Below are 110,907 nucleotides of genomic sequence, written 5' to 3'. Positions count from 1 at the left end.
TGGGGCGAGCTGATTTGAATGGCTTCAGCGTCAAGTCAGATGACCTGCAATAGGCCATCCTGCGAAGTGACCAATGGCACGTCCGGGATCAAACGTCGCACAGGTTTTGCTACCGGCAATCTGGCGTTGACTATGAAACAGAGCGTTCCGGCAGAGCCTCCACGCATGATTTCAGTCAGAATGACCCGAGCTTTGGCTTATAGGTTTTAAGTGGCATTGCGACGACCTGACCAGAACTCTTTGGGGGCAAGAGTATGCAAACGCTCGTCTTGGGTTGAGTTGCAACAAAAAGTAAAGTGACACTATCAGCCTAGGATATTTTGAGGGGTTTTGGTTTTGCTCGCCCGCATTGCGTCTGGTCTTTTTTTGTCTGCTTTGGTCTATTGTTTCACCGCATTTGCAGCTTACGCTCACTCTGGTGATGGTTATGGCGGAGGCTTCGTTGCAGGCTTCACGCATCCTATACTTGGGTGGGATCACGTGGCGGCAATGGTCGCAGTTGGTCTGTGGGGCGCCTTTCTAGGCGCACCTGCAGTCTGGATTCTGCCTGTTGTGTTTCCGCTGGTAATGGCCTTTGGCGCGGTTGCTGGAATAGTGGGGATTCCCATTCCGGCTATCGAAACGGGTATCGCTCTTTCCGCTGTGGTGCTGGGAATAATGATCGTTTTTGCCGTGCAGCCACCAATTTGGGTTTGTGCTGTGATTGTCGGGTCTTTTGCGGTGTTCCACGGCTATGCGCATGGCACCGAACTTCCCGCAACCGTCAACGCTTTCGCCTATGCAGTTGGTTTCGTCGTTTCAACCGGTTTACTGCATCTTATCGGTATTTCGTTTGGAATACTTGTTCGGTGGCCTGCTGGCAGAATTGCCGTTCGCGGTGCCGGTGGATTGATTGCATTCGCAGGACTCGTGTTCCTGACCGGCGTTGCCTGAGTATGAAAAAGCCTAGGCCGCTAACATATCTTCCCTTGTTGGTGCTCGTTGCCAGTCCGGCATCAGCACATAGCCCCGTCCCCGGCATGGAAGGGTTCTACGTCGGGCTCCTCCATCCCTTTTCTACACCGCCGCAGGCACTTCTACTGCTTGGACTTGCATTGGTTGCTGGTGGGTTCGAAACTGCAAGGGTACAGTGGCTGCTTGGAAGCTTTCTGGTTGCCAGCCTTGGCGGCTTGATGCTTGCCTTTGGTTTTGAAGAACTCGACGCGACCATGTTCGCTTTGGCCTTTGTGGTGTGTTCGGTTGCAGCGCTTTTTCCTGGCAAACTGTTTCCGGTAGCCCTGGCATTGATCGGTGTCGGAGCCTTCTTGATAGGAGATGCATCCGTTCCAGACGAAGGCCCGCCTCAAGACAGGCTGTTCACAATGTCCGGCTCGATGGTCGGCGCGAATATGGGTATGTTATACCTTGTTGGAATTTTTCTTCTGATCAAAGAGCGTTTCACTCAGCCATGGGTAGGAATCGCTTTTCGCGTGGCGGCCGCATGGATTGGCGCTGTCTCGCTCCTGATGCTCGCACTTGGGCTTTCCGAAATTACCCGTTCGATATAACCGGCCACCAAGACCCGAATTTGTCATCCGCACGGACTGACGATTTACCACGTTTTGTTGCGTTGGAGGGGAACAGCACGAGAGATGCGATAAAGGTCAGGGTGCAGGGCGGGCTGGTGAATCGGGCCAAGGCGGCCGGCGAGGTCACGCAGCGACAGGATAAAACTCACAGTTAGGGCTCGCGGCCGTCCTCGGATGCAGTGCAGCATCTCGTGATACGATGCCTTGTCAACGCCGGGTTGTCGATGTGGGTGGGCATGCCGGATCCGAGGATCTGTCATGGATATACCAAACTTGCCTGCCATTCGCGCGCTGGCTATCGCCGAAGCTATCGAAATCTTAACGGCTGGACCGTCTTTGCGGGCAATCCCCTCCTGCCTTTGACCTGATCGGTTCTATGGTGCATCGCAACCCTTCAATCCAGCCATACGCTGCGCGCGTTCGATCCCCAATTCGTCAAAAGTCGAAGTTGAGCGACAAACTCGTCATTTGTTTTCAGAGACCAAATGCTCGTTGACACAGGATTGGTCAAAGGCTGATAGCAGCTCTAAGCCGAGACACTCTGTGATCCTCGCGAAAGCGGCTTTGCACCCATTGCCTTTCTTTCTTCATTTACAAATTAAAACATTCATTTTATTGATTGTATATGAATGGAAATACATTTTCTCGACGCGCTTTCTTGTTCAACGCCGCATGTTGCGCGGCGCTTGTAGCACAATCCAAAATCGTCCGGGCGGATTTACAGCTTGGTTCTTCGGCTCGGATTACGACCTTGTCAGACGGGTACCTGTCCTTACCACCGGATATGGTCTTCGGGTTAATGCCTCAGCAAGAACTCGACCAGCTTCTGAACCGCAATCAAGTAGACATGACCAAATACGAGCCTGAGTGCAACGTGGCGCTCTACCGCGACGATGAGAACACAGTGCTTTTCGATGTTGGAGCCGGACCAGATTTCATGCCCACATCCGGCAAGCTTTTGGAAACTCTTGAAACAATCGACCTGTCGCCCGAGGATGTCACCCACGTGGTTTTCACCCATGCGCACCCGGATCACATATGGGGTGTTTTGGATGATTTCGACGACCTGCTGTTCCCCAACGCAACGCATCACATCGGTCGCAAAGAATGGGACTATTGGTGGAACCCTTCAACCGTAGAGACGATCGGGGAAGATCGCGCCGCGTTCGCAGTGGGCGCAAAGCGGCGTATGGAAGCCATTGAGGATCAGGTCACGTTCTTTGACGATGGGCAAGAGGTTCTTCCTGGCATCGCCGCCCGGGCAAGTTTTGGACACACGCCCGGCCACATGGCCTTTGAAATTCGCAATGGCAGTGACTCTGTGATGATCGTCGGCGACGCGATCGGAAATCCGCACGTGGCTTTCGAACGCCCCGATTGGTACAGCGGCACGGATCAGGATCCGCAGGCTGCCGCAACCGTGCGGAGTTCGTTACTGGATCAGACGTCGCAGGATCAAATGAAAATCATTGGCTTCCACCTGCCAAATGGAGGAGTCGGCCGGGTCGAAAAAGCTGGCTCTGCATACAGATTCATTGGAGAGACGTAATGATGCGGTCGCTGACGATTGCCTTGGGCTTGGCTACACCAGTTTGGGCAAGTGAGGATATAGCAGACCAATACCCGCAAAGTGTGCTGTATTCCAAACCGGTTGAATACATTCCTGGCGTCTATTCCGCCATCGGCGCAACCGCTCCACCGACCTACGAAAACTCTGGTCACAACAACAACCTCAGCTTCATTGTAACCGGTGAAGGCGTGGTGGTGATAAACGGCGGCGCAGCATTTGTTTTGGCGCAAGCGCTTCACAAGGAAATTCAGGCGATCACAGATCAGCCGGTCAAGCTTGTCTTCAACGAGAATGGTCAGGGGCACGCAATGCTTGGCAACGCGTATTGGTCAGATCTCGGCATCCCAATCATCGCCCATTCGGATGCAGCTGCTGAATTCGAAGAGTACGGCCCCCAGATCTTGGAAGGGATGCAGCGATACAATCAAGACAAGGCAGAAGGAACCTTCTTGGCCGCCCCAACCGAGACATTCGACGATGAATACGTGGTTGAGATGGGCGACTTCCGGATTGAGGCAAAGTATCTCGGGCCGGCCCATAGTCCCGGCGATATCTCGATCTGGTTGCCAAACCAAAGCCTTGTGATCGCGGGTGACATGGCGTTTCACGAGCGTATGCTACCCATCTTTCAAGACACCTATACAGCGGATTGGCTTGAGACTTGGGACAACGAGTTTGAGGCTTTGAATGCCACATATGTCATCCCCGGACACGGTCATCCGACAAATATGGATCAGGTACGCCGCTATACACGCGACTACCTGATCTATCTGCGCGGCAAGATTCAGGATCATATGGATGCGGGCGGCGATCTGGCCGAGGCTTATTATGTGGATCAATCACCCTATGCCCATCTGGATACGTTTGAAGAACTGGCAACAAAAAATGCCGGGCGCGTCTTCGAACAAATGGAATTCGAGTAATTCAGGAGTGTTGAGGAACAGGTATTCGCATCAATAAGCTATGCGTCGTGATCGCCCCAACCCACATGAAGAAAACGGCAAGCCAAGCAGTCATCGACAAGGCGGACCCTCCGGAAAGCCCGGCCCCTACGGCGCAACCTCCTGCCAGCATCGCTCCGAATCCCATGAGAACAGCGCCAACCAGATAACGTTCCATCGGGGTATCCAGGCCAAACCGTTCGATCCTCCACTCTCTTGAAGCTATGGCTGACCCTGAGGCGCCAATTGCTACGCCTGGAACAAGGCCGATACCGAAGGACAGCACAACGTTTCGCTGGGTAACCAACGCCATCAGTGTATCCGTGGCCGGACCCGTAAACGTGATTGAAGACACAGGCACGACTTCAAAAGATGCTTGCGCGATGGCAAATGTGACCAACCAGCCAAGCGCTACTGCCACCCCAACCCCTGCGGCTGAGACGATCCTTGTAAGCGCAACCTTCCGACGGAACGCAAACGCAATGGCTGAGATCAGCCCTATTGCTGCAATGGCAGTATAAACCGCTGGCGAAAACCCAAGCATTTTTGAAAGATCGCGCGGTGCGCCACCCGAGACGGTCCAGATACCGGAAAGAAACTCACGGGCGGGACTAAGAACGCCAGTGTAGGCAGCCTGAGCCACCAAGGTCAAAACCAATCCAGTCACCAAGGCACGCAGATTGCCGCAGGACGCCAGCACCAAAAGCCGAGATGCACATCCACGCGCCAGCACCATGCCCACGCCGAACATCGCTCCACCAATTATTGCACCGCTTAGGCTGCCCGTTGACGCAATGGCGCGTGTCTCGGAAAGGTCTAGCCACCCAAACAAGACAAATGCCTGTACCAAGGTTAACGCTGCGGTGAAGGCGATCAGCCAAACCGCAAGGCGGGGGCCAAACTCGCCTTCGGCGACTTCGACAGCCGATGCACGCAAACAAAAGTGAGACTTCTGAGCCGTCACACCGAACAAGATACCGACAAGCACTCCGGCCAATGCCAAGGTGCCCGGGTCCCCCAACTGATCAATGAGCCTCTCCATGAACAGAAATTCTCACTTCGTAGCGTGCGCGTCCTTGTCTTCGGTCAAGTTGTCATTGTCATTGCGCGACCATTGGCCTGCGCGCCAATTGGCATTGCGTCCACAACTCACCCAAGGCTGCGACCAACCGGTCCACGTCCTCAGAAGAATGTACCGGAGACGGTGTAATCCTGAGACGTTCCGTTCCCTTGGGAACCGTCGGATAGTTTATGGGCTGGATGTAAATCCCATAGTCACGCATCAGAACATCCGAGATGAAGCGACACTTGACCGGGTCTCCAACCATGACCGGGATAATATGGCTTGGGTTTGGTGTATGGGGAATGCCCAGATCGTTCAACTTGTCCCGAACCTCGCGCACACGCTGCTGGTGTAAATGCCGCTCCGCATTACTCTGCTTGAGGTGCCGAACCGACGCCGCAGCACCAGCGGCCACGGCCGGAGGCAACGCAGTGGTAAAGATAAACCCACTGGCAAAGGACCGGACAAAATCGACAAGCTCTTTCGACGCCGCGATGTATCCACCAACTACGCCGAATGCTTTGCCTAATGTTCCCTCGATAACCGTCAGGCGGTCCATCAAACCTTCGCGTTCGGCGATGCCTCCACCGTGTGGACCGTAAAGCCCTACGGCGTGTACCTCATCCAGATAGGTCATCGCGCCATAACGATCTGCCAGATCACAGATCTCGGCAATGGGTGCGATGTCGCCATCCATGGAATAGACGCTTTCGAACGCAATGAGCTTAGGTGCATTGGCAGGCAGGTCAGCAAGGTGCCTTTCAAGGTCTGCCAAATCGTTGTGTTTCCAGATGCGCTTCTGGCACCGACTGTGGCGAATGCCCTCGATCATCGAGGCGTGGTTCAACTCGTCAGACAGAACCGTGATGCCCGGTATGCGGGACGCCAGAGTTCCCAGCGCGGCCCAGTTCGAAACATAACCGGACGTGAACAGCAGTGCCGCGTCCTTGCGGTGCAAGTCGGCAAGTTCCTGTTCCAGCAAAACATGCTCGTGGGTTGTTCCAGAAATATTCCGCGTTCCACCTGCCCCGGCACCACTGTTATCAATTGCCGTGTGCATGGCCTCAAGAACATCGGGGTGCTGGCCCATACCGAGATAGTCGTTCGAGCACCAGACAGTGACTTTCTCGGGACCGTTTTCCGCATAGCTCCGCGCAGTTGGGAACGCGCCGCGTTGTCGTTCGAGATCAGCAAAAATCCGGTAGTTTCCGTCTTCTTTCAACTGCTCCAACTGGTCGCGAAAATACTGTTGGTAGTTCATTTCAGTTCCCGACGGCCTCTTCTACGATCCCGGACAACAACGCTTGGACCTTTTGCATTGGCCCGTCAGGGTAGCTTCGGTATCCCACCATCACCCCACTTTCGTCTTCGGCCACAAAAATACCGTAGGGGCAGAAACCGATGTTCATCGGATCGGCCTCCATCACCTCGCGCGAGATTTTTGCCGAGCAGAAAATAAAGATGTCAGCGGCCGCGAATATCTGCTTGTCGCTGCCGACATCAGCGCCTGTTCGATTCAGCATTTCACCAACATGGCTCACATAATCGATGACAAGACCTTGCCCCACAATCGCGGACTCGACGGCGAACGTGGCATCATCGAAACTACCATCAAACGGGGTGGTGATGATCTCTTCCGCAAGTGCCTGACTTGCGAGAACAGCGGAAAACGCGGCCGCAGCGATAAAGTGTTTCATAGTTTTAGTCCTCCTCCTGAACCGCATTTTCTCAGATTGTTCATCAGGGTCTTTGACACCGGTCAAAGCTCCCGAATGCGTCAGCCGAACATGTCCGAGGTGATACCGGCGTACCAACCCACCGACTCTTCGTATGTTGCTTTTCTCAGGTCGGCATCTTCGCCGGTCTGGCTGATAAAGCCGTCAACTTTGGCGATCTTTTCAGGCGTCGCCTCGTAGGTTGCGCCAACCTTTACACCATCATCCGTGTCGATAAGCGACCAGCAGGTGTTCGAAAATTTGGCCGGGAACACTTTGGACCCGGTCAGCGCACCGCGAACGGCATTTGCGCAGACTTTCGCCTGACTGTTGGCCGAAAAACCGGATTTCGGCATGTCACCCTGCTGGCTTGCGTCGCCAAGAACATAGATGTCCGGATCAGCCTTCGAAGACATATCCGCAGCGTTCACAGGTGCCCAGTTGCCATCTGTAACCCCTGCCATTTCCGCAATGCGTCCGGCTTTCATCGCCGGGATCACGTTGCAGACATCGACCTTGGTCTCTTCACCATCGATGGTGACTGTCATTGCATCCGGATTCACTGATACAATGCCACCACCAAAGTCTTCTCCGATCCAGTCGACCATACCTTCGTAATGGTTTGCCCAGCCTTCCTGGAACAACGACATTTTCGAGAATTTCGGCTTTGGATCCGCCACGATGATCTTTGCTGTCGGGTTATTTTTCCTCAGGACATGCGCCACCATCGAAATCCGCTCATACGGTCCGGGCGGGCAACGGAAAGGGTTCGGCGGAGCGACCATCGCAAAGGTGCCACCTTCGGGCATCGCCATAATCTGCGCTTTGAGAAGTTCGGTCTGCGACCCCGCCTTGTACGCATGTGGCATCTTGTTCTGCGCTGAGACATCCCAACCTTCAACGGCACCGTCAACGAAATCGATACCCGGGCTTAGGATCAGCTTGTCATACGGAACCGACCCGCCACCGGCCAACGCCACGGTCTTTGCATCCCGATCCACCCCTGTGGCCCAATCATGCACCACGTTGATGCCGTAATTCGCAGCAAGCGTGCCATAGCTGTGGGCGATATCTGAAAGATCCTGAAACCCACCTAGGTAAAGATTTGAGAAGAAACAGGTGTAATAGGTCCGCGACGGCTCGATCAGCGTCACGTCGATCTCACCCTTGCTGTCCTTGGCAATGTACCGCGCGGCAGTCGCACCGCCCGCACCGCCGCCGACAACCACTACACGGGGCTTGCCTTGAGCCAGCACCATCGGAGCAGAAAGCCCTGCTGCCACCACCCCGGCGGCTCCAAGAAATACTCGTCTATTGAGTGTCATGGTGTTTCCTCCCATTCGGCACTGTCACTCTGGGTTATTGAAGTAGGCGGCCAATGCCGCGATCTCGTCATTGCTCAGCCGTCCGGCGATCATTTGCATGACCGGATGTGGCCGCTGCTTGTCTTTGTAAGCGTGCATGGCGACCACGAAGTCCTCGTCAGGCCAATACACGATTGAAGGGATTCCCTCATCGCCTCCTTCGATCTGGTGGCATGTTGTACATTCGCTGCTGAGATATGCGCCGTACTCAGGATCCCCCTGAATCGCCAGGATCGCGGGGTCGACCGAGTGATCTGTGCCCCTCGCCGTTGGATCCGCTTCGGGGATGTCCTGAGGATTGTCGGAAAATCCCCGCAAATAGGCGATCACATTAGCGCGGTCTTTCGGGTCTTTCAGGCCGCGAAAACTCATCCTCGTGCCTGAGGCAAATGCACGTGGGTTTTCGATGTAGGCGGACAATGTATCAGCGTGCCATTCCAGGCCCGAGTTTCCCGCACGCACAAGGCTCTTGGAATAGTTGAAACCATCTAGCCCCGCAGCCTTGCGCCCAAAGACACCGTTCAGATGCGGGCCGATCTTGTTCTCGGCCCCTTCACCGACCTGATGACAGCCTTTGCATTTGGCGAACACCACTTTTCCGGCTTCGGCATCGCCTAGGTCTTCGGTTGCATAGGTCGATGAGGCAGTAACAGCCACTGCCGCTGCGCATAAAACTATGTTCGACCATCGCATGATCAGTTTCCGAACGACCTAAGGTAGACGATCACCGCCTCAATATCGTCTGGTTTCTTAAGCCCCGCAAAAGACATGCGTGTGCCCTTCATATATTCCTTGGGTTTTGCCAGGAAGGCCGCCATTTCTTCGGCTGTCCAAACAAGACCTGCCTCGGCAGCGTCTTTCATGGCGTTCGAGTATTTGAACCCTTCGACGGACCCTGCATTCGCCCCGATAACTCCGTTCAATGTCGGCCCTGTGCTGTGCTTGGCACCTTCACCGACCTGGTGGCAGGCTTTGCACTTTTTAAAAACTTTCTCTCCTGCAGAAACCAGTTCTGCGGTTTCGTCAACTTCTGCGGCTTCCTGAACGGCTGGTGTTGCTGCGGCCTCTTCCTCCGGCTTTGGTGCTGCGGTTGGGATGAATGACGGTCCGTCCGCCGTAAAAACCGGCAGCTCATCCGGATTGGCGTCATTCATGACTGAGTTCGAACCACCCTCTGGCGGCGTCTCAACCAAAAAAACAGAGCGCATCGTGACGGTGGCCTCTGCCTTGCAGTTTTCCATGCAAGGTTCTTTGCGCCATTCGGTGTATTCGGTCTCGGGTCGAACATCGACGACAAAGCCGTCCATATTATACATTTCGAAATCTGCGAAATTTTCGTTGTTCAGTTCGAAATCATCATCCACCAGATCGTTGGAATAAAGGATGTAGGCGACAATTGCATAGGTCTCATCTGCGGTTAGCGTGCCCGCTTCACCAAACGGCATTGAACGCGAAATGTAGTCCCAAGCGGTCGACAAATGCGGCCAATAAGACCCAACGGTTTTAACAGGGTCTTCGTCGGCCAGCGTATCGAAACCACCAGCCAGAACAGGCCAGTTGTCGACACCCTCGGCAAATTCGCCGTGGCATGACGCGCAGCGGTCGGCAAAAACCTCTTCTCCGGTCCAGACGTCGCCGGACCCAGCCGGCAAGCCGCGCCCGTCAGGCAAGACATCCACGTCCCAGGCCGCGACCTCTTCCTCCAGTGCAGGCCGTCCAAGCCCATAAATGCCGTCGTGTCTGGGCGCGGGCGCGGTCAGATTCGCACCGCTTGCAACCCGTTCTGCCGCCGCCGCCTGAATCTCTTCGACTTTGAGCTCCAGCTCGGCTGCTCGGTTGGCTTCTGCTTGCGCATTTTCACGGGCTGCTGCTGCGTTTGCCTCAACCTGCTCAATCCGGGTTTCCAAGGTTTCTATCTGCGACTGGCCGTAGTTCCGGTTCGCGAAAGCCACCGCTGCCGCAAGCACGAACGCTGTACCGCCAAATACGGGCAGGAAAACATGACTAAGAGACTTCGACATTTTCAGCGATCCCTTCTGCGCTCACGTACCAAGTCTGGATACAGTTGTTGTGATAGACCGCGTTTTCACCGCGCTTTTCGCGCAACTGGTCTTTGGTGGGCTGCACATAGCCGGTCTCGTCAATCGCGCGAGCCTGCAAGAGCATTGGCGCCCCGTCCCAGGTCGTGTCGAGATAGAAACGCGTCAAAGCCTTGCTGTCGCCCTGCTTGCCAAGGCGCGCAGTCTCCCAGGTGATGCCACCGTCCTTGGACACATCGACCCGCGTAATTTGCCCGTGGCCTGACCAGGCAAGCCCGGAAATGACCAGCGGCCCCGGTCCGTGTTTGATCGGCATTTGCGGGCTGGGCGAGGTGATGACGGATTTTGCATCCATCACCCAAGTCCATTTCTGGGCTGTGCCGTCGGCGTAGACATCGGTGTACTTGGATGTTTCTTCGCGGCTTTCGACCGCCATATCGACAACCTCGATGCGGCGCAGCCACTTGACCCACATGTTGCCTTCCCAGCCCGGAACAACAAGGCGCACAGGGTATCCATGCTCCATCCGCAGTGCTTCACCATTTGCCTTGAAAGCCACCAACACGTCATCCAGCGCTTTTTCCATCGGGATGGAGCGGCCATTGGATGACGCATCTGCGCCCTCAACATAGACCCATTTGTCGAGTGAGATATCGGCCCCCGCTTCCTGCAACAGCGTCCGCAGCGGAACACCGGTGTATTCCATGTTGTGAATCATGCCATGGGTGAATTGGACACCGTTGAGTTGCGCACCAGCCCACTCCATACCGGTATTCGCCGCACATTCGCAGAAATACACATGGTTTTCGCGCGGGAACCGCTCGATATCGTCGTAAGTAAAGACAAGCGGACGATCGACCAGCCCGTTGATCATCAGGCGATAGTCTTCTTTGCGCAGCTCAATCGCGCCTGAGTGATGGCGCTCAAAAGCGCATCCTTGCGGAGTGATCGTACCATCAAGCGCGTGGATTGGCGTGAAGTTGATCGATGAAATCGGAGAGGCCGTCAGCCATTCCACATTGCGGCGAACGACATGGGATTCGAAGCTGATCGGCATGCCATATGGTGTCTCATCGACGCCGGCACCCGTGTAAGAAGCCCAATCCTGAAGCTCTGTTATCAAGGGGTCGGGCGTGTCCGCGGCAACTGCACCGGCGACTGACCCTGCCGCAACCGCGGCACTGCCTTTCAGGAAGGCCCGGCGGGACGGTTTGAACGCGTCATCCATATCTCTTAGGTCTCCATCTGTTTTTTAAGCGCCGACAACATCGACGCTGGTGTTCTCTTGCACCGTTACGGTGCCTAGACTGCGAATGTGGTTTTCGACGACATCCCAGATCGGCGGACCCTCGGTGCCTTCGTTGACGCTTGCCCAACCAGCAACGACGTAGGTTTTCGACGGGTCAATCGGCTCACCAGTTTTGAGCAGGGTCATTTCGCTGATCCGTTGCCCTTGCGGCTTGGTCACATCGATGCGGTAGCCAAGCCCACCGACGCGAACCATATCGCCGCCCTGCTGGTAGTAGGGATCAGGATTGAACAGGTTGTCACCCACATCCTCAAGGATCACATGGATGAATTCCCCCGTCATTTCCGTACGATACGCATTCGGATAAGACATTGAGGTCACGTTCCATATGTCCTCTCGCGTAATCTCCTGCCCCGGCAGGATTGACGGCCCCCAACGGACGCCGGGCGACATCGCGATATCCGCTTCACGCTCGCTGAGCAGCGCGTCGCAAATCAGGTCATCCCAGGTGCCATTGAAATTGCCACGGCGGTAGAGCAACGAGTCCGTTTTGCCGATCACCTCGCGCAGCGTGGTTTCATATGGAGCCCGCTGTTCGTCGATCAGGGCAGTGATCGCTGGATCGGGCGCAATGACGTCCGAAAAGATCGGGATCAGCTTGTGCTTCAGCCCCATCATCTGCCCATCCCGCACGTCCAGATCCACGCGGCTGACGAATTTGCCGTTCGAGCCAGACGCGATGATATGCGTCTTACCCACCAGAACCGGCTCGGGCAGCGCGTCATGGGTGTGGCCACTGAGTATCACGTCTATCCCCTGAACCCGGCCTGCCATCTTCTTGTCCACGTCAAAGCCGTTATGACTTAGGACGACAACGACATCCGCACCGGCATCGCGAACCTCGTCCACCATTGCCTGCATGTTTTCATCCCGGATACCGAATGAGTATTCGGGGAACATCCAGCCTGGGTTCGCGATGGGCATGTAGGGGAACGCCTGCCCTATCACGGCGACCTTGGCACCACCCCGGTCGAAGAACTTGTAGGGCTTGAACAGCTCGGCGGGCTCATCCCACTCGGCATCAAAGATGTTCTGGCCCAAAGCGGCAAAGGGCAGCCCTTCGACAATCTCGTTGACCCGGTCGCTGCCCAACGTGAATTCCCAATGGAATGTCATCGCATCAGGTTTCAGCGCATTCATGACGTTGACCATGTCCTGACCAGCCGTCTGATAGCAGGTGTAGGAGCCGTGCCAGGTGTCCCCGCCGTCCAGCAGCAAAGCGTCTGGGCGGTCCGCGCGGATGGCGTTGATCACGGTGGACACGCGGTCCAAGCCGCCGACCCGGCCATAGGTCTTCGCCAGCGCCGCGAAATCATTGTAGGTCAGCGCGTAGGCCGACGGGCTTCCATCTTCGATCCCATAAGCCTTGCGGAATGCGGCCCCTGTAACATGCGGCATCTGCCCCCGTGCATCGCCAATACCCAGATTTATCTCGGGTTCACGGAAGTAAATCGGTTTGAGTTGCGCGTGAATATCTGTGACATGGATCAGGCTGATATTGCCGAAGGTCTCGAACTCCAGCAGTTGATCCTGCGACAGGCTTTGCTGTGCAGCAAGTCTGGCCCAATTACCGAACCCAGACGCCCCGTACAGTGCCGAAGCGGCCATCGAAACCTGCAAGAAGTCACGTCGCGAAATCATCTATTGGCTTTCCTATTACTCATATAAATGTGTGAATGTTAAGTGCACAAAAAACCCGCGCCGGACATCGCCTACGCGGGTCATTCGTTATTGACGTACAGCTGGGGTTTCCACGGAAAGCCCATTACCACGCGAAGCCACATAGAGCTCCAAAGCACGGAACTCGTCTGATCCTTCCGCAAAAGTCTCTGCCCGCGTGTCGCGAATACAGCCGCGAAAACGATTGTGGCGCGAAATCAACTTGGCCTGTTTCAGGCGATAAGTCGGGAATCCATTGATCATACCTTGGCTTAGGTGATCAGCGCGGATCATATTGCCCCAGTTGTCTTCATGACAGTTGGCACAGCTCAGCTCCAGCTGACCGTAGCGGGTATAGTACATTTCCTTGCCCTGCTCCCAATATGGGGCGGCATCGCCATCAATGGCGACGTTCATTGGCATCCCGCGTGACTGCAGACCGATCAATGCGACCATACCCTGCATTTCTCCACCGGACCATTTCCAGGCATCAGCCTCCATTCGGTCCGTGCGGCACTTGTTGATCAGATCTTCCATTACCACCAGTTTGCCGCTTTCGGCATCGACCTTGGGCATGGATGCCTGCAATCCTTTGAAGCTTTCCACCCCATCGTGGCACGAAGCACAGCTTTCACCAGCGGCACCATCGACCGTCGCAAAGAGGTCGACAGCCTGATCGACGAAGATCATTGCTGGATTGTCAAAATCATCGATTTGCAGTGCTTGCGTTTCGTCAGTGCGGAAATGCCAACCTGAATAGATCGTGTCCAAATTCTCGAGATGCGCCGGAGCTTCAGTGACCGAGGTCATATCCAGCTCACCGTTGATCACAAGATTCTCTTCGTCCGGTCCGGCCATTACTGCAACTGGGAAAACCAGAATTGCCGTGATCGCCGTAAGTGCCTTGGTATTCATCGCATTCCTCCCTTGGTGGACCAGCGCAAGAATTCACAACCAGCGCTGATCTTCCTTAGTCGTCGAGCCGTCAGGCGATCTCGATCGTTTTCTTGTCGTCGTAGACAGAGCCGTCATCATCGTACCAGGTAAAGACGAACTCACCGGCTTCGGGTACGGTCGCTTCAAACTGGAAGTACGGATTGGTCGAAATCGCCGGTTCCATAGTCACGTCAATCACCATTTCGCCGTTAAACTCGCAGGTGAAACGGTTGATGATCGAACGCGGAATGACGTTGCCTTCTTTATCCTTGCGCTGGCCGCTTTCCATCTTATGGCTGATCAGTGTCTTGATCGTGATGGCTTCACCAGCAGCAGCTGTCTTTGGAACCTTGACGCGGGGTTTTACACCGGATGCCATTGGTCAATCTCCTGTTTTTCGGGGCGCTTGGCGATCAACCGCCGCAGCCGCCGATTGTTACTTTTACGGTCGCGGATGCCTTGGCAAAGCTGCCATCTGCCATCTTGGCCACGGCAATAACATCTTGCGTTCCGGCAAGACGGATGCGGGTTGAAGCGGCTTGCGCAGCGGCCAGCGGGCCGAAGTTGAACGTTGCAACGCCCGGTTCGGGGTTGCCCGCGGCCACGATAAGAATCGAAGCAGCACCCGGTGCGCTGACTTCGATCGGTACGGTGTTCCCGTTTTCAGCGATTTCCGGCGCCGTCAGTGTAACACCGCCGTCGGCCACATCTGCCCCGCCGGTAAATGCGGCGATCGCATCTTCAGCGGCTGCATTTGCGCGTAGCGGCATAATTGTCAGGAACGCGGCGCCCAGCCCAAGGGCCAGAGTCTCGCGGCGAGAGAGTTCCATATTCAATCTCCTTTAAATCCTCGTAAGTTCACACCGGAAGGCGTGACTACTCCTCTTTCAGGGTCGCAAGAAATGCGACCACGTCCTCGATTTCCTGTGCGGTCAGGATTGACGCCAAAGGCGCGCTCGGTGCTTTGCCGGTATAGGCGTCGCCCGGGCGGATATAGCCGTCATCCTTGTAGAACGCCGGCATCACCGTACCTTCGAACGTCATCTTTGCGTTCGCGATCAATCCGCGAAGCTCTGCTTCGGTCCAACGATCACCGGCCCCATCCAGCATTGGACCAACTTCGCCATGGAACGGAATGTCCGCCAAAGCCGTGATCGCGTGGCACGCCACGCAATTGCCTTTCGACTTGTCGCCAACGATGAGCGCACCATTTGCGGCATCACCGGCAACGCCGGTCAGAGAGACTTCGACAGCACCATATTCATCGTAGGTTACGTCTTTCGGGTCTGTATCTGCCGCAGATGCGGCAAAGCCTGTCATTGCGCAGACCAAAGTTAAGAGTCTCAGCTTCATGATCCCTCCCATTTGCTAACTCGCCGTTGGCGCCTTGCGACCCAAAGCCTTTGTGTACCGTAGTCGACGAGCACGGCTTATCGCAACATTAAATTCATTATAGTGAATTTTTTTATTTGTAATGACAGCATTCAATCGCTCGAAACATCGTTTCGCTCCTGAATGCGTCGAGCATGATAGCGCTGAAAATCTTCACCATTATCAAGCTCATATCTTTTCTCTTCGACCCAGGTGAAAAGGTCCAAGGTTGTTCCCTTGGAGAACGCGCCCGGCATTACAGCAACCGCAGCATCAATGGCTGTGGCAGCCTCGGGAACCTCTTGCGGTAGAAATACAAGCGTTGGGGTAAACAGAATCCCCCACTTGCGCATCAATGCTCTTTGCTCATCCTCTTGCCCGTCAAAGTCGGTGGCTGTCGTGCTGCCATGCAAATCCAATTGGACGACAAAGAAATTCTCTTCGATAAACGCCGCCAGGTCGGGCTGAGGGAACACCTCTTCATGCATCTTTTTGCAGTAGATACAGCCCTGTTGTTCGATGAACAAAACCAACCGCTTGTTTTCACTATTGGCCTCTTCAAGATCCTCGCGGAGGTCTTTGAACGTGTCACGCATCCAGGGCGTTTTATGCAATCCATCGTCACCCAGTTCAGCAGCAAAAACTGCCCCACCCATCAGGCATGCGATCAAAATTGACAAAGCTCGTTTCATATCTTCCTCCCAAATTACCCAATAGCTGCGAGCCACGGCATATGGTCGAGCATCCATTGTGCGATGTGATTGATGGAATTAGTGGCAATGAGAGTGCCGAAAACGACCAGCAAACCGCCCATTGCCTTTTCGATAAGTGGTAAGTGCCTTCTGAACCGTGCCATCCATCGCATGAAGGGGCGAACCAGAAAGGCCGCCAGAACAAAGGGGGCAGTCATTCCAACCCCATAGACGAATAAAAGCACCGCCCCGCGCCAGGCCGTCTCAGTCCCGGCGGCCGTGAACAGGATCGCGGCAAGCACTGGCCCGACGCAGGGTGTCCAGCCAAAAGCAAATGCCAATCCAAGAACATATGCCCCAATCAGGCTTACGTTTGATGTCTCGCCGACGTCTGCGCGAAACTGGCGATACAGGAACCCGATGCGAATAATCCCAAGGAAATGCAGGCCCATCGCAATGATGATGGCCGCTGCGATCCAACGCAGGATGTCGAAATACTCTCGTACCATCTGGCCAAATATCGAAGCGGTCGCTCCAAGTGCCATGAAGATCGTTATGATCCCTGCCGCAAATGTGATGGCCGAAAACGTAGCTCTGCGGCGAACGGTGCCGGAAATGGCGGAACCAGCAGAAATCTGATCAATCCCGACCCCCGCCAGATAACTGAGGTAGAAAGGTACAATTGGCAGGATGCAGGGTGACAGAAAAGATAACAGTCCTGCGACCAAAGCTCCTGCAAATGTAATGTCGAGCATGGTCAAACCTGTCTCGGTGCGTTATCATTCATACATTCAAAATAATAAAGATATTGCGTTGCGGTCAATCGGAGCTTGAGATGCGCCACTTATTTCTGCTCTTACTTGCAACTACGTTGCTTGTTTCTCCCGTGGCAGTACGGGCAGAAATGACGCTTCTGATGGCCGAAGAAGATGGGTGTATGTGGTGTGCCCGCTGGGATTCCGAAATCTCAGAGATCTACCCAAAATCACCCGAAGGAAATGCCGCTCCGTTGCAACGCGTTGATATCAACGCAGCCATGCCTGATGGGATCGCATTGGAACGGCCTCTCTACTACACACCGACCTTTGTTCTGCTGAACAATGGCCGAGAGGTCGGCCGGATCGAAGGATACCCCGGTGAGGACTTTTTCTGGGGGTTGCTGGGCGTTTTGCTACGTGACGCTGGGGTTCCAATTAAGGCCTCTGGATAAACTGCCGCAGACTACATAAACTGTTTTGAATACTTGAAGCTATGAAAGCGAGGCGATCTTGTTGGATAAATCTTCGAAACTGCCAGTTTTCTCAAAGGATACGTGCTCCGAAGACATGGACAGAATGATGGAGAATGCTCAGACGGCATCAAGTTTCCTCAAGGCAATCAGTCATGAGGGACGCCTGATGATTCTGTGTTATCTGTCTTCAGGGGAAAAATCTGTAACGCAGATGGAAGAAATGCTTTCGGCACGTCAGGCTGCCGTGTCTCAACAATTATCGCGCTTACGCTTTGAGGGCTTGGTGAAAACGCGACGCGAGGGGAAAGCGATCTACTACAGATTGGCTGATGATCGATCGACGCAAATACTAGAAGTCGTTTACGATCTTTTCTGTAGGGAAAAGTAGAAGCCGTTCAGAAAACCGCCAGCTTTGGGAGGAGACTGGCAATGTTCGAAGCATTGGGAGATGCAAACACAGTTGCTCTGATCGGTTTGATTGGTGGCATCGTATTGGGACTGGCCGCACGTGTCGGTCGCTTTTGCACATTGGGTGCAATCGAAGACTACCTTTACGCAGATGATGACCGGCGGCTGCGCATGTGGGCAATTGCGATCGGCGTTGCAATTGTCGGCAGCCACTTAGCTATGGCTTTCGGGTGGATGGACCCTGTTGGAACAAGGTATCTTGCACAGACCTGGAACCCACTTGGTTCGATCGTGGGTGGCCTCATGTTCGGTTACGGAATGGCGATCAGCGGAAACTGCGGCTATGGCGCGCTGGCAAGGCTTGGGGGCGGCGACCTCCGATCATTCGTCATCGTTTTGATCATGGGCCTTTCTGCTTACGTCGTAATGTCCGGACCCCTGGCATATCTGCGGGTTTGGGTCTTTCCTGTGGAAATGGATATCGATAACCCCCAGAGTATAAGCTTTCTTTCCGAACGGCTGACCTCTATTCCAGCTTGGCTCGTCGGCTCAGTTATCGGCGTTGTTTTGGTGATGTTCGCCTTGGCGAACCAGCGCTTCCGCCGCAGTCCGGAACAAGTGTTTTGGGGAGCTGTCGTTGGGCTGGCGATCGTCTCGGGTTGGCTAGGCACCAATTGGGTTGCAACACACGGCTTTGACGGCGAATCGGTGCAAACCCATACCTTTGCCGCTCCCTTGGGTGATACGATATTCTACCTGATGACAGCGTCCGGTAACACGTTGTCCTTTGCGGTTGGCTCAGTCTCAGGCGTTCTCATTGGCGCGTTTTTGGGATCCTGGTCCAAAGGCCATTTCCGATGGGAAGCATGCGAAGATCCACGTGAGCTCAAGCGGCAAATGCTGGGCGCGGCGATTATGGGTCCAGGAGCGATCATCGCGGTTGGTTGCAGCGTCGGACAAGGCATATCTGCCTTCTCACTTTTGACCTACAGCGCGCCTGTAACCTTCGCTGCGATATTTGTGGGTGCAGCCCTTGGATTGAGGCAACTCGTGTCTGGGCTATCTTTCATTACTGAGCGTTGAGTTCACTGTTCAAACCAGTCAGGATCGGGCTTCGCGCCGGCGCAGTACACGCGCTGCACAGAAGCTCAAGGAAACCTGGTTAGGTCGCTATGGTGCGATCGATACTGCCCTCATCATAGCTAATCAGAGTTTTTCCTTCTGACCTCATCCTTGATCACCCCGCAAAGGACACGCCAAAGCTTGCCCTACCGTTGCGTCAGCGCCTCCGGATTCTGTAACCGGAAATAACAGCCATGGCTTTAGGACGGACGAATCTTTGGGATGTAACGTCATTTTTTCGCCGATCCGCTGGCTTCTTTTCATCCGTAGCAAACGGAAGAAGCGATGAGGTGCACCGCAGCATAGAACCCCAGCCGGTTGCATCAGACGGCCTAGATTGCAAAACACGCTTCCTGCGCATCGCTGTTTTTTGCAAGTGGCTGCGCGAGTTTATGAGGTGCGCGAAGTGTTATGCGCGCACCTACACAGCTTTAAAAGTCCAAATTCTCAACGCTCAGCGCATTTTGCTGGATGAATTCCCGGCGGGGTTCGACCACATCGCCCATCAGCTTGGTGAACAGGTCATCCGCCTCGACCATGTCATTCACGCGCACTTGCAATAGAGTGCGCGCGTCCGGGTCGAGCGTGGTTTCCCAAAGCTGATCGGGATTCATCTCACCCAGCCCCTTGTAGCGTTGTAGTGACAGGCCCTTTTCGCCCTCTTCCAGAATGGCGCGTAGCAGATCCAGCGGACCGTGGATGACCTGAGACCGGTCGCGGCGCACCAATGTAGCGGGGGTATTGTAGACCTCTTGCAAGCTTTGCGTGAAGCTGCCGGTTTTGCGCGCCTCACCCGAGCGCAGCATCGGGCCGTCCAGCGTACGAACCTCTTCAACGCCGCGGAGGATACGCGCCAGTCGGATACCGTGATCCTGAGTGATACGCCCTTGCCAGCCGCGCTCATATTCCAGCGCAATCAGATCCAGACGGGCGGCAACCTTATCGGCCACGCCCTGCAGATCAGCATCCACCGCGCCCGGCACAAAGGCTCCGGCAACCGCAGCCTGTTCCAGAATGTGACGGGGGTAGTGGGTCGGGAACGCGTCCAGCACACGTTTCAGCTGGCGTGCTTCGTCGACCACGCGGGTCAGGTCCTGCCCGATGATCTCTTCGCCCGAGCCGAGTTTCAGAACAGCACCCTCGACCCCTTGATTGATCAAGTAATCATCCAGCGCCGCTTGATCTTTCAGGTAAACCTCTGATTTACCGCGCGAAACCTTGTAAAGCGGCGGCTGCGCAATATAGAGGTACCCGCCCTCGATCAGCTCCGGCATCTGCCGGTAGAAGAAGGTGAGCAACAGCGTCCGTATATGCGCGCCATCAACGTCGGCGTCGGTCATGATGACAATCTTGTGGTAGCGCAGCTTTTCGATGTTGAACTCATCGCGGCCGATGCCTGTGCCCAACGCCATCACCAGGTTGCCGATTTCCTGCGACGACAACATCCGGTCAAAGCGAGCGCGCTCGACATTCAGGATTTTCCCGCGCAGCGGCAAAACGGCCTGAGTCAGACGATCCCGCCCGGTCTGCGCCGAACCACCGGCCGAGTCCCCCTCGACCAGGAAAACTTCGGTCTTGGACGGATCTTTTTCAGAGCAATCTTTCAACTTACCCGCCAGATAGTTCACATCCATCGCTGTCTTGCGGCGGGTCAGTTCGCGGGCCTTTCGGGCGGCTTCACGCGCCAGCGCGGCCTCGATGATCTTGCCGACAATGACCTTGGCCTCGTTGGGGTTTTCTTCGAACCATTCGGCCAGTTTTTCGTTCATCAATCCTTCGACCGCAGGGCGGACTTCGGACGAAACCAGTTTGTCCTTCGTTTGCGACGAAAACTTTGGGTCGGGCACTTTGACCGACAACACACAGGTCAGACCTTCGCGTGCATCGTCACCGGTGAAGCTGACCTTTTCCTTTTTCGCGATCCCGCTGGACTGCGCGTAGTTGTTGATCGTCCGTGTCAGCGCGCCACGGAACCCAGCCACATGCGTACCACCGTCACGCTGCGGGATGTTGTTTGTGAAGGGCAGAACCGTCTCATGATAGCTGTCGTTCCACCACATGGCGATCTCAACCCCGATATCGTCCCGCTCACCCTGGATATAGATCGGCTCGGGCATTGCTGCGGTTTTGGATCGATCGAGATACTTCACGAACTCCTTAACGCCGCCCTCATAAAACAGCTCGGTCTCCAGCCGTTCCGCCGGGCGTTCGTCGATCAGGATAATGCGGACGCCTGAATTCAGAAAGGCCAGCTCGCGCAGGCGCTTTTCCAACGTCTCAAACGAATACTCAAGGTTCGAAAACGTGTTGGTCGAGGCCAAAAAGCGCACCTCGGTCCCGGTGCGGTCGCCGCATTCACCCACGACCTTCAGATGCTCTGCCGTTTCGCCACCTTCAAAACGCGCGACGTGTTCCTTGCCGTTGCGCCAGATGCGCAGCTCCAGCCAGTCGGACAGCGCGTTCACCACCGATACACCCACACCGTGCAGACCGCCCGATACCTTGTACGAGTTGCTGTCGAATTTACCGCCCGCGTGCAATTGGGTCATAATGACCTCGGCGGCCGAGACCCCTTCTTCGGGGTGAATATCAACTGGAATTCCGCGCCCGTTATCGCTGACCGAAACGCTGGAATCGGCATGAATTTTGACGGTCACATGGTCGGCGTGACCAGCCAGAGCCTCATCAATTCCGTTGTCGACGACCTCGTACACCATGTGGTGCAGGCCCGACCCGTCATCGGTATCGCCGATATACATACCGGGGCGCTTGCGGACCGCCTCTAAGCCTTTGAGAACTTTGATAGAATCTGCGCCGTATTCTTGTGGTGCCTGTGCGTCTTCGGACATGCCGTTAGTACCTATATTATTTTGGTAACTTATACGTTTTCTGGTGGGGATTGTCACGCGCTCCCCCAACATTTTGTGGTCTGGATTGGTGGCGCTTACGGATCATAGCCGGTCGAGGTCATCCGCAATATCAACGGCGATTTCTGACGCGTTTACATCATCGCGCTCGGCAGACAACCTCAGGCCCAGAAGGTCGGATTGATATCGGGCTGCAAGACGATCTGGGTCATGTTCCGGGCCGATTTCTCCGGCCGCTTGGGCGCTGCGAAACAGGTCCGCAAAACAAGACTTCATTTCGACCATGTGCGCGCGCGCCTGGTCTGCCAGATCGTGATTTCTGGCCTGTAACTCGGCATAGGTCTTGGACAGCATGCAGGCTTTGGTCGGCAGGCCTGACGCCTCAACCACCAAACGCGGCTGCGCTTTGAGCGCCCCCAACGGGCCAAGCTCCTGCGACAAGGCCCTTATGTTCGCAACCCCATCCTGCGCGTAGCGTTTCAAGGCCAACGCATAAAGCGCATCCTTCGATCCGAAGGCGGCATAAATGCTACCTGGATTCAGCTTCAGCTCACGCTCCAGGTCTTTCAACGATGTACCCGCCCAGCCATGACGCCAGAAAATGTCACGGGCTTTGGCGATCAGCGCGTCTCGGTCATAGGTCGGTTTGCGGGGCATCATCACTTACAATTTTTGAACGTTTGCTCAAATATATACTTGAGTGATCGCTCAAGAAACCCTATTTATGCGCCATACGCCAAAAAAAGGAGTTACGACATGGCCGATTTCCCCTCGCACGGCCTCGAAACCGCCCCGGAAGGGTCCAAACCTTTGCTGGAAAAATCCCAGGCTGCTTTTGGCCGTCTTCCCGGCCTGCACAAAGTGATGGCCGAAAGCCCCCAGCATCTGGAAGGCTACCAGGTGCTGCACCACCTGTTCCTGCAAACTGATTTCGACAACGATGAGAAAACCGTCGTCTGGCAGACGATCAACGTGGAGAACGAATGCCACTACTGCGTGCCCGCGCACACGGGCATCGCCAAAATGATGAAGATCTCGGACGACATCACCGAAGCGCTGCGCAACGAAACCCCGCTGCCGAACGCCAAGCTTGAGGCGCTGCGCACCTTCACCCTGCAAGTGATGGACTCCCGCGGCAGCCCGACCGAGGAGCAGTTGCAGGCGTTCTTTGACGCAGGTTATTCGCACCGCGCCGTTCTGGACGTGGTTCTGGGTCTGGCGCAAAAAACCATGTCAAACTATGTGAACCACATGGCAAAAACACCGGTTGACGAAGTCATGCGCGGCTTCTTGTGGGAACGTAAAGTCAACGAACCCGCCTAAGCGGTCACGACCGAGCCGTCTGTGCCTTCGGTCACAACCAGCGATTGGGCCCTGTCGCCCAATTCTGCAAACAGCTCAGGCCCGGTGCCCGTCATCCAGGCCTGAGCGCCCAGCGCGCAGATCTCATCATAAAGCGCCGCGCGCCGTGCTGCATCCAGATGGGCAGCGACTTCGTCCAACAAAACGATCGGGGGTGCCCCAACCATTCCGGCCAGCGCCCGCGCATTTGACAGGATCAGTGAAACAAGCAGCGCCTTTTGCTCTCCGGTCGAGCAATCCTTGGCGGGCACACCCTTAGCCGCAAACACCCCGTACAGGTCGGACCGATGTGGCCCGACCAGCGTGCGACCCGCTGCCAAATCGCGAAATCGGCTTTCGTTCAGCGCCTCGCGCAAATCCTCGGCGCTCTCTGGCATTGCACCTTCTGTCTGCACCAATTCCAGATCCGCCGAGGGGAATGCTGTTTCTGCCTGTTCCTGAGCCGTGCGCAGATGATCCAGCGCCGCCATACGGGCGGCGTGAATCCGGTGTCCTGTCTCGGCCATCTGGCCCTCCAGCGCCGCGTACCAATGGGCGTCGCGCACCTGCTCTTTCAGCAAACGGTTGCGTTCCCGCATGGCTTTTTCGTACGTCAAAGACGCCTCGGCATGCGCGGGATCAAAACTCAACGCCATGCGATCCAGAAACCGCCGCCGTCCTTCGGCCCCTTCGATCCACAGCCGATCCATTGAGGGGATAAGCCAGACGATTCGGGCCAGTTTCCCGAGATCGATCTGACTTGAAGTCTTGCCATCAATCCGAACCTGTCGGGCTGCTCCAACCTCGGACCAGGTTTCGACCTCGTAGCTCCGCCCTTGCACTTGCAGCAGCCCGGTTAGTTTCCACCCCAGCGCTTCGGGCCTGCGGGTCATCTCAGCCGCGCTTGCCCTCCGCATGCCGCGACCGGGTGAAAACAGCGACACCGCTTCAAGAATATTCGTCTTTCCGGCTCCGTTCGGCCCATGAATCGCCACGGGGCGTCCATCCAGAGACAATCGCGCCAACTTGTGCGACCGGAAATGCGAGACCGTAAGTTCGGTCAGGGCCAAAGTCATGACCCCTCCCCTTCGTTAAAGATCACCCCGGGGGATCGATCAGACGCGCATCGGCATGACAACGTAGACCGCGCTTTGATCATTGCCTTCGCGCATCAGTGTTGGATCGCCCGCCGAGTTGAACAGGAACACCGCGTTCTCACGGTCAACCTGCGAAGCGATTTCAAGCAGGTATTTCGCATTAAACCCGATTTCCAGCCGCTCATCACCATAAGCTACTGCCAGCTCTTCCTCGGCCGCGCCGCTGTCTGGGGCGTTGACCGACAACACCAGTTTATCTGCATCCAATTGCAGCTTTACGGCACGAGACCGCTCGGACGAAACGGTCGCGACGCGATCCACCGCTTGGGCGAATTCGGCGGCATCCACCTCTAACTGGCGGGTGTTCCCCTGTGGAATCACGCGGGTATAGTCCGGGAACGTACCGTCGATCACTTTCGAGGTCAGGGTAATATCGGGCGTCGCAAACCGTACCTTGGTTTCGCTGACCGAAACGGCGATATCCATTTCATCATCGTCCAACAGCTTGCGCATTTCACCCACTGTTTTGCGGGGCACGATCACACCGGGCATACCCGCCGCGCCATCGGGCAGATCCGCGTCAATGCGAGCAAGCCGGTGACCATCGGTGGCCACGCATCGCAGCACTTTACCACCATCCGACCCGTCAGCCACATGCATGTAAACGCCATTCAGATAATACCGGGTCTCTTCGGTCGAGATGGCAAATTTCGATTTGTCGAACAGCCGACGCAGCAAAGCTGCCGGTGCGGTAAAGTTTGACTGGTATTCCGAGGACGCCATCACCGGGAAATCTTCTTTCGGCAGCGTCGCCAGCGAGAAGTTTGATCGCCCCGCCTCAACCGTCAGACGCCCTGCGGCGCTGTCGGCTGTCAGGGTGACCAGCGCCCCATCGGGAAGTTTGCGCACAATTTCGTGCAGGGTTGTCGCGGCCACAGTTGTCGCACCGGCCTTTTCAACCTGCGCCGGGGCCTTGTCGACCACTTCGATATCCAAATCAGTGGCGCGGAACTGGACCTGGTCGCCTTCGGCTTCGATCAACACATTGGCAAGGATCGGAATGGTGTTGCGACGTTCCACAACGGATTGGGCCTGCGAAACGGCCTTGAGAAGGGTGCCGCGTTCGATGCTGATCTTCATACCCTCAATTCCTCTGACTTGCGTGCCGAAACAGGCGGGACTGGCACGTTAGCGGTTCCGCCCTGAGGCACAAGGATTTTTTACGGTTTTCTGGGTCGGAACATCCAAAGCGTCAAGAGGCGCGTTGCCCTGCGGGCACAGTTCCTTGGCAACCGTGGATAAAAGCGCACAAGAAAACACCCCGGGCACAAGGGTCCGGGGCGCTTCTCAAGCGGTTAGAAAAACCTCAGGCTTCCAGCGCGCGACGCAGCATTTCCACGTCTTCAGCGATCTGGCCATCGGTGACTTTCAGCTCTTCAATGCGTTTGACGCCGTGCATGACGGTTGTGTGATCGCGCCCGCCAAAGCGGCGACCAATCTCGGGCAGGGACCGGCTGGTCAACTGCTTGCACAAATACATCGCCACCTGTCGCGGGCGCGCATAAGACCGAAGGCGTTTCGGCCCGATAATATCGGACAGGCGGATGTTGTAGTAGTCCGACACTTTGCGCTGAATTTCTTCGACGGTGATCTTGCGCTCTGACGCGCGCAGCACATCCGCCAGACAATCCTGCGTCAACTCCATATCGATCTCGCGCCCCACCAGAGAGGCAAAAGCGAACAGCCGGGTCAGCGCGCCTTCCAGCACACGAACATTGGTCGAAATACGATGCGCAAGGAATTCCAACACACCATCGGCAATGGTCAGGTCGGGATAGGTGCTGCTGTATTGCTGCACCTTGTTTTGCAGAATGCCCAGACGCAGTTCGTAATCCGTAGGGTGAAGGTCAACGACAAGACCACATTGCAGGCGCGATTTTACACGCTCTTCCAGGTCCTTGATCTCACCCGGGGCGCGGTCGGCGGAAATGATGATCTGCTTGTTCTGATCCACCAACGCATTGAAGGTGTGAAAAAACTCTTCCTGGGTCGAATCCTTACCGGCGATGAATTGCACATCATCTACCATAAGCACGTCGACCGAACGGAACAGATGTTTGAAATCCATCATCCGACGTTCGCGCAGGGCCTGAACAAAACGGTACATGAACTGCTCTGCCGAAAGGTAGAGGACATTCAACTCTGGGCGTTTGTTCTTCAATTCCCACGCGATGGCGTGCATCAGGTGCGTTTTACCAAGACCGACACCGCCATAAAGAACCAATGGGTTAAATGTAACGGGGCCGCCTTCTGAAACACGGCGCGCGGCAGCATGAGCAAGTTCGTTGGGTTTGCCGACCACGAAACTATCAAAGGTAAAACGGGCGTCCAGCGGCGCAGCCTGAAGCGATTCCAACGCATCCTGCGCAGGCTCGGCCTGCTGCGACAGAGGTTGGCTCTGCGGCGTTTTCCGGACGTCAGCAGAGTCGCCCTCGTGTTCGTTGGACGGTCGCACCGGTGAGTTAGCCGCCACACGAAATGCGAGGCGCTGAACCGATTCCCCCGCAGTGTTCATTTCATACAGAATCAAGTCCGCGAAATTCTGACTGACGTAATTGCCCATAAAGTTCGTCGGAACCGAGAATGTCGCAACGCCATCCTGAAGCTCCTGAAATTCAAGAGGTTCGATCCAGGTGGTATAGTTGTTTTTTCCGATCGCCTTGAGCAGCTTGCTACGCAGTTGTCCCCATTTCTCTTGTGTCATTACGCGCCTCACGCATCCCATTCTTTATTGGCCTGTCGGCCTTATTTCTCAATCCCGGTTGCCCGGTTCTTTTGCTTTCACTCGCAAAAGGGGTAGCGTTCACCAAACCACATAGATTTGGCGGGCCTGTCCTTCATATTCAGCAAGGCCTGATACACAGACACCCAAAAAAACCGGGTCGCCCCCTGAACAGAGGTGCGCTTCGCAATCAATTTTGTCGACAGGGCTCAAGTCTTTGGAAATCCCAAGACCATTAGCAGATCGGCAAAACGATCTTCATCGTTTTCCGACAATTGTTTCACGACCATCCTGATGCCCGTCAGTATGATCAATGAAACAGCCTGTCCCCCCAAGCGAGTGAGTCGCTGTAACAGTGGTAACAACAGGTCGCGGTGTACGGCAACGAAACTCTGATATTGACTCGGATGTTTGGCCGAACGAATCTCTCGGCTTTATTAAGGCGCGACTTTCCGGCAACAGCAGCGAAAAGGCGCCACGTGAAGTGACGCCTTTAACAGGAGTATAGCCTTGTTTTGTTGACCCTAGGTCAACTCAACATATCAGCCGAGCGCTTTGACGCGGGCCGACAGGCGCGACATTTTCCGCGACGCAGTGTTCTTGTGGAAGACGCCCTTGGTGACGCCGCGCATCAGTTCGGGTTGCGCTGCGCGCAGGGCTGCGGTTGCGGCCTCTTTGTCGCCGGATGCGATCGCTTCTTCGACCTTGCGCAGGTAGGTGCGGATGCGCGACCGGCGCGCTTTGTTGATTGCAAAACGCTTCTCGTTCTGACGAGCGCGCTTTTTGGCCTGAGGTGAGTTTGCCATGTGTTTCTGACCTTCGTTCGGTACGGTTATCTAGGGTTGCGCGCCACGGAATATCCGCACCGGATCAGAATCACGAGTGTGAGTCGGGCCAAGCGGGCCGCACGCGCATGTATGCGGCGCTAATTATCCAAGTTTTCAGATTTTGCCAAGCCGATTCTTCATTCGCGCATAGCGACCAAAAATTGGCGGATCGGGCCCGCCTTTCTTAATTCGTTGCGCGTTTACTTGTCGCGGAACTGTGCCGCGCGTTTTTCTAGGAACGCGGCCATGCCTTCTTTCTGATCTTCCGTGGCGAACATCGAATGGAAGACACGGCGTTCAAACAGCAGACCTTCGCTTAGCGTCACTTCGTAGCTGCGGTTCACAGCCTCTTTCGCGGCCATTGTGCTTAGCTGTGATTTCTCCGCGATTTTCTGCGCGGCGCCGATAGCCTCTTCCATCAGCTTTTTTGCAGGAACAACACGGCTGACCAGTCCGGCGCGTTCGGCTTCTTCTGCATCCATGAAACGGCCTGTCAGGTTCATGTCCATCGATTTGGATTTGCCGACAAAGCGCGTCAGGCGTTGCGATCCGCCCAGCCCGGCGATAACGCCCAGATTGATCTCGGGCTGTCCGAACTTGGCCGTATCGGCCGCAATGATAAAGTCACACAGCATGGCCAGCTCACACCCGCCACCCAGGGCATACCCCGCCACGGCTGCAATAATCGGCTTTCGGATCGCTGACACACGGTCATTGGCGTCAGCAAACAAATTGATGTTGAAAACATCAACAAAGCTCATCTCGGACATCTCCTTGATGTCCGCACCGGCGGCAAATGCCTTTTCCGAGCCGGTAATTACGATGCAGCGCACCTTGTCGTTCTTGTCGGCATCTTCAAGCGCATCGCACAACTCAGCCAATAGCTGGGTGTTCAGCGCATTCAACGCGTCCGGACGGTTGAGCTTGATAAGGGCGACGTGGTCTTCGATTTCGACGATGATCGTCTCAAAAGCCATGAGATGTAAGCTTCCGGTTGTTCTGTTCAGATACAATTCCTTATCACGCGATTTCGCTGGATCAAGCTATCTTTGGCATTGCGCGCAATAGAAGGATGAGCGACCGGACTGGGTGATTCTTCTGATAACCGCACCGCAACCGTCGGTTCGGCACGGCTGGCCTTCGCGCCCGTAGACGTCAAAGCGGTGTTGAAAATATCCAAGCTCTCCATCAGCTTGACGGAAATCACGCAGGGATGAGCCCCCCGCCTCGATGGCGTCCTGCAAGACCTGACGGATGATCGGAACCAGCGATGCCACGCGGGCTGCAGAAATCTGACCAGCTTTGCGACGTGGCGACACACCGGCGCGATAAAGCGCCTCGCAAACGTAGATATTGCCTAATCCGGCAACGATTCCCTGATCCAGCAGCGCAGATTTGACCGGAGTGTTCTTTCCCTTGAACGACTCGATCAGGTGTTGTTCGTGAAAATCATTGCCCAAGGGTTCCGGCCCCAGAACTGACAGCAGCTTGTGTTCATCGGCGGTGACTGTCGGCAGTAGGTCCATCGCTCCGAACCTGCGCGGATCATTGAAGGTCACGCGGGCGCCATTGGCCATGTGAAACACGACGTGATCATGCTTTTGCGCCATCGGATGTTTCAAGGCAAACTGCCCAAGCGGGTCGCCCGATACCGTCATTCTTCCAGACATGCCCAGATGAATCAGCAAGGTTTCACCGCTGTTGAGATCCGCGAGAATGTACTTGGACCGCCGCCGCAAGCGGTCCACGCGCTGCCCGGTCAGCCGCTCGGCCATCCGGTCCGGGAAAGGCCAGCGCAGGTCGGGGCGATTCACATCCGCGCGTTCGATCACCACACCCTCCATTGCAGGGCTCAGGCCGCGTCTTACTGTCTCGACCTCGGGCAATTCGGGCATTAGATGGCTCCTAATCCAAAGGGCCGCATTGTGCCCGGTTCGTATGGCCCTATAACAGAGGCGAAATTCGACAAACGGCAAGGCAAATGTCCGACAACAGCGACAAGACCACTCATTTCGGGTTCGAAACCGTGCGCGAGGCTGAAAAAGCCGGGCGCGTTCAGGGCGTTTTCAACTCGGTCGCCTCGAAATACGACGTGATGAATGATGTCATGTCGATGGGCATCCATCGCGTCTGGAAGGACGCGATGATGGATTGGTTGGCCCCGCGCCCCGGTCAGCGTCTGTTGGACGTGGCGGGCGGTACGGGCGACATCTCGTTCCGTTTTCTGAAACGCGCGGGCTATGGCCATGCAACCGTGCTGGACCTGACCGAACCGATGCTGGTCGAAGGCCGACAGCGCGCCGAGGCGGATCAGATGGCCGACAGCCTGAACTGGGTGGTTGGCGATGCCATGGCGTTGCCGTTTGATGACAACAGCTTTGACATCTACACGATCTCTTTCGGCATTCGGAATGTAACCCGCCCGCAAGAGGCACTGAACGAAGCGTTCCGTGTTCTTAAACCCGGTGGTCGCCTGATGGTGCTGGAGTTCAGCCAGTTGCCGAATGACGGGCTGCAAAAGCTCTATGATCTTTACAGTTTCAACGTCATCCCCCGGATGGGCAAGCTGATCGCCAACGACTACGACAGTTATCAATATCTTGTTGAGTCGATCCGCAAGTTCCCGGATCAAGAGGCGTTTCTGGATATGGTCCGCACCGCTGGTTTCGAAAACGCCAAGTACCGCAACCTCAGCATGGGTATCGCCGCGCTGCATTCCGGCTGGAAGATCTGACGCATGCGCGGACCCCACAACATTATCCGCCTGATCCGGACAGGCGCCACGTTAGAACGCACAGGCGCGATGAATGTGGTTCTGGATGCTTTCGAAGCCCCGCGCGCCTTGCGCATTGTGGCGCATGCACTGGGCAAACCCTTTCAATTTCTGGGCTACAAAGGCGATCCGAAAATGCCGCCCGCCACGCGGGCGCTGACCGCACTTGGCCCGGCATACATCAAATTCGGCCAGATTCTTTCGACCCGCCCCGACGTAGTTGGTGCGGAACTGGCAGCGCAATTGCGCGTTTTGCAGGACAAGTTACCGCCCTTTTCGCGCGCTGAGGCCATGGCCGAGGTGCAGAAGGAACTTGGCCAGCCCGTCGAAAATGTCTTTGAAGAATTCAGCGACCCAATCGCGGCGGCCTCAATTGCGCAGGTCCATAAGGCGCGGCTGGTCAGCACCGGGGAATATGTCGCCGTCAAAGTGCTGCGCCCCGGGATCGAACGCGCCTTTAAAAAAGATGTCGACGCCTACTACCTCGCCGCTCGGATCATCGAGCTTTTTGCGCCCGGTGCGCGCCGTTTGCGCCCCATGGATGTGATCGAGCATTTTGATGGCGTGGTGCGTGGCGAGCTTGACCTGCGCCTTGAAAGCGCTGCCGCGTCGGAATATGCCGCGAACACCAAAGATGATGCCGGGTTCTGGCTGCCTCCGATCGTGTGGTCGCTTTCGGCGCGACGGGTCATGACGCTGAGTTGGGCGGACGGAATTCCGCTGGGTGACAACGCCGCGCTGGACGCCGCGGGTCACAATCGCCGCGATCTGGCTGAGCGCGTGCTGCGTCTGTTCCTGCTGCACGCGCTGCGTGATGGCTTTTTCCATGCTGACATGCATCAGGGCAATCTGAAGGTCGCCGCGAACGGTGACATCATCGCGTATGACTATGGCATCATGGGTCATATCGACGAATACACGCGTCGGGTCTATGCCGAGATATTGTTTGGATTCATCCGCCGCGACTACAAGCGTGTGGCCGAGGTGCATTTTGAGGCCGGATACGTCCCCGCAAATCAGGATGTCGACGAATTTGCCCGTGCCCTGCGCGCGGTGGGCGAGCCGATCTTTGGCATGGATGCCTCTCATATCTCGATGGGACGCCTGCTGAATTACCTGTTCGAGGTGACCGAGCGCTTTGGCATGGAAACCCGGACCGAGTTGATCCTGCTGCAACGCACCATGGTTGTTGTCGAAGGTGTCGCGCGTTCATTGGATCCACGCATGAACATCTGGGAGGTCGCCCGTCCGGTGGTCGAGGATTACATCAAGCAATCCATCGGCCCCCGCGCGGCACTGAAGGACTTGGGTAAAACCGCAAGGGTTCTTGCCCGGTTCGGCCCGCGCCTGCCCGGTCTGGTCGAAAACGCCCTGATCGCGCAGACGCAAAACGATCAACCCCAGAAGTCGGCCTTCTGGTCCACCGTATTGCCAGCCGCTGTCGGGGCTGCTGCGGGTGCAGCACTGGTCCTGTTGCTGAACGCACTCAGCTAAGATCAGCCAAGCTTGCAGTGACTTTGGGCGCAGCGCAATCGTTGCGCGAAAAAGGGGGCCAAGCGGCCCCCTTGATCTGTATCTGATCAGAGCCGCTCAATCGCGATGGCAATGCCCTGACCGCCACCGATACACATGGTCACCAAGCCCTTGGATCCACCTGTACGCTCCAGTTCGTAAAGGGCCTTCAGCGTGATGATCGCCCCAGTTGCGCCGACCGGGTGACCCAAGGCAATCGCACCACCATTGGGGTTCACCTTGGTTGCATCCAGCCCAAGCTCCTGATTCACAGCCAGTGCTTGCGCTGCAAAAGCTTCGTTACTTTCAATCACATCAAAATCGCTTACCGACAATCCAGTTCTGTCCATCAGGTTCCGCACGGCCGGAACCGGGCCGATGCCCATCACTTCGGGGCGCACGCCAGCATGTGCATATCCCAGAATACGCGCTTTGGGTTTCAGTCCTGCCTTTTCGGCGGCTTCCGCAGTTGCAAGAACCATCGCGGCAGCACCGTCGTTGATGCCCGACGCGTTCCCCGCAGTGACGCGGCCGTCTTTTTTAAAGACCGGACGCAAGCCGGCAAGCGCTTCGACCGTCGTAGCCTTGGGGTGTTCATCGACCTTGAAGTCGACCATGTCGCGTTTGACCTTGACCTGAACAGGTGTGATCTGGCTGTCAAAATATCCGGCGTCGATTGCCGCTGCCGCGCGGGTTTGGCTGGTTAGGGCGAACTCATCCATCTGCTCGCGGTTGATTTGATGTTCGTCCGCAACGTTTTCAGCCGTAACACCCATATGACCCGTGCCAAACGGACAGCTCAGCGCGCCCAGCATCATGTCGAGCGAGGTGACATCGCCCATCTTCGCCCCCCATCGTGCCTGTGGCATGACATACGGGCTGCGCGACATGCTTTCCGCACCACCGGCAACGGCGAATTCGGCGTCCCCAAGCATCAGGGCCTGTGTCGCCGAGACAATCGCCTGTGCGCCTGACCCACACAGCCGGTTCACGTTCATCGCCGGGGTGCCGTTGGGAATACCCGCCTGGATTGCAGCAACGCGTGACAAATACATATCGCGCGGTTCGGTGTTGATCACATGTCCGAACACGACGTGTCCGATCTGGGCGCCTTCGACGCCCGAACGTTCCAGCGCAGCTTCGGTCGCAACCGTCGCCAGGTCGATGGGAGCGGTCGAGGACAACGCCCCGCCAAAGGTTCCAATCGCGGTGCGGGCACCATCTAGAATTACGATGTCTTTCATGGATCACTCCTTGTCGATTCGGCGGGATTATGCACTTGCAGCATTGGGCTGTCGCGCAAAACGTGTCGTAACACACAGAATTGACATTCACCCGCTTAAGACGCAAGAAATTCCGTCATGACGGACAATACCGACGATATCCTGACACGCCTTCCTGCCCGCCTGAAAGAGGCACGCCGGTCAAAAGGCCTGTCGCTTGAGGCCGTAGCAAACCTGAGCGGGGTGTCCCGCTCGATGGTCAGCCAAATCGAACGCGGCGAAAGCAGCCCGACCATTTCGACCCTGTGGAACCTGACTCGTGCCTTGCAGGTGGATTTCGCGGGCCTACTGGACGAGGCCAACACCACCGATCAGGTTGAAGTGCTGCGCAACGCCGAAGTGCCCAGCATCGACAACATGGGGCGAAATTGCCGAATACGTATCCTCTCTCCACCAGAAGAGGCCGGTGGGCATGAGGTTTACGATATCCAGTTTGACGCGGATGGTGCCTTGTTAAGCCAACCTCATGCCCGCGGCGCGCGGGAACAACTAACAGTTCTTGAGGGTTCGGTTCGTGTGTCCTCTGGCAGCGCGTCCCGCGACCTGCAAAGGGGCGATACGGCGCGGTATTCTGCGGATGTGACGCATTCGATTGTCGCCGAAGGGCCAGCCCGCGTGTTCCTGATTGTAAAAAACGCCTGACAGCCGCCACATTCCGTTTTAGTGGATTTTTTTCCCTTATACTGAATTCCCCCATTTGGGAATTTAATCCGTTATGTTAGACATGCGACTCACATAGACGGAGACCGCCATGGCAGACGCATTCCTGTCCCACATCACGGACACACTCGCACAGATCGATTCCGAGGGGCTTTATAAACGCGAGCGGATGATCACTTCGCCGCAAAGCGGTGAAATTACGGTGGGTGGGAAAAATGTGATCAACCTGTGCGCCAATAACTACCTTGGTCTGGCTGATCACCCTGCCCTTATCGACGCCGCGAAGGGCGCGATGGAACCCAGAGGATTCGGCATGGCTTCGGTCAGGTTTATCTGCGGCACGCAGGACATCCACCGCGAGTTAGAGCAAAAGCTGGCGCAGTTCCTGAAACAGGACGATGCGATCCTGTTTGCCGCTTGTTTCGACGCGAATGGTGGGTTGTTCGAGCCTTTGTTAGGGCCTGAAGATGCCATCGTCTCGGACAGTCTGAATCATGCCTCCATCATAGACGGGGTGCGGTTGTGCAAGGCCAAACGCTATCGTTACCAGAACAACGACATGAATGATCTTGAAGCGTCGTTGAAACAGGCGCGCGAAGACGGGGCGCGGCATATCATGATCGCCACCGATGGTGTGTTTTCGATGGACGGCTATCTGGCCAACCTGCCTAAGATCCGGGAACTGGCCGACACATACGGCGCCATCGTCATGGTTGACGACTGCCACGCCACCGGCTTCATGGGACCAAACGGCGCTGGCACGCCGGATCACTTCGGGGTCAAGGTAGACATTCTGACAGGAACCTTGGGCAAGGCGCTTGGGGGGGCAATCGGCGGCTATATCGCCGGGCCGCAACCAGTGATCGACCTGCTGCGACAGCGGGCGCGGCCCTATCTGTTTTCGAATTCACTACCGCCAGCCATCGTTGCCGCGGGTATAGAAGCCATCAGACTGGTCGAAGAAGGTGAAATGCTGCGCGCCCAATTGTTCGGCAATGCCAAGTACTGGCGCGCGGGGCTGGAAAAGCTGGGCTTTGACCTGCTGCCAGGCGAACACCCGATCATTCCGGTCATGCTGGGTGAGGCGACACTGGCGCAAGAGATGGCCGCCAGGTTGTTTGATGAAGGGGTCTATGTCTCGGGCTTCTTCTTCCCCGTCGTTCCACGGGGTCAGGCGCGGATCAGAACTCAGATGAATGCGGCTCTGAAAAAGGATGAATTGGACCGGGCACTTGCCGCGTTCGGCAAGGTCGGCAAGGACTTGCGAGTGATCTGATGCGACCCAACACGATGAAAGCCTTGGAAAAGACCAAGCCCGAAGAAGGCCTTTGGATGGTACAGGCTCCGGTGCCTGAGATCGGCCCGGACGAGGTTCTGATCCGCATCAACAAGACAGGCATTTGCGGAACCGACATTCACATCTGGAATTGGGATGAGTGGGCCGCGGCCACCGTGCCCATCCCGATGATCACCGGTCACGAATTCGCTGGTGAGATCGTCGAAATAGGGCGCAACGTAACCGGGCTTGAGATCGGTCAGCGGTGCTCGGGCGAGGGGCACCTGATCGGTAAAGACAGCCGCCAGAGCCGTTCGGGTAAGTTTCACCTTGATCCCGGAACGCGGGGTATTGGGGTGAACGAACAGGGCGCGTTTGCGCAATATCTGAAACTGCCTGCTTTCAATGTTGTGCCCTTGCCGGACGACATACCGGATGAAATAGGCGCAATCCTCGACCCGCTTGGCAATGCTGTTCACACCGCGCTTAGCTTTGATTTACTCGGCGAAGACGTCCTGATCACCGGCGCAGGCCCTATCGGTATTATGGCCGCCGCCGTTGCGCGCCACGCCGGTGCCCGGCATGTGGTGATCACCGATATCAACCCCGATCGCCTGGAACTGGCTGAACACGTGGTGCCCACGGTGCGCACCGTGGACGTGTCCAAAGAAGACCTGAAGGACGTCATCGCCGAACTGGGTATGAAACAAGGCTTCGATGTCGGGCTTGAGATGTCGGGCGCACAGGTCGCGCTGGACCAGATGGTAGAGGCTTTGGTTATGGGCGGCAGGATTGCTCTGCTGGGAATACCGCCAGGAAAATCGCCGGTGGACTGGTCCCGCATCGTGTTCAAGGCCATTACGATCAAGGGCGTCTATGGCCGTGAAATGTTTGAGACTTGGTACAAGATGATTGCCATGTTGCAAAATGGTCTGGACGTCAGCAGGGTCATTACCCACCAGATGAAGGTCGATGATTTTGCCGAAGGTTTTGCCGCGATGAAATCGGGCCGGTCGGGCAAGGTGGTTTTGGACTGGACCTAAGCCTCTGGCGCTGTGCAGACTCAGACCCTAAACAAGGGTGACACAGACGTTTTGGAGGGCCACATGAGCGACAAGGATGACCGCTATCTTGAACGCGGGATCGAAGATACTCTGGTCACTGATTTCGCGAAAACCCATCGCAAGAGTTACGGCGATTTCCTGCAACTCAAGACGCTGCTGAACCTTCAAAAAACCTTTCAGGACCCCGCACAGCCGGATGAGATGCTGTTCATCATCATCCACCAGGTCAGCGAGCTCTGGTTGAAGCTGATGCATCATCAATTGGTCGAGGTGCGAAGGTTCCTGCAACAGGACGATTTTGGCCCCGCGATGAAGAACCTTGACCGGGTCAAAGCGATCCAGCGGCAGTTGATCGCGGCTTGGGAAACGCTCCTGACCATGACGCCCGCAGACTACATGACTTTTCGGCACGCCCTGGGGAATTCATCCGGTTTTCAAAGCTATGGCTATCGTCAGATCGAATTCATTCTGGGCAATAAGGACCCCTCGACCCTGAAAGTTCACAAGCATGATGCCGAGGTTATGGGGATGCTGAACGACGCCTTGACCAAACCGTCGCTTTACGACGAGGTGCTGTTCATGTTGGCCCGCCAAGGGTTTGACGTACCCAGGGACGTTCTGGAACGCGATTATGCGCAACCCTATTCCGGCGATCCGCGCGTCGTGAAAATATGGGTGCAGGTGTTCCGCGATACGAAGCAGTATTGGGACCTGTATGCGCTTGCCGAAAAACTGATGGATGTGGAATCCCTATTCCAACGATGGCGGTTCGATCACGTGACAGCGGTCGAGCGCGTGATCGGCAACCAACCCGGCACGGGCGGGTCCAGCGGCGTTTCGTTCCTGCGTAAGGCCTTGGATTTGCGCTTTTTCCATGATCTCTACGACATGCGCACCGAACTGATGTACACCAAGCAGGAGTAAGCAATGCTGTACCGCGGGTTCTCTCAGGAAGAACTGGATCAGGAATATTCACCCCGTTCGATGATCGGTGGGGACCTAACGCCATATCTGGACAGTTACGCCGCACTCAGCGCCCGACATCGCGCGCAGATGGAGGTGAAAGAGAACTTGGCCTATGGCGATACCCCAACGCAGGTTCTGGATCTCTTTCCCGCCAAAGGCACTGGCGCGCCGCTGCATGTCTTTATTCACGGCGGCTATTGGCAGGCGCTCAGCCAGCGTGAATCGGCCATGATGGCCCCGGCGCTGATCGAAGCCGAACAGTCTTTTGCCACTTTGAATTACACGCTCGCCCCGGATGCACGGCTGGATCAGATGATTGCCGAGTGTCGCGATGCGCTTCTTTGGCTGGCCTCACACGCGGGCGTCTTGGGTTTTGACCCATCCAGAATCACCCTGTCGGGGCACAGTGCCGGTGCGCAATTGGCGACTATGGTCATGGCAACCTCTGCCGATGCGCTCGCCCGGGCCGGTTTGCGCGTGCGCGATGTGATTCTGATCAGCGGTGTTTATGATCTTGAGCCGATCAGCCTGACCCCGATCAACGACCCGCTACAACTGACCCCGGTCGAGGTGCATGACCTGTCCCCCATCCTGCACCTGCCCGCCCCCGGTCCGCGCTATCACGTAACAGTGGCCGAACGGGACACGCCTGAATTCATCCGCCAAAGTCGTGACTATGCCGAACTGTTACGGAAGGGTGGCCATTCGGTCAGTTTCGATCTGAAAAAAGGGATGCAGCATTTTGATATCATCATGCATCCGGGAACGTTTTTGCCCGCCGGACACTAGGCCGAAAGAAAAACAGCGGCTCGATTGAGCCGCTGTTTTCTGTTTCTTGGTAAATTCGGATCAGTCGAGCGTACGGGTAACTTCTTCGCGCTCGAAAATTTCGATCACGTCGCCTGCGCGGATATCGTCATAATTCTCGAATGCCATTCCGCATTCCTGACCTGACTGAACCTCGGTCACTTCGTCCTTGAAGCGCTTGAGCGTCTTCAGCGTGCCTTCGTGGATCACCACGTTGTCGCGCAGCAGGCGGACGCCAGCCGAGCGGCGGGCAACACCTTCCGTCACCAGACAGCCTGCAACCTTGCCGACACCGGTAACTTTGAAGACTTCGCGAATCTCGGCATAGCCGATGAACTTTTCGCGGATCTCGGCGCTCAGCAGGCCAGAAGCGGCTGCTTTCACGTCATCCACGAGGTCATAGATCACCGAGTAATACCGGATTTCCACGCCCTTCTGGTTCGCGGTGTTCCGCGCCGATGCGTTGGCACGGACGTTGAACCCGAAGATCGGCGCGCCAGACGCTTCGGCCAGGCCGACATCCGTTTCAGTGATCGCACCAACACCCGAGTGCAGGACACGTACACGCACTTCGTCGTTACCGATCTTTTCCATCGCCTGAACGATGGCTTCGGCCGAACCTTGTACGTCCGCTTTCATCAGAATCGGCAGCTCGGTGACGTTTTCGTCTTCCTTGGCCTTCTGCATCAGCTGCTCAAGGGTGGTCGCGGCACCGGCGGCGGCGCGCTTGTCCTTGGCGGCCTGTTCACGGTAGGCGGCGATTTCACGGGCCTGTGCCTCGGTTTCGGTGACGTTCAGAACGTCACCCGCTTCGGGCGTACCGTTCAGACCCAGAACCTCGACCGGAACCGAGGGGCCAGCTTCGTTGACGCGTTCACCCTTGTCGTTGATCAGCGCACGAACCTTACCGTATTGCTCACCCACAACGAAGATGTCGCCCTGATGCAGCGTGCCGTTCTGAACCAGAACGGTGGCCACGGGACCACGGCCCACATCCAACTGCGCCTCGATCACGGCACCTTGGGCGGCGCGATTCGGATTGGCTTTGAGTTCCAGAATCTCGGCCTGCAATGCGATGGCTTCCAACAGCTCATCCAGACCCTGACCGGTTATGGCAGATACTTCGACGTCCTGAACCTCACCCGACATTTTCTCCACGATCACTTCGTGCTGGAGCAGATCGGTGCGCACCTTGTCCGGGTTGGCATCGGGTTTGTCGACCTTGTTGATCGCCACGATCATCGGCACTTCGGCCGCCTTGGCGTGGTTGATCGCCTCAATGGTCTGCGGCATCACCGCATCGTCAGCCGCCACAACCAGAACCACGATATCCGTGACCTGAGCCCCGCGCGACCGCATCGACGTAAAGGCCGCGTGGCCCGGGGTATCGAGGAAAGTCAGCGTCGTACCGCCATCGGTTTTCACCTGGTAGGCACCGATATGCTGGGTAATACCTCCGGCCTCACCCGCCACAACACGTGCATCGCGGATCGCGTCCAACAACGAGGTCTTACCGTGGTCGACGTGACCCATGATGGTAATGACCGGCGGACGCGGCTGCAGATCTTTTTCGTCGTCTTCGATCTCTTTGATGACATCTTCGACATCCGAATCGGAAACGCGCGTCACCTTGTGACCGAATTCCTCGATGATCAGTTCGGCGGTATCGGCGTCGATGGTCTGGTTCTGCGTGACCATCATACCCATCTGCATCAGCGACTTGACCACGTCTGCCACACGCTCGGCCATGCGGTTGGCCAGTTCCGAGACCATGATCGCCTCAGGCAACTGAACGTCGCGGATCACCTTTTCCCGCTCAACCGGACCGCCCATGGCTTTCTGGCGCGCACGCTCCTGCTTGCGCTTCATTGACGCCATCGAACGCTGGCGATTGCCTTCGCCACCAGTGGCCTGACCGAGTGTCAGCTTACCGGAGCGACGGTTGTCATCGCGCCCTTTGCCGCGGCCACGCTGTTCGCGTTCGCGGTCCTGTTTGCGCGGAGCCGCAGCAGGCGCGGGTTTGCTGGCCGGGGCGCGTGCGGCCTTGGGCTCTTCCGGAGCCGGGGCAGCAGCAGCGCGTTGGGCAGCTTCTTCCGCTTCCTTGCGCTTGCGCTCTTCATCTTCCGCCTTTTGGCGTGCGCGTTCTTCGGCCTCACGCTGTTCGCGTTCTTTGGCTTCTTGCTCTGCACGCCGCCGGGCGCGTTCTTCTTCACGCGCTTTCTCTGCCGCTTCACGCTCGGCGGCTTCTTCAGCCTCGCGCGCTTTGGCGGCCTGCAACGCTTTCATCCGACGGGCCATCTCTGCGTCGGAAATCCCGGCAGGGCGGCGCGAAGGATCGCCCGAGGGCGCAGCTCCGCCGCCTGGCTTTCCAGCACCCGGCTTGGGGACCACCACGCGTTTGCGTTTGGTTTCCACCACGACATTCTTAGTGCGTCCGTGGCTGAAACTCTGTTTCACATTTCCGGGGCGTGCCCCGCCACGAAGACCCAATGTCTTTTTGCCGTCATTATCGCTCATAAAGCTTCTTACCCTTCCGCGCGGCCCCTGCCGCCGTCATCCGTTTCGCGCAAGCCACGCAGGCGCTGCGCTTCCTCTACAACACGTTTGGCGAGTCCACCAGAGGCCAAGGCCGCATGAATCACCGTTTGGCGCCCAAAAGCCTGCCCTAACTCGTCCGCCGTCAGCCAGCCGATGTATTTTCCGAAGTGCGGCGTGCTGAGTTTCGACTTTCCGCGCCCCGATCCATCAGCGGCCTGAATCAGTACCTGAGCCTCTTCCCGGTCCAGCCACGTCTTGACTTTTTCGTACCCGGCGACCGCATCGCCGGACTTGCGTGCCAGGCTCAACAACTCGATCACACGGCGTGAGACCTGCTTTTCGACCTCGTCCACCAAGTCCTGAGGCACATTTACCTGAGACTTGAACCCGCGCGCGAACAGTTTTTTGCCCACCGCCTTGTCCAAGGCCGTTCTATCTGCCGACACATAGACCCCGCGCCCCGGCAATTTCGCCGCGACATCCGGATAGACCTGACCGTCCGGCCCAGTCACAAAGCGGATCAACCCGTATTTGGGTTGCACCTCGCCCGTGGCGATGCACTTACGCTCAGGTCCTTCGGACCGATCTTTATGGACGCCACCGCGACCCATGCGCCTACCCCGAGACCTGAGATCAGGCCTCGGCCTCCTCATCTACAGACTCGCCATCTTCTTCGGTCTGCGCCAACTCGGCCGGGTCAACCCAGCCTAGCATGATGCGAGCGGTCATGACCAAATCCTGCGCTTCTTCCAAAGAAACACCGAAAGGTTCAAGCACGCCGTCATCTTTGACCCGCTCACCGTCGACGGTCGTCCAGCCGCCAGCCAGTTCCCAGTCGGCGCAGGTTGCGAAATCTTCCAACGTCTTCACGTCGTCTTTGGCCAGCGCTTCTACCATCTGGGGTGTGAGGCCTTCGAATTCAATAAGGCTATCCTCGGCGCCCAGCGCCCGCGCACTGTCCAGCGCCGCCTTGGCCTGTGCTTCCAGAAACTCGCGCGCACGGGTCTGAAGTTCTTGCGCGGTCCCTTCGTCGACACCGTCGATGACCAGCAACTCATCGATCTCGACATAGGCCACCTCTTCGAGGTTGGTGAAGCCTTCCGAAACCAGTAGCTGCGCAAAGAATTCGTCCAGGTCCAGGCTATCCATAAACAGCTTGGTGCGCGCCTCGAATTCCTTCTGACGACGTGCCGATTCTTCGGCTTCGGTCATGATGTCAATGTCCAGGCCGGTCAACTGGCTGGCCAGACGCACGTTCTGACCGCGGCGACCGATGGCAAGGCTCAGCTGCTCCTCAGGTACCACAACTTCGATCTTGCCGGCTTCTTCGTCCAGAACCACCTTGGAAACTTCGGCAGGCTGCAACGCATTCACAAGGAAGGTCGGCTGATCTTCGTTCCACGGGATGATGTCGATTTTTTCGCCTTGCAGCTCGTTCACAACGGCCTGCACGCGGCTGCCGCGCATACCAACGCAGGCACCGACGGGATCAATTGAGCCGTCATAAGAGATCACGGCAATCTTGGCGCGCGAACCGGGGTCACGTGCCACAGCCTTGACCTCGATGATGCCATCATAGATTTCCGGCACTTCCATCTTGAACAGCTCGGCCATGAATTCCGGCGCGGTGCGCGACAGGAAGATCTGGTGGCCACGAACCTCGCGACGGACTTCCTTGATATACGCCCGCACACGATCATTCGGGCGATAGCTTTCGCGACCGATCTTGTCGTTGCGGCGCAGAACGGCCTCAGCACCGCCCAGATCGACGATGACATTGCCGAACTCTTCGCGTTTGACCGCACCGTTGATGATGGTACCTGCGCGGTCTTTGAATTCTTCGTACTGGCGGTCACGTTCCGCTTCGCGAACCTTCTGCAGAATCACCTGCTTGGCCGACTGAGCAGCAATACGGCCCATTTCAACCGGCGGCACTTCTTCGACGAAAACGTCACCAACCTCGGGCGACTCCATGTACTGGCGCGCTTGTTCGACGGTCATCTCAGCCTGATAGTTCTCAAGCTCCTCATCCTCGACTACTGTACGGACGCGGGTAAAGGTCGCCTTGCCAGTCTTGCGGTCGATGGAGACACGAATGTCCATTTCCGCGCCGTAACGGCTCTTGGCGGCGCGGGCGAGCGATTCCTCCATCGCTTCGACAACCAGACCGGGGTCGATCATCTTTTCGCGGGCCACGGCCTCGGCGGTCTGCAGCAGCTCCAGCTGGTTGGCTGAGGTGATTGCCATCAGTTCGTCTCCTCTTCGGACCCTTCGGTCTCAATCTCGTCGAAAGCGTTTTCGTTCAGGGCACCCGCATCCTTGCGCTGGCGCAGCATTTCCTTGATCAGGTCATCGGTCAGGACCAGCTTGGCGTCGCTCAGCCAGTCGAATTGCAGACCGATGGTGATGGTCTCACTCCCTTCGGGGATGTTGATCAGAACCTCATTCCCTTCGATCCCGGCCAGTTCCCCTTTAAACCGCCGACGACCGTCGATCAGTTCAGCAGTCTCGATCTTGGCCTCATACCCTTCGAACATCTCAAAGTCCTTCAGACGCGTCAGGGGTCGATCGATGCCCGGGCTGGACACTTCCAGCGTATAGGCGTCAAGGATCGGATCCTCGACATCCAGCGTGGCGCTGACGGCGTTGGAAATCTCGGCGCAATCATCAACTTCAATGCCACCATCGGGCTTGTCAGCCATGATCTGCAGCGTGGTCTGCTTGCCGCTCATCAAGCGGATGCGGACAAGCTCGTACCCCAAATCCTCGATCACGGGCGTAATGATTTCCGCGAGTCGCCGGTCTATGGCTGCCTTGGCTATCAGGTCATTTGTCATCTGGTGCTCTACCCTTCGAACGGGCACAAAAAAACGGGCGCGCGGCCCGTCGAACTTTCCGGTGGAGCCCCGGACCGAAGCCCGACACGCCGCTGTTGCACCTGCATATACGCGCGGTTTCCCGAATCTGCAACCCCTAGCGCGTTGCGTGGCCTGATTTACGCCAACCACCACCGTTCGGCTATGCGGCCATCATCAAGCGCGCGGCCCGTAGCAATCTGACGCGGCATGCCCACATGCGGGGCCACGGCCAGCGCCATGTCCGATTCACTCGGGAAATATCGCAATCCACGCTGGTTTTTCAGACCGCCACCTGCCGGCAACGCGGCCACATCGACATATCCGTCCCGCAGCGCTTCAGCCCGTACACGTGCATCGGGGATAACGATGATTTCGATCGTCTCCGCCCACCCTGCCGAACCGTCCTTATAATGCCCGGACACTTTGCGGCCCAGGAAGTGACGATCGTCATCCGCGCGTTCCACCCGGTAGCATCCGGTGCCGTTTGCCTTGTTCAGCGGCGTTACGCCCTGTCCGCCCCGGGTGATGACAAAGCGGTTGTCAGCCAGAAGGAAGGGAACGCCCGGGTTAGCCTCGGCAAGCTCCAGCCGAACCGAATCTGCAGCAAGTGCCTCAGCTTGTCCGACCTCACTCAGAACAGCCACCACATCGGCGGCTTCCAGCGGTGCGCCGTCGTGGAAGGTAACACCCTTTCGCAGGTCAAAACGCCAGACACGCGCTTCGGCATCGGTATGCCAGCCAGTCGCCAATTCGCCGCGCAACGTGCCGTCGGGCGCAATCTCGGTCAGCGTATCAAAAACAGCCCCGCGCGCCACCAGCTCCAGACTATCGTCGCGCGGCACGGCCAATCGTAGAGCACCCCCCGCCTTTGGCGTATCCGCCAGTGACTTACCCGTCGCCGCTAACAAGGCAGCCGCGGCACCCGAGGCGAACAGAGCGCGGCGGTCAATCCGGGTCATGCTACCCCCTCGGCCACGCGGTCCATGATTCGAACCAACTCGGCACTGATGCCGGGTTCAGACAAAGCGTGGCCCGCGTTGCGTACCATCTTCAGCTCGGCATTGGGCCAGCGATCAGCAAGGGCCCACGCCGCCTGCGGCGGGCAGATCATGTCATAACGGCCCTGCACGATATGTCCGGGAATATGTGCGATCTTACCAATCTGCTCGAGGATCTGCCCATCCTTCTGAAGGAAAGCAGCATTCATGAAATAGTGATTCTCTAGCCGCGCGAAGGCGCGCGCGTATTCACCAGGGCTTTCCCCAACCCCACCTTGCGCGTGAATCGACGCCAATGCATTCTCCCACGCGGACCAGGCCCGCGCGTACAGGATTTCAGTGGCGCGATCCCCCGAGAAGAGGCGTTTGTTGTAGGCGCCGATCGTGTCGGACAGTTCGCCCTCGGTCAGCAGCGCGGTGAACTTTGCCCATTGCTCGGGCCAGAACTTGCCGGCCCCGCCGCCGTAGAACCAATCCAATTCGGCCTGCGTGGCCAAAAACACGCCGCGCAGCACCAATCGATTCACGCGGTCCGGATGCGCCTGTGCGTAGATCAACGCCAGTGTGGCGCCCCAACTGCCGCCAAACACAGTCCAGTCGTCGATATCCAGCAGGGTCCGCAGCCGTTCGATATCTGCCACCAGATGCCAGGTGGTGTTATCGGTCACTGATGCGTGTGGCCGTGATCGACCGCAGCCGCGTTGATCAAATAGAATCACCCGGTACGTATTCGGGTCAAAATAGCGTCGCATCGCCGGGCTGCAGCCGCCCCCCGGCCCACCGTGCAGGACCACAACCGGCACGCCATTGGGATTGCCGCACTGTTCCATATAGATACGGTGGCCTTCGCCAACATCGACCATGCGCTGATCGAACGGGTCGATCGGCGGGTACAGATATTGCACTGCGCGCTTTTGGTCCGGGTACTTGTCCATTATCGCCCTATATAGTCCTTTAACGTAAAAGAGCATACGGAGACAGGAATGCAAGCGCATCCGAATACTGTGGACCCGTCCGAGATCGCAAAATTCGAGGCGATGGCCGCGGAATGGTGGGACCCGCATGGGAAATTCAAGCCTCTGCACATGCTGAATCCCTGCCGTCTTGACTATATCACACAGCAGATCGCAGGAGAATTCGACCGGGATTTAAAGTCGCCTAAGCCTTTCGAACGCCTTCGCCTACTGGATATCGGTTGCGGCGGTGGCTTGCTGAGCGAACCCATGGCCCGTTTGGGCGCCGAGGTTGTTGGCGCGGACGCAGCTGAACGCAATTTGCCCGTCGCCCGCATTCATGCCGAGCATTCCGGGCTTGAGATCGATTACCGCCACACCACGGCCGAAGACATGGCTGCCGCAGGTGAGCAATTCGATGTGGTGCTGAACATGGAGGTGGTGGAGCATGTGGCCGATCCGCTCTCGTATCTCACCGCAACACAACAACTGCTAAAACCCGGCGGGCTGCAAATCTGCTCGACCATCAACCGCAACCCGAAATCATATGCGATGGCTATTTTCGGGGCCGAAGTGGTCATGCGCTGGCTGCCACGCGGCACGCATGAGTGGAGCAAGTTCATCACGCCCGACGAGTTGTTCGACCTGCTGCGTCAGGCGGGTTTGGAGCCGGTAGATCGCAAAGGCTTTGTCTTCAATCCGATTCTCTGGAGCTGGTCGATCTCAGACCGGGATTTGAGCGTGAACTATGTGACGGCGAGTGTGAAGCCAAGCTAAAGCTATTCGCCTTCCAACTGGATTCGCAGATCGCGCAGCACCGGCAACGTGCTGCGCACGCGCTCAACACCTAACTCTTCCACCACGCGGTTGATCATCGGCGCGATTGACGCGATTGCCTGATCGCGCGCGCGTCGTCCTGCGGGGCTGATAGCAACCATCTTGCGGCGGGCATCGTCCCAATCGGGACGAATGTGGATGTATCCGGCCCATTCCAGCTTGGCCAGAGTGTTGGTCATCGCCCCGCGCGTGACGTGGAACGTGCCTGCCAGTTGCGCAGGCGACCGTTCGTCGCCCACAAAGACCAGATGGTTCAGAACCGAGAAATGTGAAATCTCCATGCCCTTTGGCAGCACCCGGCTGAGCCGGTTGCGCAATAGCTGGTCTGCGGTCAGGATCTCGCTGAACAGCGTGACCGCGAGGGCATTGTGATCGTCTGTCATGGTCCGATTCTGGATCAGGGCCCGTCAAAACGACGGGTGTGCGTCAACGAGGGCACGCGGCGACGCGCCTCAGTCACAGAACTATCATCCAAATCGAAAAAGTGAATGCCCGGATCGGTCCCTGCGTCGACAACGACCTCTCCCCACGGGGCCACGACCATACTGTGGCCGTATGTGTGGCGGGTCTTTCCACGGGTTTTCGCGTGCTCTCCGGTTTGCGCAGGTGCCAGCACCCATGCGCCATTCTCAATCGCCCGTGCACGCAGCAGCGATTCCCAATGCGCTGCGCCGGTCACTGGGGAAAATGCCGCCGGAACAGTAAGAATCCGCGCGCCTGCTTGCGCCAGAGACGCATAGAGATGTGGAAACCGAATATCGTAGCAGATAGTCATCCCAATCGTACCAAAGTCGGTTTGGGCCAAAACGGCCTTATCACCCGGACGGTAGTTCTTTGATTCGCGGAACGTCTCAGACTCGGTGACTTGTACGTCGAACATATGAATCTTGTCGTACTTTGCCACGATCTGCCCTTGCGGGTCGATCAGGAAGGAGCGGTTGGCAAAGCGTCCGTCAGCGTCATGGGTTTTGATACCAAGCGAGCCGATCAGCAGCCAAACGCCCAGCTCAGCGGCCTGATCGCGCAGACCCGCGAGCGTGATGTCGTCTTCTTCATGCTGAAGAACCGCGCGCTGCCGCGTTGTGCTGGTAGAGACACAATTCGTCACCTCGGGCGTCAGGACGAACCGCGCGCCCTGGCCTGCCGCCTCGGCCAACAGGCCGCGAACGGTCGCCAGGTTTTCGACCGGATCATCCGACGAGGTGAGTTGCAGCAGCGCGGATTTCATCAGGCCGCCAGCAGACGGTCCAGCTTGCCCTGCCGCTCAAGTTCATAGAGCTCATCGCAGCCGCCGACATGTTGTGAACCGATGAAAATCTGCGGCACGGTGCGTTTGCCGCCCGCTCGCTTGATCATTTCGGGCTTGCGTTTGGGATGTATCAGCACATCGACTTCTTTGAACTGAACTTTCTTCTGTTTCAGCAGACGTTTGGCCGCGTGGCAGTAGCCGCACAGCGGCGAGGTGTAGATTTCAACCGGTTTCATTTCTTGTCCTTCAGATTTTTTACAATCTTGTGCGAATTAGGCATCCTTGGCAACGCGCGCCAGAGCCAACACAAAAATATGATTTGCGCCAGCTTCACGGCAGACACGTGCACAGGCCGTCAGTGTCGCGCCCGAGGTCATGACGTCATCTACCAACAGCACATCCCGGCCGTGCATCCGATGCAGGCGTCCGGGGTGGGGTGAAATCGCGCCTGACAGGGTATCTGCCCGTTCCGCTGCGGTTTTCCCGTCCAGAACCGGCGTCCGGACCCGGCGCTTCAAAAGGTCCGGGCAAACGTCCAGCCCGGTTTCGCGCGCCAAATGCTGCGCCAACAGCGCCGACTGGTTATATCGCCGTTTGACCAATCGCGACCAATGCAACGGCACCGGCGCAATCAGCATATCATCGCGTATCAAGTCCCTGCCAGCCTGCGCCATCCACCTGGCCGCTGGGCGGGCCAATTCCGGTCTGTCGCCATGTTTCAACGCCAGAATCAACGACCTTGCCTTGCCCTCGTACAAAAGCGCGGCGCGCGCGGCGCTCCATGGGCGGGGTGTTTTCATACAGTCATCACATTCAATTCGATGACCGTCTGGCGCGCCCGGCAGAGGCACGCCGCAACTTTCACATACGAGGCCGCCGATAAAGGGCGTATCGCGCCAGCAAGAACCACACAGACCAAAATCGGTTTCGGTCAGATCACCGCATCCCAGACACCGCGCGGGATAGATGAGTTGAACAGCGGTTTGAATTCGCTGCAAGATGCGATAATTCCGCCCTATGAAGCTGCCTGACTCCACTGCACCCTCTCTGTTCGACCGCCGGGCACTTGACCGGCACCGTGCCCGAGCGCGGGATGAGGCCCTGTTCCTGCATCATGCCGCCGTGGACGAAGTGCAGGATCGCCTCTCTATGGTTAACAAAACCTTCACGGCCCCAGCGATCGTGACGCCGTTCCGACAGATTTGGCAGAATGTTCTGACCAACGCACAGGTTATCCCGGATGATGAGGTTCTGGCCTTGCACCCCAAGGCGCATGATCTGGTGATCCACGCCATGGCGCTGCACTGGGCCAATGATCCCGTGGGCCAACTGATCCAATGCCACCGAGCCCTAAGGCCAGATGGGTTGCTGTTGGTGGTATGTCTGGGAGGCGAAACCCTGCACGAGCTGCGTGCCGTCCTTGGACAAGCCGAGATCGAGGTCAGCGGGGGGCTCAGCCCACGCATCGCGCCCATGGCCGAACTACGCGATCTGGGCGGCTTGCTGCAACGGGCAGGACTTGCCCTGCCAGTCGCCGACACCGCCCGTCTGACGGCGGAATATCGCGACCTGACCCACCTGATGCATGACCTGCGCGCGATGGGAGAGACCAACAGCTTGTCCGGGCGTGTGAAACACCCCACACAAAGGAAGATTTTTTCGCGCGCCCAAGAGATCTATGCCTGCCACTTCTCGACCCCTTCAGGGCGGCTGCCCGCAACATACGAATTGATCTGCCTGACCGGCTGGTCACCCGACGAAAGCCAACAAAGACCCTTGCGACCAGGATCGGCCAAAGCGCGCCTTGCCGATGCCTTGGGAACAAAAGAAGGCAAACTGCCCGATTGACGACTGGTCTTTTCCAGTTATCTCAGCCCGATACGCAGAAATTCAGGAAGCCCGACATGTTTGACGCCACCCGCCCATCCCATGCCCCCGCAGACCACCCCAAGGTCAAAATGGGCCGTGTTGGTATCCTGCTGGCCAATCTGGGCACGCCGGATGACTATAGCTATTGGCCAATGCGGCGGTATCTGAACGAGTTTCTGTCGGATCAGCGCGTGATCGACTATCCCAAGTGGAAGTGGCAGCCGATCTTACAAAGCATCATCCTGACCAAGCGTCCTTTCAGCTCGGGTGAGGCTTACAAGTCGATCTGGAACCACGATAAGGGCGAAAGCCCACTCATGACGATCACCAAGGACCAGACAGCCAAGATGCGCAAAGCGATGCAGGCGCGCTATGGAGATCAGGTGCTGGTCGACTTCTGCATGCGCTACGGAAACCCGTCGACCAAATCGAAAGTGCGCGAAATGGTAGCCGCAGGATGTGATCGCATGCTTTTTTTCCCGCTTTACCCGCATTATGCGGGCGCTACTACCGCGACCGCCAACGATCAGTTCTTCCGTGCATTGATGGATGAAGCCTGGCAACCCTCAGCCCGCACGGTACCACCCTATTTCGATGAGCCCGCCTATATCGACGCATTGGCCCGGTCGGTGGAAAACGCCTATGCCCAGATGGAATCCAAGCCGGATATCCTGGTTTGTTCGTACCACGGTATGCCGGAACGGTACTTGCAACAGGGCGATCCCTACCATTGCCAATGCGCCAAGACGACAAGATTGCTGAAGGAACGGCTGGGCTGGCCAGATGATCAGATCACGTCGACGTTCCAGTCGCGCTTTGGCCCCGAGGAATGGTTGAAACCCTATACCGTTGACCACGTGGCGGACTTGGCCAAACAGGGCAAGAAAAACATCGCCGTCATCGCACCCGCATTTTCAGCCGATTGCATCGAAACGCTGGAAGAAATTAACGAAGAGATAAAAGAGAGCTTCGAGGAAGCGGGCGGTGAGGAGTTTACTTACATCCCTTGCCTCAACGATGACGATTCGCACATCGAAGCCCTTGGCAAAGTGATCGAAGATAACCTGAAGGGCTGGTTGGACTGAGCCATCTTTGCAACCAGGCATGAAAAAAGGCGGTGGAGTGCTCCACCGCCTTTTCTCTAGATAACGCTCGTCAAATTAGCTTGCTGCAACAGCTGCGGCTACGACGACCAGCAGGATCAGCGGCAGCAGGATACCCTGCGACGTGCCCTGTGTTTCTTCCACAACAACCGGTGCTTCGACAATCGGCTCTTCCAGGTTACCGGCATAAGCGGTCGAAGCAGCAGCGGTCAGTGCAGCGGCGAGAACGAGTTTCTTCATATTAACCTCCAGAATTTGCACGATTCCAAATAGTGAAACCGCGCACCCAAGACTTACCTCGTGTTATTTTTCTAATCAGCTATCTGACTGGAATGCAATTGCAACTTGCGCTGCAAGCGGGTTCGTGAGCAAAAATGTGGTCAAATTAGCAACACTTGCGTGCCAACATTCGTCATTGAAAACAATTCTGCGATATCTTCGTTGAACAAGCCAATACACCCATTGGACGATCGGCGCCCGATCTTGCGGGTATCATGCGTGCCGTGAATACGGTAATATTTCCAGCTGAGATACAAAGCGTGTGTTCCCAACGGGTTATCCGGACCTGGCGGAATATAGTCCGGCCATTCGGGGTTTCGCTTTTTCATCGATGGCGTCGGAGACCAGCTTGGACCTTCAACCTTGCGGATCACGCTGGTCCGGCCACGACGGGTCAATTCCTCGGTCAATGGCACTGAAGACGGGTAGAGTTTGTAGGTTCTCTGGTCGTCGGACCAGTAATGTAACGCACGAGAAATTGTATCAACCAGGATCGCGCCGTTATTTGTATTTGAGAAATAGGTTCGCCAATCCTGCGCGCGAAAACCCGAAATGTTCCGACGCACCTGCGGTTCCGGCTCGGGCGCGGGGCGCAGCGGATCGCCGGGTATGTATTGCGCGATAGCAGGAGAGGCCAATACTGCCGACGCTCCGGCAAGGAACCCACGACGGGTAGAAGTGTGTAAGTATTTTTTGACCATGATGAACGGTCCTCTGCTAAGGCCAACCTGAAAATCTCACATATTCTATTGCCAGAATGCTTCAGTCGCAAACCAAACCGGCAGAATCATGCGAAATGGGGGCACCGTTCGTTTGCCCAAGGCCGCCTGTCGCGCTATGCCCTAGGTTAAACCAATCATCAGGCTAATCATGACGCGTATAGTTTCTTTCCTTTTTGCATGCGTTGTTGCGCTGGCAGCGTGTACTCCAACCAGCACTCCGACTTATGGCTCGGACGGGCGGCCATTGCCGACAGTTTACAAGATCGGGCGAAACTCCGAAAAACTGCAGTTCCGCATGCTTGATTCGGTCAATGCGCTGCGTCAGGCCCAAGGCTTGCAGCCCGTGCAACTGAACGCACAACTGAACGCTGCCGCGGCAACACATTCAAAGGACATGGCCCGACAGAATCGCCCGTGGCATTTTGGGTCGGACGGGTCCTCTCCGATCGACCGCGCGCGGCGCGTGGGCTACTTTGGTACCTTCCTGGGTGAAGCGATCTCTGAGACCTATGAGACCGAGACCGAGACCCTCGCTGCCTGGATGCAGGAACCCGGGCCGCGCTCGGTGATCATGGATCCGAAGGCTACGCAAATGGGGTTTGCCTGGCATCAGGAAGGCGGCGGCAAAATCTGGTGGACATTGGAAATGGGCACCGGCGGGTAGTCGCGGTGGAACCCGAAAAAGCCTCCGGATGTCCGGGGGCTTTTTCTTATGTAAACTAAGCGGCTTGCATCGATTGTGCTTCGGTCAGAATGGCATACAGCTTGACCGGATCCGGGTTGGCGCGCAGCTTCGAGCAGACTGACGTATCGCGCAAGGTACGAGACACCAGCGCAAGCGCTTTCAAGTGATCCACCCCGGCCTCTTCGGGCGCGAACAGCGCAAAAGCGATATCGACCGGTTGGCGGTCAACCGAGCCAAAATCAAGCGGCTTTTCAAGCATCACGAACACGCCCGAAACACTTTCCAACCCGCCCATCCTTGCATGCGGGAGCGCCACGCCATGCCCAACACCGGTTGGCCCGAGGCTTTCTCTCTCTAGCAGCGCGTCAACGACGAGCTGAGCTTCAAGGCCCAGTGTCGCATCAGCCACATCCGCAATTTCCTGAAACAACCGCTTCTTGCTGGAAGCAGAAGACAATACGCGGACTGCCTCGGGCTTCAGTATGCTCGAAAGCTCCATGATTACGCTCCATGGCGACGCTCCCACAGATGCGGGGGCGCGCCTTTGCTATTCTTGCCTGTTACGGATCAATCCAGCCTATGTTGCCGTCTTCCCGACGATACACGACGTTCAATCCATCCTTGTTTTCATTCCGGAACACCAGCACCGGGGCACCGGCAAGTTCCATCTGCATAACGGCTTCACCAACACTCAGCGATGGGATCTTGGTTTCCATCTCGGCCACGATCATCGGCTGCAGGGATTCGGGTTCGTCAGCCGACTCAGATTCATCAGAGGCGAGGATATAAGACGACGCCCCGAAGAGTTCAACAGGCTCTGCACGATCCTTGTGATGGTCCTTCAGCCGCCGCTTATACCTGCGCAGTTGTGTTTCCATCTTGTCACAGCAGCCTTCGAAGGCCGCATAGATTTCAGTCGCATGGGCCTTGGCCTGCGCTGTCAGGCCAGTGGAAAGATGCACTGTGGTTTCGCATACATATTCATGCGCTGAACGGGAAAAGACGACGTTGGCATCTGTAGGTCGCTGGGCATATTTACCCACAACCTCGCCCAGCTCGGTCTGCACGTGAGTCTGCAGCGCCGCACCGATGTCGATCTGTTTTCCGCTGATTTGGTAACGCATGTGATCTCCTTCACAATTCACACCCATTCTTACGTCACGTAGCGCGACGCATGTCTTTTTATCGGGTGGGGGATAAAGGCATATTCCGCGGTAGCCGTACCTGCCTCCCTTCAAAGAAGGGGGATCGTGATCCAGACGGGAACCGAAGAAACGCCATAGCCCAATTGAGGCAAGAGACGGCGAAAGAGTCAATCAAAACAGACGTGCATATACGTAAAATCCGCCATACCGTCGGCGCAATATTGCGCAAGCTTATGAAATCCGGAAGTTTTCGCCCAAGTACACGCGGCGTACGTTTTCGTTTTCGACCACTTCATCCGGTGTGCCGGACATCAGGACCTGACCATCATGCAGGATGTAGGCGCGATCCACAATCTCGAGCGTTTCCCGCACGTTATGATCGGTGATCAAAACACCGATGCCGCGCTTTTTCAGGTCGGCAACAAGGTGGCGGATGTCACCGACGCTGATCGGATCAACACCGGCAAAAGGTTCGTCCAAAAGCAGGTATTTCGGATCAGCCGCGAGGCAGCGCGCAATCTCGACACGGCGACGTTCCCCGCCCGACAACGCCAGCGCAGGTGCCCGACGCAGATGTTCTATCGAGAAGTCCGACAGCAATTCCTCAAGTCGTTCTTTGCGGCGATGAACATGCTTCACCGAGATGTCGAGCACCGAAGCGATATTGTCCTCAACGCTCATACCGCGAAAAATCGACATTTCCTGCGGCAGATAGCCGATGCCCAGCCGCGCACGGCGATACATCGGCAAGGTCGTCACGGTCTGCCCGTCAATCGTGACGGTGCCGGCCTCGGGGAACACCAGACCAGCGACCGAATAGAACGTTGTGGTTTTGCCTGAACCGTTTGGCCCCAGCAGCGCAACAACTTCGGACCGGTCGAGCGTCATCGACACATCCCGGATCACCGTTTTCTTGCGATAGGATTTCCGCAGTTTTTCTATCCGAAGGCCTGATTGCCCATGGGCCACGGTCAATTCAGGCCGCGTCATCAGTTTTCGCCCTGTTGCAGGATGGTTTTGACATTTCCAGTCATCGTAGCTGTGCCAGTCGTCAGGTTGGCATTCATCTGATCGCCACTGATGGTGCTGGGCCCCTGTGTCAACAGCACATTGCCCTTCATTACGATTACGCCCGAGTCGATGGTATATTCAGCCCAGTCACCCTCGGCCGCATCGGGCGGGCTGACCAGAACCACATCTTCGGTCGCTTCCATCCGCTCAATGCCCGAGCGTTCCTCATTGTAGATCACCAACACGCGCTCAGCCGTCAGGCGCATCTCACCCTGAATAACGATCACATTTCCCAGAAACTCGGCCGATCCGTCCTCTTGATTGACGTTCAACCGTTCCGATGTCACCTCGACTGGTTGGCTAGGATCTGCTTGGACAGCGCCAAACGCGACCTGCGTTTCCTGCGCAGCCGCACCAAAAGCACCCAGGGTCAGAGCGCAACAAATCAGAACAAAACGAAAATTTGTCACAGGTTATCTTTCTGCCTTTTCGGGCTCGTATATCAGCTTCACGCCATCTGTAAAAATAATATGGACAGGACCATCCTTTTTTTCCGTGCCGAAGGTCATCCCACCCGCCGTAAAATTGCCGATGATACCAGTTCCATTGACCTGACCCGGCGCGTCGCCCCGGATTTCGTTGAGTGCGGTGTTCAGCAGTTCGGTGGTGACGACAGTGCCATCCGTTGACGTGATGACCACGTCACCAACAAAGGTGGCCGAGTTCTTGTCAGGCCGCAGCACGCCCGAATTTGAATCCAGCGTAATGACACCGCCATTCGACAACCCCAGACGACCGCGGAATTCTGCGGCAGTCGGAGTGGATGCCCCGGTCCCCTGCGTGGCCCGGATCGCCTGAATCTGAACCTCTTCACCCTTGCGCGTGGTGCCGCGGTAGTTTGGCTGTGTGACCACCTGATCCGCCAGCCGTTCGTCAATATCATTTTGCGCAAAGGGCACGTTCACGCTGGTATCGATACTGCGGGACAAAAGGAATACGCTGGATAGAATCAGGATGGCCACCAGCGGCAGCAACACCTTGAGGAACTGTACCCTGCGTGAATGTCCGTCCACTGCTATACCTCCCGTCTAACCCAGCCCGACGCGCAGGCAATCGTGGATGTGCAACAAGCCTTCGGCGCGTCCTTGAGCAGCGGGATCAACCACGAATAACGACGTAATCTTGCGGTCGTTCATGATCGCGACCGCCTCTTCCGCCATTGCATTCGGTGCGATGGTAAGCGGGTCACGCGTCATGACCTCTTCGGTGTTTTTATCCAAAAGGCCATCCATATTCCGGCGCAGGTCGCCATCGGTCACGATACCTAAAAGGCGGGCAGTTTCATCCGTAACGCCAACGACGCCAAAGCTTTTTTGACTCATGACCAGCAAGGCCTCGCTCATTGGTGTGCCAACAGGAACCAAGGGCAAATCCTTGTGCATCAGATCACGCACAGTCGAAAGCTGCGCGCCCAGCTTGCCGCCGGGGTGAAAGGCGCGGAAATCTTCGGGTTTGAAATCGCGATACTTCATAAGGGCAATCGCCAGCGCATCACCCATCGCCAGCGTCAGCGTGGTCGAGACCGAGGGCACCATTCCAAAGCCGCAAGCCTCGCCCAAAGACGGGATCAACAGGTGCACGTCCGCCTGTTTCATCAACGTGCTTTCCGGCTTGCTCGACAACCCAATCAGCGGAATCCCAAAGCGCTGGGTAAAGGCCAGCAGGTTCGCCAGTTCAGGCGCTTCGCCCGAGTTGGAAATCGCCAGAACCACATCGCCTTTGGACACCATGCCAAGATCGCCATGGCTGGCCTCGGCGGGGTGCACAAAATACGCGGGCGTGCCCGTGCTGGCCAGCGTGGCGGCGATCTTGTGTCCGATATGGCCGGATTTACCAATGCCGCTGACAATAATGCGGCCCGGCGCCTGAAGGATCATATGCACCGCTTCGGCGAACTGATCATCCAAACTGTCAGCCAGCACATCCAGCGCTCGGGCCTCGTCGGTGACAACCTGCTTCGCGGTTTTCAGAAAGGACTCGTTGTCGGTCATGAGTGTGCAAAGATATCCGTTTCGGGCCAACCGGCGAGGTCAAGCTTCGCACGCATCGGCAAGAAGTCAAAACAAGCCTGCGCCATCTCGGTGCGGTCTTCGCGTGCCAGACGCGCGTCCAGCGCGTCACGCAGTTGGTGCAGGTACAAGACGTCCGAGGCAGCATAGTCCAGCTGCGCCTCGGTCAGGGTTTCAGCACCCCAGTCGCTCATCTGCTGCTGCTTCGAAATATCGACCCCGATCAGTTCCTGGCACAGATTCTTCAACCCGTGGCGGTCGGTATAGGTTCGCACCAGCCGACTGGCGATCTTGGTGCAGTAAACCGGCGCGGCCAGTGCCCCAAAGGCATGATACATCGCGGCAATATCAAACCGGCCGAAATGGAACAGCTTAAGAACATTAGGATTTTCAAGCATGGCGCACAGGTTCGGTGCTGCGGTCTGGCCCTTTTCCACCTGTACAATATGGCTGTGACCGTCGCCGCCGGACATCTGGATCACACACAGGCGATCGCGATGCGGATTCAGCCCCATGGTTTCACAGTCAATCGCCACGACGGAACCAAGGTCCAGCCCGTCCGGCAGGTCGTTTTTATAGAGATGGTTTGCCACGAGGGTCTTCCTTTACGCGATATTGCCCCCGAAATAGGCGGTTTGGTCTGCAAACTCAACGCCACAGGCAGGATCACGCTATTCATGTCACCCGCGTTTGACAGAATCCATATGGGGGGGATAGGGATATAGATATGACGTTGGACACCCGCAATTCTCATCCACAGATTTCAGCACGGCTCAAACGGGCAAATGGTCACTTGGCTAAGGTCATACAAATGCTGGACGATCAGGCCCCTCCCGCCGACATTGCCCAGCAACTCTTTGCTGTTGAAAAAGCAATCGCTATCGCCAAGCGCGTTTTGATCTACGATCACATCGAACACTGTCTGTCGCCTGATGGTCAAAGCGATTCACCTGACATAGAAAGCTTTAAGACGATAACAAAATACCTTTAAAGTTGGTGCACATTCGCGCTCAACGCCACCTATTGGGCGCTCAGGTTGTTGCACTGTTGGGCAACCGAGCTGGCAACAACGCTTTTATGGATGGCCCTGATCTCGGCGCCCGGGGGTGTGGCGGCGACGCTGACTTGGCTGCACCCAAGTCATAAGGCCGCGTTCAACGCGCATACCGACACATCTTGAGCCGCAAGCGCGCTGTGTTACACCTTGGACTACCATGGACCAACTAGACCGTCGCATCATAGCTGCGCTGCAACACAACGCCCGCGAGTCGACCTCGAAAATCGCGGCGAAACTGGGCGTGGCCCGGACGACCGTGCATGAGCGAATTCGCAGATTGGAAAAGAACGGCTCAATCGCCGGATATTCCGTCATATTGAACAGCCTCGAAGACACCCCACGTGTGCAGGTTATTGTTTTGCTGGAAGTGCAGCAAAAGGAAACCACGCGCATTATCAAACGGCTTGAGGCCTACCCCGAAGTGAAACTCTGCCTGTCCATCAATGGTGAGTTCGATCTGCTGTTGTCCGCCGAGGCTCCGAGGCTCGAGGATCTGGACATTCTGGTTGACGACTTGGCCAAGATCCCCGGTGTTCAGCGCACAAACACAAGTGTCGTGTTTGGCCGCCGGATAGATCGAATTTGAGTGGTTGATAACCGTCTGTAAACCCTAGCAAGACTAGCTTGGCCCGGATTGATCAGAATTCCGGACTGGCAGAATGCCTCATCTTTTGATTCTTGGGCTTTGTTTTCTTACCTTGTGCGTGGCGCATCAGGGTTTTGCCATGCCGAATGCCGGCGGGGCCAGGATATGTGACGCCGCCGCCCGCCGCGCCGCCCATGCCGAAGACGTACCATTGGACGTTCTGCGTGCGATTGCGCGCATAGAAACCGGGCGCACGCGGGACGGGCGGTTAGAGCCTTGGCCGTGGACCATAAACGTTGAGGGGCGGGGATTTTGGTTCACCTCGGAACGCGAGGCAAAATTTTACGTCTTCAACATTTTCAAAGCGGGCAAACGCAGCTTTGATATCGGTTGTTTTCAAATCAATTATCGTTGGCATAGCAAGGCCTTCCGATCCATTGATGCGATGTTCGACCCTTATGAAAATGCCGCTTATGCCGCTCGTTTTCTGAAAAGGCTATATGCCGAGCTCGGGTCCTGGCCCGCCGCGGTCGGGGCCTATCATTCCCGTACACCATCACTGGCACAGTCGTATTCAAGCCGGTTTCAGACCGTTTTGGCCCAACTGGATCAAAGCGGGCAACAAGCCTTGGGCTGGGGCGAGGATGACACGTCCACTTCCAGTGCGGCCTCTCTGCTCCCGATAAACCCTCAACAGTCTGGCGGGAAATCGCTGGGCTCTCTGGTTCCGCCGTCCGGCGCTGCAACCGCCTTTATCTCGTTCGATTAGGAGAATCGCGTGCCCAAAATCGACGCTCGTTCCCTGTTTTCTCCGACCGTGCTGCTGGCGCTTGCGCTTATGACGGTCATCGTGATGATGATCCTGCCAATGCCCGCCTGGGTGCTAGATGTGGGTCTGGCGGCCTCGTTCGCCTTGGCGATCCTGATCTTCACGCTGACGCTGTTTATCGAACGGCCATTGGATTTTTCGTCTTTTCCAACAATCCTGCTGGCCTCGCTGATGTTGCGGCTGTCGCTGAACGTGTCCTCAACCAAGTTAATCATCGGGCAAGGCCACACCGGACCAAACGCCGCCGGAGACGTAATCGAAGGCTTTGCCGATTTTGTTATGGGCGGCAGCATATTTCTTGGGCTGGTGGTCTTTGGCGTCCTGCTGATCGTCAACTTTATGGTGATCACCAAAGGTGCCGCGCGCATGGCGGAGGTCGGCGCGCGATTTGCTCTGGACGGGATGCCGGGAAAACAACTGGCGATCGACAGCGACATGAGCGCCGGGGCCATCGACCACCAGCAAGCGAAAGAGCGGCGTGAGCGCGAACAACAGGAAACAACCTTTTTTGGCTCACTCGACGGTGCGTCGAAATTTGTCAAAGGCGACGCGGTTGCCGGGCTGCTGATTACTTTGCTGAACCTCGTGATGGGCCTGATCATGGGTGTGATCGTGCATGGGATGCCGATCTCCTCGGCGTTCGAAACCTATGCCATCCTCACCGTTGGCGATGGGCTGGTCTCGCAAATCCCGGCCGTTATAATCTCGATTGCCTCGGCTCTGTTGCTAGCGCGTGGCGGCACGCAGGGCGCAACCGATAATGCGATTTTCTCGCAATTGGGGCGGCATCCCGCCGCTCTGGGAACTGTCGCAATGCTCATGGTGCTATTTGCACTTGTGCCCGGTTTGCCCTTCTTGCCGTTCATTTTAGGCGCGGGTGTGCTGGGCTACGCGGCCTTTACGGTTCACCGCAAACAATCCGCGCAAGACGACGAGGCCGCAGACCCTTCGGCACAGGATGACACTCCAGCTTCTCAAGCTATCGGAGACATTCTGGACCTGGACGACGTTCACCTGGAATTCGCGCCGGATCTGGTCAGCATGGTTCTGAATCCGGGTACCGGGCTGGATGCTCGGATTGCCAATATGCGGACCTACGTGGCCTCCGGCTTTGGCCTGATCCTGCCCGACATTCGCCTGACCGACCGCGCCGAACTGCCAATGGGCACTTATGTGGTCAAGGTGCAAGGTGTTGAGCAGGCGCGCGGCGTTCTGAACCCTGACTTGGTGCTGGCGCTGGTACAGGACGGCCAGGATGTGCTGCCCGATGGCAACGATGTCACCGAACCTGTCTATGGCGCCCCGGCGCGCTGGATTCTACCCAAGGACCAAGAGGCCGCCGCGTTGAGCGGAGCCACCATTGTTTCACCGCCCGAGATTCTGGCCACTCATCTGCTTGAGATCATCAAACAGAATTTCTCGCGCCTGTTGACGCTGAAATCCCTGCGCCGGCTATTGTCCGAGATGACCCGTCTGAGTGATCCGATCCGGGCTGAGGCAAACCGCAAACTGTTGGATGAGTTGATCCCCGACAAGGTGCCGATCGACACATTGCATGCCGTGCTACGGCTGCTGCTGGACGAGCGGGTCTCGATCCGCAACATGGCCCTTATCTTGGAATCCGTTGCCGAGGCGCGCCTGACCACTACCCAGCCCGAAGGCATCTGCGAACTGGTTCGGCAACGATTAGGCTTTCAACTGGTCGCCGAGATGAAACGCGAAGACGGTTCAATCCCCCTGATCCAGCTGGCGCCGGAGTGGGAAGATACATTTGCCACCTATCAGATTGATGCGCCTGTTTCGGGTCTTGACGTGGCGCTGCCGCCAAACCTGTTCAACAAACTGGCTGACGGTGTGACCGATAGTGTGGCGCAATCCGCCGATCATGGGCTGTTTCCTGCGTTGGTCACCTCGACCCGGCGACGTCGGCTGCTGCGCACCGTCATGCATGCTCGCGGCATTGCCAATCCCGTGCTGTCCTTTGAAGAGATAGGGCTTGAGGCGCGCCCGGCGCTGGTCGGAACGGTCCCCGCATGATCGCGTTGCCACCGGAGCTTTTGCCCCAGCTGAGCGAAGGTCTGTGGCACCTGTTTGCCGTTTTTCTACGTGTCTCGGCGATGGTCTCGCTGCTGCCCGCCTTCGGCGAACGCAGCATCCCGACGCGCGTAAAGTTTAGTGTCGCTGCGGCTTTCACCTTGATTGTAACACCTGCGATTGCGGAGCCAGTCACCCAGCCAGACCTGCTATCTATGGTAGGTATGGTATTAACCGAAGTGCTGATCGGGGTCGCCTTGGGAATTGCGCTGCGGGTATTCGTATTGGCCTTGCAGACCGCAGGCTCGATTGCTGCCCAGGCAACGTCGTTGTCGCAAATTCTTGGACCGGCCGCTGCAGACCCTGTCCCGGCGATGGGGTACATGCTGACGCTGGCCGGGATAACACTTGCTGTTTTGCTCGGCTTACACGTCCGCGCGGCGCAGTTTCTGATCCACAGTTATACATTGTTTCCTTTGGGCACAGCACCGCTTGCGCCGGACCTGTCACTGTGGGGGGTACAACAGATCGCGCGCAGCTTTGCGTTGGCCTTTTCCCTGGCCATGCCCTTCGTCATAGCCTCGCTTATCTACAACCTCGCGCTGGGCGTCATTAACCGTGCGATGCCGCAGTTGATGGTGGCCTTTGTCGGCGCGCCGGCCATCACCTTCGCGGGCCTTTTCCTTCTGTTCGCAGGAACCCCCCTGATCCTGTCTGTTTGGTCGGATGCCTTGTTCTCATTCTTGCTGAACCCGCTTGAGGACCCTAGATGAGCGCATCTGACGACGACAGCGACAAGTCCCACGAGGCGACTCCGCAAAAGCTTCAGAAAGCCCGCGAAAAGGGTGAGGTTGCGAAGTCGAACGACTTGTCCGTCGTGGCCGCCTATACCGGGTTGCTTGTCGCGTTGCTCGCAGCTGGACAATTCAGCGTTCAAAGCATGGGCAGCTTGTTCTCCGTACTGATTGACCAGGCCGGTGAAATCGCACCCTTATTGGTTGACGGATCAGCCGCCAACCCGGTCGGAGGGATGCTGACTACCGCGTTACTGTCGGCCGGCCTCCTGTTCGCTGTGCCCGCCGCTGCGGTTCTACTCAGCTTGATCGCCCAACGCGCCTTGATCTTCGCGCCCAGCAAGTTGAAGCCAAAGCTTTCCCGCATCTCGATCATCGCGAACGCCAAGAACAAATTTGGTCGCGGAGGCTTGTTTGAGTTCGCCAAAAGCTTTGTGAAACTGGTGATCTACGGTACCTGCCTGGCGCTGTTTCTCAAGGCCAACATCGCCGCGATTCTTTCGGCCAGCGCATCACCCGCACGGATGTCCGTGATGTTGATGATGAACTTTCTGTTTCGCTTTATGTTCATCGTTATCGCAGTGGCACTGGCGATCGGGGTGGTGGATTACCTGTGGCAACACGCTGAACACATGCGCAAGAACAGGATGTCGCGCAAGGAAGTTCAGGACGAAACCAAAGACGCCGAAGGCGACCCCCACGTAAAGCAACAACGCCGCCAACGTGCGCAGGACATCGCCTTGAACCAAATGATGTCGGACGTGCCCGAAGCGGACGTCGTCATCGTCAACCCAACCCACTACGCTGTAGCCTTGAAATGGGCCCGTACAGCGGGATCCGCGCCAGTTTGCGTGGCCAAAGGCGTTGATGAGGTCGCCGCCGCCATCCGAGCCCGAGCCATGGAAGCTGGTGTTCCACTCCATTCCGATCCGCCCACTGCCCGCGCCCTGCACGCAGCTGTCGAGATCGGACAGGAAATTGCGGAAGAGCATTATCGGCCCGTCGCAGCGGCGATCCGTTTCGCTGAGGCCATGCGCAAAAAGGCAAAAGGACAGATCAGGTGAAACAAAACGTATTTTCGGATCTTGAGAAAGTCACTGAAGCCACTTTTCAAAAAGAGCGCAAGCTTTTGCGCCCCTTGCTTGAGGCCGAGGCCCGCGTACAGCAGCAGTTGGCCCGGCTTGAAGCGCAGGTACGGCAGTCGCGAAAGGACAGCGCCGCGTCCAAGGGCTACCGCGTCACAGGGACAGATGTTCTGTGGAGCAGTTGGGAATCAGCATCACGTCGCCAACTCAATCTGGAATTGGCCCGGATTCGCGCCCAAAAACTTACCGCCATGGAAGCGTTGCGCACGGCATTCGGCCGCCAACAAGCTGTCGCGAAGCTTTCCGCCGCGCAGAAAGAGGTGCTCAAACGCGCACGGGCAAAGAAATCGTCAGTGTACTAGGTAATAGGCTGTAAAAGCCGTCAGGATCAAACATCCTGACGGCTGACACTCATGATCAAGACCCGCGATACTTCACCACCCATGCTTTTACGCGCCTCTTCAAGCAACGCTTTGCGCAGGACATCCAAGTTGTCTGACTCGGTGAATGCACCATCGAAGCCACCAGTATTTGCGTGGTCAAACATGACCTGTAAAAAACCGTCACGCAGCTTCGGCTCGATCGCATAGAATGCTTCGGTCGTGCCGACGCTGGCCTCAAGGCTCAAAGTCATAGTTACCAGCGCCGCAATCCGGTCCTCGTCAACGACGGGCACTACGAATTGCTTGGCCATCCTGATGTATTCATATCCGCTCTTCTTGTAGTTTTCGCCCACCATATCGCTTGAATTTGATGAGGTATTGGTGGGGTTCGTCGCGTCTTGGCTGTGTTTTACAGCCTCGCTCGACCGGCTGGTCGGCGGCAGTGTCACTCCGGCCCCAATTCCAGCACCAAGACCCAGCAGCATAAACAAAATGGGTAAAAGTATCTTCATCACATCCGCTCCTTAATACGGCAGTACGGCGTCAAGGATCTGCTGGCCGAAGCGTGGTTGTTGCACATCCGTGATCTGTCCTCGTCCACCATAAGACACACGGGCCGAGGCGATCTTGTCATAGGTGATTTCGTTCCTGCGCGAGATATCCTGCGGCCGCACGTAGCCTGTGACCAACAGCTCTCGCAGTTCGAAATTGACCCGCAGTTCCTGCGAACCAGTGATCGACAGGACACCGTTCGGAAGAACATCCACGACCGTCGCCGCTACGCGCAGCGTCAGTTTTTCCTTGCGCGTCACCGACCCTTCGCCCTCACTTTCCGAAGCGGAGTTGATCGCAACAGCCTCTGCCAGCGACGCCCCTTCGGGCAAGCGCCGGTTCGCGCGCTGCGGCAATCCAAACAATCCGTTTATCCCAAGGCTTTCCGAGGCCGAACGCGACCGTTCCGTGTCATTCGTGAACTCTGCCTGCTCGTCCAGTTCGATCACGACCGTCAGGATGTCACCCTTCTTGATTGCCCGCTGATCTCCCAGCAAAGAATTCTGCCCACCGCTCCATAACGAGGACCGGTCCACATTGCGTTGCGGCTGGGTATGCAGTGGCAATCCTGGCCACAGCATCGCGACCTGTTCCGGAGAGTCCTCGTTTGGGGTAAAGCTTGGCGGCCGACCGAGGTGATCAACGCGCCCACAGGCGGATACGACCAAAACCGCGCCGAGCAGAGACTTGGAGAGTTTGGACATCATTTTACCTCGATGTTGCCATCCGGTCGAACTACGCCGGAGATGGTGGTACGGGAAGAAAGGTTCATGACCCGAATGCGATCCCCAGCAGCGCCACGCCCTAGCGCGCGACCCTCTGCCGTGATCGACAGCGGCTGGCGGTCAAAGATCAGCACAACAAGGTCGTTGCGATCCACGAGGGCGGGTGGCCCCACGTCAGTCGCGCGAATGGGGCGCCCCGGATACAGCGCCACGCGGGCTTCTAACCCAACCAGGACCTCAGTATCACTGACACCTCCGGCCACCTTCTGGGGTTTGGTCTCAAGATCATTGGCCGCGATAATTTCCTTGGCGCGGATTGTCCGGGTTGGAACGACGGTATCGGCTATGGCAACAACCGGCACCAGCAGCGATGCTATCAGGATCAGGAACCGCATCACCGCACCTGTGTCGTTGCGCCCATCATCTGATCGACGGCAGAGATGACCTTGGCGTTCATCTCGTAGCCCCGCTGCGCTTCGATCAGTTCCGTGACCTCACGCACCGCATCGACCGAACTGTCCTCAAGATAACCCTGTCGCAAGGTGCCCAATCCGTCCTCACCCGGGGTTCCGACTATTGGTGCGCCAGAGGCCTCGGTCTCTTTGAACAGGTTACCGCCAATCGCTTCGAGCCCTTTGGCGTTCGAGAAACTGGCAAGCGTCAGTTCCCCCAACCGTTGCCCGTCAGTCGTATCGTCGAAATAGGCGTAGACCTCACCCGACGCATTGATCGAGATCGACCGGGCATCGTCGGGAATGGTGATTTCCGGGGCCACTGCGAACCCATCCGAGGTGATGATCAATCCTTCGGCGGACTGTTTCAAACTACCATCGCGGGTAAAGGCCGACTGCCCATTGGGCAGCGTTACCTCAAGGTATCCGCGGCCTTCGATGGCGACATCCAAATCGTTTCCCGTTTCTGACAACGCGCCCTGCGCCAGTTGCACCGTTACAGCAGCAGGACGCACCCCCAGACCCAGTTGAATACCCGTCGGCAGGACGGTCCCGTCATTGGCATTTACTGCTCCGGGCCGTGCCATCTGCTGATAATGCAAATCCGCGAATTCGGCCCGGCGCGCGTTGTAGCCGGTGGTGTTCGTGTTCGCCAAGTTGTTGGAAATCGTCTCGACCCGCATCTGCTGCGCGGTCATGCCTGTTGCCGCAATCTTCAAAGCCCGCATTTTGGAATCTTCCTTTCAAATATCAGCGCATCAGTGTTTTGACCGCACCGCGCAAACGGTCGTCTTCGGTTTCCAGAAAACTCTGGCCCAGCTCATAAGCGCGCTGAACCTCTACAAGCCGCGTCACCTGTTCGACCGCGTTGACGTTGGACCCTTCGAGGAAGCGGTGCAGAACGACGGGATTTTCCACCGGGTCAACATCGCCCTCAGTCCGGAACTGGGTGCTGCCCTCTCGTACCAGCATCTTGGGATCAGCTACGCGATAGACGCCGATCTGCCCCAGAAACTGCCCCTCGATGCTCAATGTTCCGTCGCTGCCCACGTCGATAGAAGCACCATCCGGCGGGATGAAAACGGGCGCACCGTTGCTATCCAGTACCCTGTACCCATCCATTGTGACCAGATCGCCCTGGCCGCTGGGAGAAAACGCCCCCGCTCGCGTGAGCCGATTGCCCGCAGGGGTTTCAACCATGAAAAAGCCATCACCCTCGATTGCGAAATCGAATTGACCCCCTGTCTCGGTCAGCAGACCTTGTTGCAGCGATGTGTTGCGCACCTCGGCCCGGCTCATGGACAACGAAGTGTTGCCTGGCCTGTCGCGGACATACTCGGAAAACACGACGCCTTGCGCGCGGTATCCTGTTGTATTTGCGTTGGCGATATTGTTCGCAACCAGCCGCATTTCATTCATTAGCCCGGACTGGCGGGACAAAGTGGTATAAACGGAATCCATCAACGACCTCCGGCGATCAGTGGGATCAGGGTTGAAGCGAAAAAGGTCACCAGCGTCTGCGTCATGAAACCCATCGAGATCCAGAACACGATGACAATGGCGATAAGCTTGGGCACGAAGGTCAGCGTCATCTCTTGCACCGAAGTCAGCGCCTGAAACAGGCCGATGATCAGACCCGAGATCAGCGCCACTGCCAGGATCGGAACCGAGGTGATGACCGCGACCCACAATGCCTGGCGTACGATGTCATAGAAAAGACCTTCGCTCAGCATGTCGTCAGACCGGCATCCTGAGGATTTCCTGATAGGCCTCTACCACCTTGTTTCGCACGATCACCGCCGTTTCCACGGCAAGCTCGGTCTGGGCCAGGGCCTGCACAAGGGCGTGCGGGTCCGCCTGGCCTGTCATGGCAGCCTCGGATACCTGCTCTGACCGTTTCAGGGTCGCCGTAAAATCCTGAAAAGTTGACCGCAATCCCTGCGCCACTCCGATGTGATCGGGATCGGCCTGTGTGGCGGGGCGCGCAAAGGCGTAGTTTTGTGCTGCGGTAAGGGATCGGATATCCATTCTGGTGTCCTTTATTTTCTGAGGAGTTCCATCAAGCTCGACGACATTTGGCGTGTCTGGTCGAACATCTTGAGATTGGCTTCGTAGCTTCGCTGCGCTTCGCGCGCGTCGGCGATTTCGATCATCAGATCGACATTTGAGCCGGTGTAGTGGCCGGTTTCATCGGCCAGTGGGTGCCCAGGGTCATAAATGCGCGACCCGTCGCGACGGTCGAGGTTGACATCTCCGACCTGAACAACCTCGCGGCCATCCTTCTGCACAGTTTCAAACGGTACGGTTTTGCGGCGATAGCCCGGTGTGTCCGCGTTCGAGATATTCTCGGACACGTGCCGCAAGCGGGCAGACTGCGCCCGCAACGCGCTCGTCGATGCGGCGAGGGAATTGGAAAAATCACTCATGTTACGCTCTTTTTATGTTCGGCCAAGACTGCTGCGCAGGACATTCATCGAAGACTTGTAGATTGCCAGAGCACGATCATGCTGGCGCTTGACCTCAATCGCTTTGAACATCTCTTCTTCGACGGACACACCGTTGGCCCTTGGATCGCCTGACGGCGTCACTTCATACTCGGACCAGGGTAGCGTTTCCGTGGTGCCATTTAGGTGGCCGTCTCGCGTGGCTGTCATTTCCACCCTACGGCCGGAGCTTTCGAAAGTTTTCTGAAAGGCCTCAATATCATGGGGCTGATAGCCCGGCGTATCTGCATTGGCCATGTTGCGCGCGATGACAACCTGCCGTTGACCGGCGTGGGTTGCCATTGCGTACGCTGTTTTAAAGACGTTCAGGTCATAGAACATCGGGGCTTCTCCCTCGATCAATTTCAATCAAGGCTTAACCCCGATTCCTTTAGAAAGCGTTTTCAGAAACCTGTTGGAGAACCCACAATGTCAAATCTCGACCCGTCGCTTCTGAAATGCGAATTCGACCGTTTATCCACTATGCGTCATATGGGTCGCGTCTCGGGCGTTGCGCGAGGTGTCATCGAAATTCAGGGGTTGGAGGGAAAAGCACGTATCGGTGACCACCTGACCCTTCGGCGCGGCGGCGCGTCGGATCTGCCGGGCGAAGTGCTGCATGTTGAGGCAGAGGTTATTCACATGTTGCCATCGGCCGCACCGGATGGGGTCAGCCTTGGTGATCAGGTGATTCTGAACCAGACGCCCGCTTTTGCTCCGGGTCTGCACTGGCTGGGGCGCGTGGTTGATCCTTTCGGCAGGCCGCTGGACGGTAAGCCCCTGCTTCCCGGAGCGGTGGGGCAGGACATTATGCGAGCTCCACCCCCGGCGGTGACCCGAAAACCGCTGGGCAAGCGGATGGAAACCGGGTTGGCCATGCTCGACACTATGCTACCGATTGTGCAAGGTCAGCGTATTGGCCTCTTCGCCGGGTCCGGCGTGGGCAAATCCACGCTGCTGGCAACACTGGCAAAATCAATGCAGGCGGATGCGGTCGTCGTTGCATTGGTGGGCGAACGTGGACGCGAGGTAAACGCGTTCGTGGAACACGCGCTTGGGACTGAGGGAATGAAGCGGTCGGTCGTTGTTGCGGCCACCTCGGACCAGTCGGCGTTGGCACGCAGGCGTTGCGCGTGGTCTGCAATGTCCATTGCCGAGTACCTGCGGGATCAGGGGTTGAACGTCCTGTTTCTGGCCGACTCGGTGACCCGCTTTGCCGAGGCACATAGGGAAATTGCCGTGGCTATGGGCGAGGCACCCTCACTTCGCGGTTTCCCGCCCTCGGTTACGCCTCTGATCGCCGGTCTTTGCGAACGTGCTGGCCCCGGCTCTGGCGAGCAGGGCGATATCACGGCGGTTTTCAGTGTTCTGGTTGCCGGATCGGATATGGATGAACCCGTCGCCGACATTCTGCGCGGTGTGCTGGACGGGCATATTGTCCTGAGCCGTGAAATTGCCGAACGCGGCAGATTTCCCGCCATTGACCTCAGCTGCTCGGTCTCGCGCAGCCTGCCGGGGGCGGCATCCGAAGAGGAAAACCGGATGATCTCGGAAACCCGCAAGCTAGTGGGCAGCTATGAACAGTCCGAGGTGATGATCAAAGCCGGTCTATACGCCGAAGGCGCCGACCCGTTGCTGGATCAGGCCGTGCGCGTACACGATGAGTTGGACGCTTTCTTTTGCAAACTCGAAACAGACGGGATAAAGAACAGCTTCAACCGCCTGCAACTGATCCTGCGACGCGCCACCGCCAACCTGCCGCGCTGAAGAAGTCCGGACAGTTTTAAGTGTTAAGACCACCTTAACACCTGCACGGCTACGCCTGTAGCTGGGTGATAAAAAAGGTGGTGGAGATGGGTACGCAATCCAATGCGGCGCCGATCATCATCAAGAAGAAACGTGTGTCAGGTGGTGAAAGCCACCGCGGTGGTGCGTGGAAGGTTGCGTATGCAGACTTCGTCACAGCCATGATGGCGTTCTTCATGTTGATGTGGCTGCTAAACGCAACGACTGAAAAACAACGAAAGGGGCTTGCAGATTATTTCTCGCCGACAATTCCGGTGAACCCGGTTTCGGGTGGCGGCGATGGACCCTTTGGCGGCAACGACATGTTTTCCGAGGTAACCCTCGTGATGGAAGGGTCAGGGGCTGCAAAACAACAGCCCACGACTGCCAGGCAGGCACGCGGGTCAAGCGGTGTAAGCGCGGACAAGGGTAAGGAAGTATCCGAAGATCTTACTACGCTTGAGGCACAGCTTCTGGGTCGCACCGGAGAAAGCCTGGTGTCTGACAAGATTCTGAAACACATCGTCACGCGGGTCACCGACGAAGGCCTGGTGGTCGAGCTATTCGATACAGAGGATCAGCCCCTGTTCGAATCGGGAACGGACGAACCAACGCCAATGATGCGGGCGCTGGCGGTACTGGTAGCGCGATCTTCGGACATTGTGACCAATCAAGTTGCGGTCGAGGGCCACGTCAGCGCATCGCCTGTGGTCTTGGCCCGAAACCCGTCCTGGGATGTCTCGACCTCACGCGCGCAGGTTGTCCGCCAACTGCTTGAAGACAAAGGTTTTGCAAACTCGCGGCTTGATCGCGTCACGGGTCATGCCGACCGTGAACTGTCTGACAAGAACCCGATGGCCGTACGCAACAACAGGATTGAGATCATCTTTCTGCGCAACACCTGAGAGTTTGGATAGACTGCATTTTACCTGTTAGCGCGCTGTTAAGGGCAGTGCGCTAGCTGTTGCTTCAAGATTGACGCAACAGAAGGGCGTACCAATGACAATTTCCTCCTCGTTGAATGCTGGCGTGGCCGCATTGAAGGCCAACGCCAACCGACTGTCGACTATTTCGGACAACATCGCGAATGCCGGGACTTTCGGCTACAAACGAGTAAACACGGATTTTCATTCGATGGTCACGACCGGCCAGGGCGGCAGCTACTCCGCAGGCGGGGTCAGAACTACCAGCCAGCGCCTTGTCGACCAACGCGGGTCCTTGGTCACCACAAACAACTCGACCGATTTGGCGGTGCGCGGCCGGGGCTTGCTGCCGGTTCGTCCAAGCTCGCAACTTGCCAGCGGATCAAACGAGATGCTGCTGACCACCACCGGATCGTTCCGCCCCAATGAAGAAGGGTATCTTGTAACCCAATCCGGTCTTGTCCTGCTGGGCTGGCGCGCAAATTCGGACGGGTCGATCCCGACCGTTGCCCGGGATACGCCCGCCGCGCTGGAGCCTGTACAGCTTAGTGTCAATCAGCTGGCTGGCTCTCCGACCACAAAGGCGAAACTTCGCATGAACCTTCCCGCTACCGCCACCCAAGCGGGTGCTTCGGGAGACACGCAACCCCTGTCGATCGAATATTTTGACAACCTGGGCAAGACCGAGACCATTGATATCGAGCTTAAGCCATCTGTTCCCACAGACGGCAGCAGCAATGAATGGACTATGATCCTGCGCGATTCAGCCTCGGACGGGGATATTGTTGGGGAGTACACCCTGACCTTCACCGACAGCCGTACTGCAGGTGGTACGCTGGAGAAAGTCACCAAGGTCACAGGTGGGGATTACGATAAAGACACAGGCAGCGTTGTCGTGGATGTCAAAGGTGGCCCGATGGAAATCGATCTTGGCCTGATCGGTGACAACGAAGGCATTACCCAGCTGTCAGACACCTTTGCCCCGGTTTCGATCACGCGCGACGGATCTGCCGTTGGTACGCTATCCAGCATCCAGGTCGATGAAAACGGGTATGTCTACGCGTTTTACGATACAGGCATCAGCCGCCGTATGTTCCAGATTCCTCTGGCGGACGTACCCAATCCCAACGGGCTGACGGCGCTGGACAGCCAGACCTATGCACCGTCGCGGGAAAGCGGAAACTTTTTCCTGTGGAATGCAGGCGAGGGCCCAACCGGAGAGCTCGTGTCCTTCGCACGGGAAGAATCGACCACCGATGTCTCGACCGAACTGACGTCGCTGATTCAAACCCAGCGTGCTTATTCCTCAACCGCAACGGTGATCAAGACCGTTGACGAAATGCTGCAGGAAACCACCAACATCAAACGTTAATTTCGGTTTTGATCCGAAAAGGAGGGCTGCCTGATGAACTTGTCAACAGCATTCAACAACGCGGTAAGTGGCCTGGCCGCTTCCAGCCGCGGTACGTCGGTTGTGTCGGACAATATCGCCAACGCGCTGACACCCGGTTACGCTCGTAGGTCGTTGGAACTGACGACCAATAGAATCTCGGGTACTGGGGTGCGTACGGTTGGCGTCGTCCGTAATCATGACCCGGTACTAACAGCAAATCGCCGTGCCACGGACTCGGATCTGGCCTATCGTACTGCGGTATCGAAGTTTTTCACCAACGTGGAAGACTTCGTCGGTACAGCCGACGACCCCAGATCGCTGGCGAATGCACTGGCAGAGTTCGACAACAGCCTGATCACCGCAGCTAGCCTGCCGGACTCGTCTGAACGCCTCGATCAGGTCGCTCGTACCGGTCGCGATCTGGCGACAAGCATCAACAGGGCGTCCGAGGGCGTTCGGCATCTACGCTCGGAAGCTGATCGCTCGATTGGTCGGCAAGTGGACAGCCTGAACCAAACGCTCAAAGAGATCGAAAAGCTCAACGCGAAAATTCCATCAATTAAGCACTCGGGTGGTGATGTCGGAGCCCTTCTTGATCAGCGGCAGGTTCTGATTGACAAGGTGAATGCGGTGGTGCCTGTAAACGTGATGGCGCGTCCGAATGAGCAGGTATCGCTGTATTCTGACGGTGGGCTTATCCTGCTGGAAGGCAGCGCGGCCGAGTTCTCGTTCTCGAAATCCGGCAATATCCAGGCTCATATGACCCTCGACAACGGTTTGCTGTCCGGGCTGGAAATGAATGGTAAGCCTGTGCGCACCAGTGGGGATAGCGCGCAGATTAAGGGCGGCGCACTTATGGCGCAGTTTCAAATCCGCGATGAGCTTGCCGTAGAGGCGCAGGCCAACCTGGACTCCGTCGCCCGGGATTTGATGGAACGGTTCGAAACACCCGGCTTGGATCCAACTGCAAATCCCACGGACCCCGGCCTGTTCACCGATGACGGCAACCGGTTCGATTCCACGGCACCTGCTGGGTTGGCTTCGCGCATTGGTCTGAACAAGCTTGTCGATCCCGACAACGGCGGCGACAGTCGGCTCTTGCGTGACGGGCTTGGCGCGACGGTTCCGGGTAATTCAGGTGATGCCACACAACTACAGGCGTTCGGAGCGATACTAAGCGAATCGCGCCCCGTCGCGGGGTCGCCCTTTGGCACCGGTGAAATGCGCGCAGCTGATCTGACCGAAGCGTTGATGTCCAAAACCGGGTCAGACGCACATACAGCAAGTCAAAGTTTGACATTTGCCAATAGCGCTCAGCAAGAAATGGTCCGAATCGAGACGGCGCAAGGCGTTAACACCGATCAGGAACTACAGAACCTGATCAAGATTGAGCAGGCTTATGCCGCCAATGCACGGGTGATCTCGGTAGTTGATGAATTGATGCAAACCTTGTTGAGGCTGTGATGATAAATTTTACGTCTATCGGTGATCTGGCGCGCGGGATGAGACTTCAGACCCGCTCGGTCGAACTTAGAAACCAAATAGAGACCCTGTCTTACGAGTTGGTCAGCGGCAAGGTTCAGGACGTTTCTGGACGACTGGATGGGGACTATTCTCACCTGCTGGATCTGGACCGAAGCCTTTCGCGCCTAGACGCATTCAAGGTGTCGACGGCTGAGGCCCAGCTTTTCACAGATGCCACGCAGCTCAGCCTGACAACGGTCAATGACTCCGTAGATGAGGTTGCGGCTACTCTGTTGTCGTTTGGCACGTCGAACCAAGCGGTCAGCCACGAAAACGCATCGGCGCTGGCGCGAAACGAACTGGACACGATCATGTCCGCGCTGAACCAACGCGCAGGCGGGCGTAGCCTGTATTCCGGAACGGCCACGGATGTCTCTCCGCTGGCTTCTGCCGATACCCTGCTTTCTGCACTTGAGAGTGAACTGTCCGGCCACACATCAGCGGTTGATATCCGTCAGGCGGCAGAGGACTGGTTCAACGACCCCGCCGGGTTTGATGCGGTAATCTATCAGGGATCGGATACTGCGCTGGCACCGATGCAGGTTTCTGAGAACGAAAGCGTCCAAATCCCGATCACTGCCACGGATCCCGCGCTTAAGGATGCGATGCGCGATATCGCTGTTGCTGCATTGTTGTCCGACGATGCACTTGACCTGCCAAGGGATCTGCGTACGAGTCTGTTTAGACAGCTAGGTGGCGATTTAGCGAACACCCAGAACCAGTTGGTGAATCTAAGGGGGCAGGTCGGTTCGGCTCAGGCACGCATCGAACAGGCCGCCACACGCAACAGTGCAGCCAGGACCAGCCTGGAATTCAGCAGGAACGAGCTGATTGCGGCAAATCCGGAAGAGACCGCCACAAAACTCCAGACCGTCCAGGTTCAATTGGAGAGCTTGTATTCCGTTACCGTCCGCAATTCGAACCTGTCATTGGTGAACTTCCTGAGATGAGACTCCTTGCTTTTCTACTGATGCTACTGCCCGGGATCGCATCTGCCGGAACGATACGCCTGAAGGATCTTGTGGATTTCGACGGGGTGCGCGGCAATGACCTGGTGGGCTATGGGCTTGTTGTCGGGCTAAACGGCACCGGTGATGGGCTGCGCAACTCGCCTTTCACGGAAGAAATCATGTCGAACATCCTTGAAAGGCTGGGTGTAAACGTGAACGGCGAAGATTTCCGGCCCAAGAACGTGGCGGCCGTTTTGGTGACAGCCAGCCTGCCGCCGTTTGCGCGGGTCGGTGGGCAGATAGATGTTACGGTGTCGGCCATCGGAGATTCTGACAGTCTGCTTGGCGGCACCTTGGTCATGACACCGCTGAACGCTGCGGATGGCCAAATTTACGCGGTGGCGCAAGGCACTGTGCTTGCCGGAGGCGCCGTGGCCCAGGGCGAGGCTGCATCGGTCGTGCGCGGCGTGCCGACCTCTGGGGTGATCCCGTCCGGCGCACGGGTTGAGCGCGAGATTGACTTTGATCTCTCGGCACTCACAGAAATGCGTTTGGCCCTGCGTGAGCCCGATTTCACCACCGCCAGCCGTATCGAAACCGCGATCAACAGGGAATTCAATCGAGCGGTTGCGGTCATGCGGGATTCAGGAACGGTAGAGCTGAACATCGCGGCAACTCAATCGGTTTCGACGGCGCACGCGCTAGGGCGGATTGAGAATATATTGGTCGAGCCGGAAACCAAAGCCCGCGTCGTGGTCGATCAACGCTCGGGCACCATCGTCATGGGGCAAGAGGTTCGCATTTCACGAGTCGCGGTTTCACAAGGCAATCTAACTCTAACAGTCGAAGAAACACCCATCGCCGTTCAGCCCAACCCCTTTGCGCGCGGAGAAACAGTTGTTGTTCCCCGAACGGTCGCTGGGATTGAGGAAGATGAAGGCACTGGACTGGCCGAGATTCCCGAAGCCACCACCTTGTCAGAGGTTGTCGCGGGCCTGAACGCGCTTGGGGTTTCGCCACGCGACATGATCGACATCCTGAAAACAATCAAAGCTGCCGGGGCACTACATGCCGAATTCCTGGTGCGATAGCTGCAAACAGTGATGGCGGGATCAGTTGATCCTGGCCATCACTTGGACTTCCAACTGTTCAACCAACGTTTAAATCGGCTGCTTCTTTCTTCGATCGCGTCACCGGCGGCATAGAGCCCATCCTCCATATTCTCAAGCACCGGGTCGACGCGGGCCTCGCGAAACCGACGCCAACGGACCCAAATCGCCCATAGAAGCGCGGCGAAGACGGTCAGGAAAATGATATTGAACCACGGGATGATCCGTACATCAGGACTGTCGACCTGCCAAATCTTTACGGCGTTTGGAAAGATCGAAAGGAATTCGTTGCGCCAACCATAATGTCTTACGACAACCCAGCGTGGATTTTCGGTGGAAGACTTCAGATCCACCGCCTCGGCTTGCAGGTTCGAGGAGTGAAGTTTGAAGTAGGGTGGCCAGCTCCAACCAGTATCTTCATTTCGGTAAACCATCACCCTATCGTTGGTTTTTCGGGTCTGAATAAAGAACACGTCGCGGTTCGGTGCAGTCGGGTCGCTGCCAACATCGTGCACTGACCAGAAAATGCTGTTCTCGCCCGGATCGATCCGCTTTTCATATGTATCCGAGATTCGCACCACGTCATGCTGCGGCAGAGTATAATGCAGCACCGCTGCAAGCGTGCCCCAAAACAGGATGATTATGGCCCATTTGACGTATCGCATTGGCGAAGCCCTCACATGAAATTCGTAACGTAAATAAGGATCGCAATCAGGCTTAGCGGCACCACGTAAATCCCGAGGATCAGCTTGCGGCGCATAGACCCATCGTATTTTTCCAGGCCGCGCCGAACAAAAGCATCGCGATCACCGGTCAGACCCTTTTTTTCCCAATGAGCAATCAGCTTACCGCGTCGAATCCAACGGGAATAGATCGAAACACCAACATAGAGGACCGTCAGAATGATCAGCAAGGGTACCAAAAAGCGCAGTGCGACGAACATTCAACCTCTCCCAACAGCGCCCCAGGGACCGACGCGCGCGATGATGTCATCGCTGACCCGGTCCGCCCCATCCATATCCGGCTCATGGCCGAACAGCGCGGCGCGGGCGCCTGCCTTGTCCACCTGATACTCGCGGGCGAGGAAATCGGCAACATAGGCTTTCTTGCCTTCGGACCACATGGCGTAGGTACGATAGAATAGCTCTTTATGACAGATGAACATCTGCCGCGGGTCCAGCGGGGCCAATTCGGCCAGCAACATGTTTACCAGATCGCGGTTCGGCGTATCTGTGGCCCTGAGCGTATAGAAATAGGCCGGATGATCCGAGGTGATGCGCGGCCAGGGCCCACCATCACTCGCCCAGCGCAGCAGTTGCGCCAGGCCGTGATACGCCTCGGGCAGTTGGTCCGAGTGGTTGCGGGCCAGACGCCGCATATCGCTGCGGTCCAGCCCGGTCAGGTCAACACCCGCATTTGCAGCGGCGTCGATGGTCAGGAAATCCATCTTCTGCTGTAGAATCGCGGTGGCATCCACACCACGTGCCTTGACGATGGGTTCGACCAGTTCGTTGTAATCAAGAAACTTGGCAATCTGGTTCCGCTGCGACGAGGTGAAGGCGTGTTTGATCGGCAGGTCATCGGGTATATCGCCCATACAAATCGCCGCCGGGTGATCGACGTCAGGAAACAGGTAGAGCCCGCCGAAATGCGCCGTCCAGAAATTGCGCTGCTCAAAGGCCGTGTGACGCAGGCGGACCGGGTTGCGGGTCACGTCACCCGTTTCCTTCGCGGTTTCTATCATCTTGGCGATCAGCACATCATCGAACCAGGCGTCTTCCTCGGTTTTGAACTGCTCGACCATACTTGCCAGTTGCTCGGCCTTGCGCAGGGTGCCGCCGACCGTGTCGGCCTCGATCTCGATCTTGCGCAGGTTCAACAGATCGCGCGGCGTGGTGAGTTCAAAGACCGAGTTCACCAGCTCTCCGGCCACCGCGTCGGTGGCGGTCAGGGCAAACAGCTGCGCCTCGTTCATCTCGATGAATTCCCGCAGGATATCGCGCGAGGTCGAGAATTTGACGTTCAGCAGAGGCGCGCGTTTCTGCTCGGTCGTCAGCAGGATGAACTGCCGGTTAACCCCGTTGGGGTTGAGGTAGAGCGGGTCGTCCAACTCAATCCCCACCTCCGGCGAATAGCCCGAGATATCGACATGGAAATCCGTCAGCGCCGTGGACTTGCCCGCCAGATGCTGCAACGCGCGATTATACCGCTCGACCAGAGCCGGGCTGGAGATGTGGACGAGGTTGCCGAACATCAGGCCTTTTTCGATGAGGCGGATCATTGCTGCACACCCGTTTCTTTGATGGCTTCATCCAAGTCGTCTTTCAGGCGTCTCCATTCCCCTTTCAAGATTTCTCTGGAAATTGATGCGAACTCCCTCAATAGATCATTCATTGCTGAAATGTCCTTTGCCCGCCGAGCCTCAGAAATGTTCCGAATACTCGCGGCCAGCCTTTCCGATAGATCCTCGTTGGGATTCAGGCGCAAATAAATCTGCGAGCTCAAAGCCGTCAAACGTTCTCGTCGCGCTTCCTTTTCTTCTTGACGATCTTTGTCGTCAGTTTCCTTGGACATAATATCCGTCGCCGAAAGTGAAACGTACTCAGCAACGTCGCGCCTCATGTCATCAATCCACTTTTGGCGAAATTCAGCGATTTTCATTTCTTTCGCGCTTTTGAGCTGAATTTTCGCCATTTCGATACGATTTTTTCGGTTTTCCGCTTCCACAGTAGAAACCGACTGGCTAGCAATTCTCGCCGTCAGCACAGCTAAACCCGATACAATTAACAGCGTTCCAACCGACATAAAGATCGCGTCATATTGTTCGAGCAAGCTGTTTGTTTTTTCAAGAAACGTACCTTGATAGCTACTAAGTGCAATCAGAACAAAGGGGCAAATCGCCAACAATCCGAGAATGACAAGCACGAAAGCGAGAATCACCCCTTCCCCTCCAGATACCGCCGCTTGGCCTCTTCCATCCGGCCCATCTCGCGGACGGCGTTTTCGATGGCCACCTCGTCGCTCTTGTCGGCATAGCGGAATTCGCTGTCGGCGTAGCGGTTGATCTCCTGGATCACCATTTCGACCGTGATCGGCTGGCGCAGGTCCTCGATCATGGCTTTCTTGGTGTCGTAGTCGCGGAACAGGAACAGGTCGGGGTTCTCCATCCATTCGTCGGGCAGTTCGAAATCCATCGCGCGGACCTTGACCGCGTCGGTGATGTTCTTGATCGCGCGGCCTGTGAAGCGCTCATCCGCCTGCTGGATCGCCTTGAGGTAGGTGCCCAGCTTGGCGATCGTGTCCATCTGGCCGATCTCGCCCGTAACCCGGTCATAGACCTGCAACAAAGCGTCCTCATGCGGGCGGGAGTGGCTTTCGAAACTGGCGGCGACGGCCTTTTTGATCTCCTGTGCGGCATAGGCTTCGTGCTCGCCCAGCGGGATGTCGTGGTTGCGGCCCATCAACAGGTGCAGGATGTCGATGTAATCCTCGCGAGACTGCGGGCCATCCACCAGGAACCGCGCGCCCGCCCGCTGACGCAGGGCGTCGTCCACATTCTCGGGGTAGTTCGAGAACATGCCAAAGGTGCAGTTGCCGCGAACGACGGTGTTGGCGCCGGCAAAGCTCTCCATCAGAACAGCGGTGATTTCCAGCTGCCCGGCTGAGGACTGCCGGTCGCCACGCTTGCCTGCCAGTTGGTCGATATCGTCGATAGTACCGAACCCGATAACCGAGGGGTCGATGATCGTATTGATAAAGGCCTTGGCATTCTGGCCGGATTTGCCCTGATAGCTATCGATATTTTCGGTGCTCAGGTTCTGATAGCGGAACGGATAGCCCGCGTTCTGGCAATAGTCGTTGATCAGCCCGGCCATCATCTGGATCAGGGTGGTCTTGCCGGTGCCCGGCTTGCCATCGCCCATGAAGGTAAAGATGAACCCGCCGAGTTCCGCAAAAGGGTTCAGGCGGCGCTCGAAATCATAGGCCATCAGCATCTTGGCCAGCTTCATGGCTTGATACTTGGCGATATGGTTGCCGACCACCTCGTTCGGTTTCTTGAACGTCATGGTGAGCGTGGTGGATTTGGCCTTGGAAGCTGGTTCGAACCCCCGAATCGTCAGGTCGTCGGCCTCGATATGCCAGGCCGCATTCTGAAACGGGGCCAGATGGCCTGCGGATTGGGCGCGCAGGGCGGATTTTTCCATCAACTGCTCGGCATAGGCACTGGTGGCCGCGATCAGGTGCGCGTCGTCCGGTGCGTGTTTGGCCAGTGTTTGGTCCAACTCCCACAACGCACCGTGCAGGGCGAGCTGGCCGTTATCGGTCAGAACCTCCTGGACTTCGCCAATGTCGACTGTGGTTTCGCCCAGATGCGAGGACATCAGATAGGCCAGTGCGTTGCCGAATGTATGTAGCGTGATCAACGCCTCAGCCGTAAGCAGCTCAGAGAATTCGGTCTTGCGCGCGGCTGGCAAGTCTCCGGCCAGATTGGCGCGTTTCAGATCGGCCAGCGGGGTCTGGTCGGCGTAGGCCTCGGCCACGGCCAGCGCGATTGAAATGGCACGGCGAATAGCCTGCTGCGCGGTGGCTTGGGGCGGCGAGACCAGCGCATCGCCCTCATCCGAGGCCTCGATCCGCTCAACCAGATGCACCCCGTCGGCGCGTGCGGTCCGGCGTGTGACAAGCCCCGGCGTAGTCGACCGGAACCGCCGCCCGGTTGAAACACTTGGCGACCGTTCCGTCGAGGTCTCAACGGCTTTGGCAATCCGCGGCGCGTGTTCAAACCCGTTCAGCAAGGCGGTGGCCGCAGAATAATGCTTGCGAATATCCGCCTCGCGCAATTCCATCTGATCTGATGTCAAACTCATCTCAAAATTGCCTTCGCTGTCTCTAATATCTCAGAACTTGCCCGGTCGCGCTGACAACGAATTTCTGCACATCAGCAAAACCTGGCGGATTGCGTTCGGCCAGAACCTGAAACGGACGCTGCGGCAGGATAATGGACCGTTGGGTGCGCGTGGCCCCCGTCTCGGCCCCCTGCCCGCCGAACGGGTCGAGGGCAAAGACCTCTCGTTCAACGGTGGAAAACCATCCGGCGCGTTCTTCGATGACCTCTTCGCTTTCCAACTCTTCCGTGGTCCATGCCAGCGCCCAGTCCTGCCCTTGCGGCGCCCGCGCGTCTTCAAGCACCTGCCGCAGCGGGCCAGATTGCTCGGTATAGGCCGAGGAGTACATCGGCCCCACGTGGATGCGGCGCAGGTGTTTGGGGTGCAGGTCGTCGAAATCCTGATCGAAGCCCTTGGCGATTGTCAGCAGTTTCAGCCCGCCTAAGGACTGCGCCATCAGGTGCGCCTGCACTTCGGGCCAGCGGCGTTGATCCTTGGGCAAGGCCGTTTTGCCGCTGTCTTCAAGCTGCATCAGGTAGATGACCGGCAGGTTGATCTGACTGTCATAGACCGCCCAGTGGATCATGAATTTGCGTCGCTCGCCCTCACTCCCCACCCACTGGCATTCGGGATCGTTGCGGGACCAGAACAGCTGACCCTTCAGCAATTCCTCGTAATAGAGCCTTTGAGACAGTGCGAATTGCAGCTTTGTCGGAATTTCGCGGTCGCCAATGATCGTCCGCACCATGTCGGTTTTCAGATCATCTGCCGAGGGCAAATTCTCAAGGTGCACCCGCGCCTGCTGCGCGTCATTGGCCATGGTCAGCAGCTCGGCCGCCACAGGAAACCCGCTGTCGCGCTTATCAATGGCGAGACTGCCAAAGAACCGCCCTGTATCGCGCCCGACCAGCAGGTATTTCATGCTGAGCGCACGGAAGGTGTAGAGCAGCCCCGAGAGGTAACGCGACACAATCCGCACCTCTTGCTTGCTGATCGCGCCCTCGGCCTCCATCGTCGCGGCCACACGCAGGAGGTGGACGGTGATCACCTCGAATTTGCGGAAATAGCGGCGCGAGGCGAAGGTGTCGGTCAGGCCGACATGGTCTTGAGTGGGGTCAGTCATCCTTAGTTGTTTCTTCAAAATTGTTTGAATTCAGCGTAGTAAGCCAAAGCCTAACCAAGCTGCCAAAGCAGATGGCAGCGTAAACCACTATCCATGTCGAGGCATTGCTTGGTGCCAACCAGACTATAAAGAAAATGAGTAGTGCGCCTAACGTTGATTGATATGCCCACTCGCTTAACTTTCTGGGACGCCCTATCGAGTTGAACCCAGAATTCTTCATCCGCCGTACAAATTCTTATCATGCTTCTCGACAATCGAGGCGAACCGGCGGGCAAAGCGCTCATCCGCCTTGGCCTTCTTCTCCAGCACGTCGCGGGCAAAGACCATGTGGTCCTCATGCGCCTCAAGCATGTCGGCCATTTTCTGGTTGGTCGCTGTGCCGATGGCGGCCATCGCCGTTTGTGCCTCTTGGTCGGTTTGTACGCCGATCTCGTTGATGCGGTGGGCCACGTCCTGCTGCTGCGCGGTTTTCAGCGATTTGGTCAGGGCGTCGTACAGCACCACGCGCTGCTGCGTGTCCGTCTGCAGCTTGTTGATCAGCACCATCTGCGTCGCCGCCTGGTTCTGTAGGGAATCGACCCAGGTCTTGCCCTTTTCGATATAGCGCTCCAGCGTTTGCGATTTGGCCAGCTTGACCTGCTCTTCTTGAACTTTAGCGTTATATTGCGTGTTCAGCTCGGCCAGTTCGGTTTCCAGCTGGGTGCGCGTGGCAGCATCTTGTTCGACGCTGATCTTGTTCTCCAAGGTGATGATCGTCGGATCCAAACCCTGAATCTCGGCGCGCAGCGCCTCCAACTCGGCCACGGTCGCCTCACGGTCATCCAGCGTGCCGGTCAGATTATCCTCGACCTTGATACGCTGCTCTTCTAGCACCGCCAGCTGCCCTTCCAGTAGCTTCACGATCACGTCGGATTTAGCAATCAAATCCTGCAGCTTGTCGTCGATATTGGCGGTGCGCATCCTCTCTTGCCGCATCGACTCGGATTTAGCCTTGGCGAAGATGCCAACAAACGATTCCCACCCGGTTTTCGAGCGCATCTCGTCGAAATCCTTGGAAAACGCGTTGGTGACGTCATCCAGACCCATGATCAACTCGGCGATATTGGCGTTCATCACCTCGGTATGGGCATGCACATCCTCAAGCGTTGCGTTTTCGATGTCGATATCCGCCTCGGCTGTGCCGATCTTGGTTCGGGCCGCTTCGATCCGGGATGTCAGCCCTTCAATCTGCGATTGGCTTTCCCGCACTTTCGCCTGAGTTTCTTCGATCAAGGCGTCAAATTGGTGGTTCGACATCACTGCTATCCCTTTTTTCTTCAATTACCCAATAAGATAGGGAATGTTACGCTGATTTACATCCCCGCGAGTCCAAAATTCCCGCAAACTGTGGCAAACTCGGTCTCAAAAAGATAGGCGCGATATTCTGACCTGATACCTGCGTCTGTTGATCAAATCTGGATTGATCCGCGTTGCATAGTGGGCATAGACAATCCAGACACCACCTGATTGGGTGCGTTGAACAAAATTCCTGCCGGAGGCTGACCCATGCTGGACGCAACAACCGATCTGAAATCCATTTTGAAAAACCCCGACCTGCTTGCGACCAAAGCCTATATCGGTGGTCAGTGGGTAGAGGGTGCCAATGGCACCTTCGCGGTAACCAACCCCGCACGCGGTGACGTGGTCGCAGAGGTGGCCGATGTCAGCCGCGCTCAGGTCGCTGGTGCGATTGCACAGGCCGAGGCTGCGCAGAAGGAATGGGCCAAGCTGACCGGAAAAGAGCGCGCCGCGATCCTGCGTCGCTGGTTTGATCTGATGATGGAAAACGCCGAGGATCTGGGCAAGATCCTAACCGCTGAACAAGGCAAGCCGCTGGCCGAAGCCATAGGTGAGATCGGGTATGGCGCCTCGTTCATTGAATTTTTCGGTGAAGAGGCCAAGCGCGTCTACGGTGAAACCATCCCCGGGCACCAACGTGACAAACGGATTATGGTGCTGAAACAGCCGATCGGAGTGGCGGCGTCTATCACGCCATGGAACTTCCCCAACGCGATGATTACCCGCAAGGCCGGACCAGCGCTGGCTGCGGGCTGCGCGTTTGTTGCGCGCCCGGCAATGGAAACCCCTTTGTCGGCACTGGTTTTGGCAGTATTGGCCGAACAGGCAGGTATTCCCGCAGGCGTGTTCAACGTTGTGCCGTCATCAAGTGCCAGCGACGTGGGCAAAGAGTTTTGCGAAAACCCCGGCGTGCGTAAGCTGACCTTTACCGGTTCGACCGAAGTGGGCCGCATCCTGCTGCGCCAGGCGGCTGATCAAGTCATGAAATGCTCGATGGAATTGGGCGGCAACGCTCCGTTCATCGTGTTCGACGACGCTGATCTGGATGCGGCCGTTGAAGGTGCGATGCTGTGCAAGTTCCGCAACAACGGGCAGACTTGCGTCTGCGCCAACCGGATCTACGTACAGGCCGGTGTCTACGATGAGTTTGCTGCCAAACTCAAAACCGCGGTAGAGGCGCTTAAGGTTGGCGACGGCCTGTCCGAGGACACGACAACCGGCCCACTGATCAACGATGATGCTGTCGCAAAGGTCCAGGAACACATTCAGGACGTCACCGACAAAGGCGGCGCGATCCTGACCGGCGGATTGCCCCATGATCTGGGCGGCACCTTCTTTCAGCCGACCATTGTAACCGATGTGACTCAGGACATGCTGGTGGCACAGGACGAAACCTTTGGCCCGCTTGCCCCATTGTTCAAGTTCGAAGACGAAGATGACGTGATCGCCATGGCCAATGACACCATCTTTGGTCTGGCCTCGTATTTCTATGCCAAGGATCTGAGCCGCGTCTACAAAGTGGCAGAGGCACTGGAATACGGCATCGTGGGTGTGAACACGGGCATCATCTCAACCGAGCTGGGCCCGTTCGGGGGCGTCAAGCAATCCGGCCTTGGACGTGAAGGCAGCCACCACGGCATGGAAGACTACCTTGAGATGAAATACATCTGTCTGTCCGTGTGATCCGGTTTAGGCCAGCGCCTGCAAACGTTGGCCTAACTTTACAACGCTCTTGTTGGCGAAGGGCGCTGACGCCTGCAGTCATTGCGTGATGCATGATCAGTCTTACCACGCGGGTAAATATACAACGCCCCGCGCCTGGAGGAACGCGGGGCGTATGGTGCGATGATCCAAAGAGGACAGGATCATCGCTTCGTGAATGTTAGCCGTCTTAGTTCACAGCCTTCGCGTCGACCACATCCTTTTCGATGGCTTTGGACGAAGAGATTTCGATCCGACGCGGCTTAAGGGCTTCTGGCACCTCGCGCTTCAGATCGATGTTCAGCATCCCATCCTCATGGCTTGCGCCCGTCACGCGCACGTGGTCAGCGAGGGCAAAGCGGCGCTCGAATGCGCGGGTGGCAATTCCGCGATGCAGATAGCTCCGCTCTTTATCTTCAGAGGCTTTTTTGCCCGCAACAATCAGAGCGTTTTCCTTGACTTCGACCGACAGGTCAGTTTCCGAAAAACCGGCAACAGCAATCGAAATGCGATAAGTGTCGGCATCGGTTTTTTCGATATTGTAAGGCGGATAAGTGGGCTGGGCCACGTCATTGGTCAGAACGCGATCCATCATGTCGGCGATCTGGTCAAAGCCAATTGTGGCGCGGTGCAGCGGTGCAAAATCAAAACTACGCATGTGTCATATCCTCATGTTTGAGCGATCTTTGTTACGCCCTCCGTTTGGACGGGCGACTGAGATTGCCAAGCCCCTTTATTGGCGACCTGACAGAACTGAAATGGGAAGCATTTTGGCCGAGTTCAAGACCCGCCGGATGAGATGAATTTTGCGCCCGAGTTCGACTTTCCCGACCCGACTTGCAGCCGTCGGATCGCGGCCTTGGGCTGTGGCGCGTTTCGCCGCAGATTGGCCTTGAGTTTCGCAACGATTCCAGCCAGTTCCATTCCGTATCCAACTTTTTGGCGACCATCGGTTCCCACTGCGGACACGACCGACAAAATCTGCCAGCGTGGGCCGTTCCGGGCCAGCAGTGCCGAACCGGATGAGCCAAAGGTGATATCACAATTGAATGAAATCAAACCCTGCTGGCGTTGCATTATTCGACACGACCGCTCACGTGTGATCGCCTCTGACCGACCACGCCCGTATGATGCCAGACTTACTTCGTTGCCAGCCACGCGGCCGCTATGCAAGGCGAAGGGATCGGCGACAGAATAGGGAATGGGGTGTTCCAGCCGCATCAACGCCACGTCCGCCCGAACGGAGGCCGCGGACAGCTCTGGTAAGTGGACGTAATCCGGATGTATTGCAATCTGAACCACCTTACGGTCTGCCAGCGCTTTTCCCGCACTTAGACCCGCCCGAAACATCAGCTTGCCGGGCGCATAGATCTGACCTGTCCTTTTCTCAACCGCGCAATGGGCCGCTGTCAGAACCAAATCCTGCGCGATCAAAGTACCGGTGCAAAAGCCCTGATCGCCGATATCCAACCGACCAATGGCTTCCCATCCGTACAGGTCTTCTCGATCGGTCAGCTTTCGCTTGGCGCTTTGCGCGAAGGATGCGGTTGACAGGACAGACAGGCACATAACGGCGCCAAGCATCAGACGTATCATGGTTTGATGAACCTCGCGCCGATGTTCTTTTTGGCCACGCCTTCGGAGGTCTGTGCCCGAAACCCACGGCCTGCCGACAATTCGGCCTGCAACAGGTGCAGCGATCCTGCGACCGGGGTGCCGACTGAAACGCGTTGACCATCAAATTCGGCCTTTGCGGCCACGACAGACACGATACGTGGACGCTCGCCGGCGAATGAGAAAACCGGTGCCCCAGATGAGCCGAACTCGACATCGCAGGACATCACCAAAACATCCGACCGACGGGTCATGACCGAACAGACTTCTTGCAGCGCGGGCGCTTCGGCCCGATCCCGCCCGTACGAAACCACGCCCACCTCTTCTCCGTGGCCCGGGCGATCACCGGTTTCAAAGGGGATCACGGTCGTGTTGCGAATGGGTTGCCACAGCTCGATCAATGCAATGTCATTGCGCAGTCGCGCGGTCGATGTCTCGTTTTCATAACGATAATCGGGATGCACAACCGCCTGCCGCGCCGCGCGATAGGCCGACGCCCGACCCAAACGCCAGGCGGCAAGGAACTCGATCTCTGACAAGTCGATCCGTTGTCCTGTGGCCTTGTCATACAAACAATGCGCGGCCGTCAGAACCAATGTCGGTGAGATCAACGTGCCAGTGCAAAAGCCCACCCCGTTGATGTCCAAACGGCCGACGGCCATCCAAGCCCGCCCGGCATCGGTTGTGTCGAGGCTTTTCAGCCCGCTATCCTGCGCCATCGCCGCCATCGGCGTCAGAGCCAGCGCTAAAGCCTTGATCCAGTTTCGCAAGCGGTTCTCCGGCGTTGTTGCTTGCTTTTATCCCTACGGTTGGTGTGGGGCGAAAATAGGGCGACCGGTTCAGATCTGGTTTTCAAATCCAAGTGATGCACCGCGGCACCAGACAGCCTATCTGAGGATCGGAACCGCCGGCACGTTGTCATTTTGCAAAGCCCGCGGTACGGGTCCGCCGGTGGCCCAATCCAACAGCTCGACCGTGTGCAGGATTGGGATATCAGTGCCCGACCCGATCTGCATCATGCAGCCAATATTACCCGCAGCGATCACATCGGGGTTTTTCGCCTCAAGAGTTTTGACTTTACGCCGTTTCAACTGCCCCGAAATTTCGGGCTGCATCAAGTTGTAGGTCCCTGCACTACCGCAGCACAGATGACTATCAGCAGGCTCTAACACAGTGAATCCCGCCTTTTTTAGCAGGCTTTTGGGATGCGTCTTTACCTTTTGACCGTGCTGTAAGGAACACGCTGCGTGATAGGCAACCGTCATGTCCTTGTCGGTTCCTGCCGGCAGGTCCAACTGCACCAGAAGCTCGCTGATATCCATTGCGATATCCGAAATCCGCGCCGCGTCCTCTGCCAGCGGATCATTGCGGAACATATGCCCATAGTCCTTAACAGTTGTCCCACAGCCCGAGGTGTTGATGACAATTGCATCCAGACCATCCCCGTTCATTTCGGAAGTCCACGCTCTGATATTGGCGGCAGCTGCCTTGTGGCTGTCCTCCACCTTGCCCATGTGATGGGTCAAAGCCCCGCAACAACCCGCGCCGTTGGCGACCACAACCTCGCACCCCAACCGCGTCAGCAAGCGGATCGTCGCATCGTTGATATCCGTGTTCAAAGCTTTCTGCGCACATCCTGTCATCAGCGCCACGCGCTTTCGGCGCTGCCCTTTGGGCGCAAAGCTTTGCGGGTCATCATTACGGCTGACCGGAGGAATATGCTTTGGCGCCATGTCCAGCATCGCCCGCAACCGCGCATCAGGGACAAGAAATCGAAATGGTCGGCCCAACTTGGCCCCGATCAGAGCCCAGCGGAACCGCATCGGATAGGGCAGAATCTGCGCCAGTACCCACCGCAACGCACGATCGGTGAAGGGGCGTTTATACCTGGCCTCAATGTACTCGCGCGCATGATCGACCAGATGCATGTAGTGCACGCCGGACGGGCATGTTGTCATGCAGGCCAGACAGGACAGGCAGCGGTCTATGTGTTTGACCGTTTTTTCGTCGGGCACACGCTCATTCTCAAGCATGTCCTTGATCAGGTAGATGCGGCCGCGCGGGCTGTCGAGCTCGTCGCCCAGAACTTGGTAGGTCGGGCAAGTCGCAGTGCAAAAACCGCAATGGACGCAGTTGCGCAAGATTTCGTTCGAGCGTTGGATCGCCGGGTCTTGAAGCTGCTTTTTAGTAAATGTCGTCTGCATCACCCTACCCCATCAGTCCGGGATTAAAGACACCGCGAGGATCAAATCGCTGTCTTATTCCCCGTGTTAGAGCCTGTAATGCCATCGGTTCAGGTTGGAAGCGACCAAACGCCTTGACGGTTTCCTCGGCGGCACGCACCAGCGTGGCATGTCCGTCAAAGTGCCCCAACCTCGCGCGAAGATCGGTGCCTTGCGGGACACGCGCCCAGATCAGGCCGCCGCCCCAGTCGAACAGGGTTTGATCCGCACTCAACCGCTCCGAAATTTCGGGTGCGTCGGTTGGCTTGACCGAAATCCGCCAGACATCACCGCCGTGACTATGAAACGCCTGCACATCACGAATAGCACGCCACGTAGCAATTTGATCAGCGACCTCGCTCACCTGTCCTATTTTGGCAAGCAACGGCGTCAACTGTTCCAGTCGGTAAGACACCGAGTCCTGAAACCCTTCGACCCTGACATAGGCGTTGCCATCCTGCGGGTCATACGCGGCACCGCTGACCTGAAACGGAGAATTCAACCCAACAGACATGGCCTGAACCGCCCTGTCGATATCGGCGACCTGAACGGCAAGGGTCGCAACGGCCTCGGGCTTTGGCAGTACCTTCAGCGATACTTCGGTCAGAACGCCCAACGTACCCCAAGACCCCGCCATCAGTTTGACCAGATCGTAACCGGTCACGTTTTTCATTACGCGCCCGCCATTCTTGACGACCTGTCCTGTTCCGTCGACAAAGCGCACACCAAGCAGGAAATCGCGGCACGCCCCGGCCTGAATGCGACGCGGGCCCGAGGTATTTGCCGCGACCACGCCTCCAATGGTTGGCTCTGCCTTTGTACCCAGTAAGCCGCGATGATCCATCGGTTCAAAGGCCAGTTGCTGACCCTCTGCGTTTAACGCGGCCTCGATTTCTTCCACAGGCGTTCCCGCCTGCGCCACCAGCGTCAGCGCGCCGGGCTCATACAGGGTTATGCCGTTCAGACCAGAGGTATTGATCTCGGCTTCGGGGCCGGGCACGCCACGCGTGCCGCCACCGACAATACGCACGGGGTGCTGCAGTCCGGCCACCATCTCGGCCAGTTCGGCTTCTGTCTCAGGTTTCATAGCGATTATTCTTTGTTAGAGCCTATTCAGCCGCCAGCCGCGCCGTGCGGCGCGCCTCCGACGCGTCCAATGGGAAGACCTTGGCGGGATTAAGCAACCAGTCCGGATCGAAAACATCCTTAACCGCCATCTGTGCTTCCAGATCTACCAGCGCGTATTGATGAGACATCAGATCCCGCTTTTCGATACCAACCCCATGCTCACCCGTCAGACAACCGCCCACATCCACGCAGAGCTTCAGGATTTCGGCACCGAAAGCCTCGCATTTCTCTAGGTCGCCGGGTTTGTTGGCATCAAACAGGATCAGGGGATGCATGTTTCCATCCCCTGCATGGAACACATTCCCCACGGGCAGGCCGTATTCCTTGCTCAACTCTCCGATCCGGCGCAGCACTTCGGGCAAAGAGGAGACCGGGATTGTGCCATCCAGACACATGTAGTCATTCATCTGCCCCATCGCGCCAAAGGCTGATTTCCGCCCCAGCCAGATTTTCGCGCTTTCCTCGGCTGACTGGCTTTCGCGCAGTTCCACCGGGTTATGGCGCTTGGCGATCTCGATGATTTTTGCAAGCTGATCGTCGATCTCAGCCTCCGAGCCTTCAACTTCGACAATCAGCAGTGCGGTGCAGTCGGGATAGCCCGCGTGGGCGAAATTTTCGCAGGCCTTGATGCAGAGCGTATCCATAAATTCGATCGCCACGGGCAGAATGCCGGACTTGATGATGTCGGACACGCATTGTCCGGCCACTTCATTGTCATCGAACCCCATCAAGACGGGCCGTGCTCCTTCGGGCTTGCGCAGAATGCGCAGCGTCGCCTCGGTCACTACACCCAGCTGACCTTCCGACCCACAGATCAGACCCAGCAGGTCCAGCCCACCCGCATCCAGATGCGCGCCGCCAATCTCGATCACACTGCCATCCATAAGGACCATTTTGACACCAAGAAGGTTATTGGTCGTCACCCCGTATTTCAGGCAATGTGCCCCGCCAGAATTCATCGCGATATTCCCCGCGATGGCGCACGCCAGTTGCGAGGACGGGTCCGGGGCATAGAAGAAATCTTCTTCTTCCACCGCGCCGGTCACACTCAGATTGGTGCGCCCGGTCTGAACGCGAATGAACCGGTTGTCATAATCGGTTTCCAGAACCTCATTCATGCGGGCGACGCCTAGGATAACGCAATCTGCTGTTGGTAACGCCCCACCTGCCAGCGACGTGCCCGAACCACGCGGCACGACCGGCACGCCCTCCTCATGACAGATGCGCAGCACGTCTGAGACCTGCTGCGTGGTTGATGGCAAAACCGCCAGCATCGGAGGGCAGCGGTAAGCAGTCAATGCATCGCATTCATAGGCGCGCGTCTCGGCAGGGTCGTGAATCACGGCATCATCGGGCAACACTTGCTGTAACCTGCGCAAAACCAAGGCTTTGCGGTTCAAAATGTCGGGGTTTGGCGTTGGCATATCCATGGCGATCCCTCACGTTTGGTAAGGTAATATTACCAATTTACCCATCTGGCAAGTTTCCCTATCTCAACGTAGTGTCACGGCCATGACTTGGATCGAACGCGCCATGGTGTTTTCACCGCTCGACTACGCCGCCATTCTGCTGCTGCTTTGTGCCTGGCAGTGGATCGGCTGGCGGATCGACAACCCCTCGCCCAACAGGAAATCCGTCGCGATGATGATGGATGATTTCCGCCGCGACTGGATGCATGAGATGGTTACACGTCAACCGCGCATGTTCGATGCGCAAGTGGTGGCCAGCATGCGGCAGGGCAGTACATTCTTCGCCTCGACCACCATGATCGCGATCGGGGGCGGACTGGCTTTGTTGGGGAATACTGAACGCCTTGCCGGAGTAGCACGCGATCTTGCCATCGGCAGCGCACCTGCGCTGGTGTGGGAGATCAAGATACTGGTGGTTCTGGTCTTCTTGTCGAACGCATTCCTGAAATATGTCTGGGCGCACCGCCTTTTTGGCTATTGCGCTGTGATGATGGCCGCCGTGCCAAACGACGCTGAGGATCCACAGGCCTATCCCCGTGCAGCACAGGCTGCCGAAATATGCGTGACGGCGGCGCGCAGCTTTAATCGCGCCCTGCGCGCCACCTATTTCGCGCTGGCCTCGGTCACATGGATATTAGGGCCGGTCGCGTTGATCATCGGAACTGTTGCGACGTTTGGAGTGCTATACCGGCGAGAGTTCGCATCCCATTCACGCTCGGTGCTGCTGAAATTGCCGCCCAACACCAAGTCATGATGGCGCAGATACAGCATGCCGCCTATCGTCGGTCCATGCGCTATCTGATTCTCAGTGCCTTTCTGGCAAGCCCCGCCTTTGCCGATCCCGCAGTGATCGAAAACGTCTCGGCCCGTCAAAACGGTGAGACTTGGCGTTTCGATGTCACGATTCGACATCCTGACACAGGCTGGGATCACTATGCTGACGGTTGGCGTGTTCTGGACATGGAAGGCAACGAGTTGGGCATGCGCGTGCTGCATCACCCGCACGAGACTGAGCAGCCGTTTACGCGCTCATTAAGTGGTGTTGTGATCCCAGGCGGCGTCACGCAGGTTCAGATACAGGCGCGGTGCAATGTCGATGGCTGGAATGACGGCACCACGGTGGTTGATCTGAACTGACGCTCAAAACACGCCAAGGCTGAGACCGGCAGCCAAGGCGGCACCGATCTCACGGCATTTGTTCAATTGATCCTGAGGGATGGTCTTTTCAGCTAGTATCGCATCGGGCGTTTGCGCATGGGTACAAAGGATCAGGGGCGGTTGCACCTCTTTCAGCCGCCAACCGGTCGCGATCCGGGCGATCTGTCGCGCGGCGTTCTCACCGTCAGACCCCGCGCAAACCATCTGGGCATAGGGGCGTCCTTCGATCCTGCCCAGCACAGGATAATAACATCTGTCAAAAAACTCTTTCATCAGACCCGAAATCGCAGCCAGATTTTCCGGGGCGCAGAAGATATAGCCATCGGCAGCCAGCAAATCCTCCGGCCCGGCCTGATCTGCGAATATCAGGACAACATCCGCCTCATCCCGCCCGGCGTCTGCCGCCGCTTCGGCCATCTGCCGGGCTCCACCAGTGCGGGAATGGTAAACGATCAGAAGCTGCGCCATGTCAGACCCGGTGATATGGGCCACCCGACAATATCGTTGCGGCCCGGTAAAGCTGTTCGGCCAGCATCACACGGACGAGCATATGAGGCCAGACCATCGCCCCGAAGGAGATGGAAAAATCGGCCTCAGCCCGCAGATCAGGGTCTATTCCATCGGCACCACCGATGATCAGTGCAAGGTCCTGCCGCCCCGCATCCCGCCAGCCGCCCAGCTTCTCGGCAAATTCCGGCGATGACATCACCCGTCCGCGTTCATCCAACGTGCAGGTCACCGCACCTTTGGGCAGAGATTTGCGCAGCAGCGCGGCTTCGGCGCTCATACCTGTGTTTTTCTTGTCTTCGACCTCGACCACGCGCGCGGGACCAAGACCCAGGCTGCGGCCGGTCCTGTCAAATCGGGTCAGATAATCATCAAGCAGGGTTTTCTCCGGTCCGGCACGCAATCGCCCGACCGCACAAATGCTTATACGCATATTTCTCTCGCCACCGGCCTGTTAATGCAGACCGGGATAGCGCCTCAGTTGGCCGAGGCGCTGCCGCCCTGAGGCAGCCACATCTTTTCCAGCTGGTAGAATTCACGAACTTCGGGGCGGAAGATATGGACGATCACGTCGCCCGTATCGATCAGCACCCAGTCGCCGGCATCCTTGCCTTCGACCTTCGAGGTGAAGCCGAACTCCTGCTTGATGCGATCCGTCAGTTTTTCCGCCATGGCCGAGACCTGACGGGTCGACCGACCCGAGGCAATCACCATGTAATCCGCAACCGATGATTTGCCCTGCAGGTTAATCTGCACGACATCTTCGGCCTTGTCATCGGAAAGTGAGGAAAGGATACGCTCAAGCAGCTTGTCGCTGATTGACTGAGAGTGGGCCATCACGCTGGCCCCGTCTTCGGCAGGCAAACCCGCCTGTGTATGTAGAGACAGGACATTGTCCTCCTTTGCTGCGCGCCGCAAACCCCCGGCGCCGGGGTAGTATAAAGGTAGCAAGAGGAATGCAACATTTCAATGAAATGCCGCGACACGTAAGGCACGAGGGGTCACTCTTTGGCGACCTGTTGCGTGGCTGCGTCGTCGTCCAGCAACCGAACCTCGCGCTGTGGGAAGGGGATTGAGATACCCTGCTCTTTGAACGCGTCCCACAGGGCGAGGTAGACATTGCCCCGAATATTGGTCAGCCCCTTGGTCGGATCGCTGATCCAGAACCGCAGCACATAGTCGACACTGCTGTCGCCAAACCCTGTGATGTGGCAAACCGGTTCGTGCGACCCGCCGCTGAGCACGCGCTTGACCCCTTTGACCGCCCGGATCGCGGTTGCGCGCACCTGATGCGGATCATCGGCATAGCTGGTGCCAAAATCCAGATCCAACCGCACGAACCGGTCCGAATGCGACCAGTTCACCACCTGATTGGTAATCAAATCCTCGTTCGGGATCAGGTACTCCCGCCCGTCCCGCGTCACAACCGAAACATACCGCGCGCCCAGCGCGTTGATCCAACCGAACGTATCGCCCAGCGAGATCACATCACCCGGCTTGATGGACCGGTCCATCAGGATGATGATCCCCGAGATCAGGTTTGACACCACCTTTTGCAGGCCAAAGCCGATCCCCACACCGATCGCACCGGACAGCAGCGCGATGCCTGTCAGATCAAAGCCCAACGTGCGGATGGCAACCAGAAAGACAGCACCGTAAAGCACGACCTGGATGCCTTTGGCCAAAAGCACCTGCATCGATGGGGAAATATCGTCGTTGCTCTGCAAACCCCGTTCGGCCGCGCGGGTACCTAAACGGGCCAGAGTCAGCAGGATACCAATCAGCAGGGTCGCCTTGAGGATCCCAAGGACCGAGATGTGCAGCTCACCAATGGATACCGCAACACCGTCCAGAAACTCGGCCACATCATCCGTAAGATTAAGTGCAATCAGCGTTGCATAGACCCACATGGCCCATTTGAAAATCCGCCGCAGCGTCCGGTTGCGCACCAGACGGGCAACCAGAGCAATCGCCAGCCATGCCGTTGCCAGCGTCGCCACAACCCCGATGATGTAGCTGCGTGATGGCCAAGTGATCTGCTGCATCAGCAGGTACAACGCCCAGGAGAGCACCACGAAATAGACCAAAGTCAGGCGCTGCATCAGCTGGACCAGGGTTCGCAACCGCCATTTTGGCCAGCCGGCCCGGGCCCGTGCCCAAGTTTCCCATCGGCCTTGTGTCACCAGTCTCAGGGCATAGGCAACGGCCCACAGAACCAGAATGATGACCAACTGGTGCTGCCGCCAGCCGGGCGTGACAATCAGCTCGACAAGATTTTCGAATTGCACGGAAAAACCCGCTGTCATGTTCTGATAGAGGTCCGACAGCGAACTGGGGATCAGATCTTGGTCCATGCTGCCAGCTTGTACAGCGTTTCCAAATGATGCAAGCCCGGTGCGGGATTGAACCTTGATTGACGGCAAACCCCGTTATATCTGGTGCGCATGAGACTCAATGTGGCCCAATTCCAGAATCTGGAAGACCGCGCGCGCCTGCGTGAGCGGTTCTTTGGGGCTGCCCGCACGGTCCTGGCACGCCTACCTGTCGCTTGAGCCAACTCGCCAGCTATTTCTCATTACATACGGGAGAGGACCGATGTCCCCCAAAACACTCTATGACAAGATCTGGGATGCCCATGTCGCGCACGAAGCCGATGATGGCACCTGCCTGCTGTATATCGACCGCCATCTGGTGCACGAAGTCACGAGCCCGCAGGCATTCGAAGGTCTGCGCATGGCGGGCCGTCCGGTGCGCGCGCCGGAAAAGACCATCGCCGTGCCGGATCACAATGTTCCTACCACGCCCGATCGCGTGAACGGGATCGAGAACCCTGAATCGCGTATTCAGGTTGAGGCTCTGGACAAGAACGCCAAAGATTTTGGCATTCACTATTACCCGGTGAATGACGTCCGTCAGGGTATCGTGCACATTGTTGGCCCGGAACAAGGCTGGACCCTGCCCGGCATGACCGTCGTCTGCGGCGACAGCCACACCGCGACCCACGGCGCGTTTGGCGCGCTGGCCCATGGTATCGGTACGTCAGAGGTTGAGCATGTATTGGCAACCCAGACCCTGATCCAAAAAAAATCAAAGAATATGAAGGTGGAAATCACCGGCAAACTGCAGCCGGGCGTGACCGCCAAGGATATCACTCTGGCTGTTATCGGTGAGACCGGCACCGCGGGCGGCACAGGCTATGTCATCGAATATTGCGGCGAAGCAATCCGCAACTTGTCGATGGAAGGCCGCATGACCGTCTGCAACATGGCGATCGAAGGCGGCGCCCGCGCTGGCCTGATCGCGCCTGATGAGACCACGTTTGAGTATGTCAAAGGCCGCCCGCACGCCCCCAAAGGTGCCCAGTGGGAAGCAGCGATGGATTGGTGGAAGACACTCTATACCGATGAAGGCGCACATTTCGACAAGGTCGTCACCATACGTGGCGAGGATATCGCGCCGGTCGTTACATGGGGCACCAGCCCCGAGGATGTTCTGCCGATCACGGCAACCGTGCCGCACCCCGAAGACTTCGAAGGCGGCAAGGTCGACGCAGCGCGCCGTTCAATCGAATACATGGGGCTGCAAGCCGGTCAAAAGCTGAGCGATGTGGAAATCGACACCGTCTTTATCGGGTCCTGCACCAATGGCCGGATCGAGGATCTGCGCGCCGCTGCCGAAATCCTGAAAGGCAAGAAGATCAAGGACGGCATGCGCGCCATGGTCGTTCCTGGATCAGGCCTTGTGCGCATGCAGGCCGAAGAAGAAGGCCTTGCCGATATCTTCAAAGAGGCCGGTTTCGAATGGCGTCTGGCAGGATGTTCGATGTGTCTGGCGATGAACCCCGACCAGTTGCAGCCGGGTGAACGCTGCGCGGCGACCTCAAACCGCAACTTCGAAGGCCGTCAGGGGCGTGGTGGGCGTACCCATCTGCTTAGCCCGGCAATGGCTGCCGCAGCGGCAATCACAGGACGGCTGACAGACGTCCGTGAATTGATGTAAGGTCCCCTCATATCTAGATATTTGAGGGATTAAGAATATGAGTGACTGGATTAAATGGCTTCTGCTGGGGCTGCTGTCGATTGCGTTTGGTATTTTTGTGCTGGGCGCGCCGGTTGTGGCGTCGATCGCCGTAACCATGGTAACCGGCGTGTTGCTGCTGATTTCGGGCGGGCTGCAAGTTGTGGGCGGCTTCACGGTCGAAGGAGTAGGCAACAAAATCCTGTCACTCATAATGGGTGCCGTGATGTTGTTTCTGGGCTGGTCGTTTCTGGATAACCCACTGGAGGGGACATTGACCCTGACAACTGTGGTCATGATCCTGTTTGTGGCTGGCGGAATCGCTCGCATCATTTTGTCGTTCCAGATGCGTGGCACTCAATTCTACTGGCCAACGCTGATTTCAGGTGTCCTGTCCCTGGCCTTGGCCGCCTACATCCTTGCCAATGCCTCGATAGGGCTGGCGCTGAGCTTGTTGGGTATCTTGTTGGGTATCGAGATGCTGTTCAACGGGTTCGGATTGGTTTTCATGGCGCTCTTTATCAAAAGCGCGCCCAATGACGTAACGGAAGCGAAAGAAGCTTAAACGCGGGGCACGGGCGCGGCCCTCTCCCGCAGGAGAATGAACATGGAAAAGTTTGAAAAAGTCCACGGGGTGGCCGCCCCAATGCCGCTGATCAATATCGACACGGATATGATCATCCCGAAGGTACACCTTAAAACCATCAAACGGTCCGGTCTTGGCGTCGTGCTGTTTGACGAGATGCGCTATCACGACGACGGTCAGGAAAACCCCGAGTTCGTTCTGAACAAGCCCGCGTATCGTGAGGCCGACATTCTTGTCGCGGGGGACAATTTCGGCTGCGGCTCGTCGCGTGAACATGCGCCTTGGGCGATCAAGGATTTTGGCATCAAGGTTGTGATCTCAACCAGCTTTGCAGATATCTTTTTCAACAACTGCTTCAAGAACGGCATCCTGCCCATAGTGGTCAACGAAGAACACCATGCGATCCTGATGGACGACGCGCACAAAGGTGAAAACGCACGTATGACCGTCAATCTGGAAGATCAGCAAATCACGACATCGGATGGGTTTGTGATCGAGTTCGACATCGATCCGCATCGCAAACACTGCCTTTTGAACGGTTTGGACGATATCGGTCTGACCATGGAAAAAGATCACCACATCGACAAGTTTGAGGAACACGCGAGTCAAGCCCGTCCCTGGGTGTGATTCTGAGGACGAATCTGTGGACACTCAACCAATGGGGTCGCTTCGGCGGCCCCATTCTCATTCTTGGGGTTAAATTTTAGTAAACCACAATATATAGATACCCTGTTGCGATACACGTCGGATTTGCGTCGAAAATGATGCAATCCCGCACCAGTTGCGCCATCTTTTTGCCCAAAACTCAGTGTTTTCTAAAGCTTGGCTTGAGCGAAATGTCGCTTATCGCCAATGTCTGGAATTTAAGAGGCATCCGTCTACGAAACATGCGGCGGGCACGAGTTGGAACGAAGTCGGCGTAGAATCGGCTATTCCGGTTTGGAAAGGGTTCGGATAGTGATTGCGCGCACAACAGGGGCGGCGATTCGGGGTATATTGGTCGCCTTAATGGTACTGACCCCCGCATTGTACCTGCCCATATCGTCAACAAACGGCACCGAGATCGTCGTCTTCCTTGCGATTCTCGCCTTTTTCCTGACATTTGCCGAATACAACTCGGCTTTTCCCAGCTTTATCGAATTCCGCGACGCGCCGCCTGTGAACCGCTTGCGCTTTGTCGGGCTGATGTCGATGGTCACCTTCCTGACGCTGATCTGTAAAAACGCCTATGTGCCAACTGATCTGACCGGGTCATTCTATGCGATGGGTCTGGGCGTCGCTAATGTAGTTGATTTCCCTTACTCACCCGTTCGCCTTGTCGTTCTGGTTCTGCCTGCTGATGCCAGCCCGCAGCTGATCGAATTGGTTCGCATTTCGGCCAGCGTGGCTTATGTCGCTGCGTTGGTGACGATCGCAAGCTTTGCTTACGCCGTGAAAATGCGTGGTTGGCCCACCGGTAACGGCGCATTCAACGTTTGGACCAACCTGCCGTTGTTCGACCCGACCAAAGGCGGAGATGTCGTTACCCGGCTGCAAAGGGACGGGCGCCTGAACATCTCAATCGGGGTGCTGCTGCCCTTCCTGATCCCAGCCGTGATCAAGCTGTTGACTGATTTTGCCAACCCGATTTCGCTGAGCAACCCGCAGACCCTGATCTGGACCATGAGCGCCTGGGCCTTCCTACCCGCCAGCATGATCATGCGCGGCATGGCAACATTGCGCATCGCCAACCTGATTGTCGAAAAACGCCGCGCCTATTCTACCACCGACTTCACACAGGCTGCATGATCCGCGCCCTGTTTATCTTACTGCTGCCGATGATGGCGCAGGCCGAGACAGTGCGCATTGCCACGTACAACACCGAACTCAGCCGCGATGGACCGGGCCTGCTGCTGCGCGACATTCAGCGCGGCGACCCGCAGGTGCAGGCCGTGGTCGATGTGCTTGTCGCGGCGCAGTCGGATATCGTTGCCCTGCAGGGGGTCGACTGGGACTTGGAGGGGCAAGCTATTGCCGCTTTGATCGACCAACTCCGCACGACAGGACTGGACTATCCCTATCATTTTTCTGGGGTTCCGAATTCGGGGCTCGAAACCGCGTTGGACCTGAATGGTGACGGGCGCACCCATGGCCCGGCAGACGCCCAGGGCTGGGGCCACTTCACCGGTCAAGCGGGGTTGGCGGTGCTTTCGCGTTACCCCATCAATGAAGACAAGGTGCAGGACTTTACCAACCTGCTGTGGCGTGACCTGCCGGGTGCAGAATTGCCGGTTACGGACGCCGGTCCTTTCCCCTCGGAAGAGGCGCAGGCCATACAGCGCCTGTCTTCTGCTGCCCATTGGATCGTGCCTGTGGACACGCCAATCGGGTCGCTGGACCTGATGACGTTTCACGCCGCGCCGCCTGTGTTTGACGGGCCCGAAGATCGCAACGGGTTGCGGAACCGTGATGAGATCCGCTTCTGGTCTCTTGTTTTGGACGGTGAACTCGGGCGCAAACCGGATGGCCCGTTCGTTATCGCCGCAGATGCCAACTTGGACCCCGTGCGGGGGGATGGGCGCACCGAAGCAATACAAGCTCTGCTGACCGATCCGCGGCTGCAGGATCCCCGCCCCGCTGATACGTCAGGCGCGCTGACGACCGTGGAATGGAAGGCCGTAGGCGAGATGCGGGTCGATTATGTGCTGCCATCAGCGGACCTGCAGGTCTTGGATGCGGGCATCTTTTGGCCTGACCCGGACACGCCCCTGCGGAAAACGGCTGAGCAAGCCAGCAGGCACCGACTGGTGTGGGTGGACGTAACCGCGCCTACCCGCCCAATGAACTGACTTGCCCAATTTGTCCGATGACGTTCCGAACTCTACCTACCATGAGCGGAACAAGTTCGCCTTGGCCACGACTGGTCAGAGCGGGCCGGTGTAAGTTCCGCGCGGCGGGTAGTTACTGCCCAGGGTAAATTTCAGACCACCCACAATATCGGACGTGGATGGACGCCCGAATGGTGTTGTTTGCTGCCAGGCAAAGTAAAGCGACCGGTCAGGTGCGATATAGAAATGCCCCGGCTCCGCAAACAGTGCCGGTTCCGCGCTGCCCTCGCGCGCGGTTGAGATATTCAGCCCCCAATCCTCGCGCGCGGCTGCCAGCGGCAGGCTGTGACCCACACGCAGGCGCGAGACGCCAGCCTTCTGCGCGGTTTCCGCCGCGCGATCCGCCCTATCTGTCGAGATCATGATCACTTCGACGCCCAGCGCGGCAAACTCATCCAGGGCGGCTTCGACCTCGGACATTTGCCTGATGCAGATCGGGCAGTGCAGACCCCTATACTGAATCACCAGCGTGCCATTTTCCCCATTGTCGGCATCCAGATCGAATGTTCCGTGACCGACAGTATCGATTTTCAGCGCAGGGACGGGTTTTCCCGGTATCAGCATGTATTTTCCTCGTAGATTGACGGGTTCGTCTCATTGACCCGATGCGGCGCAGACGCTAGGGCCTTTTCGACCAAACGCAAGGAGATCCTTCATGTCCAACCCTTCGCTCCTCATCCTGCCCGGAGACGGAATTGGCCCCGAAGTTATGGCCGAAGTGCGCAGAATTATCGATTGGTTCAGCGACAAGCGTGACCTTCACTTTGACGTGAGCGAAGATCTGGTGGGCGGCGCGGCTTATGACGCGCATGGAAAGCCCCTGTCCGATGAAACCATGGCCAAGGCGCAAGAGGTGGACGCGGTTCTGCTGGGTGCCGTGGGTGGCCCGAAATACGACGATCTGGATTTCAGCCTCAAGCCCGAGCGCGGTCTGCTGCGCCTGCGCAAGGAAATGGACCTGTATTCAAACCTGCGTCCGGCACAGTGTTTCGACGCGCTGGCCGATTTCTCATCGCTGAAAAAAGACATCGTCGCGGGTCTCGACATCATGATCGTGCGCGAGCTGACCTCTGGCGTTTATTTCGGCGAGCCGCGCGGCATTTTCGAAGAAGGTAATGAGCGCGTCGGCATCAACACCCAGCGCTATACCGAATCCGAGATTGAGCGCGTCGCGCGTTCGGCCTTTGAGTTGGCAATGCGCCGGAACAAGAAACTTTGCTCAATGGAAAAGGCCAATGTGATGGAATCGGGCATCCTGTGGCGTGAAGTCGTGACCCGCGTAAGCCAGGACTATCCCGAAGTCAAGCTGAGCCATATGTATGCCGACAACGGCGCCATGCAGCTGGTGCGCGCGCCCAAGCAGTTTGACGTGATCCTTACAGACAACCTGTTCGGCGACATCCTGTCGGACTGCGCCGCGATGCTGACCGGATCGCTTGGTATGTTGCCCTCGGCCAGCCTTGGTGCGCCGATGGCCAATGGCCGCCCCAAGGCGATGTACGAGCCGGTGCACGGGTCTGCCCCGGATATCGCGGGTGAAGGCAAGGCCAACCCGATCGCCTGTATCCTCAGCTTTGCCATGGCGCTGCGCTATAGCTTTGATCAGGGCGACGAATCTGACCGCCTGGAAGCTGCGATCGAGAAGGTGTTGGCTGATGGCGTCCGCACCGGCGACCTGCTAGCTGATGAAGGGGTAACACCGGTCTCGACCACCCAGATGGGTGACGCGATTTTGGCCGCACTGGACAGTAGCCTCTGATCACTGGGTGCGATTGGACAGAAAGGCGGTGCCGGGTGCACCGCCTTTTTTGTTGACGTATCAGTTTCCGAAAAGGTTGTTCAGCAGGTTGTTGATGGCATTTTCAAAACCGCCACCCTGTCGGCGTCGCTGCTGTTGCGGCTGAGCTGTCCGCACCGGGGGGTCCGGGGCCAGCATGGGCAGCGGCGTGGGCGTCATACCTTCGGTCACGCGCAGCATGGTTTCCCGCCATATCTCGGCAGGCAATCCACCACCCGTCACGCCGGACAGGGGCGTGTTGTCATCATACCCCATCCACACACCGGCCACATAATCCGCTGTGAACCCAATAAACCAGGCATCCCGTGCTGCCTGGGTCGTGCCAGTCTTGCCTGCCACCTGCCAGCCCGGTAGCTTTGCGCGTCCACCGGTGCCTTCTGACACCACGCGCTCCATCATCCAGGTCAGTTGCTTGGCAGCCTTGTCGTTGATCACCCGTTCGCCGATGCCGGTTGTCGTCACCATCACGGGCGTTTCATCCCCCAGCAGCTTAAGCTCAGACAACCCGTATGGCTCGACCGCGGAACCGCCGTTGAGGATACCGGCATAAGCTCCGGTCATCTCGATCAGTGTGCTTTCCGACGCGCCCAGTGCCAGGGCCGGACCCTGCGCCAGATCGCTTTCAATACCAAATTCGCTGGCTACCGTGCGGACATTATCCAGCCCTGCAACCTCGGCCGCTTTGACCGCGGGGATGTTCAACGAATTCTTCAGCGCATCCGCAAGGGTGACCCGACCGTAGAACTTGTTGGTATAGTTCTTGGGGCACCACTGGCCCGAACCCGGAATATTAACGCAATACGGTTCGTCCACGACCGTATCCAGCGGGGAATAGCCCAATTCCAGCGCCGTGGCATAGACGAAGGGCTTGAAGGACGACCCGGTTTGGCGCAGCGCCTGCGTGGCACGGTTGAACGCGCCGGATACGCGTGTTTTGCGCCCGCCGACCATTGCGCGCACGGCACCATCCGCAGACATCACAACAATCGCGGCCTGCGCCTTGGACCCTTCGCGGACCTTTTCCTGAAAGATGTATTTCAGCGCCTCTTCCGCCGATTTCTGAAGCCGTTGATCCAGCGTGGTGCGGATCACGACGTCATCTCTGGTGTTCGTGCCAAAATAGCTTGGCAATTCGGTGATGACCCAATCGGCAAAATAGCCACCAGCCTGCGCAGCGGCCGCCTCGGACAGCTCAGCCGGATTGTTGCGCGCAGTGCTGGCCTGGGCAGTGGTCAGATAGTCCTGATCCTCCATCAACCCAATGACCAAGCGCGCCCGGTTTTGCGAACGTTGCAGGTTGTTCGTCGGCGCATAGCGTGTCGGTGCAACCAGCAGACCCGCCAGCATCGCCGCCTGTGCTGGGTTTACCTCAGCCGCTGAGATGCCGAAATAGCGCTGGCTTGCGGCTTCGAACCCACGCGCGCCTGCGCCAAGGAATGCGCGGTTCAGATAGATCGTAAGGATTTCATCCTTTGAGTATTTGACCTCCATCGCGATAGCATAGACCGCCTCTTTGGCCTTACGCCACAACGATCCCTGACGGCAATCCGCCTCATAGGCGGCTTCGGAGTCCCATTCGCCTGGAACATATGGCACTCCCAGGCACAGAAGCTTCGCGGTTTGTTGCGTGATCGTCGATCCGCCATGCCCTGACAATGGCCCGCGCCCTTCGCTCAGGTTGATGCGTACGGCACTGGCAATACCGCGCGGGCTGACCCCGAAATGCCGGTAGAATCGTTTATCTTCGGTGGCGACGACGGCGTTTTTCAAATGCGGCGAGACGGTATCCGCCGTAATGACGCCACCGAATTGATCGCCACGCCATGCAAAGACATCTCCGTTGCGGTCCAGCAATGTGACCGAGCCACGCGCGCGCCCATCCAGCAAGGCATCCAGATCAGGCAGCGACGTGTAAACCACCCCGACGGCCAGCGCCAACAGCATGGCGGCGACTGCACCTACACGCCAGGTCACACCCCAGATCAGCCGCGCAGCCCAGCGAAAGAGGCGGCGAAAAAAACCGCCTCCGCCACCGGATTTCTTGCGCGTCTTTTTTCGGGTGGTTCTGCGCGCAGCCGTTTTGCGCGCAACCGCCTTCTTACCCGCGGGTTTCGCCGTTCGTTTGGTCGCTGCGGGCCTGCGCCCTTTCGACGGGTATCTTTTGTCCGCGACAAGCGGTGTCTTGCGGCGCCTGGACTCAGTCATGCTCAAACTCTGCCCGGTTATCGTTTTGAGGCACAATACCCCGCAATGGCGATGAAGTAGAGGTCTGAATTTCCGTCAAATCGCCTCATCAATTCGCCTAATTTTTAGTCATTCATATATTTTTGTGCAAAAATTGTGCACCTTGCCCCCAGTTTGCCCCCCATAGCGCCCTCTAACCGTTCCTTACTGCGGTCAGTCACGCTCTTTTTCTGCAAGTGCAAAACAGACCGGACGGACCCGGAAAGCAGAGGGGATAAACGTGAAACTGATTATTGCGACAATCAAGCCGTTCAAGCTTGAGGAGGTGCGCGAGGCACTGACCAACGCGGGCGTACGCGGCATGATGGTGACCGAAATCAAGGGCTTCGGCTCGCAATCGGGTCACACAGAAATCTATCGTGGCGCAGAATATGCCGTGAATTTCGTGCCCAAGATCAAACTGGAAATTGTGGTGCCTGCCACGATGGCCGACCAGATCGTCGAAACCATCACAAAAACCGCCAAGACCGGCAAGATCGGCGACGGCAAGATTTTCGTCCTCGAAGTTGAGCAGGCCATGCGCGTGCGGACCGGGGAAACGAACGAAGAGGCGCTGTAAGCGTCGCCATTCACAACATTCGAGGACTGACAATGAATCTGATGAAATCTCTCATCCCTGCTGCCGCGATCGTCGCGCTGCCGCAGATGGGCCTTGCGCAAGAGGCCACCGCGACCGGAGAGCCCGCGCTGCACACCCAGTATATCTTTACCACCCTGCTATTCCTGATGGCGGGTTTCCTAGTGTTTTTCATGGCCGCAGGCTTTGCAATGCTGGAAGGCGGCCTGGTACGCTCGAAGAACGTTGCCATGCAGATGACCAAAAACGTGGCGCTGTTTTCCCTTGCCGCGATCATGTACTGGCTGATCGGCTTTAACCTTATGTATCCCGGCGATGGCTGGACAATCGGGGGCTGGGTCGGACCGTTCTTTTCAACCACTGTTCTTGATCCGGTCGGTGTACCCGCCGAGGAAGCGGCGCTGGATTACGCGTCCATCGGATCGGACTTTTTCTTCCAGTTGGTCTTTGTGGCCGCGACCGCATCCATCGTGTCGGGCGCCGTTGCTGAGCGTATCAAACTCTGGCCGTTCCTGATCTTCGTCATCTTGCTGACAGGTGTCATGTACCCGATCTCGGGGTCGTGGCAGTGGGGTGGCGGCTGGCTGTCTGAAGCTGGTTTTTCTGACTTCGCCGGTTCGACCGTTGTTCACTCTGTCGGTGGCTGGGCGGCTCTTGCTGGCTGCATCATCCTTGGCCCGCGGATCGGAAAGTACAAAGATGGTAAGGTTCATCCGATCCCCGGTTCGAACCTCGCCTTGGCGACCCTGGGTACGTTCATCCTGTGGTTGGGCTGGTTCGGCTTTAACGGCGGCTCGCAACTGGCAATGGGCACCGTGGGCGATGTCTCGGACGTATCGCGCATCTTTGCCAATACCAACATGGCAGCCGCTTCGGGCGCTGTTGCAGCCCTGCTTCTGTCGCAGATCCTGTACAAAAAGCCTGACCTGACCATGGTGTTAAACGGTGCACTTGCCGGTCTGGTTTCGATCACGGCCGAGCCGCTGGCCCCAACCCTGTTCGGTGCCCTTTGGATCGGTGCGGTTGGCGGCGTGATCGTCGTGCTGGCGATCCCCATGCTCGACAAGTTCAAGATCGACGACGTGGTTGGTGCGATCCCGGTTCACCTGTTCGCGGGTATCTGGGGCACAATCGCCGTGATCTTCTACGGTGAGGCGAACCTTATCACGCAGCTGACCGGTATCGTCGCATATGGCGTGTTTACCTTCGTCGGTGCCCTGATCCTGTGGAGCGTGCTGAAGGCGACCTTGGGCATCCGCGTCAGCGAAGAAGAAGAGATCAACGGCCTCGACATGGCGGAACTGGGTATGGAAGCCTATCCGGAATTCTCCAAAGGCTAAGCGTTAGCCACGCGCAGACAAAAAAACCCGGGCGTTCGCGCCCGGGTTTTCTTTTTGTGAACAGGGTGGCTTAAACGCCAACCTCGACAATCGCCTTTGCCAGAATCGGCACGGTTGTCGCGTTCAGCCCGGCAATGTTCAGGCGGCTGTCGCCGATCATGTAGATCCCGTGATCTACGCGCAGTTTCTCGACCAGTTCAGGCGCTGCGCCCAGACGCGAGAACATGCCCCGGTGCTGCGCGACAAAGCCGAAACGATCAGAACCAGTCAGGCGCTGCAACTCGTCTGCCAGCTGCTGTCGTAGACCCAGCATGGAAAGTCGGACCTCTTCCAGCTCGGTCGCCCAATCCGCACGCAGGGCATCGTCGTTGAGGATCGTGGTCACAACGCGCGCGCCATGATCGGGTGGGAAGGAATAGTTCTGGCGATTTAAAAACGCCAGTGTCGCCTGATTCAGGGCCGTTTGCCCCGCGTCATTGCTGATCGCCATCAGCAGACCAGTGCGTTCGCGGTATACGCCGAAGTTCTTTGAACAGGAGGCTGCAATCAGGCATTCCTTGACCGAGGATGCCACCAGCCGCGCGCCTTGCGCGTCTTCTTCCAGACCGTCGCCGAAGCCCTGATAGGCAATGTCTATCATCGCCACCAGACCACGCTCGTTGATTAGGTTCACAACCTCTTGCCACTGGACCATATTCAGATTTGCGCCGGTCGGGTTGTGGCAGCAGCCATGCAACAGAACCACGTCGCCCGCCTTGGCGGTTTTCAGGTCCTCAATCATGCCATCGAAGTCGACACCGCGCGTTTCGTCATCGAAATAGCGGTACTGAACCGTCTCGATCCCCAGATAGTTCAGGATCGACAAATGGTTCGGCCATGTTGGATTAGACACAAAAACGCGGGCCGAAGGATTGGCCATGCGGATCATCTCAAACGCCTGACGGCAGGCGCCTGTGCCTCCGGGGGTTGCCACGGCCGCGATATTGGCACGCGGCACCGAGGCCCCAAGGATCAGACCGATCATCGCATCGGCATAAGCGGGATCACCGGCCAGACCTGTGTAGGCCTTGGTCTCCTGCTCTTCCAGAATACGTTTTTCGGCAGCTTTCACCGCCCGCATGACCGGAGTGATACCTTCGGCGTTCTTATAGACGCCAACACCCAGATCAATCTTATTGTCGCGCGGGTCTTCGCGGTACATCTGCATCAGCGCCAGGATCTTGTCGGCGGGCTGCGGTTTGAGGTTCTCGAACATCAGATCTCTCCGGTTGCGACGGGCAGGGTTGGGAAGGCACCCCATTCGGCCCAGGAGCCGTCATAAAGCGAATGGTCTTTCTTGCCCATGCGTTCCAGCGCAAGGCTGAGGATTGCGGCCGTTACACCCGATCCGCAGGACGTAATGGCAGGTTTCGACAGATCGACACCTGCGTCCTCGAATATGGCACGGCATTCGTCAGGTGATTTCATCGTACCATTTTTATTGAGCAAGTTGCCGAACGGTACATTCCGCGACCCTGGAATATGACCGGATCGCAGGCCTTCGCGCGGCTCGGCCTCGGCCCCGGCAAAACGGCCCGCCGACCGGGCGTCTATAATCTCGTGATCCGCCAGTTTCGCGGCGGCTGAAACCTGCGTCACGTCGCGCACCAGATGATTTTGCACACGCACGGTCATGTGGCGGTCACGGATGACGGGGGGCAGGTCTTCGACCTCGCGCCCTTCGGCCTGCCATTTGGGGAAACCGCCGTCCAGAACGGCCACGTTTTCCTGCCCCATCAGCCGGAACAGCCACCAAACCCGCGCGGCGGACATTAGCCCGGCACCGTCATAGACCACGACCTGATGACCATCGCCCACACCCATCGCCCGCAAGCGCGACATGAACTTTTCAACCGGCGGAGCCATATGCGGCAGGTCCGAGCGCAGGTCGGAAATCTCATCAATATCGAAGAACCGCGCGCCCGGGATGTGACCCGCGTCATATTCCGCCTTGGCGTCCCGCCCTTGTTGCGGCAGATACCAAGACCCGTCCAGAATCCGCAGATCCGGGTCTTTGATATGGGCGGCAAGCCATTCGGTTGAAACGAGGGTTTTTGGATCGTCCTGCATCAAAGCCTCCCCAAAGCGCGGTTGGTTTTTCCCTATACGCGCAGGCATGCGGGTTCAAGGCTGGAAGGGGGTTTGCAGGCTTAACCCGTGCGGCGAAGCCGAAAAAACTGAACGATCCCGATCAGGCTGATCAGAATCCAGAACCCTTCGATCAGCATCGAGGCCAGATTGAAGTTCTCAAGCAGCGAATAGACGATCAGAATGGACCCGGCGAGGTTCAGGACCGGAAAGGCTAGGTCATTGGAATTCATCATCCGCATCTGCGTGGCGAAATAGGCGGCTACAACGACCAGCGCCCCAAAAGACCCAATGGCATCTGCCAGCGTCAGACTGTTCAGCAATGCGGCCATACTTTACCCCTTGAATCAGCCGATCGCGGCCAGAGCGTCAAGCTGAGCGTAGTGATGCATATTCAGAAACGCCGCGCCCTGATCACCGGCACGGTAGCCATGCGGTAAATCGGCGGCGAACCGAAGCCCCTGCCCGGCCCGCAACGGAACCCATTCACCATCGCGCAGAATCTCAAGCGATCCATGCAGGACAAAAACCTCTTCGGTCACGCCATTGGCGTGGGCTGCGGATTCGTGGCTCTGGTTTGGCGCAAGATCAACATGAAAGGTTTCGGCCCGCAGCGCGGGATCAAAGGGAAACACGATCTTGACCTCAAGACTGCCGGGGAAAGTCACGGTACGAAACACGTCCGAACTGGGCGTTTCCCTCAGCGTTTCCGAACCGATGAGCGCGCCCAGCGGCAGTTGGAACCCTTTTGCGATTTTCCACAGCGTTGCGATGGTCGGGCTGGATTCGCCGCGCTCGATCTGGCCCAGCATTGCTTTGCTGACGCCGGTCATCTCTGCCACTTTGGATAGGCTCAAGCCCGCGGCGGCCCGCACATCCCTGAGCTTCAGTGTGATTTCGTCCGGTGCCATCTTCATCGTCTTTCAAATCCCCTTGTGCGTTATAGCGCACATGTGGTACGTGCGTTATAGCGCACATATCCCGCATATCGCAACCGGGGCAAAAGGGAAACAGCATCATGCCAATGTACCGATCCAGAACCTCCACGCATGGCCGCAACATGGCCGGTGCCCGCGGCCTGTGGCGTGCCACAGGCATGACCGAAAACGATTTCGGCAAACCAATCATCGCCATCGTCAACTCATTTACCCAGTTTGTGCCGGGCCACGTGCATCTGAAGGATCTGGGCCAGATGGTTGCGCGCGAAGTTGAGGCCGCAGGCGGTGTTGCCAAGGAATTCAACACCATCGCGGTGGATGACGGCATCGCAATGGGCCATGACGGCATGTTGTACTCGCTGCCGTCGCGCGAAGTGATCGCGGACTCGGTCGAATACATGGTCAACGCGCATTGCGCCGATGCGATGGTCTGTATCTCGAATTGCGACAAGATCACGCCCGGCATGCTGATGGCCGCGATGCGCCTGAACATCCCAGCGATCTTTGTCTCGGGCGGACCGATGGAGGCCGGCAAGATCGACATCGAAGATCTGGAGGCCAAAAAGATTGACCTCGTCGATGCTATGGTTGCCGCCGCTGATGACAGGTTCACCGATGAGCAGGTTCAGCATATCGAAGAGAACGCCTGCCCGACCTGCGGGTCGTGCTCGGGCATGTTTACCGCGAACTCGATGAACTGCCTGGCCGAGGCGCTGGGTCTTGCCCTGCCGGGCAACGGCTCGACCCTGGCCACGCATTCTGACCGCAAAGAGCTGTTCCTTGAAGCCGGTCGCCGGATCGTTGAAATCACCAAACGTCACTATGAACTGGACGAAAAGGGCTTCCTCCCGCGCGAGATCGCCACATTTGACGCCTTTGAAAACGCGATGAGCTTGGATATTGCCATGGGCGGATCCACCAACACCGTTCTTCACCTGCTGGCCATTGCCAATGAAGGCGGCGTCGACTTCACGATGAGCGACATGGACCGTCTGAGCCGTAAGGTGCCCTGCCTGTGCAAGGTCGCGCCCAACACCGAGAACGTACATATGGAGGACGTCCACCGCGCCGGCGGCATTTTCTCGATCCTCGGCGAACTCAGCCGGGCCGGGTTGTTCCACGAGCATTGCAACACTGTTCACACACCAACCATGGGTGAGGCGATTGCCAACTGGGACATCACGGTTGCCAATAACCCCAAGGCACAGGATCTGTTCAAGGCGGCCCCGGGCGGTGTGCGTACCACTCAGGCTTTCAGCCAGTCGAACCGATACAAAGAGCTGGACACCGATCGTGAAAACGGTGTCATCCGGACCAAGGAACACGCCTTCAGTCAAGATGGCGGTCTGGCCGTTCTGTTCGGCAACATCGCGCGTGACGGATGTATCGTAAAAACCGCGGGCGTGGATGAAAGCAGCCTGACATTCACCGGTTCAGCCTATGTCTGCGAAAGCCAGGATCAGGCAGTCAACGACATTCTGACCGGCAAGGTCAAAGAGGGCGACGTCGTGGTGATCCGCTATGAAGGCCCGCGCGGCGGTCCGGGAATGCAAGAGATGCTGTACCCGACATCGTACCTAAAATCCAAAGGACTGGGCAAAGCCTGCGCCCTGCTGACCGATGGCCGGTTCTCGGGCGGCACGTCGGGCCTGTCGATCGGCCACGTCTCACCCGAAGCCGCCGAGGGCGGTGAGATCGGGCTGGTGCAGAACGGGGATAGGATTGAGATCGATATCCCCAACCGGACGATCCATCTGGCCGTGTCCGACGAAGAACTGGCCGAACGCCGCAAGGCGCAGGACGCAAAAGGATGGGAGCCTGCCCAGCCGCGCAAACGCAAGGTGTCCACGGCACTGAAAGCCTATGCGAAGCTGACCACCAGCGCGGCGAAAGGTGCCGTGCGTCAGGTCTGATCTCAACCGGTCCGCGCCACGTGGACCGGACGATTACCCAAATCCCAAAGGCTCCCGCGTCTGACCGGCACCATCGGCTTCGCCGATGCTTCCATCAGTCTTGGGCCGGGCGCCGCGCTGCGCGCGGCGCC

At 57.3% G+C, this 110,907-nt stretch carries 118 protein-coding genes; 44 read left to right on the top strand and 74 right to left on the bottom strand.

Going from position 1 to position 110,907, the window contains the following annotated elements:
* The first annotated feature begins 336 nt into the window (after positions 1-336).
* The 4 genes from LCM21_RS19485 (at position 337) to LCM21_RS19470 (ending at position 4,061) form a co-directional block, all read left to right on the top strand.
* A complete protein-coding gene (locus LCM21_RS19485; protein WP_224892073.1) occupies positions 337-933 on the top strand; it encodes a HupE/UreJ family protein in 597 nt (198 codons plus the stop codon).
* Between the two features lie 2 nt (positions 934-935).
* Positions 936-1,547: a HupE/UreJ family protein gene (locus LCM21_RS19480; protein ID WP_224892072.1), complete on the top strand. Its 612-nt coding sequence runs from the start codon at positions 936-938 to the stop codon at positions 1,545-1,547.
* A gap of 772 nt (positions 1,548-2,319) precedes the next feature.
* Positions 2,320-3,117 carry an MBL fold metallo-hydrolase gene (locus LCM21_RS19475; RefSeq protein ID WP_224892071.1) on the top strand — a complete coding sequence of 266 codons (798 nt, stop codon included), beginning with the start codon at positions 2,320-2,322 and terminating at the stop codon, positions 3,115-3,117.
* A complete protein-coding gene (locus LCM21_RS19470) occupies positions 3,117-4,061 on the top strand; it encodes an MBL fold metallo-hydrolase (RefSeq protein WP_404818138.1) in 945 nt (314 codons plus the stop codon). Before LCM21_RS19475 ends, LCM21_RS19470 begins: the two co-directional genes overlap by 1 nt.
* A 1-nt stretch (position 4,062) precedes the next feature.
* Here the strand turns inward: LCM21_RS19470 and LCM21_RS19465 are convergent, their stop codons facing one another.
* The 14 genes from LCM21_RS19465 to LCM21_RS19400 all read right to left on the bottom strand — a co-directional run bounded on the left by LCM21_RS19465 (position 4,063) and on the right by LCM21_RS19400 (position 16,982).
* Positions 4,063-5,121, bottom strand: a complete 1,059-nt coding sequence (locus LCM21_RS19465) for a YeeE/YedE family protein (protein WP_224892070.1) — start codon at positions 5,119-5,121, stop codon at positions 4,063-4,065.
* A 58-nt stretch (positions 5,122-5,179) separates the two neighbouring features.
* Positions 5,180-6,403 (bottom strand): 5-aminolevulinate synthase, encoded by a 1,224-nt coding sequence (gene hemA / locus LCM21_RS19460; protein ID WP_224892069.1) that lies wholly within the window; start codon positions 6,401-6,403, stop codon positions 5,180-5,182.
* A 1-nt stretch (position 6,404) separates the two neighbouring features.
* Positions 6,405-6,839 (bottom strand): DUF302 domain-containing protein, encoded by a 435-nt coding sequence (locus LCM21_RS19455; RefSeq protein ID WP_068338876.1) that lies wholly within the window; start codon positions 6,837-6,839, stop codon positions 6,405-6,407.
* 80 nt (positions 6,840-6,919) lie between these two features.
* Positions 6,920-8,182, bottom strand: coding sequence for an NAD(P)/FAD-dependent oxidoreductase (locus LCM21_RS19450; protein WP_224892068.1), 1,263 nt, complete (start codon positions 8,180-8,182; stop codon positions 6,920-6,922).
* A 24-nt stretch (positions 8,183-8,206) separates the two neighbouring features.
* Entirely contained in the window at positions 8,207-8,914 is a 708-nt protein-coding gene (locus LCM21_RS19445; protein ID WP_224892067.1) for a c-type cytochrome, read from the bottom strand.
* A 2-nt stretch (positions 8,915-8,916) separates the two neighbouring features.
* Positions 8,917-10,242: a c-type cytochrome gene (locus LCM21_RS19440; protein WP_224892066.1), complete on the bottom strand. Its 1,326-nt coding sequence runs from the start codon at positions 10,240-10,242 to the stop codon at positions 8,917-8,919.
* Positions 10,226-11,488 carry a sulfite dehydrogenase gene (soxC, locus tag LCM21_RS19435; RefSeq protein WP_224892065.1) on the bottom strand — a complete coding sequence of 421 codons (1,263 nt, stop codon included), beginning with the start codon at positions 11,486-11,488 and terminating at the stop codon, positions 10,226-10,228. Before soxC ends, LCM21_RS19440 begins: the two co-directional genes overlap by 17 nt.
* Before the next feature lie 24 nt (positions 11,489-11,512).
* The gene (gene soxB / locus LCM21_RS19430; protein WP_224892064.1) at positions 11,513-13,210 is read right to left on the bottom strand and encodes a thiosulfohydrolase SoxB; all 1,698 of its coding nucleotides are present in this window, start codon (positions 13,208-13,210) and stop codon (positions 11,513-11,515) included.
* 87 nt (positions 13,211-13,297) lie between these two features.
* On the bottom strand, positions 13,298-14,143 hold the full coding sequence (gene soxA, locus LCM21_RS19425) for a sulfur oxidation c-type cytochrome SoxA (RefSeq protein ID WP_224892063.1): 846 nt from the start codon (positions 14,141-14,143) through the stop codon (positions 13,298-13,300).
* A gap of 70 nt (positions 14,144-14,213) precedes the next feature.
* A complete protein-coding gene (soxZ, locus tag LCM21_RS19420; protein ID WP_224892062.1) occupies positions 14,214-14,543 on the bottom strand; it encodes a thiosulfate oxidation carrier complex protein SoxZ in 330 nt (109 codons plus the stop codon).
* 34 nt (positions 14,544-14,577) lie between these two features.
* Positions 14,578-14,994, bottom strand: a complete 417-nt coding sequence (gene soxY / locus LCM21_RS19415; protein ID WP_068338854.1) for a thiosulfate oxidation carrier protein SoxY — start codon at positions 14,992-14,994, stop codon at positions 14,578-14,580.
* A 46-nt stretch (positions 14,995-15,040) separates the two neighbouring features.
* A complete protein-coding gene (gene soxX / locus LCM21_RS19410) occupies positions 15,041-15,517 on the bottom strand; it encodes a sulfur oxidation c-type cytochrome SoxX (RefSeq protein ID WP_224892061.1) in 477 nt (158 codons plus the stop codon).
* A 131-nt stretch (positions 15,518-15,648) separates the two neighbouring features.
* A complete protein-coding gene (locus LCM21_RS19405; RefSeq protein WP_224892060.1) occupies positions 15,649-16,227 on the bottom strand; it encodes a thioredoxin family protein in 579 nt (192 codons plus the stop codon).
* A gap of 14 nt (positions 16,228-16,241) precedes the next feature.
* Positions 16,242-16,982: a cytochrome c biogenesis CcdA family protein gene (locus tag LCM21_RS19400; protein ID WP_224892059.1), complete on the bottom strand. Its 741-nt coding sequence runs from the start codon at positions 16,980-16,982 to the stop codon at positions 16,242-16,244.
* Between the two features lie 149 nt (positions 16,983-17,131).
* Here LCM21_RS19400 and LCM21_RS19395 point away from each other — a divergent pair, with 149 nt between their 5' ends.
* The 3 genes from LCM21_RS19395 to LCM21_RS19385 all read left to right on the top strand — a co-directional run bounded on the left by LCM21_RS19395 (position 17,132) and on the right by LCM21_RS19385 (position 18,949).
* Entirely contained in the window at positions 17,132-17,437 is a 306-nt protein-coding gene (locus LCM21_RS19395; RefSeq protein WP_226698664.1) for a thioredoxin domain-containing protein, read from the top strand.
* A gap of 115 nt (positions 17,438-17,552) precedes the next feature.
* Complete coding sequence (locus LCM21_RS19390; RefSeq protein WP_068338846.1) at positions 17,553-17,846, top strand: ArsR/SmtB family transcription factor; 294 nt, start codon at positions 17,553-17,555, stop codon at positions 17,844-17,846.
* Positions 17,847-17,887: 41 nt separating this feature from the next.
* Positions 17,888-18,949, top strand: a complete 1,062-nt coding sequence (locus LCM21_RS19385) for a YeeE/YedE family protein (protein WP_224892057.1) — start codon at positions 17,888-17,890, stop codon at positions 18,947-18,949.
* A 470-nt stretch (positions 18,950-19,419) separates the two neighbouring features.
* Here LCM21_RS19385 and gyrB read toward each other — a convergent pair whose 3' ends face one another.
* Positions 19,420-21,837, bottom strand: a complete 2,418-nt coding sequence (gene gyrB / locus LCM21_RS19380) for a DNA topoisomerase (ATP-hydrolyzing) subunit B (protein ID WP_224892056.1) — start codon at positions 21,835-21,837, stop codon at positions 19,420-19,422.
* Between the two features lie 102 nt (positions 21,838-21,939).
* Positions 21,940-22,512, bottom strand: coding sequence for a TetR/AcrR family transcriptional regulator (locus LCM21_RS19375; RefSeq protein ID WP_224892089.1), 573 nt, complete (start codon positions 22,510-22,512; stop codon positions 21,940-21,942).
* Positions 22,513-22,611: 99 nt separating this feature from the next.
* Between LCM21_RS19375 and LCM21_RS19370 the strand changes: the two genes are divergently transcribed.
* Positions 22,612-23,178, top strand: coding sequence for a carboxymuconolactone decarboxylase family protein (locus LCM21_RS19370; RefSeq protein WP_224892055.1), 567 nt, complete (start codon positions 22,612-22,614; stop codon positions 23,176-23,178).
* Here LCM21_RS19370 and recF read toward each other — a convergent pair.
* The 6 genes from recF to mutM all read right to left on the bottom strand — a co-directional run bounded on the left by recF (position 23,175) and on the right by mutM (position 29,797).
* A complete protein-coding gene (recF, locus tag LCM21_RS19365) occupies positions 23,175-24,272 on the bottom strand; it encodes a DNA replication/repair protein RecF (protein ID WP_224892054.1) in 1,098 nt (365 codons plus the stop codon). The two genes, LCM21_RS19370 and recF, sit on opposite strands and share 4 nt — an antisense overlap.
* Before the next feature lie 39 nt (positions 24,273-24,311).
* Positions 24,312-25,433: a DNA polymerase III subunit beta gene (gene dnaN, locus LCM21_RS19360; protein WP_224892053.1), complete on the bottom strand. Its 1,122-nt coding sequence runs from the start codon at positions 25,431-25,433 to the stop codon at positions 24,312-24,314.
* Positions 25,434-25,659: 226 nt separating this feature from the next.
* On the bottom strand, positions 25,660-27,057 hold the full coding sequence (gene dnaA, locus LCM21_RS19355; RefSeq protein ID WP_068338620.1) for a chromosomal replication initiator protein DnaA: 1,398 nt from the start codon (positions 27,055-27,057) through the stop codon (positions 25,660-25,662).
* Positions 27,058-27,617: 560 nt separating this feature from the next.
* Positions 27,618-27,881, bottom strand: a complete 264-nt coding sequence (rpsT, locus tag LCM21_RS19350) for a 30S ribosomal protein S20 (protein WP_068338617.1) — start codon at positions 27,879-27,881, stop codon at positions 27,618-27,620.
* A 221-nt stretch (positions 27,882-28,102) separates the two neighbouring features.
* The gene (locus tag LCM21_RS19345) at positions 28,103-28,879 is read right to left on the bottom strand and encodes an enoyl-CoA hydratase (protein WP_224892052.1); all 777 of its coding nucleotides are present in this window, start codon (positions 28,877-28,879) and stop codon (positions 28,103-28,105) included.
* A gap of 66 nt (positions 28,880-28,945) precedes the next feature.
* Positions 28,946-29,797 carry a bifunctional DNA-formamidopyrimidine glycosylase/DNA-(apurinic or apyrimidinic site) lyase gene (gene mutM, locus LCM21_RS19340; RefSeq protein WP_224892051.1) on the bottom strand — a complete coding sequence of 284 codons (852 nt, stop codon included), beginning with the start codon at positions 29,795-29,797 and terminating at the stop codon, positions 28,946-28,948.
* 86 nt (positions 29,798-29,883) lie between these two features.
* On the opposite strand from mutM, the gene ubiE reads away from it, so the two are divergent.
* Positions 29,884-30,636, top strand: coding sequence for a bifunctional demethylmenaquinone methyltransferase/2-methoxy-6-polyprenyl-1,4-benzoquinol methylase UbiE (gene ubiE / locus LCM21_RS19335; protein ID WP_224892050.1), 753 nt, complete (start codon positions 29,884-29,886; stop codon positions 30,634-30,636).
* Between the two features lie 3 nt (positions 30,637-30,639).
* A complete protein-coding gene (gene ubiB / locus LCM21_RS19330) occupies positions 30,640-32,169 on the top strand; it encodes a 2-polyprenylphenol 6-hydroxylase (RefSeq protein ID WP_224892049.1) in 1,530 nt (509 codons plus the stop codon).
* An 86-nt stretch (positions 32,170-32,255) separates the two neighbouring features.
* Here the strand turns inward: ubiB and LCM21_RS19325 are convergent, their stop codons facing one another.
* Positions 32,256-33,431, bottom strand: coding sequence for an acetyl-CoA C-acyltransferase family protein (locus LCM21_RS19325; protein WP_224892048.1), 1,176 nt, complete (start codon positions 33,429-33,431; stop codon positions 32,256-32,258).
* Between the two features lie 117 nt (positions 33,432-33,548).
* On the opposite strand from LCM21_RS19325, the gene LCM21_RS19320 reads away from it, so the two are divergent.
* From LCM21_RS19320 to LCM21_RS19300, 5 genes are all read left to right on the top strand, one after another.
* Positions 33,549-34,112, top strand: a complete 564-nt coding sequence (locus LCM21_RS19320; RefSeq protein WP_224892047.1) for a helix-turn-helix domain-containing protein — start codon at positions 33,549-33,551, stop codon at positions 34,110-34,112.
* A gap of 109 nt (positions 34,113-34,221) precedes the next feature.
* Positions 34,222-35,406 (top strand): glycine C-acetyltransferase, encoded by a 1,185-nt coding sequence (locus tag LCM21_RS19315; protein WP_224892046.1) that lies wholly within the window; start codon positions 34,222-34,224, stop codon positions 35,404-35,406.
* Between the two features lie 14 nt (positions 35,407-35,420).
* The gene (gene tdh, locus LCM21_RS19310) at positions 35,421-36,449 is read left to right on the top strand and encodes an L-threonine 3-dehydrogenase (RefSeq protein WP_224892088.1); all 1,029 of its coding nucleotides are present in this window, start codon (positions 35,421-35,423) and stop codon (positions 36,447-36,449) included.
* Positions 36,450-36,512: 63 nt separating this feature from the next.
* The gene (locus tag LCM21_RS19305; protein WP_224892045.1) at positions 36,513-37,394 is read left to right on the top strand and encodes a tryptophan 2,3-dioxygenase; all 882 of its coding nucleotides are present in this window, start codon (positions 36,513-36,515) and stop codon (positions 37,392-37,394) included.
* 3 nt (positions 37,395-37,397) lie between these two features.
* The gene (locus LCM21_RS19300; RefSeq protein ID WP_068338591.1) at positions 37,398-38,225 is read left to right on the top strand and encodes an alpha/beta hydrolase; all 828 of its coding nucleotides are present in this window, start codon (positions 37,398-37,400) and stop codon (positions 38,223-38,225) included.
* A 60-nt stretch (positions 38,226-38,285) separates the two neighbouring features.
* Here LCM21_RS19300 and infB read toward each other — a convergent pair whose 3' ends face one another.
* From infB to pip, 6 genes are all read right to left on the bottom strand, one after another.
* Positions 38,286-40,760: a translation initiation factor IF-2 gene (gene infB, locus LCM21_RS19295; RefSeq protein WP_224892044.1), complete on the bottom strand. Its 2,475-nt coding sequence runs from the start codon at positions 40,758-40,760 to the stop codon at positions 38,286-38,288.
* Positions 40,761-40,768: 8 nt separating this feature from the next.
* The gene (locus LCM21_RS19290) at positions 40,769-41,392 is read right to left on the bottom strand and encodes an RNA-binding protein (RefSeq protein ID WP_068338584.1); all 624 of its coding nucleotides are present in this window, start codon (positions 41,390-41,392) and stop codon (positions 40,769-40,771) included.
* A gap of 22 nt (positions 41,393-41,414) precedes the next feature.
* Positions 41,415-43,028 (bottom strand): transcription termination factor NusA, encoded by a 1,614-nt coding sequence (nusA, locus tag LCM21_RS19285; protein WP_068338581.1) that lies wholly within the window; start codon positions 43,026-43,028, stop codon positions 41,415-41,417.
* Positions 43,028-43,618 carry a ribosome maturation factor RimP gene (gene rimP, locus LCM21_RS19280; protein ID WP_068338578.1) on the bottom strand — a complete coding sequence of 197 codons (591 nt, stop codon included), beginning with the start codon at positions 43,616-43,618 and terminating at the stop codon, positions 43,028-43,030. The genes nusA and rimP overlap by 1 nt, the downstream gene beginning before the upstream one ends.
* A 158-nt stretch (positions 43,619-43,776) precedes the next feature.
* Positions 43,777-44,598 carry an ABC transporter substrate-binding protein gene (locus tag LCM21_RS19275; protein ID WP_224892043.1) on the bottom strand — a complete coding sequence of 274 codons (822 nt, stop codon included), beginning with the start codon at positions 44,596-44,598 and terminating at the stop codon, positions 43,777-43,779.
* Positions 44,595-45,572, bottom strand: a complete 978-nt coding sequence (gene pip / locus LCM21_RS19270) for a prolyl aminopeptidase (protein WP_224892042.1) — start codon at positions 45,570-45,572, stop codon at positions 44,595-44,597. The genes LCM21_RS19275 and pip overlap by 4 nt, the downstream gene beginning before the upstream one ends.
* A gap of 48 nt (positions 45,573-45,620) precedes the next feature.
* On the opposite strand from pip, the gene ubiG reads away from it, so the two are divergent.
* On the top strand, positions 45,621-46,367 hold the full coding sequence (gene ubiG, locus LCM21_RS19265) for a bifunctional 2-polyprenyl-6-hydroxyphenol methylase/3-demethylubiquinol 3-O-methyltransferase UbiG (protein WP_224892041.1): 747 nt from the start codon (positions 45,621-45,623) through the stop codon (positions 46,365-46,367).
* A 2-nt stretch (positions 46,368-46,369) separates the two neighbouring features.
* On the opposite strand, the gene LCM21_RS19260 is transcribed toward ubiG, so the two are convergent.
* From LCM21_RS19260 to LCM21_RS19245, 4 genes are read right to left on the bottom strand one after another with little or no spacing between them, the layout of a single operon-like run.
* On the bottom strand, positions 46,370-46,810 hold the full coding sequence (locus tag LCM21_RS19260; RefSeq protein ID WP_224892040.1) for a MarR family winged helix-turn-helix transcriptional regulator: 441 nt from the start codon (positions 46,808-46,810) through the stop codon (positions 46,370-46,372).
* A gap of 14 nt (positions 46,811-46,824) precedes the next feature.
* Positions 46,825-47,655: a carbon-nitrogen hydrolase family protein gene (locus LCM21_RS19255; protein WP_224892039.1), complete on the bottom strand. Its 831-nt coding sequence runs from the start codon at positions 47,653-47,655 to the stop codon at positions 46,825-46,827.
* Complete coding sequence (gene grxC, locus LCM21_RS19250; RefSeq protein ID WP_068338559.1) at positions 47,655-47,912, bottom strand: glutaredoxin 3; 258 nt, start codon at positions 47,910-47,912, stop codon at positions 47,655-47,657. Before grxC ends, LCM21_RS19255 begins: the two co-directional genes overlap by 1 nt.
* Positions 47,913-47,948: 36 nt before the next feature.
* Complete coding sequence (locus LCM21_RS19245; protein WP_224892038.1) at positions 47,949-48,713, bottom strand: double zinc ribbon domain-containing protein; 765 nt, start codon at positions 48,711-48,713, stop codon at positions 47,949-47,951.
* Here LCM21_RS19245 and LCM21_RS19240 point away from each other — a divergent pair.
* Positions 48,694-49,524 carry a methyltransferase domain-containing protein gene (locus tag LCM21_RS19240; protein WP_224892037.1) on the top strand — a complete coding sequence of 277 codons (831 nt, stop codon included), beginning with the start codon at positions 48,694-48,696 and terminating at the stop codon, positions 49,522-49,524. The genes LCM21_RS19245 and LCM21_RS19240 overlap by 20 nt on opposite strands.
* A 56-nt stretch (positions 49,525-49,580) precedes the next feature.
* Positions 49,581-50,630, top strand: a complete 1,050-nt coding sequence (hemH, locus tag LCM21_RS19235; protein WP_224892036.1) for a ferrochelatase — start codon at positions 49,581-49,583, stop codon at positions 50,628-50,630.
* Positions 50,631-50,705: 75 nt separating this feature from the next.
* Here the strand turns inward: hemH and LCM21_RS19230 are convergent, their stop codons facing one another.
* Together LCM21_RS19230 and LCM21_RS19225 are read right to left on the bottom strand one after the other, a co-directional pair.
* Positions 50,706-50,888 carry a ferrochelatase gene (locus tag LCM21_RS19230; RefSeq protein ID WP_068338552.1) on the bottom strand — a complete coding sequence of 61 codons (183 nt, stop codon included), beginning with the start codon at positions 50,886-50,888 and terminating at the stop codon, positions 50,706-50,708.
* A 140-nt stretch (positions 50,889-51,028) separates the two neighbouring features.
* Entirely contained in the window at positions 51,029-51,628 is a 600-nt protein-coding gene (locus LCM21_RS19225; protein WP_224892035.1) for a L,D-transpeptidase, read from the bottom strand.
* Positions 51,629-51,797: 169 nt separating this feature from the next.
* On the opposite strand from LCM21_RS19225, the gene dalA reads away from it, so the two are divergent.
* Positions 51,798-52,313, top strand: a complete 516-nt coding sequence (gene dalA / locus LCM21_RS19220; protein ID WP_068338545.1) for a divisome-associated lipoprotein DalA — start codon at positions 51,798-51,800, stop codon at positions 52,311-52,313.
* Between the two features lie 55 nt (positions 52,314-52,368).
* Here the strand turns inward: dalA and LCM21_RS19215 are convergent, their stop codons facing one another.
* The 7 genes from LCM21_RS19215 to LCM21_RS19185 form a co-directional block, all read right to left on the bottom strand.
* Entirely contained in the window at positions 52,369-52,833 is a 465-nt protein-coding gene (locus LCM21_RS19215; protein ID WP_068338541.1) for a PTS sugar transporter subunit IIA, read from the bottom strand.
* A gap of 61 nt (positions 52,834-52,894) precedes the next feature.
* On the bottom strand, positions 52,895-53,458 hold the full coding sequence (gene hpf / locus LCM21_RS19210; protein ID WP_068338538.1) for a ribosome hibernation-promoting factor, HPF/YfiA family: 564 nt from the start codon (positions 53,456-53,458) through the stop codon (positions 52,895-52,897).
* A 252-nt stretch (positions 53,459-53,710) separates the two neighbouring features.
* Positions 53,711-54,469 carry an LPS export ABC transporter ATP-binding protein gene (lptB, locus tag LCM21_RS19205; RefSeq protein ID WP_068338535.1) on the bottom strand — a complete coding sequence of 253 codons (759 nt, stop codon included), beginning with the start codon at positions 54,467-54,469 and terminating at the stop codon, positions 53,711-53,713.
* Positions 54,469-54,960: an LptA/OstA family protein gene (locus tag LCM21_RS19200; RefSeq protein WP_068338532.1), complete on the bottom strand. Its 492-nt coding sequence runs from the start codon at positions 54,958-54,960 to the stop codon at positions 54,469-54,471. The genes lptB and LCM21_RS19200 overlap by 1 nt, the downstream gene beginning before the upstream one ends.
* A gap of 3 nt (positions 54,961-54,963) precedes the next feature.
* Positions 54,964-55,563 (bottom strand): LPS export ABC transporter periplasmic protein LptC, encoded by a 600-nt coding sequence (gene lptC / locus LCM21_RS19195; RefSeq protein WP_224892034.1) that lies wholly within the window; start codon positions 55,561-55,563, stop codon positions 54,964-54,966.
* 15 nt (positions 55,564-55,578) lie between these two features.
* Positions 55,579-56,541 carry a KpsF/GutQ family sugar-phosphate isomerase gene (locus tag LCM21_RS19190; protein ID WP_224892033.1) on the bottom strand — a complete coding sequence of 321 codons (963 nt, stop codon included), beginning with the start codon at positions 56,539-56,541 and terminating at the stop codon, positions 55,579-55,581.
* Entirely contained in the window at positions 56,538-57,152 is a 615-nt protein-coding gene (locus LCM21_RS19185) for a ribonuclease D (RefSeq protein WP_068338523.1), read from the bottom strand. Before LCM21_RS19185 ends, LCM21_RS19190 begins: the two co-directional genes overlap by 4 nt.
* Before the next feature lie 134 nt (positions 57,153-57,286).
* Here LCM21_RS19185 and LCM21_RS19180 point away from each other — a divergent pair, with 134 nt between their 5' ends.
* The 7 genes from LCM21_RS19180 to LCM21_RS19150 all read left to right on the top strand — a co-directional run bounded on the left by LCM21_RS19180 (position 57,287) and on the right by LCM21_RS19150 (position 63,306).
* Positions 57,287-57,550 carry a metal-sensing transcriptional repressor gene (locus LCM21_RS19180; protein ID WP_224892032.1) on the top strand — a complete coding sequence of 88 codons (264 nt, stop codon included), beginning with the start codon at positions 57,287-57,289 and terminating at the stop codon, positions 57,548-57,550.
* A gap of 223 nt (positions 57,551-57,773) precedes the next feature.
* Positions 57,774-58,202, top strand: a complete 429-nt coding sequence (locus LCM21_RS19175) for an Lrp/AsnC family transcriptional regulator (protein ID WP_224892031.1) — start codon at positions 57,774-57,776, stop codon at positions 58,200-58,202.
* Positions 58,203-58,275: 73 nt separating this feature from the next.
* A complete protein-coding gene (locus LCM21_RS19170; RefSeq protein ID WP_224892030.1) occupies positions 58,276-58,971 on the top strand; it encodes a lytic transglycosylase domain-containing protein in 696 nt (231 codons plus the stop codon).
* A 69-nt stretch (positions 58,972-59,040) separates the two neighbouring features.
* Positions 59,041-61,068: a flagellar biosynthesis protein FlhA gene (flhA, locus tag LCM21_RS19165; protein WP_404818139.1), complete on the top strand. Its 2,028-nt coding sequence runs from the start codon at positions 59,041-59,043 to the stop codon at positions 61,066-61,068.
* A complete protein-coding gene (locus LCM21_RS19160; protein ID WP_224892028.1) occupies positions 61,065-61,838 on the top strand; it encodes a flagellar biosynthetic protein FliR in 774 nt (257 codons plus the stop codon). The genes flhA and LCM21_RS19160 overlap by 4 nt, the downstream gene beginning before the upstream one ends.
* Positions 61,835-62,923, top strand: a complete 1,089-nt coding sequence (flhB, locus tag LCM21_RS19155) for a flagellar type III secretion system protein FlhB (RefSeq protein WP_224892027.1) — start codon at positions 61,835-61,837, stop codon at positions 62,921-62,923. The genes LCM21_RS19160 and flhB overlap by 4 nt, the downstream gene beginning before the upstream one ends.
* On the top strand, positions 62,920-63,306 hold the full coding sequence (locus LCM21_RS19150; protein WP_224892026.1) for a hypothetical protein: 387 nt from the start codon (positions 62,920-62,922) through the stop codon (positions 63,304-63,306). The genes flhB and LCM21_RS19150 overlap by 4 nt, the downstream gene beginning before the upstream one ends.
* A 26-nt stretch (positions 63,307-63,332) precedes the next feature.
* On the opposite strand, the gene LCM21_RS19145 is transcribed toward LCM21_RS19150, so the two are convergent.
* From LCM21_RS19145 to LCM21_RS19105, 9 genes are read right to left on the bottom strand one after another with little or no spacing between them, the layout of a single operon-like run.
* Positions 63,333-63,839: a flagellar basal body-associated FliL family protein gene (locus tag LCM21_RS19145; protein ID WP_224892025.1), complete on the bottom strand. Its 507-nt coding sequence runs from the start codon at positions 63,837-63,839 to the stop codon at positions 63,333-63,335.
* Positions 63,840-63,851: 12 nt separating this feature from the next.
* A complete protein-coding gene (gene flgH, locus LCM21_RS19140) occupies positions 63,852-64,583 on the bottom strand; it encodes a flagellar basal body L-ring protein FlgH (RefSeq protein ID WP_404818140.1) in 732 nt (243 codons plus the stop codon).
* Complete coding sequence (gene flgA, locus LCM21_RS19135; RefSeq protein ID WP_224892023.1) at positions 64,583-64,999, bottom strand: flagellar basal body P-ring formation chaperone FlgA; 417 nt, start codon at positions 64,997-64,999, stop codon at positions 64,583-64,585. Before flgA ends, flgH begins: the two co-directional genes overlap by 1 nt.
* On the bottom strand, positions 64,999-65,784 hold the full coding sequence (gene flgG, locus LCM21_RS19130; protein ID WP_068338498.1) for a flagellar basal-body rod protein FlgG: 786 nt from the start codon (positions 65,782-65,784) through the stop codon (positions 64,999-65,001). The genes flgA and flgG overlap by 1 nt, the downstream gene beginning before the upstream one ends.
* Positions 65,785-65,806: 22 nt before the next feature.
* Complete coding sequence (locus LCM21_RS19125; protein WP_224892022.1) at positions 65,807-66,517, bottom strand: flagellar hook-basal body complex protein; 711 nt, start codon at positions 66,515-66,517, stop codon at positions 65,807-65,809.
* A complete protein-coding gene (locus LCM21_RS19120; protein WP_224892021.1) occupies positions 66,517-66,789 on the bottom strand; it encodes a flagellar biosynthetic protein FliQ in 273 nt (90 codons plus the stop codon). Before LCM21_RS19120 ends, LCM21_RS19125 begins: the two co-directional genes overlap by 1 nt.
* A gap of 4 nt (positions 66,790-66,793) precedes the next feature.
* Positions 66,794-67,084 carry a flagellar hook-basal body complex protein FliE gene (gene fliE, locus LCM21_RS19115; protein ID WP_068338492.1) on the bottom strand — a complete coding sequence of 97 codons (291 nt, stop codon included), beginning with the start codon at positions 67,082-67,084 and terminating at the stop codon, positions 66,794-66,796.
* Positions 67,085-67,095: 11 nt separating this feature from the next.
* On the bottom strand, positions 67,096-67,482 hold the full coding sequence (flgC, locus tag LCM21_RS19110) for a flagellar basal body rod protein FlgC (RefSeq protein ID WP_224892020.1): 387 nt from the start codon (positions 67,480-67,482) through the stop codon (positions 67,096-67,098).
* Positions 67,483-67,494: 12 nt separating this feature from the next.
* Positions 67,495-67,881, bottom strand: coding sequence for a FlgB family protein (locus tag LCM21_RS19105; protein WP_224892019.1), 387 nt, complete (start codon positions 67,879-67,881; stop codon positions 67,495-67,497).
* An 87-nt stretch (positions 67,882-67,968) separates the two neighbouring features.
* Here LCM21_RS19105 and LCM21_RS19100 point away from each other — a divergent pair, with 87 nt between their 5' ends.
* The 6 genes from LCM21_RS19100 to LCM21_RS19075 all read left to right on the top strand — a co-directional run bounded on the left by LCM21_RS19100 (position 67,969) and on the right by LCM21_RS19075 (position 75,205).
* Positions 67,969-69,306, top strand: coding sequence for a FliI/YscN family ATPase (locus tag LCM21_RS19100; RefSeq protein WP_224892018.1), 1,338 nt, complete (start codon positions 67,969-67,971; stop codon positions 69,304-69,306).
* 86 nt (positions 69,307-69,392) lie between these two features.
* Complete coding sequence (locus tag LCM21_RS19095) at positions 69,393-70,229, top strand: flagellar motor protein MotB (protein WP_224892017.1); 837 nt, start codon at positions 69,393-69,395, stop codon at positions 70,227-70,229.
* Between the two features lie 94 nt (positions 70,230-70,323).
* On the top strand, positions 70,324-71,619 hold the full coding sequence (locus tag LCM21_RS19090; RefSeq protein WP_224892016.1) for a flagellar hook protein FlgE: 1,296 nt from the start codon (positions 70,324-70,326) through the stop codon (positions 71,617-71,619).
* A 33-nt stretch (positions 71,620-71,652) separates the two neighbouring features.
* Positions 71,653-73,104, top strand: a complete 1,452-nt coding sequence (gene flgK / locus LCM21_RS19085) for a flagellar hook-associated protein FlgK (protein WP_224892015.1) — start codon at positions 71,653-71,655, stop codon at positions 73,102-73,104.
* Entirely contained in the window at positions 73,104-74,114 is a 1,011-nt protein-coding gene (locus LCM21_RS19080; protein ID WP_224892014.1) for a flagellin, read from the top strand. The genes flgK and LCM21_RS19080 overlap by 1 nt, the downstream gene beginning before the upstream one ends.
* Positions 74,111-75,205: a flagellar basal body P-ring protein FlgI gene (locus tag LCM21_RS19075; protein ID WP_224892013.1), complete on the top strand. Its 1,095-nt coding sequence runs from the start codon at positions 74,111-74,113 to the stop codon at positions 75,203-75,205. The genes LCM21_RS19080 and LCM21_RS19075 overlap by 4 nt, the downstream gene beginning before the upstream one ends.
* Positions 75,206-75,243: 38 nt before the next feature.
* Here LCM21_RS19075 and LCM21_RS19070 read toward each other — a convergent pair whose 3' ends face one another.
* The 7 genes from LCM21_RS19070 to LCM21_RS19040 all read right to left on the bottom strand — a co-directional run bounded on the left by LCM21_RS19070 (position 75,244) and on the right by LCM21_RS19040 (position 82,528).
* Positions 75,244-75,888, bottom strand: coding sequence for a DUF1523 family protein (locus LCM21_RS19070; protein WP_224892012.1), 645 nt, complete (start codon positions 75,886-75,888; stop codon positions 75,244-75,246).
* Positions 75,889-75,899: 11 nt separating this feature from the next.
* On the bottom strand, positions 75,900-76,166 hold the full coding sequence (locus LCM21_RS19065; RefSeq protein WP_224892011.1) for a hypothetical protein: 267 nt from the start codon (positions 76,164-76,166) through the stop codon (positions 75,900-75,902).
* Complete coding sequence (locus LCM21_RS19060; RefSeq protein ID WP_224892010.1) at positions 76,167-77,504, bottom strand: DUF6638 family protein; 1,338 nt, start codon at positions 77,502-77,504, stop codon at positions 76,167-76,169.
* A complete protein-coding gene (locus LCM21_RS19055; RefSeq protein ID WP_224892009.1) occupies positions 77,501-78,163 on the bottom strand; it encodes a hypothetical protein in 663 nt (220 codons plus the stop codon). Before LCM21_RS19055 ends, LCM21_RS19060 begins: the two co-directional genes overlap by 4 nt.
* Complete coding sequence (locus LCM21_RS19050; protein WP_224892008.1) at positions 78,160-80,091, bottom strand: AAA family ATPase; 1,932 nt, start codon at positions 80,089-80,091, stop codon at positions 78,160-78,162. Before LCM21_RS19050 ends, LCM21_RS19055 begins: the two co-directional genes overlap by 4 nt.
* A 22-nt stretch (positions 80,092-80,113) precedes the next feature.
* On the bottom strand, positions 80,114-81,232 hold the full coding sequence (locus tag LCM21_RS19045) for a hypothetical protein (protein ID WP_224892007.1): 1,119 nt from the start codon (positions 81,230-81,232) through the stop codon (positions 80,114-80,116).
* A 216-nt stretch (positions 81,233-81,448) separates the two neighbouring features.
* A complete protein-coding gene (locus tag LCM21_RS19040; RefSeq protein WP_224892006.1) occupies positions 81,449-82,528 on the bottom strand; it encodes a coiled-coil domain-containing protein in 1,080 nt (359 codons plus the stop codon).
* 249 nt (positions 82,529-82,777) lie between these two features.
* Here LCM21_RS19040 and LCM21_RS19035 point away from each other — a divergent pair, with 249 nt between their 5' ends.
* Positions 82,778-84,253: an NAD-dependent succinate-semialdehyde dehydrogenase gene (locus LCM21_RS19035; RefSeq protein WP_224892005.1), complete on the top strand. Its 1,476-nt coding sequence runs from the start codon at positions 82,778-82,780 to the stop codon at positions 84,251-84,253.
* 208 nt (positions 84,254-84,461) lie between these two features.
* On the opposite strand, the gene LCM21_RS19030 is transcribed toward LCM21_RS19035, so the two are convergent.
* The 6 genes from LCM21_RS19030 to LCM21_RS19005 all read right to left on the bottom strand — a co-directional run bounded on the left by LCM21_RS19030 (position 84,462) and on the right by LCM21_RS19005 (position 90,665).
* Positions 84,462-84,929, bottom strand: coding sequence for an Hsp20 family protein (locus tag LCM21_RS19030; RefSeq protein ID WP_224892004.1), 468 nt, complete (start codon positions 84,927-84,929; stop codon positions 84,462-84,464).
* A gap of 122 nt (positions 84,930-85,051) precedes the next feature.
* A complete protein-coding gene (locus tag LCM21_RS19025; protein ID WP_224892003.1) occupies positions 85,052-85,867 on the bottom strand; it encodes a trypsin-like serine peptidase in 816 nt (271 codons plus the stop codon).
* Positions 85,864-86,655, bottom strand: coding sequence for a trypsin-like serine peptidase (locus tag LCM21_RS19020; RefSeq protein WP_068338457.1), 792 nt, complete (start codon positions 86,653-86,655; stop codon positions 85,864-85,866). Before LCM21_RS19020 ends, LCM21_RS19025 begins: the two co-directional genes overlap by 4 nt.
* Positions 86,656-86,772: 117 nt before the next feature.
* Complete coding sequence (gene glcF, locus LCM21_RS19015) at positions 86,773-88,089, bottom strand: glycolate oxidase subunit GlcF (RefSeq protein ID WP_224892002.1); 1,317 nt, start codon at positions 88,087-88,089, stop codon at positions 86,773-86,775.
* Positions 88,090-88,093: 4 nt separating this feature from the next.
* Positions 88,094-89,194: an FAD-binding protein gene (locus tag LCM21_RS19010; RefSeq protein ID WP_224892001.1), complete on the bottom strand. Its 1,101-nt coding sequence runs from the start codon at positions 89,192-89,194 to the stop codon at positions 88,094-88,096.
* A gap of 22 nt (positions 89,195-89,216) precedes the next feature.
* Entirely contained in the window at positions 89,217-90,665 is a 1,449-nt protein-coding gene (locus tag LCM21_RS19005) for an FAD-linked oxidase C-terminal domain-containing protein (protein WP_224892000.1), read from the bottom strand.
* 82 nt (positions 90,666-90,747) lie between these two features.
* Here LCM21_RS19005 and LCM21_RS19000 point away from each other — a divergent pair, with 82 nt between their 5' ends.
* Together LCM21_RS19000 and LCM21_RS18995 are read left to right on the top strand one after the other, a co-directional pair.
* Positions 90,748-91,458 carry a DUF599 domain-containing protein gene (locus LCM21_RS19000; RefSeq protein WP_224891999.1) on the top strand — a complete coding sequence of 237 codons (711 nt, stop codon included), beginning with the start codon at positions 90,748-90,750 and terminating at the stop codon, positions 91,456-91,458.
* Between the two features lie 35 nt (positions 91,459-91,493).
* Complete coding sequence (locus LCM21_RS18995; RefSeq protein WP_224892086.1) at positions 91,494-91,841, top strand: hypothetical protein; 348 nt, start codon at positions 91,494-91,496, stop codon at positions 91,839-91,841.
* A gap of 3 nt (positions 91,842-91,844) precedes the next feature.
* Here LCM21_RS18995 and LCM21_RS18990 read toward each other — a convergent pair whose 3' ends face one another.
* From LCM21_RS18990 to LCM21_RS18975, 4 genes are all read right to left on the bottom strand, one after another.
* Positions 91,845-92,330 (bottom strand): flavodoxin family protein, encoded by a 486-nt coding sequence (locus LCM21_RS18990; protein WP_224892085.1) that lies wholly within the window; start codon positions 92,328-92,330, stop codon positions 91,845-91,847.
* Between the two features lies 1 nt (position 92,331).
* Positions 92,332-92,802: a 23S rRNA (pseudouridine(1915)-N(3))-methyltransferase RlmH gene (gene rlmH / locus LCM21_RS18985; protein ID WP_224891998.1), complete on the bottom strand. Its 471-nt coding sequence runs from the start codon at positions 92,800-92,802 to the stop codon at positions 92,332-92,334.
* A gap of 44 nt (positions 92,803-92,846) precedes the next feature.
* Positions 92,847-93,206, bottom strand: a complete 360-nt coding sequence (rsfS, locus tag LCM21_RS18980; RefSeq protein ID WP_068338936.1) for a ribosome silencing factor — start codon at positions 93,204-93,206, stop codon at positions 92,847-92,849.
* Between the two features lie 164 nt (positions 93,207-93,370).
* Positions 93,371-94,723 carry a mechanosensitive ion channel family protein gene (locus LCM21_RS18975; RefSeq protein ID WP_224891997.1) on the bottom strand — a complete coding sequence of 451 codons (1,353 nt, stop codon included), beginning with the start codon at positions 94,721-94,723 and terminating at the stop codon, positions 93,371-93,373.
* Positions 94,724-94,964: 241 nt separating this feature from the next.
* Here LCM21_RS18975 and leuC point away from each other — a divergent pair, with 241 nt between their 5' ends.
* The 5 genes from leuC to LCM21_RS18950 all read left to right on the top strand — a co-directional run bounded on the left by leuC (position 94,965) and on the right by LCM21_RS18950 (position 99,800).
* Complete coding sequence (gene leuC, locus LCM21_RS18970) at positions 94,965-96,368, top strand: 3-isopropylmalate dehydratase large subunit (RefSeq protein WP_068338440.1); 1,404 nt, start codon at positions 94,965-94,967, stop codon at positions 96,366-96,368.
* 37 nt (positions 96,369-96,405) lie between these two features.
* On the top strand, positions 96,406-96,951 hold the full coding sequence (locus LCM21_RS18965) for an HdeD family acid-resistance protein (RefSeq protein WP_068338438.1): 546 nt from the start codon (positions 96,406-96,408) through the stop codon (positions 96,949-96,951).
* Between the two features lie 42 nt (positions 96,952-96,993).
* Entirely contained in the window at positions 96,994-97,599 is a 606-nt protein-coding gene (gene leuD / locus LCM21_RS18960; RefSeq protein WP_224891996.1) for a 3-isopropylmalate dehydratase small subunit, read from the top strand.
* Between the two features lie 381 nt (positions 97,600-97,980).
* The gene (locus LCM21_RS18955; RefSeq protein WP_224891995.1) at positions 97,981-98,760 is read left to right on the top strand and encodes a hypothetical protein; all 780 of its coding nucleotides are present in this window, start codon (positions 97,981-97,983) and stop codon (positions 98,758-98,760) included.
* Entirely contained in the window at positions 98,757-99,800 is a 1,044-nt protein-coding gene (locus tag LCM21_RS18950; RefSeq protein WP_224891994.1) for an endonuclease/exonuclease/phosphatase family protein, read from the top strand. The genes LCM21_RS18955 and LCM21_RS18950 overlap by 4 nt, the downstream gene beginning before the upstream one ends.
* A gap of 75 nt (positions 99,801-99,875) precedes the next feature.
* Here LCM21_RS18950 and LCM21_RS18945 read toward each other — a convergent pair whose 3' ends face one another.
* Positions 99,876-100,403, bottom strand: a complete 528-nt coding sequence (locus tag LCM21_RS18945) for a redoxin domain-containing protein (RefSeq protein ID WP_224891993.1) — start codon at positions 100,401-100,403, stop codon at positions 99,876-99,878.
* Positions 100,404-100,494: 91 nt separating this feature from the next.
* On the opposite strand from LCM21_RS18945, the gene leuB reads away from it, so the two are divergent.
* A complete protein-coding gene (gene leuB / locus LCM21_RS18940) occupies positions 100,495-101,598 on the top strand; it encodes a 3-isopropylmalate dehydrogenase (protein WP_224891992.1) in 1,104 nt (367 codons plus the stop codon).
* Between the two features lie 60 nt (positions 101,599-101,658).
* Here the strand turns inward: leuB and LCM21_RS18935 are convergent, their stop codons facing one another.
* Positions 101,659-103,842: a transglycosylase domain-containing protein gene (locus LCM21_RS18935; RefSeq protein ID WP_224891991.1), complete on the bottom strand. Its 2,184-nt coding sequence runs from the start codon at positions 103,840-103,842 to the stop codon at positions 101,659-101,661.
* Between the two features lie 259 nt (positions 103,843-104,101).
* Here LCM21_RS18935 and LCM21_RS18930 point away from each other — a divergent pair, with 259 nt between their 5' ends.
* The gene (locus LCM21_RS18930; protein WP_068338425.1) at positions 104,102-104,440 is read left to right on the top strand and encodes a P-II family nitrogen regulator; all 339 of its coding nucleotides are present in this window, start codon (positions 104,102-104,104) and stop codon (positions 104,438-104,440) included.
* 32 nt (positions 104,441-104,472) lie between these two features.
* Positions 104,473-105,798 carry an ammonium transporter gene (locus LCM21_RS18925; protein WP_068338423.1) on the top strand — a complete coding sequence of 442 codons (1,326 nt, stop codon included), beginning with the start codon at positions 104,473-104,475 and terminating at the stop codon, positions 105,796-105,798.
* 70 nt (positions 105,799-105,868) lie between these two features.
* Here the strand turns inward: LCM21_RS18925 and LCM21_RS18920 are convergent, their stop codons facing one another.
* From LCM21_RS18920 to LCM21_RS18905, 4 genes are all read right to left on the bottom strand, one after another.
* Positions 105,869-107,053, bottom strand: a complete 1,185-nt coding sequence (locus LCM21_RS18920) for an amino acid aminotransferase (protein WP_224891990.1) — start codon at positions 107,051-107,053, stop codon at positions 105,869-105,871.
* Positions 107,053-107,907: a 3-mercaptopyruvate sulfurtransferase gene (gene sseA, locus LCM21_RS18915; RefSeq protein ID WP_224891989.1), complete on the bottom strand. Its 855-nt coding sequence runs from the start codon at positions 107,905-107,907 to the stop codon at positions 107,053-107,055. The genes LCM21_RS18920 and sseA overlap by 1 nt, the downstream gene beginning before the upstream one ends.
* Before the next feature lie 80 nt (positions 107,908-107,987).
* The gene (locus LCM21_RS18910; protein ID WP_068338417.1) at positions 107,988-108,257 is read right to left on the bottom strand and encodes a CBU_0592 family membrane protein; all 270 of its coding nucleotides are present in this window, start codon (positions 108,255-108,257) and stop codon (positions 107,988-107,990) included.
* A gap of 15 nt (positions 108,258-108,272) precedes the next feature.
* Complete coding sequence (locus LCM21_RS18905; protein ID WP_224891988.1) at positions 108,273-108,836, bottom strand: helix-turn-helix domain-containing protein; 564 nt, start codon at positions 108,834-108,836, stop codon at positions 108,273-108,275.
* Positions 108,837-108,943: 107 nt separating this feature from the next.
* On the opposite strand from LCM21_RS18905, the gene ilvD reads away from it, so the two are divergent.
* Positions 108,944-110,776 carry a dihydroxy-acid dehydratase gene (ilvD, locus tag LCM21_RS18900; RefSeq protein ID WP_224891987.1) on the top strand — a complete coding sequence of 611 codons (1,833 nt, stop codon included), beginning with the start codon at positions 108,944-108,946 and terminating at the stop codon, positions 110,774-110,776.
* The last annotated feature ends 131 nt before the right edge of the window (positions 110,777-110,907 follow it).

Source organism: Ruegeria profundi (assembly GCF_020171505.1).
In the GTDB taxonomy this organism is placed as follows: domain Bacteria; phylum Pseudomonadota; class Alphaproteobacteria; order Rhodobacterales; family Rhodobacteraceae; genus Ruegeria; species Ruegeria profundi.
This window is presented reverse-complemented; position numbering and strand designations above follow the sequence as displayed.

Excerpts from the sequence above, each read along its gene's own strand:
- flgG (WP_068338498.1), bottom strand. The coding sequence starts at position 65,784 with ATGCGGGCTTTGAAGATTGCGGCAACAGGCATGACCGCGCAGCAGATG.
- LCM21_RS19230 (WP_068338552.1), bottom strand. The coding sequence starts at position 50,888 with ATGAAGAAACTCGTTCTCGCCGCTGCACTGACCGCTGCTGCTTCGACC.
- LCM21_RS19300 (WP_068338591.1), top strand. The coding sequence starts at position 37,398 with ATGCTGTACCGCGGGTTCTCTCAGGAAGAACTGGATCAGGAATATTCA.
- LCM21_RS19390 (WP_068338846.1), top strand. The coding sequence starts at position 17,553 with ATGGACAGAATGATGGAGAATGCTCAGACGGCATCAAGTTTCCTCAAG.
- LCM21_RS19175 (WP_224892031.1), top strand. The coding sequence starts at position 57,774 with ATGGACCAACTAGACCGTCGCATCATAGCTGCGCTGCAACACAACGCC.
- LCM21_RS19315 (WP_224892046.1), top strand. The coding sequence starts at position 34,222 with ATGGCAGACGCATTCCTGTCCCACATCACGGACACACTCGCACAGATC.
- LCM21_RS19450 (WP_224892068.1), bottom strand. The coding sequence starts at position 8,182 with ATGACACTCAATAGACGAGTATTTCTTGGAGCCGCCGGGGTGGTGGCA.
- LCM21_RS19345 (WP_224892052.1), bottom strand. The coding sequence starts at position 28,879 with ATGGCTTTTGAGACGATCATCGTCGAAATCGAAGACCACGTCGCCCTT.
- LCM21_RS19275 (WP_224892043.1), bottom strand. The coding sequence starts at position 44,598 with ATGACCCGGATTGACCGCCGCGCTCTGTTCGCCTCGGGTGCCGCGGCT.
- LCM21_RS19370 (WP_224892055.1), top strand. The coding sequence starts at position 22,612 with ATGGCCGATTTCCCCTCGCACGGCCTCGAAACCGCCCCGGAAGGGTCC.
- pip (WP_224892042.1), bottom strand. The coding sequence starts at position 45,572 with ATGGACAAGTACCCGGACCAAAAGCGCGCAGTGCAATATCTGTACCCG.
- LCM21_RS18975 (WP_224891997.1), bottom strand. The coding sequence starts at position 94,723 with ATGGACCAAGATCTGATCCCCAGTTCGCTGTCGGACCTCTATCAGAAC.
- sseA (WP_224891989.1), bottom strand. The coding sequence starts at position 107,907 with ATGCAGGACGATCCAAAAACCCTCGTTTCAACCGAATGGCTTGCCGCC.
- LCM21_RS19470 (WP_404818138.1), top strand. The coding sequence starts at position 3,117 with ATGATGCGGTCGCTGACGATTGCCTTGGGCTTGGCTACACCAGTTTGG.
- LCM21_RS19255 (WP_224892039.1), bottom strand. The coding sequence starts at position 47,655 with ATGAAATCCGCGCTGCTGCAACTCACCTCGTCGGATGATCCGGTCGAA.
- LCM21_RS19065 (WP_224892011.1), bottom strand. The coding sequence starts at position 76,166 with ATGTTCGTCGCACTGCGCTTTTTGGTACCCTTGCTGATCATTCTGACG.
- ubiG (WP_224892041.1), top strand. The coding sequence starts at position 45,621 with ATGCAAGCGCATCCGAATACTGTGGACCCGTCCGAGATCGCAAAATTC.
- LCM21_RS18910 (WP_068338417.1), bottom strand. The coding sequence starts at position 108,257 with ATGGCCGCATTGCTGAACAGTCTGACGCTGGCAGATGCCATTGGGTCT.
- LCM21_RS19105 (WP_224892019.1), bottom strand. The coding sequence starts at position 67,881 with ATGTTCTATGACCTGAACGTCTTTAAAACAGCGTACGCAATGGCAACC.
- LCM21_RS19325 (WP_224892048.1), bottom strand. The coding sequence starts at position 33,431 with ATGAAAGACATCGTAATTCTAGATGGTGCCCGCACCGCGATTGGAACC.
- LCM21_RS19405 (WP_224892060.1), bottom strand. The coding sequence starts at position 16,227 with ATGAAACGAGCTTTGTCAATTTTGATCGCATGCCTGATGGGTGGGGCA.
- dalA (WP_068338545.1), top strand. The coding sequence starts at position 51,798 with ATGACGCGTATAGTTTCTTTCCTTTTTGCATGCGTTGTTGCGCTGGCA.
- glcF (WP_224892002.1), bottom strand. The coding sequence starts at position 88,089 with ATGCAGACGACATTTACTAAAAAGCAGCTTCAAGACCCGGCGATCCAA.
- LCM21_RS19120 (WP_224892021.1), bottom strand. The coding sequence starts at position 66,789 with ATGCTGAGCGAAGGTCTTTTCTATGACATCGTACGCCAGGCATTGTGG.
- LCM21_RS19080 (WP_224892014.1), top strand. The coding sequence starts at position 73,104 with ATGATAAATTTTACGTCTATCGGTGATCTGGCGCGCGGGATGAGACTT.
- LCM21_RS19180 (WP_224892032.1), top strand. The coding sequence starts at position 57,287 with ATGACGTTGGACACCCGCAATTCTCATCCACAGATTTCAGCACGGCTC.
- LCM21_RS19075 (WP_224892013.1), top strand. The coding sequence starts at position 74,111 with ATGAGACTCCTTGCTTTTCTACTGATGCTACTGCCCGGGATCGCATCT.
- LCM21_RS19385 (WP_224892057.1), top strand. The coding sequence starts at position 17,888 with ATGTTCGAAGCATTGGGAGATGCAAACACAGTTGCTCTGATCGGTTTG.
- LCM21_RS19215 (WP_068338541.1), bottom strand. The coding sequence starts at position 52,833 with ATGGAGCTTTCGAGCATACTGAAGCCCGAGGCAGTCCGCGTATTGTCT.
- LCM21_RS19305 (WP_224892045.1), top strand. The coding sequence starts at position 36,513 with ATGAGCGACAAGGATGACCGCTATCTTGAACGCGGGATCGAAGATACT.
- ubiE (WP_224892050.1), top strand. The coding sequence starts at position 29,884 with ATGTCCGACAACAGCGACAAGACCACTCATTTCGGGTTCGAAACCGTG.
- LCM21_RS19290 (WP_068338584.1), bottom strand. The coding sequence starts at position 41,392 with ATGGGTCGCGGTGGCGTCCATAAAGATCGGTCCGAAGGACCTGAGCGT.
- LCM21_RS19260 (WP_224892040.1), bottom strand. The coding sequence starts at position 46,810 with ATGACAGACGATCACAATGCCCTCGCGGTCACGCTGTTCAGCGAGATC.
- LCM21_RS18925 (WP_068338423.1), top strand. The coding sequence starts at position 104,473 with ATGAATCTGATGAAATCTCTCATCCCTGCTGCCGCGATCGTCGCGCTG.
- LCM21_RS19445 (WP_224892067.1), bottom strand. The coding sequence starts at position 8,914 with ATGCGATGGTCGAACATAGTTTTATGCGCAGCGGCAGTGGCTGTTACT.
- LCM21_RS19375 (WP_224892089.1), bottom strand. The coding sequence starts at position 22,512 with ATGCCCCGCAAACCGACCTATGACCGAGACGCGCTGATCGCCAAAGCC.
- LCM21_RS19095 (WP_224892017.1), top strand. The coding sequence starts at position 69,393 with ATGGGTACGCAATCCAATGCGGCGCCGATCATCATCAAGAAGAAACGT.
- LCM21_RS19160 (WP_224892028.1), top strand. The coding sequence starts at position 61,065 with ATGATCGCGTTGCCACCGGAGCTTTTGCCCCAGCTGAGCGAAGGTCTG.
- soxA (WP_224892063.1), bottom strand. The coding sequence starts at position 14,143 with ATGAATACCAAGGCACTTACGGCGATCACGGCAATTCTGGTTTTCCCA.
- LCM21_RS19070 (WP_224892012.1), bottom strand. The coding sequence starts at position 75,888 with ATGCGATACGTCAAATGGGCCATAATCATCCTGTTTTGGGGCACGCTT.
- soxZ (WP_224892062.1), bottom strand. The coding sequence starts at position 14,543 with ATGGCATCCGGTGTAAAACCCCGCGTCAAGGTTCCAAAGACAGCTGCT.
- rsfS (WP_068338936.1), bottom strand. The coding sequence starts at position 93,206 with ATGGCCCACTCTCAGTCAATCAGCGACAAGCTGCTTGAGCGTATCCTT.
- LCM21_RS19005 (WP_224892000.1), bottom strand. The coding sequence starts at position 90,665 with ATGGATATGCCAACGCCAAACCCCGACATTTTGAACCGCAAAGCCTTG.
- flhB (WP_224892027.1), top strand. The coding sequence starts at position 61,835 with ATGAGCGCATCTGACGACGACAGCGACAAGTCCCACGAGGCGACTCCG.
- ubiB (WP_224892049.1), top strand. The coding sequence starts at position 30,640 with ATGCGCGGACCCCACAACATTATCCGCCTGATCCGGACAGGCGCCACG.
- rlmH (WP_224891998.1), bottom strand. The coding sequence starts at position 92,802 with ATGCGTATAAGCATTTGTGCGGTCGGGCGATTGCGTGCCGGACCGGAG.
- ilvD (WP_224891987.1), top strand. The coding sequence starts at position 108,944 with ATGCCAATGTACCGATCCAGAACCTCCACGCATGGCCGCAACATGGCC.
- LCM21_RS19240 (WP_224892037.1), top strand. The coding sequence starts at position 48,694 with ATGAAGCTGCCTGACTCCACTGCACCCTCTCTGTTCGACCGCCGGGCA.
- LCM21_RS19040 (WP_224892006.1), bottom strand. The coding sequence starts at position 82,528 with ATGTCGAACCACCAATTTGACGCCTTGATCGAAGAAACTCAGGCGAAA.
- rpsT (WP_068338617.1), bottom strand. The coding sequence starts at position 27,881 with ATGGCAAACTCACCTCAGGCCAAAAAGCGCGCTCGTCAGAACGAGAAG.
- LCM21_RS18990 (WP_224892085.1), bottom strand. The coding sequence starts at position 92,330 with ATGGCGCAGCTTCTGATCGTTTACCATTCCCGCACTGGTGGAGCCCGG.
- LCM21_RS19000 (WP_224891999.1), top strand. The coding sequence starts at position 90,748 with ATGACTTGGATCGAACGCGCCATGGTGTTTTCACCGCTCGACTACGCC.
- gyrB (WP_224892056.1), bottom strand. The coding sequence starts at position 21,837 with ATGTCCGAAGACGCACAGGCACCACAAGAATACGGCGCAGATTCTATC.
- LCM21_RS19050 (WP_224892008.1), bottom strand. The coding sequence starts at position 80,091 with ATGAGTTTGACATCAGATCAGATGGAATTGCGCGAGGCGGATATTCGC.
- LCM21_RS19480 (WP_224892072.1), top strand. The coding sequence starts at position 936 with ATGAAAAAGCCTAGGCCGCTAACATATCTTCCCTTGTTGGTGCTCGTT.
- soxY (WP_068338854.1), bottom strand. The coding sequence starts at position 14,994 with ATGGAACTCTCTCGCCGCGAGACTCTGGCCCTTGGGCTGGGCGCCGCG.
- flgC (WP_224892020.1), bottom strand. The coding sequence starts at position 67,482 with ATGAGTGATTTTTCCAATTCCCTCGCCGCATCGACGAGCGCGTTGCGG.
- LCM21_RS18955 (WP_224891995.1), top strand. The coding sequence starts at position 97,981 with ATGGTACTGACCCCCGCATTGTACCTGCCCATATCGTCAACAAACGGC.
- LCM21_RS19440 (WP_224892066.1), bottom strand. The coding sequence starts at position 10,242 with ATGTCGAAGTCTCTTAGTCATGTTTTCCTGCCCGTATTTGGCGGTACA.
- LCM21_RS19045 (WP_224892007.1), bottom strand. The coding sequence starts at position 81,232 with ATGACTGACCCCACTCAAGACCATGTCGGCCTGACCGACACCTTCGCC.
- LCM21_RS18945 (WP_224891993.1), bottom strand. The coding sequence starts at position 100,403 with ATGCTGATACCGGGAAAACCCGTCCCTGCGCTGAAAATCGATACTGTC.
- LCM21_RS19190 (WP_224892033.1), bottom strand. The coding sequence starts at position 56,541 with ATGACCGACAACGAGTCCTTTCTGAAAACCGCGAAGCAGGTTGTCACC.
- flgH (WP_404818140.1), bottom strand. The coding sequence starts at position 64,583 with ATGTCCAAACTCTCCAAGTCTCTGCTCGGCGCGGTTTTGGTCGTATCC.
- rimP (WP_068338578.1), bottom strand. The coding sequence starts at position 43,618 with ATGACAAATGACCTGATAGCCAAGGCAGCCATAGACCGGCGACTCGCG.
- LCM21_RS19125 (WP_224892022.1), bottom strand. The coding sequence starts at position 66,517 with ATGGATTCCGTTTATACCACTTTGTCCCGCCAGTCCGGGCTAATGAAT.
- recF (WP_224892054.1), bottom strand. The coding sequence starts at position 24,272 with ATGACTTTGGCCCTGACCGAACTTACGGTCTCGCATTTCCGGTCGCAC.
- leuB (WP_224891992.1), top strand. The coding sequence starts at position 100,495 with ATGTCCAACCCTTCGCTCCTCATCCTGCCCGGAGACGGAATTGGCCCC.
- mutM (WP_224892051.1), bottom strand. The coding sequence starts at position 29,797 with ATGCCCGAATTGCCCGAGGTCGAGACAGTAAGACGCGGCCTGAGCCCT.
- fliE (WP_068338492.1), bottom strand. The coding sequence starts at position 67,084 with ATGGATATCCGATCCCTTACCGCAGCACAAAACTACGCCTTTGCGCGC.
- soxC (WP_224892065.1), bottom strand. The coding sequence starts at position 11,488 with ATGGATGACGCGTTCAAACCGTCCCGCCGGGCCTTCCTGAAAGGCAGT.
- LCM21_RS18935 (WP_224891991.1), bottom strand. The coding sequence starts at position 103,842 with ATGACTGAGTCCAGGCGCCGCAAGACACCGCTTGTCGCGGACAAAAGA.
- LCM21_RS18905 (WP_224891988.1), bottom strand. The coding sequence starts at position 108,836 with ATGGCACCGGACGAAATCACACTGAAGCTCAGGGATGTGCGGGCCGCC.
- LCM21_RS18965 (WP_068338438.1), top strand. The coding sequence starts at position 96,406 with ATGAGTGACTGGATTAAATGGCTTCTGCTGGGGCTGCTGTCGATTGCG.
- soxB (WP_224892064.1), bottom strand. The coding sequence starts at position 13,210 with ATGATTTCGCGACGTGACTTCTTGCAGGTTTCGATGGCCGCTTCGGCA.
- LCM21_RS19400 (WP_224892059.1), bottom strand. The coding sequence starts at position 16,982 with ATGCTCGACATTACATTTGCAGGAGCTTTGGTCGCAGGACTGTTATCT.
- hemH (WP_224892036.1), top strand. The coding sequence starts at position 49,581 with ATGTTTGACGCCACCCGCCCATCCCATGCCCCCGCAGACCACCCCAAG.
- LCM21_RS19395 (WP_226698664.1), top strand. The coding sequence starts at position 17,132 with ATGACGCTTCTGATGGCCGAAGAAGATGGGTGTATGTGGTGTGCCCGC.
- infB (WP_224892044.1), bottom strand. The coding sequence starts at position 40,760 with ATGAGCGATAATGACGGCAAAAAGACATTGGGTCTTCGTGGCGGGGCA.
- LCM21_RS19010 (WP_224892001.1), bottom strand. The coding sequence starts at position 89,194 with ATGAAACCTGAGACAGAAGCCGAACTGGCCGAGATGGTGGCCGGACTG.
- LCM21_RS19225 (WP_224892035.1), bottom strand. The coding sequence starts at position 51,628 with ATGGTCAAAAAATACTTACACACTTCTACCCGTCGTGGGTTCCTTGCC.
- flgA (WP_224892023.1), bottom strand. The coding sequence starts at position 64,999 with ATGCGGTTCCTGATCCTGATAGCATCGCTGCTGGTGCCGGTTGTTGCC.
- LCM21_RS19170 (WP_224892030.1), top strand. The coding sequence starts at position 58,276 with ATGCCTCATCTTTTGATTCTTGGGCTTTGTTTTCTTACCTTGTGCGTG.
- leuD (WP_224891996.1), top strand. The coding sequence starts at position 96,994 with ATGGAAAAGTTTGAAAAAGTCCACGGGGTGGCCGCCCCAATGCCGCTG.
- LCM21_RS19030 (WP_224892004.1), bottom strand. The coding sequence starts at position 84,929 with ATGCGTAGTTTTGATTTTGCACCGCTGCACCGCGCCACAATTGGCTTT.
- lptB (WP_068338535.1), bottom strand. The coding sequence starts at position 54,469 with ATGACGCGGCCTGAATTGACCGTGGCCCATGGGCAATCAGGCCTTCGG.
- LCM21_RS18950 (WP_224891994.1), top strand. The coding sequence starts at position 98,757 with ATGATCCGCGCCCTGTTTATCTTACTGCTGCCGATGATGGCGCAGGCC.
- LCM21_RS18995 (WP_224892086.1), top strand. The coding sequence starts at position 91,494 with ATGCGCTATCTGATTCTCAGTGCCTTTCTGGCAAGCCCCGCCTTTGCC.
- LCM21_RS19455 (WP_068338876.1), bottom strand. The coding sequence starts at position 6,839 with ATGAAACACTTTATCGCTGCGGCCGCGTTTTCCGCTGTTCTCGCAAGT.
- tdh (WP_224892088.1), top strand. The coding sequence starts at position 35,421 with ATGAAAGCCTTGGAAAAGACCAAGCCCGAAGAAGGCCTTTGGATGGTA.
- hpf (WP_068338538.1), bottom strand. The coding sequence starts at position 53,458 with ATGCGTTACCAAATCAGCGGAAAACAGATCGACATCGGTGCGGCGCTG.
- grxC (WP_068338559.1), bottom strand. The coding sequence starts at position 47,912 with ATGAAACCGGTTGAAATCTACACCTCGCCGCTGTGCGGCTACTGCCAC.
- LCM21_RS19100 (WP_224892018.1), top strand. The coding sequence starts at position 67,969 with ATGTCAAATCTCGACCCGTCGCTTCTGAAATGCGAATTCGACCGTTTA.
- leuC (WP_068338440.1), top strand. The coding sequence starts at position 94,965 with ATGTCCCCCAAAACACTCTATGACAAGATCTGGGATGCCCATGTCGCG.
- LCM21_RS19025 (WP_224892003.1), bottom strand. The coding sequence starts at position 85,867 with ATGATACGTCTGATGCTTGGCGCCGTTATGTGCCTGTCTGTCCTGTCA.
- LCM21_RS19090 (WP_224892016.1), top strand. The coding sequence starts at position 70,324 with ATGACAATTTCCTCCTCGTTGAATGCTGGCGTGGCCGCATTGAAGGCC.
- LCM21_RS19320 (WP_224892047.1), top strand. The coding sequence starts at position 33,549 with ATGACGGACAATACCGACGATATCCTGACACGCCTTCCTGCCCGCCTG.
- hemA (WP_224892069.1), bottom strand. The coding sequence starts at position 6,403 with ATGAACTACCAACAGTATTTTCGCGACCAGTTGGAGCAGTTGAAAGAA.
- LCM21_RS18920 (WP_224891990.1), bottom strand. The coding sequence starts at position 107,053 with ATGTTCGAGAACCTCAAACCGCAGCCCGCCGACAAGATCCTGGCGCTG.
- LCM21_RS19145 (WP_224892025.1), bottom strand. The coding sequence starts at position 63,839 with ATGAAGATACTTTTACCCATTTTGTTTATGCTGCTGGGTCTTGGTGCT.
- nusA (WP_068338581.1), bottom strand. The coding sequence starts at position 43,028 with ATGGCAATCACCTCAGCCAACCAGCTGGAGCTGCTGCAGACCGCCGAG.
- dnaN (WP_224892053.1), bottom strand. The coding sequence starts at position 25,433 with ATGAAGATCAGCATCGAACGCGGCACCCTTCTCAAGGCCGTTTCGCAG.
- LCM21_RS19060 (WP_224892010.1), bottom strand. The coding sequence starts at position 77,504 with ATGATCCGCCTCATCGAAAAAGGCCTGATGTTCGGCAACCTCGTCCAC.
- flgK (WP_224892015.1), top strand. The coding sequence starts at position 71,653 with ATGAACTTGTCAACAGCATTCAACAACGCGGTAAGTGGCCTGGCCGCT.
- soxX (WP_224892061.1), bottom strand. The coding sequence starts at position 15,517 with ATGAAGCTGAGACTCTTAACTTTGGTCTGCGCAATGACAGGCTTTGCC.
- flhA (WP_404818139.1), top strand. The coding sequence starts at position 59,041 with ATGACGGTCATCGTGATGATGATCCTGCCAATGCCCGCCTGGGTGCTA.
- LCM21_RS19465 (WP_224892070.1), bottom strand. The coding sequence starts at position 5,121 with ATGGAGAGGCTCATTGATCAGTTGGGGGACCCGGGCACCTTGGCATTG.
- dnaA (WP_068338620.1), bottom strand. The coding sequence starts at position 27,057 with ATGACACAAGAGAAATGGGGACAACTGCGTAGCAAGCTGCTCAAGGCG.
- LCM21_RS19035 (WP_224892005.1), top strand. The coding sequence starts at position 82,778 with ATGCTGGACGCAACAACCGATCTGAAATCCATTTTGAAAAACCCCGAC.